Here is a 95,357-nt window from a genome sequence, read left to right as displayed (position 1 = left end):
GCTCCAGTATTCGGAGGATTGAGACGTGGCAACCCTGAAGGTCGGGCTGGTCTCGCCGGAGCGCGAGATCTGGTCCGGCGAGGCCAGGACGGTGGTCGCGCAGACCATCGAGGGCTCGCTCGGCATCCTGCCGGGCCACGCCCCGGTGCTGGGCGTGCTGCTGGACGGCAGCGTGGTGACCATCGAGCCGGCCGACGGCGGCGAGCGGGTCAGCGCGATGGTCGGCAGCGGGTTCTTCTCCGTCGCCGGCGACGAGGTCGCGATCCTGGCCGAGCAGGCCGAGGTCGGCGACGAGATCGACGTCCAGGAGGCCCGGCAGGCGCTGGAGAGCGCGCTGGCCGGCGACGGCGAGGACGCGACGCCGGAGCGGCGGGCCCGGGCGCGGCTGCGCGCGGCGGGCATCGAGGTCTAGTTTTCGCATCGAGCGAACGGCGGGGGGACGTGGGCGGGCACCTGGCACTTGACGCGGGCGGGGTGCTCGCCGGGTTCGTCCTGGTGGTGGCGCTCGTGTTCGTGACGATGGCCGTGCGCCGCTGGCTGTTCGTCCGCGGCGGCGGCACCGTGGAGTGCAGCCTGCGCACGATGCCCGGCGACGGCGCGGGCCCGGACGCCGCGCCGGGAGTGTGGCGCCTCGGTATCGGCCGGTACCGGGGCGACGAGCTGCACTGGCACCGCGTGTTCGGTTTCCGCAGAAGGCCCCGGCAGGTGATCCACCGCCGGGGCCTCGTCGTGTCCAACCGGCGGACGCCGGGACCGGACGAGGCGGACGGGCTGCTGCCGGACGTGAGCGTGATCGAGGTGCGCGACGGCGCGCGGGTGGTGGAGCTGGCGATGGGCGCGGCGGCGCTGACCGGGTTCCTGGCCTGGCTGGAGGCGGCGCCGCCCGGTTTCCCGGTGGACGTGCACCCGCCGGAGTGACCCGTCCGGTGCGGCGCCGGGCGCGCGGGCGCTGGGCGCGTGTGCCGGGCGCGCGGGCGCCGGCGGGGGTGGGCGGCGGATCGGCCGCGGGTTGGCGTGCGGACGGTAAGGCGGCGGTATCGAAACGGCCGGGTCGCTCCGGCGATCCTTGCGGCGGGCGGGCCCCGGGATCATGATCGGCCCTGGTCACAGCTCCGTTCCCGTCTCCGCAGGAGTGCACGTGCGCAAGCTCTTCACCGGCGCCGCCGTGGCGCTGTCGGCCGCCGCCGTCCCGGGGGCGCAGGCCGCCGCCGTGTCCGGCGCGCCGGCGGGCCCCGACCTGGCGGCGCTGGTCACGCTGAAGGACGTCCAGCGGCACCTGAACGCCTTCCAGGAGATCGCCGACTACAACGGCGGGAACCGCGCGGTCGGCGGGCAGGGATTCAAGGTGTCCGTCCGGTACGTCGCGGGCCGGTTGAAGCAGGCCGGGTTCACGCCGAAGGTGCAGCGGTTCACGTTCCCGTACTGGCGGGAGCGCTCGGCACCGGCGCTGGCGCGGACGGCGCCGACCCAGGCGTCCTACAAGGTGGGCACGGACTTCGTGACGTTCGCGTACTCGGGCGCGGGTGATGTGACCGCGCCGGTCGCGGCGGTGGACCTCCCCGCGTCCGGCGAGGGGACGAGCGGCTGCGAGAGCGGCGACTTCGCGGGCTTCCGCAAGGGGTCGATCGCGCTGATGCAGCGCGGGACGTGCGGGTTCTCCACGAAGGTCGCCAAGGCGCGGGCGGCGGGCGCCGCCGCCGCGGTGATCTTCAACCGGCCGGGCGAGAAGGGCCCGGTGAACGGGACGGTGGAGAAGGTCGCGCCGATCCCGGTGGTGGGCCCGTCCTTCAAGGCGGGGTCGGAGCTGGCGAGGGCCGCGAAGAAGGGCGGCCTGAAGCTGCGGGTGCGGACCGACACCGTGCACGGGACGCGGTCGGCGAGCAACGTCATCGCCGACACGAAGCGGGGCCGGGCCGGCAACGTGGTGGTGGCCGGCGCGCACCTGGACAGCGTCCCCGACGGGCCGGGGATCAACGACAACGCGACGGGCGCGGCGGCGCTGCTGGCGGTCGCGGAGAAGATCGGCAAGCTGCCCGCCGCGGACCTGCGCAACCGGGTGCGTTTCGCCTGGTGGGGGGCCGAGGAGGAGGGCCTCGTGGGGTCCGCGCACTACGTGCGGACGCTGAGCGCCGCCGACCGCGGCAAGATCGCGCTGGACCTGAACTTCGACATGCTCGGCTCGCCGAACGGCACCCGCGCCGTCTACGACGGCGACCACTCCTCGCACGCCGGCACCGTCCCGCCGGCCGGGTCCGGGGCGATCGAGAAGATCTTCCGGGACTACTTCGCCGGGCGGCACCTGCCGGTGACCCAGTCGCCGTTCGACGGCCGCTCGGACTACGGGCCGTTCGTCGAGAAGGGCATCCCGTCCGGCGGCATCGAGACCGGCGCGGAGGGCGTCAAGACGGCGGCGGAGGCCAAGGCGTACGGCGGGACGGCCGGCAAGGCGTACGACCCGTGCTACCACGCCAAGTGCGACCGGATGAAGAACGTCGACCTCAAGCTGCTCGACACCAACGTCGACGGTGTCGCCCACGCGACGCAGCGGCTGGCCGCCAGCACGCTCCCGGTGAACGGGGCGGCGCGCGTCGCGGCCGTTCCCGCGGGCCCGTACCGTCCCGAACGGCAGGGCCCGTACCTGCTCCGCTGAGGCCGCGAGGCCGGCTCAGGCGGGCTTGATCGAGATCGCGCCGCTGCCGGTCGTGACCGTGATGCGCCGGGGCGACGCCGGGTCCCGGTGGATGCCGGGGTCGACCCGCTTGCCGCCGGTGTCGGTGGACAGTGCGATCGCGTAGGGCTGGGCGGCGGGCAGCCGCAGCCGGACATCGCCGTTGTCGGTGGTGGCCCGGACGGTGCTCGGCGGCGCGGCCAGGCCGACCGTGATCGAACCGGCGCCGGAGCGGGCCGTCAGCCGGCCGGACGCCAGGCCGGTCGCGGTGATCGACCCGGCGTCGGTGCGCAGGTCGGCACTGTCGGCGCGGCCCGACACCCGCACGTTCCCCGAGTCCGCGCTGAGCGTCGCCGAGGACGTGCGCAGGTCGGTCGCGGTGACCGAGCCGTTGTCGGCGTGCAGCCGCACCGTCCCGGCCAGGCCGCTGACCCTGATCGGCCCGGCGTCGCCGCGCACCTCGACGGCCGCGGCGCGCGGCACCTGGATCCGGTAGGAGATCCGGCACGGGTTGGAGCCGATCACGCTGTTCCCGCACTTCGCCGACAGCGACAGCGTCCGCCCGTCGACCCGGTGCCGCGGCCGGGGCTTGTTGCGGTCGTTGGACCAGCGCAGGTGCTCGGTGACCTTGATGCCGGGGGAGTCGGAGGCGGTGATCTGCACCGACCCGTCGCCCGGCGCCACCTTCAGCGCGCCGACGCCGGCCGGCGCGGTGTAGGAGCGCTCCTCGGTGTGGCGGCTGAAGCTGAGCCCGCAGCCCGTCACGGCCGCTCCCGCCAGCACCGCCGAGCCGGCCAGCGCCGCCGCTCCTGCCAGAGTCCTCACGTCGCGTCTCTCCCCGCCGCTCGCCTCGCACCCCCGTCACCGGACAGCCTGCCGTGCGGCGGGCCGCGCCGACAGGAGGCGGACCGGCGTTCCCGGGGTGGGGCTAACCCCACCCCGCCCCGGTTCAGCGTTCGCCGCCCGGCTTCCAGAGCACGTCGCCGTGGCCGGCGTTCGCGACGCGGCACAGGATGAACAGCAGGTCCGACAGCCGGTTGAGGTAGGCGGCGGTGAGCGGGTTGACGCCCCGCTCGGGGGCCTCCGGGCCGCCGCCCGATGCGCCGACGGGGGCGGCGCCGTGCGCCTCGATCGCCGCCCACGCGGATCGCTCGGCGCGCCGCGTCACCGTCCGCGCGACGTGCAGCAGCGCCGCGCCGGGAGTGCCGCCGGGCAGGATGAAGCTGCGCAGCGGCTCCAGGGCGGCGTTGTGCTCGTCGCAGGCCGCCTCGAGGCGCTCGATGTAGGACGGGTCGACGCGCAGCGGCGGGTACTCCGGGTCGGGCACCACCGGCGCGCACAGGTCGGCCCCCACGTCGAACATCTCGTTCTGGACGCGGGTCAGCAGCGCCCTCAGCTCGTCGGGCAGATCGCCCAGCGTCAGGGCCACCCCGATCGCGGCGTTGGCCTCCTCCACGTCGGCGTAGGCGGCCAGGCGCGGGTCGGTCTTGCTCGTCCGGGACGCGTCGCCGAGCGCGGTGCTGCCGTCGTCGCCGGTCCGGGTGTAGATCCGCGAGAGGACGACGGGGGTCTCCCTGTTCTTCGCCATGGCCGTCACACTAGCGCCGGGCCGCGCGGGCGGCGCCGCCCGCCGGGGCCGGACGGCCCGGTGACGTTGGAAAACCGTTCGGTAGTGTTCGTTCCGTGTACGACTACGTGATCGTCGGTGCGGGCAGTGCCGGCTGCGTGCTGGCCGCCCGGCTGTCGCAGGACCCGGCGGCGAAGGTGCTGCTGCTGGAGGCCGGACCGCCCGACGGCGCGCCGGAGATCCACATCCCGGCGGCGGTCGCGAGCCTGATCAAGGGCCCGTACGACTGGGACTACACGACCGTCCCGCAGGAGCACGCCGCCGGGCGCGCGGTGTACTGGCCGCGCGGCCGCACCCTCGGCGGCAGCTCGTCGACCAACGCGATGATCTACATTCGCGGCAACCGGTACGACTACGACACCTGGCGGGACGCCTACGGCTGCGACGGCTGGGGCTACGAGGACCTGCTGCCCTACTTCCGCCGCGCCGAGGACCAGCAGCGCATCGCGACCCCCTACCACGGCACCGGCGGCCCGCTGCGCGTCGAGGACCTGCGCTACAAGCACCCGCTGACGCAGGCGTGGGTGCAGTCGGCGAAGGCGTCCGGGCTGGCCGCGAACCCCGACTTCAACGGCGCCGACCAGGACGGCGTCGGCTTCTACCAGGTCACCCAGCGGCGCGGGAGGCGCTGGTCGGCCGCCGCCGGCTACCTGCGTCCGGCGCTGCGGCGGCCCAACCTGACCGTCGTCACCGACGCCCTGGTCACCCGCGTCCTGATCGAGGACGGCCGCGCGGCGGGCGTCCGGTACGAGGCGCGCGGCGAGACCGTCGAGGCGCGCGCCGGCTCCGAGGTGATCCTGTCCGGCGGCGCGGTGAACAGCCCGCAGCTGCTGATGCTGTCGGGCGTCGGCCCCGCGGACCACCTGCGCGCGCACGGCATCGACGTGGTCGCCGACTCCCCGGTCGGGCAGGGTCTGCAGGACCACCCGTTCGTCAACGTCATGTTCGCGACCCCGCACACCAAGGGGCTGTGGGAGCTGGCGAACGCCCGCGCGTTCGCGCTCTACACCGCGCTCGCGCGCGGCCCGTACGCGTCCAACCTCGCCGAGGCGGGCGGGTTCGTCCGGACGGTCGACGGGCTGCCCGCGCCCGACCTGCAGTTCCACGTGCTGCCGACCCCGTTCGTCGACCAGGGGCTGGTCGAGCCGTCGCGGCGGCTGCTGTCGGTCCTGGTCACCGCGATCGCCGTGGCGAGCCGGGGGTCGCTGACGCTGCGGTCCGCCAGCCCGCATGCCAAGCCGCTGATCGACCCCGCGTACCTCGCGGACAAGGCCGACCTGGACGTGCTGGTCGCGGGCGTCCGGCGGGCCCGCGCGATCGCCGCCGACGGCCCGCTCGGCCTGCTGGTCGGCGGCGAGTACGCGCCCGGCGAGCAGGTCCAGGACGACGAGGACGTCGCCGCGTTCGTCCGCCGTGAGTGCGCCACGCTGTTCCACCCCACGAGCACCTGCGCGATGGGCGGCTCGGACGACGCCGTCTGCGACCCCGAGCTGCGCGTCCGCGGCGTCGAGGGCCTGCGCGTCGTGGACGCCTCCGTCATGCCGGCGGTGCCGCGCGGCAACACCAACGCCCCCACCATCGCGATCGCCGAGCGCGCCGCCGACCTCATCCGAGGCCGCACCCCCCTCCGCCCCGCAGGCCGCTGAGGTCTCCTCGGTCGGTGGGACCGACCCGGAGAAAGGAGAACGCCCCCGTCGTGTGACGGGGGCGTCGGCCGTGGGGGACAGGGTGAGGGGCTCACCGCTTGAGGGCCTTGACGAGGCGGGCGGCGCGGCGCGTCTCGCGGGCCTCGGCCCGCAGCCTGCGCGCCCGGTCCTCTCCGGCTACCTTGGCGAACTCGTAGTTAATCATGGCTGGCTCCTTCGTTCCGGATGGTTCTGGACGGTTCTGGATGGTTCGCGTGTCAGCGCTTGAGCGCCTTGACGAACCGGGCGCGGCGCGCGTTGCGGGCCTCGGCCTGCCGCTCGCGTACGCGGTCGGCGATGAGTCCCCTGCTGATCTCCATGCTGAACATGTCCTGCTCCTCGTGTCCGCCGGGCCTTCCTGGCCCGACATCTAAAGGTTCGCGCTAAGGCGTGGGGGGCCACATCGGGACGACGCCCTATTCGCAGGGCTTAGGACGCCTTAGTTCGGCGCGCCTGCGGCTCAGCCGCCTTAGGGCGCGCGGTGAAGGGCCTCAGCCGCCTTAGGGGAGCGGGTCCCCGCCTCAGGAAACGGTGCGGACGAGCAGGTCGGTGAGCTGCCGGCCGGCCGCCTCGTCCAGCGGCGCGTGGTCGAGCATGAGGCGGTACCACAGCACGCCGTAGACGACGTCGATCAGCAGCTCGGGGTCGATGCCGGCGGCGATCTCGCCGCGCTCGGCGGCGCGGTCGAGGACCTGCCGGAGCGCGGCGCGGCGGGCGAACAGGAACCGGTCGCGGAACGCCCTGGCGAACGCCGGGTCGAGCAGCGCCTCGGCCATCAGCCCGATGAGGACGGGCCGCTGGCCGCGCTGCCGGAACGTCGCGGCGAGGAACTCGGTCAGGTCGCCGGGGAGGGAGCCGGTGTCGGGGACGGCGATGCGCTCGTCGGCCAGCTCCACCAGGCCGTCGAGGACGACGTCGGCCTTGGACGGCCACCAGCGGTAGATCGTCTGCTTGCCGACGCCGGCGGCCGCGGCGATGCCCTGCATGGTGAGGGCGGCGTAGCCGTGCTCCTGGAGCCCGCTCATCGCGGCGTCGAGGATCGCGCGCCGTGCCGTCTCGCTGCGTGGCCGTCCCATCCGGGCAGTTTACAAGACGCGGAGTCTCGAATTAGTATCGAGACGTCACGTCTTGAAATTCGGAAGCGGAGGCGCGGGATGCGCGTTGTGATCATGGGCGGCACGTCCGGGATCGGGCTGGCGACCGCCGGGCTGCTGGCGGAGCGGGGCGCCGAGGTGACCGTCACCGGCCGGGACCCGGAGAAGTTCGCCGCGGTGAAGTCCGCGACCGCGGAACGGGTCGACGGGACCGACGAGCGCGCGGTCGCCGCGTTCTTCGAGCGCACCGGCGCGTTCGACCACCTGGTGCTCGCCTTCAGCCCCGGCGCCGTGGGCATGGGGCCGATCGGGCAGACGGAGCTGGCCGACGTCCGGGCCGCGTTCGACGGGAAGCTGTTCCCGTACCTGTCGGCGATCCGGCATGCGAAGGCGACCGGTTCGATCACCTTCGTGTCGGCGGCGTCCGCCCGCGCGGGCCTGCCGGGGACGACCGCGCTCGCCGCGGTGAACGGGGCGATCGAGCGGATCGTGTCGCCGCTGGCCGCCGAGCTGTCGCCGGTCCGGGTGAACGCGGTGGCGCCCGGCGTGGTCGACACCCCGTGGTGGTCGTTCCTGCCGGACGGGCGGCGGGAGGCGCAGTTCGCCGAGGCCGCCGGGGGCCTGGCGGTCAAGCGGGTCGGGACCGCCGAGGACGTCGCCGAGGCGATCGCCTACCTCGTCGGCGCGTCCTACGTGACCGGCACGATCCTGCCCGTGGACGGCGGCTTCACCGTCGCCTGACCCGGCGGCGTATGAGCGGCGCCCGCACGCGGCGGGCGCCGCACCTACGCGACGCCCCCGCGAGGCGGGCGCCTTACTCATGCGGCGCCCCCGCGAGGCGGGCGCCGCCGCGGCCTTAGCGCTTGTAGCGGCGGCCGTGGATCATGTTGATCAGGCCGAGGACCCGGGCCATCTCCTTCTCGGTGCGGCCGAACGAGGTCAGGTTCATCGTGGCGAACCGCTGCCGGGTGATGGCCTTCGGCCGGGCGAACTCGCGCAGCCCGTCCGCGCCGTGGATGCGGCCGAACCCCGACTCGCCGACCCCGCCGAACGGCAGCGCCGCGACCTGCGCGAACGCGGCGAACGCGTTGATGGACGTCATGCCCGAGCGCATCCGGCGGGCGGCGTCCATCGCGCGGGACCGGCTGCCGGAGAAGATCGTCCCGGCGAGGCCGTAGGTGCTCGCGTTGGCCTTCTCGACGGCCTCGTCCAGGTCCCGGACGCGGTGCACGGTGATCGTCGGGCCGAAGGTCTCCTCGGAGACGGCGGACGAGTCGTCCGGCACGTCGGTGAGCACCACCGGCTCGACGTAGGGCTTGCGGACCGACTCGGCGCCGCCGACGACGGCCTTGCCGCCCTTGTCCAGGGCGTCCTTGATGTGCCGCTCGATGATGTCGAGCTGGCCCGGCATGGTGATCGGGCCGTAGGCGGCCTCGCGGTCGAAGCCGGGCCGCAGGTCCTTGGCCTTCTCGGTGAGCTTGCCGAGGAAGCGGTCGTAGGCGTCGTCCACCACGTAGATCCGCTCGACGCCGATGCAGGTCTGGCCGGCGTTGGACATCGCGCCCCACAGCGCGGCGTCGGCGGCGGCGTCGAGGTCGGCGTCGGAGTCGACGATGCAGGCGTCCTTGCCGCCGCACTCGGCGACGATCGGGGTGAGGTTCTCGGCGCAGGCGGCCATCACCCGCTTGGCGGTGCGGCCGGACCCGGTGAAGGCGATCTTGTCGACGTCCGGGGACGCGGCGAGCGCGGCGCCGGTCGCGCCGAGGCCGGTGACGACCTGCAGGACCGGGTGCTCGGGGACGACGCCCTCGACCAGCTCGGCGAGCAGCAGCCCGACGCCGGGGGTGAACTCCGACGGCTTGAACACCACGGCGTTGCCGGCGGCGAGCGCGTAGGCGATGGAGCCCATCGGGGTGAAGATCGGGTAGTTCCACGGGCCGATGACGCCGACCACGCCGAGCGGCTGGTACTCCAGCTCGCAGCGCTGGTTGATCGCCATCAGGCCGGGGTAGACGGTGCGCGGCCCGAGCACCTTGCGGGCGTTGCGGGCGGCCCAGTCCAGGTGCGAGATCGCCATGATCGTCTCGAGCTGGGCGTCCTGGACCGGCTTGCCGGTCTCCTGGTGGATGAGCTCGGCCATCCGGTTGAGGTTGCGGGTGAGCGCGCCCTTGACGTTCAGCAGCCGCAGGCGGCGCTCCTTCCAGCCGAGGGCGCGCCACCAGCCGGCGGCCTCGCGGGCCCGGCCGAGGGCCGCGGCGACGGCGGCGTCGTCGTGCACGGGGTGCTCGGCGACGACCTCGCCGGTGGCCGGGTTCAGGGACGCGAACGTCTCGGTGCTCTCCGTGGCCACGGACATGCGGAACCTCCCGGGAGGAGCCTGGTAAGTGTTCACTTGCAGATGGGTACTCGCTAGTAAATCACTCTAGGCGGCCGGGTGTCCCCGTCACGCGTCCGGAATCCAGCTCCCGTGGAAACCCGCAGGTACCCGCCGGGGGAGCCGCACGCTCGCCGTCCGTGACAGGTCCGCCGCGTCCAGGACGAGCAGCTCGGCCGAGGACGCGCCGGAGACGATCGACAGCAGCCAGCCCTCGTCCTCCGCGCGGGCGCCCTCCGCCGGGACGAACACCGCCTCGCCCACGGACGCGCCGTCCCCGAACTCCCGCGCCGACGACGAGCCGTCGCGCAGGTCGTACTTCACGACCGCGTTCCCTGCCACCGTGTACAGGTACCGGTGCCGCAGGCCCGTCCGGGCGTCGTCGTGGGTCGGGAACTCCACGGCGCGGTCGTCGAGTTGCTCTTCGGTGACCCGTCCGGTCGCGGGATCCAGCGTCCACTGGTACAGGTGCGCGGTGTCGGAGTCGGCCGCGTCCTGCGCCGGGTTCGCCGAACCGCCGATCTCCTTCCAGCTGGCGGCGAACTCCTCGGGCCGGTAGCGGACGCCGTCCAGCACGATCCGGCCCGCGTCGTCCTCGTGCGCGTTGCCGACGTGGAAGACGTAGCACGGGTCGATCTCGAACCAGCGGACCTCGCCCGCCGCGTCGCGCGGCATGACGCCGAGCCGGGCGCCGTAGGCGTCGTCCCAGCGGAACGGCATGCCGCGGCCCTTCACCGCCAGGTCCAGGTCGAACACGACGGGCAGGTCGAGCCAGATCACGTGGTGCTCGGTGATCGCGAAGTCGTGCATCATCGTCGGGCCGGGCACCTCGATCTCCCGGCTCTCCACGACCCGCGACCCGTCCGCCGACAGCCGGTGGTAGGTCAGGTACGGCGGGAACACGCCGTAGCCGAAGAACAGCAACTCGCCGGTCAGCGGGTCCCGCTTGGGGTGCGCGGTCATCGCGGTGGTCAGCGTCCCGCCGAAGTCGCACGGGCCGACCGTGCCGATCTCGGGCGTCATCTCGTAGGGGAGGCCGATCTCGACCAGCGCGAGGATCCGGTCGCCGTGCGGGACCACATGGGTGTTGGCGGGGACGGCGGTGAAGTCGAGCGTCCCGTCGTCCCCCACGAACCGGGCGCCCTCGTCGGTGAACGTCCTGGTGCGCACCCAGCGGTTGCGGTACCACTCGGCGCGGCCGCCGCGCAGCCGCACGCCGTGGATCATCCCGGGGCCGGTGAACCAGTGGCCGCTCGGACGGCCGGGCCGCGGGTTCGGGCCGTTGCGGAAGTAGCGGCCGGTCAGCTCGGGCGGCAGCGCGCCGGTGACCTCCAGGCCGGTGGCGTCGATCTCGTCCGGGACGGGGGCGAGGCGCCCCTCCAGCCAGGCGGTCTCGGTCGGCGCGGTCATCGGGCGATCTCGCGGTCGATGCCGTGGCGGGCGAAGTACCGCTTCTGCGCGATCTCGGGGTAGCGGGCGGTGAAGACGGCCGGGATGGTGAAGCCGGCGATCTTGACGCCGACGAGCAGCGCGGTGTCGTGCGGGGCGGTGTGCTGGACGTCGGCGAGCACGAGCGCCATGACGGTGAAGCTGACGGCCCAGACGGCGGCGATGACCGTGGTGATCCGCTTGAACAGGTCGGTCGCGGCGATCTCCGCGTCGACGTCGCGGCGGGCGACGCCCCGGGTGAAGGGCCGTCCGATGAGGAGGGTGCCCCAGGCGGTGAGGCCGAGCCAGCCGATCGACATGGACGCGCCGTAGTCCATCACGGCGGCGTGGGGGGCGGCGAAGGCGAGCGCGGTCAGCAGCGCCATGAAGACGATGGTGGACAGTTCGAGGACCAGCGACTCGAGCCGGTTGCCCTTGCGCAGGTCGCCGGCGAGCAGCACGAGTGCCGCGGCGAGGCCGGCCAGCGCGCCCGCCTGGTCGCTCCAGCCGCTGATGACGGCGAGCAGGATCCACGGGAGGAAGGTCCGGACGTAGTACACCAGCATGGCGCGAGCCTCTCATCGGGAGCGACATTCCAATTTCGACAGGTCAGAATCTAGACGTGCATATTCGACATGTCAACATCGACATGTCACAATCAAGGTATGAGCCTGCGACACGCGCTGCTGGGACTGATCGCCGAGCTGGACGGCGCCAGCGGATACGACCTGCTGAAGGTGTTCGAGATATCCCTCGGGACGGTCTGGCAGGCGACCCAGAGCCAGCTCTACGGCGAGCTCGGCAAGCTCACCGACACCGGGCTGATCGAGGTCTCCGCCGCGGGGCCGCGCGGCCGCAAGGAGTACGCGATCACCGATGCGGGGCAGGCGGAGCTGCGCCACTGGCTGGTGGAGACCGAGCCGAAGCCGCACCGCCGCGACGAGGTCATGCTGCGGGTCTTCTTCCTCGACCAGCTCGACCGCGAGGAGGCCCTCGGCTACCTGGACCGGATGATCGACGCCCTTTCCGGGCGGCTCGACGAGCTGGCCCGGCTGGAGGAGGTCGTCCCGTGGGAGGAGGAGGGCGGGCTCACCGGCAACGGCCGGCTGACCATGGAGTACGGCAAGCGCTTCATGGCCATGCGCCGCGACTGGTTCGTCTGGGCCCGCAAGCAGTACGAGGAGCGCCGCCCCGGGGCGGGTGCTGGGGCGGGCGCCGGCGGCTGACGCGCGTACGGCCGGGCAGAGCGGGGGCCTGCCCGGCCGTACGTCGCGGAGCCTCCGGGTAAGGGGGCGGCCGCGGAGCCGCCGTCAGAAGTGGTCCGCGGCCCACTCGGCGAACGTGCGGGCCGGACGGCCGGTGATGCGCTCGACCTCCGGGGAGATCTCGACGTCGCGCTCCACCGCCTCGGCGCGCATGCGCAGGAGCGCGTCGACCAGGCCCTCGCGCATGTACGGGCGGCCGAGCATCTCCGCCCGCGCCTGCTCGGGCGGGATCTCCTCGAACCGGGCCGGGATCCCGGCGGCGGCGCCGATGATCTCGACCATCCGCGGGTGGGTGAGGGCCTCGGGCCCGCTGAGCACCGGCTTCGCGCCGGCGAGGCCGTCCGACAGCAGGGCGCGGGCGGCGACCGCGGCGATGTCGCGCTCGTGGATCGGCGCGGTGCGGGCGGCGGCGTACGGCTCGCGCACCGGCTCGCCCGCGCGGATCGTCTCCGCCCAGGCCAGCGCGTTGGTCGCGAACTCGCCCGGGCGCACGAACGTCCACTCCAGGCCGGTCTCCTCGATCGCCCGCTCGATCTCCAGGTGGTGGGCGCCGACCACGTTGCGGGGGTCGTCGTCCAGCGCGGCGGCCGACGACAGCAGGACCACGCGCCGGACGCCGTGGTCGCGGGCGCGCTCCAGCAGGTCGCCGAGGCCGTTCCAGAACACGGCCGGGTTGAGGAAGAGCGACGTGACGCCGTCCAGGGGCATCTCGTCGGTGCGGGCGACCTCGGCCTCGCGGGGCAGCCGCGCGGTGGCCGGGTCGCGGGTCAGCGCGCGGACCTTGGCGTCCGCGCAGAGCAGCTCGCCGACGAGATGGCGGCCGACGTTCCCGGTGGCTCCGGTGACAAGGATCATCGTTCGTTCTCTTTCGGGTGGGTTCCGGATGGTGGTGCGCGGGGTGGTGGCGCGCACCCATCTTCAACCAAATGGATGAAGGCGTCAACCAGCCGGGTGTATGACGACGTCAGCCGGGCGGTAGCATGAGCCGGGTGACGGAGGAGACGAGGCGGCCGCGGCGCGCGCCCGCCCCCGGCGAACGCAAGCTCGACGCCGAGCGTTCGCGGCGGCTGCTGCTCGACGCGGCCATGGAGGAGTTCGCGGCCAAGGGCTACGCGGGCGCCCGGGTGCAGGACATCGCCGACCGCGCCGGGGTGAACAAGCAGCTGATCAACTACTACTTCGGCGGCAAGCAGGGCCTGTACCGCGAGCTCGGCCGCAGCTGGCAGGAGCTCGAGGCCGCGATCAACGACCCCGCCGTCGGCCTCGACGAGGTCGTGGCCCGCTACCTGCGGCACGCCTTCGACGACCCGCGCGGCACCCGGCTGTCCGCCTGGCGCGGGCTCACCGAGGACCCGCCCGCCGACCGGCCGCCGACGGAACGCGAGGACCTCTCGGAACTGGAACGCCGGCAGGCCGAGGGGGAACTGGCGGACGACCTCGACCCCGCCGCGGTGATGATGGTGATGATGGCGTCGGTGGCCGCGCCCGTCGTGCTGCCCCAGATGGTCCACCGGGTGTACGGGCTCAGCCCCGACTCACCGGAGTTCCGGGAGCGCTACACCGAGCAGCTCCGGCGGATCGTCCGCCACCTCGCGGGCTGCCGCCACACCGGCCGCGCGGAGCCCGACGAGGAGCCGTAGGCGGCCGTGGGCGAGGCGGCCTCAGCTCTGCCAGAACATGAAGAGCGAGTGGCCCGCCTCGATGGGAAGGGCGCCGATCCCGAGCGCGTCGGTGATGTGGTAGATCAGGTGGAAGAAGCCCCGGTTGACCGGCTCGATCCACAGCAGCGCGATCAGCACCAGGAACACGTAGCCGCCGTAACCGCTGACCTGGTCGACGAAACGGCGCGGCAGGTACGGCTCGACGATGCCGAACCCGTCCAGCCCGGGGATCGGCAGCAGGTTCAGCAGCGCCGCGGTGACCTGCAGGAACGCCAGGAACGCCAGGCCCAGCCAGAACACCCCGTGGCCCTGCGCGGCGAAGTTCTTGTAGATCACCGCGAGCATGATCGCGAAGATGGCGTTCGACAGCGGGCCCGCCGCCGACACCAGGCTGTGCCGCAGCCGCCCCGGGATCCGGTGCCGCTCGATCCACACCGCACCGCCCGGCAGGCCGATCCCGCCGAGCAGGATGAACACCACCGGGATCAGGAAGCTGAGCAGCACGTCGGAGTACTTCGCCGGGTTCAGCGTCAGGTACCCCTTGGCGACCACGCTGCGGTCCCCGGACCGGTACGCGATGTAGGCGTGCCCGAACTCGTGCACGCACAGCGACACCATCCACGCCGCGATCACGAACCCGAACAGCGCGATCCGCGCCTGCTTGGCGGGGTTGTCCCCGTACCGCCAGGCGATCAGCCCGCAGACGACGGCGGCCGCCACGATCACGAGGAACACCGGGCTCGGCCGCACCGCCGACCGACTCCGCCTCGTGAAGTCCGCAACCATCGCCCCGACCCCTTCCGGTCAGCCGCCCCGTCCGATCCTTGAAAGCTACCGTCTCGTCAGTCCGGACGCGTCACGGTCCCACGATGCCCGGCACCACGTAGGTGCGCAGGAAGCGGCGCAACTCGTCGGGCTCGCGCCGCCGGTCCATCACGATCAGGGACGTGATGATCCGGAACAGGAACTCCACCGTCCCCTCCACCTCGATGTCGGGACGCAGCGTCCGCTGCCGCTGCGCCTGCTCGAAGTAGGGCCGCACGTAGTCGCAGCACAGCGCCAGCACGTGCTCCGCCGCGCCCGCCACCGCCGCCTGCATGTGCCCCGCCGCCTCCGGCACCAGGAAATGCGCGATCGCCGGCTCGTCGCGGACGTACTCCACCGCGTCCATCGTGCCCTCGACGATCGCCTCCGGCACCGACCGCTCGCTGCGCAGCCGCACCGCGAGCCGGTCCAGGAACCGGTGCAGGTCGCGCACCACGACCGCGAGGATCAGCTCGTCCCGCCCGCCGCTGACCGCCCGGTACACCGTCGCCCGCGACAGCTTCGCCGCCGCCGCGATGTCCTCCACCGTGGTCTTGGCCACGCCGAACCGGGAGAAGCACGCCTCGGCGGCGTCGATGATCCGCTCACGGGTGGCGTCGGTACTGACCGGGGGCATGGCCGAAAGATTACCGGCCGGGCCCGCGCGGTCAGCCGAGCGTGTACTCCAGCGTCCAGGTGTGGCGCCCTTCGCCGGACACCGTGATCTGCCCGACGCCGCGGATCCCCGCCAGCTCCCCGGTCCCGGACGTCGGCACGATCAGCCAGCGCAGCCACTGCGTGCCGGGCGTCCCGTCCTCGGTGCCCGCGCTGTGCTGCAGCACGAACGTCCCCTCCCGGCCGTGCAGGATGCCCTGGACGTGCTCGATCCCCACGTACGCCACCGGCCCGGCCGCCGACTCCACCGTGATCAGCTCGCTGCTGCTCGTCCCGACGAGATCGCCGTGGAACGTCTTGCGGACGTGCACCCGGGTCAGCTTGTTGCCGGCCTGCTCGTCGTACGGCTTCTCGGCTTCCCACGCGTCGATGTCGAAGGCGCCGCTCGCTTGGAAGGTCATGCCCGCCATGATGCCCGCCCCGTCCGACATCCGGCGCGGTCACGCGCTCTCGCGGCCCTCCGGCACGGGCGCGTCCCCCGTCGGGAACTCCTCGATGCCGAGCACCCGCAGCAGATCCAGCCGCTCGCGGGTCTCGGCGTCCGCCGGGCTGAGCACCAGCAGCTGCTGGCGCTGGTCGGGCGTCACCAGCGTCTCGCAGTTCAACAGCAGAGGGCCGACGCGCGGGTGCAGCATGGTCTTGCGGTCGGCGCGGCGGACCGCGACCTCGTGCTCGGCCCACAGGCCCCGGAACTCGGCGCTGGCGGACCGCAGGCGGCCGACCAGCCCGGTGACGGCGCCGTCACCGGCGCGGCGCCCGGCGACCGCGCGCAGGTCGGCCACCAGCTGCCGGGAGTAGTGGTCGTGCTCGTCGGGCAGGGAGACGGCGCGGGCGGCGGGTTCGGTGAACCAGCGATAGGCGACGTAGCGGCGGTCGCCGGTGAAACGGGTGTGGTCGCCGGTCAACAGCACGGCCGCCCGGTTCTGCGCCAGGACCTCGCCCAGATCGGACATCACCAGCGCCGGGGTATCGCTGAGCAGGTCGAGCATGTGCACCAGCCCGGCGCGGGCCAGGCCGGCCACCGCGTCCGACGGCGGCGGCCGATGGCCGGACAGGTGGAACAGATGGTCGCGCTCGTCGTCGGACAGGCGCAACGCGCGGGCCAGCGCGCCGAGCAGCTGCGGCGAGGGCCGGCTGCTGCGGCCCTGCTCAAGGCGGACGACGTAATCCACCGAAACGCCGGCCAGCATCGCCACCTCCTCCCGGCGCAGGCCGGCGATGCGGCGGCGAGGACCATCGGCCAGGCCCACCTCGCCCGGCCGGATCGCCTCGCGGCGGCGACGCAGGAAATCGGCGAGCTGCTCACGTTCCATGCCTCCATCGTCCCTCGCGGCCGGCCGCCCATCCAGGGAGCGGCTCTCCCACGACGAACGCTCCTCTCCCGCCCGTCCCGGCCCCGCCGCAGAGTTGGGCGAGAACGCGACGACAAGGGGGAACACGATGCAGAAGCGAACCCTGGGCCGCACCGGACCGTCCGTCTCCGCACTGGGCCTGGGAGCGATGAGCATGTCAGGTGCCTACGGCGCCGCCGACCGCACGGAGAGCATCGCCACCGTGCACGCCGCGCTGGAGGCCGGCGTCACGCTGATCGACACCGGCGACTTCTACGCCATGGGCCACAACGAGCTGCTGCTCGCCGAAGCGCTGCGCGGCCGGGACCGCGACGGCTACATGCTGAGCGTCAAGTTCGGCCTGCTGTCCGGCCCGGGCCCCGGATTCGGCGGATACGACGGCCGTCCCGAGGCGGTGAAGAACTTCCTCGGCCACTCCCTGACCCGCCTCGGCACCGACCACATCGACATCTACCGCCCCGCCCGGCTGGACCCGGCCGTACCGATCGAGGACACGGTAGGCGCGATCAAGGAAATGATCGAGGCAGGATACGTCCGGCACCTCGGGCTCTCCGAGGTCGACGCGGCCACCATCCGCCGGGCCCACGCCGTCCACCCGGTCTCCGACCTGCAGATCGAGTACTCGCCGATCTCCCGCGCGGTCGAGGCCGACGTCCTGCCCACGCTGCGGGAACTCGGCATCGGCCTGACCGCCTACGGCGTCCTCGGCCGCGGCCTCCTCTCCGGCCACTGGACCGCCCCCGGCCCCGGCGACAGCCGCGCCTCCAGCCCCCGCTTCGCCCCTGGCAACATCGAACACAACCTCGCCCTCACCGACTCCCTGCGCCGCGTCGCCGAGCCCAAGGGATGCACCGCCGCGCAACTGGCCATCGCCTGGGTGGCATCGCAGGGCCACGACATCGTCCCCCTCGTCGGCGCCCGCACCCGCGGCCGCCTGGCCGAAGCACTGCCCGCAGCGGACCTGGCCCTCACCGCGGACGACCTTGCCGAGATCGAGAAGGCGGTCCCGGCGGGCGCGGCCCGCGGCGACCGGTATCCGTCCGCATACATGGACAACCTCGGCGCGGGAAACTGACCGCGCCGTCCTTACCTGCCCCGGCCCGGATTGGGTGTTCGGGGCGGCAGGTGAGGCATCCGCGGTGGGCGTGGGGCGACGTCAGGCACTCGGGACGGGGTCCAAGGGTGTTGGCGGAGGGGTCGGCCGTGCGGTGGGGTGGCGCTGGCGTACGGGGCCGCCCCTCCAAAGTCAAGGGCGCCTTCGGCGTCGCTTCGCGATGGACTTCGTCCACCCTTGACTTTGGAGCCTCTGCGGCCCCTGAGGCAGCGCTTAGGGGCAGGCTCCGCCTGCCCCGCCTGGTCGCGCCACCCCACCGCCCCCGAACCAGCGGACCAAGGAGCGGGCGAGCAGAACGCCGAGCGGCTGACGATGGCACGAGTTAGCTGCCGCTGCGCGTGTCGACCTCGCCGAGGGGACGGCTGGGGCCGGTGTCGGTGCAGGGAGCGGCTGCCGGGGTGATGTGGGCATGCCGGTTCGCCCGAGATCCGGGTGGGATTCGGGCGAACCGGTGGCGTGGGGGTGGGGGGCCGGTTACGCGGCCCAGTTGGCGGTGGTGTCGGGTGGGCCGAACGCCCCCGGTGGCCCGCTACCCGTCCGGAATCTGGATCTTGATCGGGCGCCCGGCGGTGGCAGCAACCGGTAGACGTACCGCCCGTCGGGATCTTTACTGATCCCGATCTGGTTCGGGCTGGCGTGTTTGAAGCGGTTGTGCCATCCGCAGGTCAGTGCGAGCTGGTCGATGTCGGTGGGTGAGTTGCCGAGGGCCCAGCCGTTGACGTGGTCGACCTCGCACAACGTCCCGGGGATCTCGCACTCCCGTACCGCGCAGCTCGGATACAGCGTCTCCAGCACCTGTCGTTGGGCGGCGCTGGCGAACCGCTCCCGGTAGCCGAGATACAGCGGTGTGTGCCCGCGTCCGAGCAGGAGGGGTGAGACTCCGGCTGATAGGGCGATGCGGCGGGCTTGGGCGGCAGGGATCGGTGTCCCGTCGGTCAGGCGGGCGGGGGCGTTGCCGCCGGTCAAGGTCTCGAGGTCGCAGATGACGGTGACCTTGGTGGCCTTGTGCCCACCCGACAGCACACTGGACAACGCCGCCGCCGTCCGCTCACCCACGTCACGGTGGTCCTCGGGCCCGGCCGGCTTGGCCAGCGGGGCAAGCGTGCCGTCCCAGATCGCGGCGTCCTCGGCGTTCAACCATCCCTTGATGTAGCGGCCACCATCCAGCGAACCGGTGCTGGTGATCCACGACTTGGCGTAGCCGCGCTTGGCGTCCTCGCCGGGTGCGGCCTCGGTGCCGTCGCGTTCGGCGATGACGTCGCAGATGCGGCGGCCGAACACTCCCATCTTCGCCGCTGAGAAGCCTTGGTCGACGAACCCCAGCAGGGTCGTCTCGGCTTCGGCGCAGTCGGTGTCCTCCAAGCGGGCCACACTCTGCGCGACCGTGGCCGCATAGCCGTAGGACAGCTCCCCAGAGGCGAGGCGTTCGGCGACTTTCGGGAGGCGGTGCCGCTGGCGGGCCAGGATGAGGCGCTCGGTGGTGCGGTTCTCCCGCATGCCCAACCGAGACCGTAGCCATGCCCGGGTGGAGGGATATCCCCAGCGCTTCTGTTCGCCGGTGGTGTCGACGCGGCGGATGAAACCGGCGAGTGCGCTTTCCTGCATATCGGCTGCAGCGGCCAGAGTCTCGGTGAGTTCCAGGCACGCCGCCGCCGACTCCGGGGCTTCTCGCTGGGCGAGTTCAGCAGCGATCACCGAGACCGCGTCCACCAATTGCATGGTAGACGCGCCCTCCAGGTCGACCGTCACTGATTGCATAGATAAAGCATACCCTACGTGGCCGACAAATGTCGGCTCGACGGGCCTTTATTTCGATGCTTCGGAGAAAGGTATGGCTAGGTATACCTTCTCGATTCTGATCACCTTCGACCGGATCTGGGGAATGCCGTTTTGTGGGGATTTGCGAGCACGCGTGCGGAAGGGGGTGGTGGGGTGGCGCGTCCGGGCGGGGCAGGCGGAGCCTGCCCGTTTGCGCTGCCTTAGGGGCCGCAGAGGCTCGAAAGTCAAGGGTGGACGAAGTCCATCGCGAAGCGACGCCGAAGGCGCCCTTGACTTTTGAGAGGCGGCCCCGTACGCAGCGCCACCCCACCACCCGAACACCCTTCTTGACCTCGAACCCAAGTCGAATATTGCCTTAAAGAATGTCGAATCCGAGCCGACCAGTTCACCCCGCAGTCCAGCCAAGGCCAAGGTCAAGGTCAAGAACAAAGCCTCGGCTCTGCGGATATGGAGCCACAGAAGAATCGCCGCGCTAGCCCGGAGAACCAACGCCTCGCCGGGCTTTCGCCGCGATGTGGCGACGGGCTCAGAAAAGGGTGCCCTCGTGTTCGATGCCGCGGAGGGCGTCGTAGTCGAGGGTGACGCAGCCGATGCCGCGGTCGAGGGCGAGGACCCGCGCCTGGGGCTTGATCTCCTGCGCGGCGAAGATGCCGCGGACCGGCGCCAGGTGGGGGTCGCGGTTCAGCAGTTCCAGGTACCGGGTGAGCTGCTCGACGCCGTCGATCTCGCCGCGCCGCTTGATCTCGACGGCGACGGTGGCGCTGTCGGAGTCGCGGCACAGGATGTCGACGGGGCCGATCGCGGTCGGGTACTCGCGGCGGATCAGCGACCAGCCCTCGCCGAGCGTGGTGATGTGCTCGGCGAGCAGTTCCTGCAGGTGCGCCTCGACACCGTCCTTCCGCAGGCCCGGGTCCAGGCCCAGCTCATGGCTGGTGTCGTGGATGATCTCCTCGATGGTGAGGATCAGCCGCTCGCCCGACTTGCCGTGCGTGACCGTCCAGCGGGCGATGGCGCCGTTCTCCTCGAACGGCTCCTCACGCAGGGAGCACGGCGGGTTCATCCAGTTCAGCGGCTTGTAGGCGCGGTCGTCGGCATGGATGCTCACGCTGCCGTCCGCCTTGATCAGGACGAGCCTGGGGGCCATGGGCAGGTGGGCGGTGAGCTTGCCGGCGTAGTCGACGCTGCAGCGGGCGATAACGAGACGCACGCTGCCCAACCTTAGTTCCGCCGTGAACCCCGCGTGACCGTCATGCGAGACCCGCATACGTGCGGCAGGCGTCGCGGTCGGTGGGCAGGCCCCACTCTCGCAGGATCTCCCAGAGGTTCACCCAGTCCCACGTCCCGGGTGCGAGCTCGGCGATGGTGCGGACGGTCCGCTGCTGGACGGGCGTGAGCTCGGCGAACGGCGGCAGCGGCAAGGACGGGCCGGGCGGGGCGCCGAACGCCAGCTTGAGCGCGGCGGCGGCCATCGGGAAGGACGCGTCGTCGGACGTGCGGGACAGTCCGTCGAGGACGGCGTCGGCGGCTTCGGGTGGGGCGTCGTCCATCGCGGCGAGGCAGGTAGCGGAGTAGAGGCGGAGATCCCCGTTGAGGAAGGCGACCGGCGTACCGGGCGTTCCGGGCGGGGTGATGCTCGTGGCGGCGAGTTCGGCGAGTTCGGCGAGTTCGGCGATGACCGGTGGTTCCGCGACGCCGAGGCGCAGCAGGGCGACGGCGGCGGCCCAGCGGGGGAGCGGCTCGGCGCCCGCCAGGTGCTCGCGGAGCCGGGGGATCAGGTCCCGGTCGTCCAGCAGGCCGGCGGAGACGAGCGCGTTGGCGGTGACGGCGGGGTCGGTCTCGGCGCCGAGCAGCGTCCGCAGCGCCGGAACCGAGGCGGCGGCCTCCTCGGGGAACCAGCCGAGCGTGTAGGCGGCCGCCGCCCGGACGGACGCGTCGCCGTCGGTGAGCAGGCCGCGGACGGCGGGCAGCCCGGCTCGGACGGCGTCGTAGGCGGCCAGTTCGGCTTCGGCGTTGCTCAGGACGGCGCCGGCGTCGAGGAGTTCGCGCTGCCGCTTCCTGGAGGCGCGTTCGCCGGGGCCGGCGGCCTCCTCGACCCAGGCGTCCAGCCGGCGTTCCTCGTCGGCGGGGTCGGCGGCGCGCATCCGGGCCACCTCGCGCCGCCAGTCCTCGATGCCGACGCCGGACGGCAGGTGCGCTTCGTCGTGGCCGATGGCCATCCCGGTGGCCAGGTACATCAGGTCGTCGCGGCCGGGAGTCACCGGGTCGGCGGCGAGGGCCAGCAGGAACGGCACCGCGTGCGCGGACGCCTCGTAGCGGTTGCCCTGGTGGTAGATGCTCGCGTGCAACTCGTACAAGGCGGTGAGGCGCTCCTCCTCGTCCGGGACGCGGAGGGCAAGCAGGTTCGCCGGCACATCGTCCGCCGGCCCGTAGGCGTGGCTGAGCCCGGCCCAGTCGACGTCGCCCAACCCCGCCAGCGGATCGTCCATGGCGCCGCATTCTGCCAGCGGCCTAGGACGTCCGCGCGACCCGCATAAGCACGCCTAACGCGGCTAAGGCGCCGAAGTGGCCCTATATAGGGAGTCGTCCCGATGCAGGGGCGGGGGTCTTAGGACGAGTCTCTTGGATGTCGGGTCGTCGCAACGGCCCGAGACGGAGGAGGGGCCGTGTTCCACAACGAGATCATGTACTCGGTCATGCAGGAGCGGGTCCGCGAGCGGCAGGCGGAGGCGCGCGCGGCGCGGAACGCCGTGCGGGTGCGGCGGGCGCGCGCGTTCTGGGACGAGCGGCTGCAGCAGGTCTCGCGCCCGGTGCGGCGGCCGTCCCGGCGGCGCGGAGCGGCCCCGGCCGGCTGACCGTTCCGCGCGCCGCATGGCGCAAGTAAGGGTCGCTGTCAAGCCTGGAATTGTCGGGACGCCGTGATTAGCGTCGCGGGTGGTGGGTGTCATCCGTCTGCGAAAGGACCCCCGCAATGTCTCTCGACGTGACCCCGGAACTCCTGGAGACGGCCCGGCAGGGCGAGGTCGGCGACAAGGAGTTCGTCGAGTGCGTCAGGACGTCCCTCCCGTACGCCTGGGAAATGATCAGCGGCCTGGTGGCGCGGCTGCAGGTGGACGGCGGCGAGTTCGCCGACAACCTGACGCCGCCGCCGGACGAGCGGGCCCGCGGCCAGTTGCTGCGCGTGCTGGCGAGCGACGCCATGCGCGGGGCGCTGGAACGCTACTTCGGAATGAAACTGGCGTTCCAGAACTGCCATCGCGTCGCGGTCTTCCCGTCCGCCGATTCGGCGGCGTACCGCACGTTCGTCACGGCGCGCGAGCAGATCCTCAATCAGTCCCCCGAACTCCGCGACTGCTGAATCGCACTGCGGCGCGGACTTTCGGGAGTACCTGTTCGCCCAGCCGGGTGATGTTGTCGAGGGTCGCTCGGTGCGATCCGGCGGCCTCGACCAGCAGGATCAGATGACGGATCCCGGTGCGTTCGGCGGTCGCGGCGAGCGACGCGGCGCAGTCGTCGGGGGAGCCGACGGGATGCAGGTCGCACAGGTGGCGGGTGTAGGCGACGGGGTCGCGGGACGGGCGGGGACGGCCGTCCACGGGCACGTATCCGTCGAGGCCGGGGCCGAGCCAGCGCGGCATCTCGGCCAGCAGGGTCCGGACGGCCTGCTCGCGGGTGTCGGCGACCTGCGCGAGGTGCGTGGAGATGTGCGGCAGATCCGGGAGGCCGTGGCGTTCGACGGCGGCGGCCTTCTCCGCGTCGCCGACGTGCATTCCCAGAAGCATCGGCAGCCCGCGTTCCGCGGCGATGGCCTCGGTGGCCGGAGAGGTGCAGGCCACCGAAACCGGTGGCGGCACGACCGGCCGCGGCACGACCGGAACTTCGCGGAACGAGAAATGCTCGCCCCGCCAGCCGAGCCGTTCCGATCCCAGCCATGCGAGCAGCAGGTCGAGTGATTCGGCGAAGCCCTCCTCGTAACGGCGGAGCCCCGTTCCGAACACCTCCAGATCCCGCCAGGGGCCGCCGCGTCCGACGCCCAGGCGGAAACGTCCGCCGGAAAGCAGTGACAGCATCGCCGCCTGTTCCGCGAGTGCGACGGGGTGCTGGTTGGAAAGGACGCTGACGGCCGTCCCGACATGGATCCGGCGGGTCGAGGCCAGAAGGTGACCGGCCATCAGCGGCGCGGAAGGGATGACGCCGTACGACATGAAATGGTGCTCGGCCAGCCACACGTCGTCGAATCCGGCCTTCTCGGCGGCGACGGCGGCCTCGACCGTGCGAGTCAGGGCGGCGGCGTCGCCCTGACCGGGATAGCGGGCGGCGAGCAGGAAGATTCCGAAGCGCACCTTCCGGTCGTACCCGGCACCGGACCCGGCCGTACCCCGGCACCGGACCCGGCCGTACCCCGGCACCGGACCCGGCCGTACCCCGGCACCGGGCCCGGCCCTACCCGGCACCAGACCCGGCCGTACCCCGGCACCGGGCCCGGCCCTACCCGGCACCAGACCCGGCCGTACCCGGCATCCGGCGGTCCCCGGCGCTCTGGGAGACTGCCGTGCATGACTGGTGGTTCGTTCAGCAGGGTCGGGGTCGTCGGACTGGGCACCATGGGCGCGGGCATCGCCGAGGTGCTGGCGCGCGGCGGCCTGGCGGTCGTCGGCGTCGAGGTGAACCAGGACGCGCTGGAGCGCGGCCGCGGCCATCTGGAGAAGTCCACGGGACGCGCGGTGAAGCGCGGCAGGCTCACCGAGGACGCGCAGCGCGAGATCCTCGGCCGCGTCGCGCTGTCCACCGACTTCGCGGACCTCGGCGACTGCGACCTGGTCATCGAGGCGGTGCCGGAGCGCCTCGACCTCAAGCGCAAGGTGTTCGCGACGCTGGACGAGGTGTGCCGCGCCGACGCGGTGCTGGCCACCAACACCTCGTCGCTGTCGGTGACCGACATCGCGGTCACCACGAACCGCCCCACCAAGATCGTCGGGGTGCACTTCTTCAATCCGGCGCCGGTCATGAAGCTGGTCGAGGTCATCCGCACGGTGCTCACCGAGCCGGCGGCCGTGGACCGGGTCGCGGCGCTGGTGAAGGACCTCGGCAAGACGCCCGTCACCATCGGCGACCGCGCCGGGTTCGTCGCGAACCGGCTGCTGTTCGGCTACCTCAACCAGGCCGCCGGGATGCTGGAGTCCGGGCATGCGACCCGCGACGACATCGACACCGCGATGACCAAGGGCGCCGGGCTGCCGATGGGCCCGTTCACCCTGATGGACCTGATCGGCCTCGACACCTGCCTGGAGGTGCTGGAGGCGATCCACGCCGAGACGCGCGACCGGCGGCACGCCCCGTCCCCGCTGCTCCGCGAGCTGGTCACCGCGGGCCTGCTCGGCCGCAAGACCGGCCGCGGCTTCTACGACCACGGCGCACCCGAGAAGGAAACGCCGACGGCGCCGGACGGTCCCGCGCCCGTCGTCGGGATCCTCGGCGTCGGCGCCCTCGCGGACGCGTTCGCCGCGCTGTGCGACCGCGCGGGCGCGCAGGTCCGCGACAGCGCCGCCGGCCTCGCCGGCTGCGACCTGGTCGTCGAAGCGTCCGGCGACGCCGCCGCCGGGCGCGAGCTGCTCGCGCTCGCCGCGCAGGCCGCCGGGCCGGACGCGGTCCTCGCCGTCACGTCCGCGACCGTCCCGGTGGTCGAGCAGGCCGTGGCGAGCGGGCGGCCCGCCGACGTCGTCGGCCTGCACCTGCCGGACCTGCCGTCGACGGACGGGGCGGGCGCCCTCGCCGAGATCGCGGAGACCGTCGCGACCGGCCCCGGCGTCGCCGACCGCGCCGCCGACCTGGCCGGGCGGCTCGGCCTGACCGCCGTCCGCTGCCGCGCCCGCGCCGGGTTCATCGTGGACGCGCTGCGCTTCCCCTACCTCAACGACGCCGCCGCGATGCTCGGCGCCGGATACGCCGACCCCGATTCGATCGACGCCGCGATGACGCTCGGCTGCGGCTACCCGACCGGCCCGATCGCCGACCTGGACCGCCTCGGCATCGACCGCGCCGACGCCGTCCTGCGCGCCCTGTACGCCGAGACGCGCGAACCGGCCCTGGCGCCCGTCCCGCTGCTGACCGAGCATGTCACCGCCGGCCGCCCGCTCCGCTGAACATCCGCGGCTGAATATCCTGGGCGCATGAGCCCCCGCAAGAACCGCCGTGCCGTATCCGGAAAGCCCGCACAGGGCGGCGGAGGCGGCGGGACCGGCGGGGGCGGCGGCTGGGCGCAGCGGACGGAGGACGGACCGGACGGCGAATGGATCGTCCGGTCGGTCACCGGGGCCGCGGCGGTGAAGGCGTACCGCTGCCCGGGGTGCGACCACGAGATCCCGCCGGGCGTCCCGCACGTCGTCGCGTGGCCGGCGGGCGAGCGCGGCGGCACCGACGACCGGCGGCACTGGCACAGCCCGTGCTGGAACGCGCGCGCCCGGCGGGGACCGCGCGTCCAGCGGAGCCGGAACGCGCCCCGCTACTAGCCCCGCATGAGCGAGTGAGGGAGTCCGATGGCGGAGATCAGGGCGGCGACGGTGCTGCCGGCGCGGCGCGAGGAGATCACCCTGCACACCTCCGACGGGCTGCGGCTCGTCGGGGAGCTGGCGCTGCCGCCGGACCGGCCGCCGGCCGCGACCCTGGTCTGCCTGCATCCGCTGCCGACCGCCGAGGGCATGATGGACAGCCACGTGCTGCGCAAGGCGTCCTTCCGGCTGCCCGCGCTCGCCGGCCTGGCCGTCCTGCGGTTCAACACGCGCGGGACGACGTCGGCGCGCGGCACCAGCGAGGGCGAGTTCGGCGAGGGCGAGACCGAGCGCTTCGACGTGGCGGCGGCGCTGGAGTATACCGAGTACCACGACCTGCCGCGGCCGTGGCTGCTCGGCTGGTCGTTCGGCACCGAGCTCGCGCTGCGCTGGGGGCTGGACCCGCTGGTCGAGGGCGCGATCCTGCTGTCGCCGCCGCTGAAGCGGGCCGGGGACGCCGACCTGGACGCCTGGGGCGCCGACGGGCGGCCGCTCGTCGCGCTCGTCCCGGAGTTCGACGACTACCTGCGCCCGGCGGAGGCCCGCGAGCGGTTCAAGCGCGCGCCGCAGGCGGAGGTGATCGGGGTGGACAAGGCCAAGCACCTGTGGGTGGGCGAGCCCTACGTCCGGACGGTGCTGAACGAGATCGTCCGGCACGTCGCCCCGGACGCGTATCCACTCCCCACGGAATGGGACGAACCGGACAGGTAAACTCGCGCGGCCGATCGCGGCCACTCCGCCCCGCCGCCTCCGATACGGGGTAACGATGACCTAGCCGTCGCGTTGCCGCGGCGGCGTTTCGGGGACGCGGACGTGAGGAAACCTGTATGACCGTGCAGCTGTACGCCAGGGACGTCGGTTCGGGGACACCCCTCGTCCTGCTGCACGCCTTCCCGCTGTCCTCGGCGATGTGGCTGGAGCAGCGGCAGGGCCTGGCGACCCGGTTCCGCGTCGTCACCCCCGACCTGCGCGGGTTCGGCGGCTCGCGGCTCGGCACCGACGAACCCTCGATCGACGCGATGGCCGACGACGTCGCGCACCTGTTCCGCCGCCTCGGCCTGCAGCGCGCCGTCGTCGGCGGCCTGTCGATGGGCGGGTACGTCGCGATGGCGCTGTGCCGCCGCCACCCCGACCTGGTCCTCGGCGTCGTCCTCGCCTCCACCCGCGCCGCCGCCGACACCGACGCGGTGCGGGAGAACCGGCTGCGGCAGGCCGACGCGATCGACCGCGACGGCACCGTCCAGGTCCTGCTGGACGAGCTGCTGCCCGGTCTCGTCGGGCCGACCACCTACCGGCAGCGCGCCCTCGTCTACGGGCGCGTCCGCGGGCTCGTCCAGGCGACGCCTCCGCCGGCCGCCGCGTGGGCGCAGCGCGCGATGGCCGGGCGCCCGGAGGCGTTCGAGACGCTGCGGGGCCTGAAGGTGCCCGCGCTGGTGATGGTCGGCGACGAGGACGCCATCGCCACCGAGGACGAGGCGCGCGCCATGGCCGACGCCCTGCCGAACGCCGAGCTGCTCGTCATCCCGCGCGCCGGGCACCTGTGCGCCGTCGAGCAGCCCGACCTGTTCAACCAGGCCGTCGCCGAGTTCGCCGCCGCGCTGGCCCGCACCACCCGCTGACCCGCGCCGCCGCTCCCCACCCGGCCGCGCCGCCGTCCGCTACAGCGTCTCCTGCCTCGGCAGGACCACCTCGCGGATCAGCAGCGAGATCGCCGCCGCGGTCGGGATCGCCAGCAGCGCGCCGACCACGCCGAGCAGCGCCGCGCCGACCAGCGCCGCGACGATCGTCACCGCGGGCTGGACGTCGACCGTCCGCTTCATCACCCGCGGGTACACCAGGTAGTTCTCGACCTGCTGGTAGATGACGTAGAACACCACGCAGGCGATGAGGTCGGCGGTGGTGCCGGTCAGGAACGCGACCAGGCAGACGATCACCGCGCCGATCGTCGCGCCGATGAGCGGGACGAGGTCGGTCACCGCGACGATCAGCGCGAGCGCCAGCGCGTACTTCACCCCGAGGATCGACAGGAAGATGTAGGAGGACAGCCCCGCGATGAACGCGATCGTGAACTGGCCGGCGACGTACCCGCCGATCCGGTCCAGGATCTCGTCGCCGAGCAGCGCGACGCGGGCCCGGCGCGTGCGCGGCGCGAGCTGGTAGAAGAACGTCTTGATCTGCGGCAGCGAGCTCATGAAGTAGAGCGTCAGGATCAGGATCGTGAGGGTCTGGAAGACCCCGTTGATCGCGACCTTGCCGATGCCGGTGGCGGTGTCGGTGAGCCCGTTCTGGAAGCCCGGGCTGTTGACGGCCTTCTCCGCGCGGTCGAGCAGCCCGTAGCGCTTGTCCCAGTCGGCCAGCGTCTTGTTGTTCTGCAGCTGGTCGACGAATTCGGGGATGTTGTGCCGCAGCTCGGTCACCTGCTCGGTGACGGGCTGGACGAGCGAGGCGACGAACCCCGCGAAGAACAGGATCACGATCAGGAACACCGTGCCGACCGCGGCGCCGCGCGGCAGCCCGAGCCGGCGCAGCCGCTCGACCGCCGGGTTGAGGCCGACCGCGAGGAACATCGCCACCACGATCATCACGAGCACCGACTTGGCGTTCGTGGCGGCCTTCACCAGCATCCACGCGGTGATCACGCCGAGCGCGGCGGTGAACCCGAACACGAACGGGTGGGCGCGGCCGAGCGGCTGGCCGGGCCGGCCGAACGGGAACAGCGGGTTCACGCCGGCCTCCCGGCGGCGCTGCTCCACGTCGTGCGCCGGGTCCGGCGCCTCCGGGTCCGGCGCCGCCGCGCCCGGTGCCGTCGGGGCGGGCGCTGATGACCCCGCCGCCTTCGTGCCGGTCGCCTCGCCCGCGGGGGGCGCCGGTGACCAGCCGTCCGGCGGCGCCGGGCGCGTCCGCGGCCCGCCGGTCGCCGGGTCGAGCTCGCCGGCGGGTTCGGTCTCGGCCGCTTCCGGATCGAGCGCGCCGCTGGGCGCCGCGGCCTCCGCGGCCTCCGCGTCGTTCTCCGTCCGGTCGGCGGGCGGCGCGGGCTCGGGAACCTTGCCGGCGGTGCCGGTGCGCCCCTTCCCGGGCGCCGCCGCCGGCCGGTCCTCGTCGGGGGTGTCGTCGGCCACGCCGCTCTCCTTCGCCGTCCTGCCGTTGGTCGGTCACGGGTCCGGACGGAGGGCCGCCGACCACGCGCTACCGGTGTAGACGCCGGAAAGCCCGGAGACGTTTCCGCCTCCAGGCTCTCCGTCGCACGCCGCCGGGCCGTCAGCCGGCCCGGCGGGTCACTCCTGCCACCAGTCCTCGTCGTCCTCGTCGGACTTCTTGGCCTGGGCCTGCTTGGCGGGCGCCGCCTTGCCGGCAGGCTGGGCGGGCTGCTGCGGCTTCGGCTGGGCCTGCTGCGCCGGGGCCGGCTTCGGCTCGGCGGCCGGGATGGCGGCCTTCTCCGGCGGCGCGGCCAGCTCGGGCTCGCCGCCCATCGCCGGGGCGACGCCGCCGATGAGCTGGCGCAGCTGGTTGAGGTGGCTGGTGATGCTGTCGCGCTGCCGGGTCAGCTCGTCGACCTGGCGCTGCGCGGCGGTCCGGACGCGGTCGGCCTCGGCCTTGGTCTCGGCGAGCAGCTGCTCGGCCTGCGACTTGGCCTCGGCGATGACGTTGTCGGAGTTCTTGCGCGCGTTGGCCATGAGCTGCTTGGCGTGCGAGTCGGCCTCGCGCCGGGTCTGCTCGGCCTGCTGGGTCGCCTTGGCGGCCCGCTGCTCGGCGGACGCGGCGCGCTGCTCGGCCTCGGCGACCAGCTTCTGGGTGGCGGCCTGCGCGGCGGCGTGCCGCTCGGCGTCCTGCCGGTCGGCCTCCTCGCGGCGGGCGGCCAGCTGGATCTCGAACTCGGCCTCGGCCTGCGCCCGCTGCGCCTCGCTCTCCTCCAGGATGCGCTGGGCCTGCGCGCGCATCTCGTCGGCCTGCCGCTTGGCCGTCGTGAGGATCTCGTCGCGCTCGCGCTTGGTGGACGCGCGCAGCTGCGCGACCTCGCGCTCGGTGGTGGTGCGCAGCTTGGCGATCTCGCGCTCGGCGCTGGCCCGCTTCTCGGCGACCTCGTGGTCGGCGGTGGCGCGCAGCTTGGCGACCTCGCGCTCGGTCGTGGAGGTCAGCTCGTCGGCCTCGCGGCGGGCGGAGGTGCGCACCTCCTCGGCCTCGCGCTCGGCCGCGTTGCGCATGTCGTCGCCCTCGCGCTGGGCGTTGGCGCGCAGTTCGGCGGCGTCGTTCTCGGCGGTGGCGCGCTGCTCGGCGGCGTCGACCTTCGCCGCGGCCTTGATCTCGTTGGCCTCGGACCGGGCGGCCTGGACGAGCTCGGTGGCCTGCTCCTCGGCGAGCCGCAGCAGCTGCTCGATGCGGGCGCCGAGACCGGAGTAGGTGGGACGTTCCTGCTCCTGCAGCTGACGGTGGGCGTCCGACAGCTCCCGCTGCAGGGCCTGGGTCTGCTCGCGTGCCTGCCGGCCCTCGTTCTCGAGCTGTTTGATGTGCTCGTCGACCTGGTGCCGGTCGTAGCCACGGAGCACCACGTCGAAATCGCGCGGGGGCGTGTCCTCGAAGAAGTTGCTGAGCTGGGCGTCGATGTCGGACTGCATAGGGCTCAATCCTGATGTGACGGGGCTACGGGTGGTTCCGGGGACCGGTTGATCGCCTGGCATGAACGGGCGCCATGAACGTGCGCAGTGCCCCAGACCTCTTCCGGCGAATGAAGCGTACTCCGGACACTGCCGTGTTGGGGGCTCATCTTGACGCGCTGCGTGGTTTGTCCCGGTTTGCGGTTACGGCCTCCGGTGCCCCAGGTGCCCAGGTACGGGGGCCGCAAATGCACCAGATGTGTCCGAATGCTCACAGAGCGGCGGTCTTGCACCCCGCCGTCCCCGAGGTGATATCGAACACGTCACGATCCGGTCGCGCCCGGGCCGCGCGCGCGCCGGACCGCGCCCGCGCACGCACAGTGCCCGCGCGGTGCCCGCACAGCGCGCCGGTCCCGCCGGACCGCGCGGCCCCCGGGCCGCCCGGCTACGCCTTCTGGACCAGCTCGGTCAGCACCCCGTGGCAGTCCTTCGGGTGCAAAAAGTTGATCAAGGAGCCCATGGAGCCGTTCCTCGGCGCGTCGTACAGCACCCGGACGCCCTTGCCGGCGATCTCCGCCGCCTCGTCCGCGACGGCCTGGTCGGTGCCGAAGGCGATGTGGTGCACGCCCTCGCCGTTCTTGGCCAGCCACTTGGCGACCGCCGAGTCGTCCCGGATCGGCTCGATGAGCTGCAGGTAGCTCGCGGCCCCGTCGCCCGTCTCGTTGATCTTGAGCATGCACTCCCGGACGCCCTGCTCCTCGTTCACCTCGAAGTGCGCGTCGGTGAAGCCGTAGGTCGCCCGGTAGAACGCGACGGTGGCCTCCAGGTCGTGACAGGCAATGCCGATGTGGTCGATACGGGTCAGCATGGACGTTTCTCCCTACGGACGGCCAGACAGGGGCGAACGGAAGCGTGCGCCGCTTCCCTGGGTATGGTGGCAAACGTCGCCGCAGCACCACCCTGGAGGCCCCCTCATGACCGCCACGTCCGTGATCGTCGCCGGAGCGCGCACCCCCGTCGGGCGCCTGCAGGGCGCGCTGAAGGACTTCTCCGCCGCCGACCTCGGCGCGCACGCGATCAAGGCGGCGCTGGAGCGCGCGGGCGTGGCCGGCGACCAGGTGCAGTACGTGATCCTCGGCCAGGTCCTGCAGGCGGGCGCGGGGCAGATCCCGTCCCGGCAGGCGGCGGTCAAGGCCGGGATCCCGATGAGCGTCCCGTCCATCACGATCAACAAGGTCTGCCTGTCCGGGCTGGACGCGATCGCGCTCGCCGACCAGCTGATCCGGGCCGGCGAGTTCGACATCGTGGTGGCCGGCGGCATGGAGTCGATGACCCAGGCCCCGCACCTGCTGCCGAAGTCCCGCGCCGGCTACAAGTACGGCTCGGTCGAGGTCCTCGACCACATGGCCTACGACGCGCTGACCGACGCGTTCGACGGCGTCTCCATGGGCGAGTCCACCGAGAAGTACAACGCCAAGCTCGGCATCACCCGCGAAGAGCAGGACGAGTTCTCCGCCCGCTCCCACCAGCGCGCCGCCGCGGCCATCAAGAACGGCGTGTTCGACGAGGAGATCGCGCCCGTCGAGATCCCGCAGCGCAAGGGCGACCCGATCGTGTTCGCCAAGGACGAGGGCGTGCGCGGCGACACCACCGCCGAGTCGCTCGCCCGGCTGCGCCCCGCGTTCAGCAAGGAGGGGACGATCACCGCCGGGTCGTCCTCGCAGATCTCCGACGGCGCCGCCGCCGTCGTGGTGATGTCCAAGGCCAAGGCCGAGGAGCTCGGCCTCAGCTGGCTCGCCGAGATCGGCGCGCACGGCAACGTCGCCGGCCCGGACAACTCGCTGCAGTCCCAGCCGTCCAACGCCATCAGGCACGCCCTCGGCAAGGAGGGCCTGAGCGTCGACGACCTCGACCTCATCGAGATCAACGAGGCGTTCGCCTCGGTCGGCATCCAGTCGATGCGCGACCTCGGCGTCGGCCCCGAGAAGGTCAACGTCAACGGCGGCGCCATCGCGCTCGGCCACCCGGTCGGCATGTCGGGCGCCCGCATCGCGCTGCACCTCGCCTACGAGCTGAAGCGGCGCGGCGGCGGCGTCGGCGCCGCCGGCCTGTGCGGCGGCGGCGGGCAGGGCGACGCGCTCGTCCTCCGCGTCGCGAAGGCGTAGCGCCGAGCGCGCTCACTGGGCGTTGGGCTGCTGGACGGTGACCGTCTTGAAGCCCAGCGCCCTCAGCATGTTCTCCAGCATCCGCTTGGTGTTGGCGTCGGCCTGCGCCGCCAGCCTGCTCTCCTGCGCCGCCGTCTGGATCTTCTGGCTCGCCAGGACGTAGAGCTGCTGCTGGTTGTCCGGGTTGCTGCTGAAGAAGTCGCCGAACCGGTCGAACAGGCCGCGCTCGGTCGCGTAGACGTAGCTGCGCTTGGTGTCGAGGTTCGTCGGCTCCAGCTGGGCGTGCGGCAGCGTGATGGTCGCGGACGTCCGGTCGGAGTTCACCTTGATCGCGCCGGAGGCGATCCTGGAGAAGTCCACGTAGGCGTCGACCGAGCCGTTGCCCACGAACAGGGTGCGCTTGCCGCGCAGCGAGGACGGCAGGAACTTCGCGTCCTTCTCCAGGTCCACGACGACCTGGAAGTTGCCGCTGGCGGCCTCGTAGCGGTTCAGGTCGCGGATCGACTGCAGCAGCACCGGGCCGCTGCGGTCCTTGGTCTCCTCGTGGAACGGGTTCAGCCAGTGCGGCAGGCCGTCCACCGCCCGCTGCACGACGATGACGACCGCGATGGTCGCCACGACGAGCACCAGGGCGGTGAGGAAACCGCGCCGGGGGACGGGTCGCACGCGCTGGGGGGCGGGCTCGCGGGCCGCGTCGTTTTTCGGCATGTCCCCCACATTCCCGTCCTTAGCGGCCGCTCACCTATCCCGGCGACCCGGCGGCCGGACGCGGCGCGTGGGAGAGGTCCGGATCGGCCGCCGCGTGCTCCACCTCCAGCAGCGACTCGCTGCGCAGATGCGCCTCATGGGCGGCCCGGCCGCCGCGCACCCCGAACAGCCGTTTGGTGACGATGATGTAGACGATCAGACCGATGTTGATGGCCAGCGCGCCGACCCGCAGCACGGTGACCTTCTCGGCCAGCTCGTAGATCTCGACCGGCAGCCCGAAGCAGGTCGCCACCACCGCGAAGTACTCGCCCCAGCGCTGCAGCAGCCACAGCCCGACCGCCTCGATGATCTCGATCGCCGCGTACACCAGCAGCCCGACCGCCAGCCAGCGCAGCGTCCGCTCCTCCAGCCCGAACACGTGCCGGATCGAAGTGATGACCTTGGAGTGGTCGAGGTCCCAGCCGAACTGGTCGGCGATCGGGCGCAGCAGCGGGATCTCCTTCTCGAAGACCTCCTGGACCGAGCCGCGGCTCTGCGCGAACCGCCACACCCCGTACGCCGCCACCGCCACGATCAGCCCGCGGATCAGCCGCTCCACCGCGAAGAACCGCATGATGAACGCGTCCCGCAGCTCCTTGCCCCGCTTCACCAGCGGCGCCCGGTCCGCCGGGCCCGAGCCGTGCGGTTCGCCGTGCACGTACGCGCCGCAGCGCAGGCACCGCCACGCGGCTCCGACGGGGGACGACACGAGCAGCCGCTCGCGCAGCGGCTCCTCGTCGGGCGCGTAAGTGATGTGCCCCTTGCGCGCACAAGTCAGCAAGCTCCAGTCCACCCGCACACCCTAATGTCTGCATTGCCCTTGGCGTCAGGCGCTGGAGCGCCCTCCTTCGGCGGGCAAAGCGGCGATCGCTGCATCGCTCCGACTCGCCCTGGGGGCTCGCTGCGCGATCGGATTCTCGCAAGCTCGAATCCGGCTCCGCTCGCGATCGCAACGGTCGGGGCCGTCGCGGGCCGGGGAGACCGGCCGGTGTGTGTGAGCCCGGTGTGTGAGCAGGGCCATAGGGGGGTGGGAAACCGGGGGGGGGGGCGGGGCGTTGAGGGGTCCGTGGACATCGTGCGTGCATTCCGCGTCGTCTCGATAGCCGAGGCGACCTCCTTCCTGGTCCTGCTGCTGATCGCCATGCCGCTGAAGTACGGCGCGGACCTGCCGGTGGCGGTCCAGGTGATGGGCCCGATCCACGGGATCCTGTTCCTCGGCTACGTCGGGCTGGCGTTCGTCGTCGGGGAGAAGCTCGGCTGGGGGCTCAAGCGCACCGTCCTCGCGCTCGTCGCGGCGGTGCTGCCCGTCGCGCCGTTCTTCGTCGAGCGGCACTGGGCCAGGCCCGCCGGCGCCGGCCGGACGGAGCCGCAGCCCGCCGGGCGCGCCTGAACTTCCGCGTGGCCGGGGCGGACAGGGGGTGCCGCCGCGGTCACGCGGGGGACTTCGCCGTCCCCAACTCCCGCCGCGGCGCCGGGACCTTGCGCACCGGCACGGGGCGGTGGACGTCGCGCGCCGTTCGCCCCGGACGCCGCTGGACGTGCCGGACGGCCGGGCGGAAGTCCGCCGGGCCCAGCGTGCAGGACCGGTAGCCGGCGAAGTGCCGGCGCAGCCAGTCGCGCCGCCGGTCGTCGTCCCACGAGCCGAACCGGCGCGCCGCCCACGCGTCGCCGATCGCCGGCGGCTGCTCGCCGAGCAGCCACGCGTCCACCAGCGAACCGTAGCCGCGCGGCCGTCCGGCGACCGTGCACGCGCTCGCGTTCAGCAGGCCGTCCTGGATCTGCCGGACGGCCCGCTCCTGGTAGCCGGGCGAGAGGTCCTCGTCCAGATGGATGCCGGCGACGCCGTCCGCCACCCCGGCCGGCGCCCAGCCCGGTAGCTGCTCGACGCGGGTGAACGCGCCGGGGGTGCCGTTGAGGCGGGCCGCGAGCGGTGTCACGGCCGTCATCAGCGAGGGCAGTGCCGCGCGCAGCGCCGGATGGACGCAGATGGTGAGCGGCCATTGCCGGCACACCCGGTCCGCCGTCACCGGCGTCACCGTCCCGTCGGCGCCGCGCAGCCCGAGCGTCGCGCCGGCGGTCGCCGCCAGCGCCAGCGCCAGCGGCACGACGAGCAGCAGCCGCCGCGTCGCCCACAGCACGTAGCCGAAGACCAGTGCCGCCGTCAGCCCCAACGCCCACAGCACCTGGTAGGCCAGCACCCCGGCGCGCAACGTGGTGAACAGGTGGATGCGGTTGAACGCGGCCGGGGGGAGCAGGCTCAGCCACGACGTCCCCGGTACGCGCAGGACCGCCCACAGGCCCGTCACCACGAGCACCACGGCCGCCGTGGCGCGGTGCGGGACGACCCGTCCGGCCAGGTAGCCGGCCGCGACGTGCAGGACGAGCGCGCCCGCTCCGGCGACGACGCCGAGCGGATGCGGATGCCCGGCCTCCTGCCGGAGCAGCGTGACCACCACCACCAGCGCGGTCACCGCCGCGTACGACGCGAGCGCCGCCGCCGACAGCAGCAGCAGGTCGAGCAGCGTGCCCGTGGCGGGCGAGCGCGCCGTCAGGTCGCGCAGGTAGTCGAGCGGACGCTCCCGGACGGCCGTCCACGCGGCCAGCCCCGCGGCGGCCGGGCCGAGGAACCGCACCGCGTTGACCAGCGCGACGACGGAGTTGTCCCAGTACGCGACCGAGGGCAGCAGCGGCGGGCCCGCCGCCGCCGTCCCGACCGCGGACAGGACCGGCACCGCGACCAGCAGTGCCGAGCGGCGGGCGTCCAGCCGGAGCACCCGACCGAGGTCAGACACCGGCGCCGCTCCCCGCGGCCGCCCGCCTCGCCCGCAGCCTGGACACCGGGAGCGACACCTGCCGCAGTGACACCTGCCGCAGCGCGGCGGGACGCAGGTTCACGTGGGGGAGCGCCAGGCGCGCCGGCCGCCGCTTCACCCCGGTGCGCCTGGGCACCCGGCGGAGGCCCGCCGGCGTGCGGTGCCCGGCTTCGGCGCGAAGGCCGGCGCCGGGCGAGCGGTCCGCGGTGGCGGGCCGGACGGTCTCGGTGCGGAGACCGGCTTCGGCAGGGCGTTCGGCGGGTTGGTCGGCGGGGACGCGGCGGTCGGCGGCGGTGCGGCCGCGGCGGGCCGCGGCGGAGTGCGTGGGCTGCTCGGTGAGCTTGCCGCGCGCCAGCGTGAGCAGGCGGTCGCACCAGCCGGTGAGCGTCTCGGTGTCGTCCGCGCTGACCAGGACGGTGGGCGCGAGCGAGCGCAGCAGCGGGACCAGCTCCGCCATGGCGGCGGAGTAGGCCGGGCCGCCGGGACCCGCCGCGCCGGTCGGCCACGGCTCGGCGGCGGCCCGCAGGTCGCCGAACGGGTCGTCCAGCACCAGCAGGTCCGGGCCGTGCACGCAGGCGGCGGCCAGCCCGGCGCGCAGCCGGACGTCCGGCGGCAGCAGCGACAGCGCCGTCCCGGCGGCCTCGGCGAGGTCCAGCCGCTTCATGATGGACCGTGCCACTGAGGCGCTCGTGCGCTTGTAGTACGCCGCGTACGCGACGAACTCGCCCGCCGTCATGTTCTCCGTGCGGGAGAACCGGGCCGGCAGATAGCCGATCCGGGCCCGCGCGGCGCGCAGGTCCGCGGCGTTCGCTATGTCGTGCCCGAGAATGTGCAGCACGCCGGAATTGGGCCGGCGCAAGGTCGCGAACGTGGCCAGCAGAGTGGATTTACCGACACCAGGTGGACCGGCGAAGCCGACCACGCCTTCGGGCACGCCGAAGGTCACCGGGCGCAGGAGCCACCGCCCCCCGCGGCGGACACCCATTCCTCGGGCCACGATCGCGGAATGCTCCGCGATCACTTGTTTCCCCCCGTTGCTCGTCATGCGAGCGCGACGGTCGTCCGAGCCGGGCCGGTGGCCGCTCCCCGCGCCACGCGGCGCCCGCCGGCCGGGCCGGCCGAATCGGCGGGGCCCGGGGCACCGGATCTCTTTTGCCGTCGCACGCTGCATCGACATCGCGACTATAACCGGGCTTGGTGATGGCTGTCAGCAATCTTTTTGCCTTTACGGCAGGACGCCTGGATTCTTTGCCTTCCGACCGAAGGTGAGAATTCAAAAAAGGCGGACAATTGTGTCGCCATGCCGTCGGACCGGGGCGTCGCGGGCGGGGCCGGCGGGCGGCGCGCTCCGCTCGCAGCGGACGGGGGCACGGACGGGGGCGGTCATGGGGCAGGATGGACCCATGCCTTCTCGGGACTTTTCGTTGCACGGGGCCATTGACCTGGGGGCCCGCCAGGCGGCCACCAGGAAGCAGCAGGAGCGCCGGGCGCAGGCCGGCGCCGCGCCCGCGGGCCCGCCGGCCGGCGGAGCCGACGCCGGCGCGGGCGGCCAGTACGTCATTGACGTCACCGACCAGACGTTCAACACCGAGGTCGTGGAGCGGTCGCAGACCGTCCCGGTGCTCGTGGACTTCTGGGCCGACTGGTGCGGGCCGTGCAAGCAGCTCGGCCCGATCCTGGAGAAGCTCGCCACCGAGGCGGCCGGCAAGTGGATCCTCGCCAAGGTCGACATCGACGCCAACCCGCAGCTCGGCGCGTACATGCAGCAGATGGGCGTGCGCGGCATCCCGTTCGTCGCGGCGGTCGTGGCCGGGCAGCTGCTGCCGTTCCTGAACGGCGCGGCGCCCGAGCCGCAGGTCCGGCAGGCGATCGACCAGCTCTTCGAGGCGCTGCGCCAGGAGGGCATCCTGCCGGAGGCCGCCGAGGGCGAGGCCGCGCCGGCGGGCGAGGCCCCCTCCCCGGCCGACTCGGTCTACGCCGCGGCCGAGGACGCGCTCCAGCGCGGCGACCTCGACGGCGCGAAGGCCGCGTTCGAGCAGATCCTGGCCCGCGACCCGCGGGACGGCCAGGCCAAGCAGGGCCTGTCGCTGGTGGAGCTCAGCCTGCGGGTGCGCGGGCTGGACCCCGAGCGCGCCGTCCAGGAGGCCGCGGACAAGCCCGGCGACGTGCAGGCGCAGATCCACGCCGCGGACGTGGAGATGGTGTCCGGCCGGATCGAGGACGCGTTCGGCCGGCTGCTCACCGCGGTGCGCGGCAGCGCCGGCGACGACCGCGACGCGGCCCGCACGCACCTGCTGTCGCTGTTCGAGTTGCTGCCGCCGGACGACCCCCGCGTCGGCAAGGCCCGCCGCTCCCTCCAGGCGGCGCTGTTCTAGCAACCCCGGCCCAAGAGCGCGGGATCGGCGTGCGGGGCGGGGATTGCGACGGGTTCGCGCCCTTGTCCCGCCGGGAATCGGGCATGTAGCGGGTGTGAGCGCTCGCGTCGTGACCATCTCGGCCGCGTTCGGCACGCGGGGCGACCTCGTCGGGCCCGCCGTCGCCGACCGGCTGTCGCTGCCGTTCCTCGACCGGGCCATCCCCGTGCAGGTCGCCGGTGAGATCGGCTGCACGCTGGAGGAGGCGCTCGCGCACGACGGTCGCGCCGAGAGCGGCATCGGCCGCATCCTCGCGGGCGCCGCGCGGCTGCCGAACGTCGCGCTCGGCGCGATGGACGTCTACCTGCCCGAGCAGGCGATCCTGCGGCCCGAGGAGTTCGTCGAGCACACCGAGCGCTTCATCCACCGCACGGCGGAGCAGGGCGGGGGAGTGCTGCTCGGCCGCGCCGCCGCCATCGTGCTCGCCGACCACCCGGGCGCGCTGCACGTCCGGCTGGACGGGACGCGGCGGCGCCGGCTGGCCGTCGTCGCGTGGGAACTGGCGAAGGGCACGGGGGAACCGGCGAAGGCCGCGAGCCGACCGTCGAAGGCGGCGGGCAGGCGCGCGGGTGGCGCCGCAGGCGGGACGCGGGGTCCGGGTGGGGCGACCGGGACGCCGGACCGCGATGTTGAGCGTATGCTCGATGACAACGACCGCGCCCGTACGGCCTACGTGAAGCATTTTTACGGGGCCGACCCCGCCGATCCGCGGCTCTACCACCTCGTGATCGACACCACGAGGCTGCCCGTGCCCGCCGCCGCCGACCTGATCGCGGCCGCGGCCCGGGCGCTGTGAGCCGCCCGCGGCGGAGAGGGCGTCGGCCCCCGGGCGTCCGTGCCCACCCGAGGGACGCGGCGGCCGGGACGAGGACGTACCCGGTAGCAAAAGGGAGCAGATTGTCGTGGCGAGCGTGCCCAGCGTTTCGTACTCCATCACCGTCCGGCTGGAGGTCCCGGCCGGCGGCCGGGCGGTCAGCCAGATCACGCACGTGGTCGAGAACGCCGGGGGCATCGTCACCGCCCTCGACGTCAACACCGCCGGGCACGAGACGCTGCGCATCGACGTGACGATCGCCACCCGCGACACCCAGCACGCCGAGGCGATCGCGAGCGCGCTGGAGAAGATCGACGCGATCAAGATCCACAAGGTCAGCGACCGGACCTTCCTGATGCACCTCGGCGGCAAGATCGAGATGCAGTCGAAGGTGCCGCTGCGCAACCGCGACGAGCTGTCGATGGCCTACACCCCCGGCGTCGCCCGGGTGTCCCTGGCGATCGCCCGCAACCCCGAGGACGTCCGCCGGCTGACGATCAAGCGCAACAGCGTCGCGGTGGTCACCGACGGGTCGGCGGTGCTCGGCCTCGGCAACATCGGCCCGGAGGCGGCGCTGCCGGTGATGGAGGGCAAGGCGGCGCTGTTCAAGCGGTTCGCCGGCATCGACGCCTGGCCGATCTGCCTGGACACCCAGGACACCGACGAGATCGTCCGGACGGTGCAGATCCTCGCGCCCGCGTTCGGCGGCATCAACCTGGAGGACATCTCCGCGCCGCGCTGCTTCGAGGTCGAGCGGCGGCTGCGCGAGCTGCTGGACATCCCGGTGTTCCACGACGACCAGCACGGCACCGCGATCTGCGTGCTGGCGGCGCTGACGAACGCGCTGCGGGTCGTCGGCAAGGACATCGGCTCGGTCCGCATCACGATGGCGGGCGCGGGCGCGGCCGGCAGCGCGATCCTGAAGCTGCTGATGCACGCCGGCGCGCGCGACCTGATCGTCTGCGACTACCGGGGCGCGGTGCACAAGGGCCGCGACGACCTGGACGACTCGCTGCGCTGGATCGCCGACCACACCAACACCGCCGGCTACTCCGGCGACCTGCGCGGCGCGGTGAAGGACGCGGACGTCTTCATCGGCGTGTCCGCGCCGGGCATCCTCAACGGCGACGACATCGCGACGATGAACAAGGACGCGATCGTGTTCGCGCTGGCCAACCCGGAGCCGGAGGTGTCGCCGGACGAGGCGCGCGAGCACGCCGCCGTCGTCGCCACCGGGCGCAGCGACTACCCGAACCAGATCAACAACGTGCTGGCGTTCCCCGGGGTGTTCCGCGGGCTGCTGGACGCGCAGGCCAACGGCGTCAGCCAGGCGATGCTGGCCGCGGCGGCGCAGGCGCTCGCCGAGGTCGTCACGCCGGGCGAGCTCGGCCCGAACTACATCGTGCCGAGCGTGTTCCACCCGGACGTCGCGTCCCGCGTCGCCGGCGCCGTCCGCGAGGCCGCCGGCGGCCGCCCCCGCACCGAGGCCTGACGAGCAGGGGCGGGCGGGGCTAGTCGCCCTTCTTGGCGAAGACCCGCTCGCGGCGGCGCGGCCAGATCCCGCCGTACCAGAAGATGACCACTCCGGTGAGCAGCACGCCGACGCCGGTCGCGGCCCGTGCCCACAGCACGGTGTCGGGGCCGGTGTGCGGCAGGTTGCCGGGCGTGGTCTTCTGCGGCGCGGCGCCCGCGTGCTTGCAGTTCGCCTTGAGCGTGCGGCTCTCGATCCGCTTGTTGGCCCAGTCGACTCGGACCAGGGTGCTCCGGTCCTCCGTGAGCTCCACCTTGACGGTCTTGCTGTCGTGCGGGGCGACGGTGCCGGGGACGGTGGCGCTCTCGTCGTTCCGGACGACCGTGAAGTCCTCGCTCTGCGTCCCGGTGTTGCGGACCGTGATGCGGACCGAGCGCGCCGGGCACGACACCGACCCGATCGCGGCCGAGACGGGCTGCGGCGTCCCGCTGCTCGGCGGGGCGCTCGTCGGCGTCTTCGTCTTCGACGGCTTGTGCGTCGTGGACCCGGAGGGCGAGGGCGAGGAGCCCGTGCCGGACGTGCTCGGGCTCGGTGACGCGGAGGTGGTCGAGGAGGCCCGCGCGCCGGAGCCCGATGAATTCGTCAGCGCCGGGATGCCGATCAGTGCTGCGATGACGAGAAACACTGCGGCGATGACGACCCTGGGCAACTGCATCGCTGTCCTCCTGACCCGCGTGGGGGCGTCGAGCGGGCGGCCGGGTGATCCGGGATCATTCTCAACCTAGGCGGTTGTGGTGCCGATATCCCCATCGCTAGGAATGCCTAACAGGCTAACGAGCGGGGGGACGTGCCGTGGGAGGTCCGCGCAACGCATGATGGAACCCATGGAAGACGGCATCAGGGTGGGGCTTCTGCTGGTCGCGACCCCGCAATTGGAGGATCCGAACTTCAGGCGCAGCGTCGTCCTGGTGGTCGAGCACGATTTCGACGGGGGCACGCTCGGAGTTGTCCTCAACCGGCCGACCGAGATTCCGGTCGACCGGGTGCTGCCGCCGTGGGCCGAGTTGGTGACCGGCCCGTCGGTGGTGTTCCAGGGCGGCCCGGTCGCGCTGGACAACGCGCTCGCCCTGGCCCGTCTGCCCGGTGAGGACGAGCCGCTCGGCTGGCGGGCGCTGGAGGGCGGCTCGGAGGTGGCCCGGGTCGGCCTGGTCGACCTGGAGGCCCCGCCGGGGCTGCTGGCGGCGGAGCTGCTGCAGCTGCGGGTGTTCGCCGGGTACGCCGGGTGGTCGGCCGGGCAGTTGCGCGGCGAGATCGAGGACGGCGCGTGGTACCTGGTGCCGGCCGAGGCGGGCGACGTGTTCGCCGCCGACCCGGACCGGCTGTGGCAGGAGGTGCTCCGCCGGCAGGGCGGTGACCTGGCGTTCGTCTCCACTTTCCCCGAGGACCCGACGCTGAACTAAGGTGATGACGTGAGTACGAAGATCCTTCCCGAGAGCGACACCCAGCAGGACGTCCGGCCGGACCTCTCGCACGGTGACGGCGACCACGAGCGGTTCGCCCACTACGTGAAGAAGCAGAAGATCACCGAGAGCGCGGTGACGGGCACTCCGGTGATCGCGCTGTGCGGCAAGGTCTGGGTGCCGAACCGGGACCCGAAGAAGTACCCGGTCTGCCCCGAGTGCAAGGAGATCTACGAGTCCATGCAGTCGGGCGGGGGCCAGGGCGACGAGTGACGGCCGGCTGAGAGCCGGCCGGGGGCGCCGGGCCCGCGGGCCCGGCCCGCGCCCGTGACGGTCCCGCGGTCGAGCGTGCGCCGGCAGGCGGACGCCCGGCCGCGGGGCCTTCGCGTTTCCACACTGCTTTCCACAAACGGGGACATACGGGGGACAGATGCGGCGGTTCGCCGGGGTTTCGGTGTGCGCACTGCTGGTCACAGCGTGTGCGGTGCCGATGTCGATGAGTGACGGCGCGCGGGGGCGGGCCCGGACGGCCGGGGCGCGCAAGACCGTCTCGGCGGGGAAGGCCGACTGCGTCCCGGAGGCGGCGGCGGGGGCGGCGGCGCGGTCGGCGCGCCCGCGCGACCGGGACGGGGACCTGACGCGCGGCCAGGTCGTCGCGATGCTCGCGGACCTGCGCCGGACGCTGAGCGAGCGGTACGGGACGCCGGACGAGGAGCGACTCGACGCGCAGTGGTCCGAGGCGCAGGGGTCCGGAGCGCAGAGGTCCGATGCCGCGCGGCGCCGGGCCCGGCTGACGATCCCGGTGCGGTTCCACGCCCTCGCCGCCGGACGAAAGGGCCGGCTGTCCAGGGCGTCCGCACGCGGCCAGATCGCCACGCTGAACGCGGCCTACAGCGGGCGGACGGGCGGCGCGGACACCGGCGTGCGGTTCCGTCTCGTCGGCTACGACACCACGAACAAGGCCGCCTGGTTCTACCACCCGCAGAAGTACGAGAGCCCCATCAAGCACCGGCTCCGCAGGGGCGGGCGCGGCACGCTCAACCTCTACACCGCGTCCGTGGGGCGGGACGTGCTGGGCTTCTCGACGTTCCCGCAGTGGTACCGCAAGGGCCCGCGCATGGACGGCGTCGTCGTCGACTACCGCAGCCTCCCGCACGGCACGTACCGGCGCTTCAACCGCGGTTACACCGCCGTCCACGAGATCGGGCACTGGCTGGGGCTGCTGCACACGTTCCAGGGCGGGTGCACGCCGCCGGGCGACGGGGTGTCCGACACCCCGTACGAGGCGACGCCGGCGCAAGGATGCCCGCACTACAAGGACACCTGTCCCCAACGCGGCGACGACCCGGTGCACAACTTCATGAACTACGGGTTCGACTCCTGTATGCGGAGCTTCACCGCAGGTCAGGGCCGCCGCATCCGCGCCGCGTGGGCCGCGTACCGGGCCCCGAAGCACCGGCACGGGCGGGGGCGCCGGAGTGTGGATCGCGGCACAGGGGAGGCCGGGGAGGCGCGATCTGTCGGTGGGGCTCGGTAGCCTGCTATGACCGTGAGCACCTTCGCCGCATCGAGCATGCCCCCCGCGTTCCCCGAGCGGGCCGCCTGGGGGACCGCGCAGTCCCTGCGCGCCTGGCAGCAGCAGGCGCTGGAGGCTTACTTCGGCGTGGACGGGCGCCAGCCCGGCCCGCGCGACTTCCTGACCGTCGCCACGCCCGGCGCCGGTAAGACGACGTTCGCGCTGCGGCTGGCCCGCGAGCTGCTGGAGCGGCGGATCATCCAGGCGATCACGATCGTCTGCCCGACCGAGCACCTGAAGCGGCAGTGGGCCGAGTCCGCCGGCCGCGTCGGCATCAAGATCAACCCGGAGTACCAGAACGGCGACGGCCCGGTCGGCAAGGACTTCGACGGGATCGCCGTCACCTACGCGACCGTCGCGGCGCGCCCGGCGCTGCACCGCAACCGCACCGAGTCGCGCAAGTCCCTGGTGATCTTCGACGAGGTGCACCACGCGGGCGACGGGCTGTCCTGGGGCGACGCCGTCCGGGAGGCGTTCGAGCCGGCGACGCGGCGGCTCGCGCTGTCGGGCACCCCCTTCCGCACCGACATCAACCCGATCCCGTTCGTCCGCTACGAGGAGGGCCCGGACGGGATCAGGCGCAGCCGGGCCGACTACACCTACGGCTACGGCCCGGCGCTCGCCGACGGGGTCGTCCGGCCGGTGATCTTTCTGGCGTACGCGGGGGAGATGCGCTGGCGCACCCGCGCCGGCGACGAGATCACCGCGACGCTCGGCGAGCCGCTCACCCAGGACCAGACCGCGCAGGCGTGGCGGGCCGCGCTCGACCCCAAGGGCGACTGGATCAGGCAGGTGCTGGCCGCCGCCGACCGCCGCCTCACCGAGCTGCGCCGCGCCATCCCGGACGCGGGCGGGCTGGTCATCGCCACCGACCACGAGGCCGCCCGCGCCTACGCCAAGATGCTGCGCGCGGTCACCGGGCAGGGCGCCACGATCGTGCTGTCGGACGACCCGACCGCGTCCAAGAAGATCAAGGCGTTCGGCGAGACCGACGACCGGTGGATGGTCGCGGTCCGGATGGTGTCCGAGGGCGTCGACATCCCGCGCCTCGCCGTCGGCGTCTACGCCACCTCCACCAGTACGCCGCTGTTCTTCGCGCAGGCGATCGGCCGTTTCGTCCGCGCCCGCAGGCGCGGCGAGACCGCGTCGGTGTTCCTGCCGTCGGTGCCGACGCTGATGGGGCACGCCGCCGAGCTGGAGGAGGAGCGCGACCACGTCCTCGACCGGCCGGTCCGCGAGGACGGCCTCGACGACGACCTGCTCGCCGAGGCCAACCGCAAGCAGGACACGCCCGACGTCGGCGAGGAGCTGCCGTTCGAGACCGTCGAGGCGTCCGCGACGTTCGACCGCGTCCTGTACGACGGCGGCGAGTTCGGCATGAACGCCCAGCCGGGCTCCGCCGAGGAGGAGGAGTACCTGGGCATCCCCGGGCTGCTGGAGCCCGAGCAGGTGACGCAGCTGCTGCGCAAGCGGCAGGCCGACCAGGTCGCCAACGAGCGCCGGCGCAAGACCGGCGACCCGCGCGCCGACCGCACCGCCGCCGAGGACCTGCACGCCCTGCGCAAGGAGCTGAACGGCCTGGTGAACGCGTGGAACCACCGCACCGGGCAGCCGCAGGGCGTGATCCACAGCCAGCTGCGCTCCGCCTGCGGCGGCCCGCCCGTGCCGCAGGCCAGCGCCGAGGAGATCCGGCAGCGGATCGGCAAGATCCGCGAATGGGCCACCAAGCGCGCCTAGCCGTTCGTCCGCCGCCTCCGCGGGGCCGTCCTCAGTGCTCGGGCGTCAGGTCCAGGGACTTGATGATCCTGGCGACCGTCTCCTCGGGGGAGTCGGTGATGGGGACGGTCAGCACGTGCTCGTCCGGGTCCGGGCGCTCGAGGTCGGCGAACTGGCTGTCGAGCAGGCCGGCGCCGAAGAAGTGGCCGTGCCGCCTGCGCATCCGCTCGGCGATGACGTCGCGGTCGCCGTCGAGCAGCACGGTGCGGACGCCGGGCCGGCCGCCCGCCAGCTCGTCGCGGTAGGCGCGCTTGAGGGCCGAGCAGGTGACGACGCCGGGCCGGCCGGACCGGAGGCGGTCGTCGATCCAGGCGGCGATGGCGCGCAGCCAGGGCGCGCGGTCGGCGTCGGTCAGCGGGTGCCCGTCGCGCATCTTGGCGATGTTGGCCGGGGAGTGGAACGCGTCGGCCTCGGCGTAGTCCCAGCCGAGCCGCTCGGCGAGCAGGCTCCCGACGGTGGTCTTGCCGCTGCCGGACACGCCGGCGACCAGGATGACCGTGACGTCTCGGGGGGTGTCCACGGTTCAGGCGCCCACGACCGGCTCGCCGGACAGCGTCACGCCCTCGCGGCCGAGCTCGTCCAGGGCGCGGTCGACGGTGGTCTTGGCGACGCCCGCGGTCAGGTCGAGCAGCACGGTGGTGCGCAGCCCGGCGCGGGCGGCGTCGACGGCGGTCGCGCGGACGCAGTGGTCGGTGGCGATCCCGACGACGTCCACGGCGTCGACGCCGCGGGCGGAGAGCCAGCCGGCGAGCGGGGCGCCGTCGTCGGAGACGCCCTCGAAGCCGCTGTAGGCGGCGGTCTCGCGGCCCTTGCTGAACACCGTCTCGATGGGGGCGAGCGTCAGCCCGGGGTGGAAGTCGGCGCCGGGGGTGCCGATCACGCAGTGCGGGGGCCAGCTGTCGACGAAGTCGGGCCGGTCGGAGAAGTGGGCGCCGGGGTCGAGGTGGAAGTCGCGGGTCGCGACGATGTGCGCGTAGCCGGCGCGGTGCTCGGCGAGGTGGCCCGAGATGGCCGCGGCCACGCCCGCGCCGCCGCCGACGGCCAGCGACCCGCCCTCGCAGAAGTCGTTCTGCACGTCCACGATGATCAGAGCCTTCTTGCCCACGACCGCTCCTCTGCCGGTTTTCTCCCCGCCGTCGACGCTACCCCAGCGTCCCCGGTGCTCTTCAGCGCGCCGCCCGGCCGTAGCCCGGCCGCGGCCCGCCGTTCAGGTGCGCGGGCCGCCCTCGATGAACTCGGTCGGCACGGCGGGCTCGCCCTTGGACAGCTGGAGCGCGGTCGGGGGCAGCTCCGCGACGGAGCGGACGTGCCGCTCGCGGGCGTCGCGCAGCGACTCGCGGCCGACGATCTCGCCGTCGCGGACGAGCGGGACGTGCAGCACGCGGTCCCGCCGGCCCGGCGCGGGCTCCCCGACCGACACCGTCTCGGCGTAGGCGGTGCCGTGCGCGTCGATGCGCCGGACGGCGCTCTTGCGGCCGCCGCGGCTGGGCTTGCCGGTGGACCGCTTCGCGACCGGGCGCATGGGCGCGTCGTCGTCCGGGCCGTCGGTGCGGGCGACGAGCTTGTAGACGAGCGAGGCGGTCGGGGCGCCGGACCCCGTCACCAGGGACGTCCCCACGCCGTAGCCGTTCACCGGCGCGGCCGCGAGGGCGGCGATGCCGTACTCGTCGAGGTCGCCGGTCACCACGATGCGGGTGTCGTGCGCGCCCAGGGAGTCGAGCTGCTCGCGCACGCGGCGGGCCATCACGCCGAGGTCGCCGCTGTCGATGCGGACGGCGCCGAGGGACGGCCCGGCCAGCTCCACGGCCGTCCGGACGGCCCGTTCGACGTCGTAGGTGTCGACCAGCAGCGTCGTGCCCTCGCCGAGGGCCGCCAGCTGCGCCTCGAAGGCGTGCCGCTCGCTGTCGTGCAGCAGCGTGAAGGAGTGCGCGCTCGTCCCGGCCGTGGGGACGCCGTAGAGGCGGCCCGCCTCCAGGTTCGAGGTGGTGGTGAACCCGGCGATGTAGGCAGCGCGGGCGGACGCGACGGCGGCGCGCTCGTGGGCGCGCCGCGACCCCATCTCGATGATCGGGCGGTCCTGCGCGGCCTGCACCATCCGGGACGCGGCGGACGCGATCGCGCAGTCGTGGTTGAGGATCGACAGCGCGACGGTCTCCAGCAGGACCGCCTCCGCGAACGTCCCCTCCACCACCAGGATCGGCGATTCCGGGAAGTAGCAGTCGCCCTCGGCGTAACCCCAGACGTTCCCGGAGAAGCGGTACTTCTCCAGCCATTGCGCCGTCGCGTCGTCGACGATCCCGTTGGCGGTCAGGAACTCCAGCTCCGCGGCGTCGAACCGGAACGCCTCGATGGCGTCCAGCAGCCGCCCGGTCCCCGCGACGACGCCGTAGCGGCGCCCCGCGGGCAGGCTGCGCGCGAAGACCTCGAAGACCGCGCGGCGGCCGGCCGTCCCGCTGCGCAGTGCGGCCTGCAGCATCGTCAGCTCGTACTGGTCGGTCAGCAGTGCGGTGCCGTCGTCGAGGTCCACAAGTGGAACCCTACGGCCAGGTGAGGGCACCATGGACATGGAGGCCATCACACCCGGTGGCGCGCCCCGGCGGGGTGCGGGCGGCGCGCGAAGATCGCACCGGACGGCCCGGGGACGCATAGCATCGGGTGCGTGGGCGGCCCGACAACGCGCGGAAAGGGGGAGACGCGGCCGATGAACGTCATGAGCGGCGGAGCGGGGTCATGAGCACGGCACCCGCACCGGTCGAGCTGGAGCGGCCCGACGTCGAGGAGGACGTGCGCGCCGACCGGCCCTGGCTGGCGATCGTCTGGAACGACCCGATCAACCTGATGTCGTACGTCACGTACGTGTTCCAGGCCGTCTTCGGCTACCCCAAGAGCAAGGCCGAGAAGCTGATGCTGGACGTCCACCACAAGGGCCGCGCCGTCGTGGCCAAGGGCACCCGGGAGGAGATGGAGCGGGACGTGGAGATCCTGCACTCCTACGGGCTGTGGGCCACCGTGAAGCGGGACGACTGAGGCCCGTGCGCGGAGCGATCCGATGAACGGCGTGATTCGATGAGCCATGTGAAGAAGACCCGCAAGGGCGTCGTCGTGCGGCTGGAGGCCGAGGAGGCGGCGCTCGTGCGGGCGCTGATGGAGCAGCTGGTGTCGCTGCTCGGGGACACCCCGGGCGGGGACGGCGAGCTGGCCTCCATGGGCATCGCCGAGAACGCCGTCAAGCCGGACGACCCGGTGCTGGCGCGGCTGTTCCCGGACGCCTACCGCGAGGACGGCGAGGCGGCCGGGGAGTTCCGCCGCTACACCGAGATGGGGCTGCGGGACGGCAAGCGCGAGGCGGCGCAGGCGGTGCTGGACGCGCTGAAGGACCCGGGCGCCGACATCCTCCTCGACAAGGAGCGGGCGCAGATGTGGCTGCGCGCGCTGAACGACGTCCGGCTGGCGCTCGGCACCCGGCTGGACATCGGCGAGGAGTGGTACGAGGAGGCCGAGCGGCTGGACCCGCGCGACCCGCGCGCGCCGATGTTCGCGGCCTACGACTGGCTGACGATGCTGCAGGAGGGCCTCGTCCGCGCCCTCTGGTAGCCCGCCCTGCGGCGCGGCGGCGGCGCGGCGGCGGCGCGGCGGCGGCGCGGGGGCGCGTGCCCGTCCGCACCCGGCCATATGCGACATCACCGATTGTCGGGACGCGGACGCCCTCAGTGGTGTCCACTGGGGGTGAGGGGACGCCGCCAGGCCCGTCGTGATCGGCGGGCCGTACGCCAACCGGAGGCCGCGATGCCGGCAATGGCCGGTCACAGCAAGCCCGTGGGCTCGATGGAGCTGGGCGACCATCTGTGCCTGTTCTTCGACAGTGAGGCCGAGCGGCGCTCGGTCATGGCCGCCTACGTGCGCGACGGCGTGCGCGCCGGCCACAAGGTGATCTACATCTCCGACGCGGTGCCCGGGCGGGACGTCGCCGCCTGGCTCGCGAACCGGGCCGACACCGGGCCCGACACCGTCGGCCCGCCGCAGGACGACGACGGCTTCGACTTCGCCGCGGCGCTGGAGGCCGGGCACTTCGTCGTCCGCACCGCCGAGGAGACGTTCCTCGCCAGCGGCAGGTTCGATCCGGACGAGAGCCTGGAGCTGATGGCCACGGAGATCGACCTGGCGCTCGTGCAGGGCTACCCGGGGGTCCGGATCGCCGGGGAGGCGCGGTTCTCGCTGCGCCGCTGGCCCGGGACCGAGCGGCACGGCGACTTCGAGCGCATGCTCGACCAGGTGTTCATGACGACCGACCTGAAGGCGATGGCGATCTGCCAGTTCGACCGCCGCTGGTTCGACGAGGTGCGGCTGGCGGAGCTGGAGGCCGGCCACATGGGCCGGGTGCGGGCGGACGACCACTACGACGACGGCGCGCTGCGCATCACGCCGACCTTCGCGCCGCCGGGTGCGGCGCTGGCCGGGGTGCTGGACGCCGCGACGAGCCCGGCGGCGGAGAAGGTGCTGGCGTCGGTCGCGTCCACGGCGGGCCTGCTCTGCCTGGACCTCGGCGGGCTGACCCGCTGCGACGAGGCCGGGCTGCGGCTGCTGGCCGACGCGGACCTGCCGGGCCTCGGCGCGAACCGCGGCCTGCTGCTGCGCGGCGCCGCCCCCGAGCTGGCCGGCCGGCTGCGCGAGTCCGGGCTGCTGGCGCGGTCCGGGGTGGCGGTCGTGGAACGGACCGGGTGAGCCGGGGAACGGACCCGGCAAGCGGAGGGACGTGTCGCTCATGGCGGGCGGGGACCGCACGGCGGTCGGGGAGATGCGCTTCGGCGACCATCTCTTCCTCGCCTACGGCAACGGCGCGGAACGGCTCGCCGTCCTGGCGGCCTACCTGCGCGGCGGGCTGCGGGCCGGCCAGGCCCTGCTCTACCTGGCGGACGGCGAGCCCGCGCGGGCCGCGCGGGACCGGCTGCGGGCGGTGTTCGCGGCCGGCGACCCCGACCTGCTCGCGGCGCTCAACGACGGCCGGCTCGCGGTGTCCGAGGCCGCGGGGCGCCCGGCCGGCGAGGTGATCGCGGCGGCCGGCGGGCCGGGCCGGCGCGGGGTCCGGGTGACCGTCGAGGCGTCGCCGTCGTCGCGCGGCTGGCCCGGCACCGCCGGGTTCGCGGCGTTCGAGGACGCCGTGGGCCGGGCCGCGGCCGGGGCCGGCGACGTGATGGCGCTGTGCCAGTTCGACCGGCGCTGGTTCGGGCCGGGCCTGCTGGGCGGGCTGGAGGCGTGCCACGGCGGGCGGGTCCGCGCCGACGCGGTGTTCGACAACGGCGCGCTGCGGATCGAGCCGCTGTTCGCGCCGCCCGGCCTGCGCCTGACCGGCTCGATCGACGCGTCGACGCTGCCGGGCCTGCTGGCGGCGCTGCGCGGGTTGGACGGCCGCGCCGCCCACGTGTGCCTGGATCTGGCCGGGGTCGACTTCTGCGACCTGGACGGGCTGCGCGCGCTGGTCGGCGTGAACGAGTGGAGCATCGTGCCCGACCGGATGGTCGTGCTGCGGTCGGCGCCCCGCTGCGTGGAGATGATGATGCGGGTGACCGGCTGGGACGGCGTGCCCGGCGTCGTCCGGGAGGGGGCTCGATGATCGCCCATCAGGCAGGCCCGCACGAGGCCCGGGGTCTCGCGCAGGACGCGCCGGCGCAGGCCGCCGATGGCGGCGTGCTGGTGCACCGGGCGGTGCCGTACGGGTGGCCGCGCGAGCTGGCGCTGACCGCCGTCCCCTACCTGCGGGCCGGGCGGCGCGCCGGCGACGCGGTGGTGGTGATCGCCTCCGACCCGGTCCGGGTGACGCTGCGCGAGCAGCTCGGCGTGGAGACCTGCACGGGCATCGAGTTCATCGACTCCGCCGACTGGTTCCGCGGGCCGATGCGGGCGCTGGCCGGCTACCACGACCGGATGCGCGCCGACTGGTGGCCGCGCGGGCGGCTGCGGCTGCTGGCCGAGCCGGTGTGGGACGGGCTGACGCCGCTGGAGACGCGCGAGTGGCAGCGGCACGAGTCGCTGCTGAACGTGGTGTTCGCCGGCACTCCGACCATGATCATGTGCGCGTACGACACGGCGTCGCTGCCCCGGCCCGTGCTGGACGGCATGGCCCGCACGCATCCGGAGCTGGCCGGCCCGGACGGCGCGCGCCCCAGCCCCGGGTTCACCGACCCCGCCGAGTACTACGCCGAATGCAACGCGGGCGCGCTGCCGCCGCCCCCGGCCGCCGCCGCGCACCGGCCGTTCGGCCCCGGCGGGCTGCCGTCGCTGCGCGCCTTCCTCACCGCCGAGGCCGTCCGGCTCGGGCTGCCGGAGAGCCGGACGCTGCCGCTCGTGCTGGCGGTGAACGAGGTCGCCACGATGATCGTCCGGGAGGGCGGCGGGCACGGCGCGGCGCGGCTGTGGGCGGAGGCCGGCGAGCTGGTGTGCGACGTCGCCGACCCGGGCCGCGCGCTCACCGACCGGTTCCTCGGCTACACCCCGCCGCGCGCCGCGCACTCCGGCGAGCCGGGCGGCCGGGACGCCGGGGGCGCGATGTGGGCGGTGCGCCGGCTCTGCCACATCGTGCAGATCAGATCGGGCGCCGGCGGCACCCGGTTCCGGCTGCACGTCCGGCTCGACTGCGGATGAGGGGCGGGCCGGCCGGGACGGTAGCCTTCGGGACATGCTGACGATCGAGCGTGCCCTGGTCGAGAAGATCGTCGCGCATGCGCGCGCCGACCATCCGGACGAGGCGTGCGGCATCATCGCCGGCCCGATCGGGTCCGACCGGCCCGTCCGGTACGTGGCGATGGCCAACGCCGAGCGGTCCCCGACGTTCTACCGGTTCGACTCGCAGGAGCAGCTGAAGCTGTGGCGGGAGATGGACGACCGGGACGAGGAGCCGGTGGTGATCTACCACTCGCACACCGCGACCGAGGCGTACCCGTCCCGCACCGACATCTCCTACGCCTCCGAGCCGAACGCGCACTACGTGCTCGTGTCGACCCGCGACGAGGACACCGAGGAGTTCCGGTCGTACCGGATCGTGGACGGCGAGGTGACCGAGGAAGAGGTCCGGGTCGTCGACTCCTACGACGCCTGATCGCCGAGGTTGCCGAGCCGATGGCGGCGGGGAGCGGCCGGGACGCGGCCGGTAAACTGGTCGACATGTGGACGAGCGGGGACGTGACGGGCGTGCGGCGCCGCGTCCCGGCCTTCGCGGTGCCACCCGTACAGAGCTTCCTGTTCGGGCACTCGCGCGCCGAGGTCGTCTACGACTGTTCGCCGACGCGCTGATCCTGCCCGGAATTCCCCCGCTGCCCGCCCGGTTGTGACGCAGAGGGCGGGGAGCCCCGTACGACCTAAGGAGATCATCGCGATGGCGATCGAGGTCCGGATCCCGACGATCCTGCGCAACCTCACCGACGGCGCCAAGGCCGTCGAGGGCAAGGGCGGCACGCTCGACGAGCTGTTCGCCGACCTGGACTCCCGGCACCCCGGGCTGCGCGCCCGGCTGGTGGACGACAAGGGCCTGCGCAGGTTCGTCAACGTCTACCTCAACGACGAGGACGTGCGGTTCCTCGGCGGCCTGGAGACGCAGGTCTCCGACGGCGACGGCGTGACGATCCTGCCGGCCGTCGCGGGCGGCTGAGCCGGGCTGGACGAGCGGACATGCGATTCGACTCGCTGCTGGACTCCCTCGGCGGCACCCCGCTGGTCGGGCTGCCGCGGCTGTCGCCGAGCGGGGACGTCCGGCTCTGGGCGAAGCTCGAGGACCGCAACCCGACCGGGTCGGTGAAGGACCGTCCCGCCTTCTACATGATCGAGAAGGCGGAGAAGGACGGCCTGCTGACGCCGGGCTGCACGATCCTCGAGCCGACGTCCGGGAACACCGGCATCTCCCTCGCCATGGTCGCCAAGCTGCGCGGCTACCGGATGGTGTGCGTGATGCCGGAGAACACCTCGGCGGAGCGGCGCCAGCTGCTGGAGATGTGGGGCGCGGAGATCATCTCCTCGCCGGCCGCGGGCGGCTCCAACGAGGCCGTCCGGGTGGCGAAGGGCCTGGCGGCCGAGAACCCCGACTGGGTGATGCTGTACCAGTACGGGAACGAGGCCAATGCGCGGGCGCACTACGCGACGACCGGGCCGGAGATCCTCGCCGACCTGCCGTCGGTGACGCACTTCGTCGCGGGCCTCGGCACCACCGGCACGCTGATGGGCGTCGGCCGGTACCTGCGCGAGCAGGTGCCCGGCATCAAGATCGTCGCCGCGGAGCCGCGGTACGGGGAGCTGGTGTACGGGCTGCGCAACATCGACGAGGGCTTCATCCCCGAGCTGTACGACGACTCGGTCCTGACGACGCGGTTCTCGGTCGGGTCGCTGGACGCGCTCCGCCGCACCCGCGAGCTGCTGGAGCAGGAGGGCATCTTCGCCGGGATCTCCACCGGCGGCGCCCTGCACGCCGCGATCGGCATGGCGAGCAAGGCGGTGAAGGCGGGCGAGCGCGCCGACATCGTGTTCATCGTGGCCGACGGCGGCTGGAAGTACCTGTCCACGGGCGCCTACGGCGGCACCCTGGAGGAGGCCGAGGCGCGCCTCGAAGGCCAGCTCTGGGCCTGACCGCGGGCCGGTCGGGCGTGATCCCGGCCACGGCGGACGTCCCGGCCGGCACGGTACAGTTCGGAATCGAACGAGATTCTAGAACCGTGCCGGCCGGGTGGACGCCCGGCGGCCGGAGCGGGAGATGCGGATGAGCGGGTTCGAAGCGGCGATCGCGGTCGAGCGGATCGCCGAGGGCCGGTACGAGGCCGTCCTGGACGGCGGCTACCTCATCGGCGAGGCGCTGAACGGCGGCTACCTGATGGCGGTCCTCGCCCGCGCGGCCGTGGACGCGTCCCCGCACGAGCACCCGATCTCCACCGCGGCGACCTTCCTGCGGCCCGGCCGGCCCGGCCCCGCGCGGCTGGTCGTCGACACCCGCAAGCAGGGCCGCACCGCCGCGACGGCGCTGGTCAGCCTCGTCCAGGAGGACCGTCCCGTGGTGGAGGCGCTGATCACCACCGGCACCCTGGACGCCGCCGCGCAGCCCGACTGGGCCGGCCCGGCGCCCGATCCCGCCGTCCCGCCGCCGGCCGACTGCACCGACTTCCGCGCCGGGAAGCAGGACGCGGAGGGCTTCGCCGCCCGCGTCGACATGCGCTTCGACCGCACCACGATGGGCTGGCTGGACGGCCGGCCGAGCGGCACCCCGGACTCGCGCGCCTGGTTCCGGCTCCGCGACGGCCACGAGCCCGACGCCTACAGCCTCGCGGTCGCCGTGGACGCGCTGCCGCCCGTCGCCCTCAACCTCGGCGCCAAGGGCTGGGCGCCGACCGTCGAGCTCACCTGGCACATGCGGGCGGTGCCCGCGCCCGGATGGCTCGCCCTGCACGGCGGCGGCCGGCTGATGTCGCATGGCTGGTTCGACGAGGAGGTCGAGGTCTGGGACTCCACCGGACGCCTCGTCGCGCAGAGCCGCCAGATCGCCCGCGTCGGCCGCGGCTGACCGGCGGCACACGATCCCCGGCGTTTCGGCGCGGCCCGCGACGGGATCTTCGGCGGCTCCCGTGAACTGGGCCCTTTTCCGGCGGGTGACGGTGTGATGTCCAACGCATGACGCACCTGGACGGGGGTATGTCGCCTAGCCTGTAGGACCATGTCAGCGACCGGCGACCTCGACCCGACAGCGCCCTCATCCGGTCACCGGTCGGATCTGCCGATCGGTGTGTTCGACAGCGGATTCGGCGGTCTCACCGTGGCCCGCGCGATCCTCGACCAGCTGCCGAACGAGCCGATCGTCTACCTCGGCGACTCGGCCCGCCAGCCGTACGGGCCGCGCCCGATCGCCGAGGTCCGCGCGTACGCGCTGGAGATGCTCGACCAGCTCGTCGACGAGGGCGTGAAGATGCTGGTGATCGCCTGCAACAGCGCCAGCTCGGCGATGCTGCGCGACGCCCGCGAGCGCTACGACGTCCCGGTGGTCGAGGTGATCAACCCCGCCACCCGGCGCGCCGTGCGGGCGACCTCCAACGGGCGGGTCGGGCTGATCGCGACGCACGCCACCGTCACCAGCCGCGCCTACGACGACGCGTTCGCCGCCGCGCCGCACATCGAGCTGGTCAGCGCGGCCTGCCCGCGCTTCGTCGAGTTCGTCGAGGCGGGAGTGACGGCGGGGGCGGAACTGCTGGACGCGGCGCGCGGCTACCTGCGGCCGATCGTGGCCGCCGGCTGCGACACGCTCATCCTGGGCTGCACCCATTACCCACTGCTGACCGGCGTCATCTCGTATGTCGTCGGCGACGGGGTCACACTGGTCTCAAGCGCCGACGAGACCGCCAAGGACGTGTATCGAGTGCTGCACGACCAGGGGCTGGCGCGCGACGAGGCGAGGCCCCGGCCACGGCACCGGTTCCGCGCGACCGGTGACCCCGGCGTGTTCGCCGAACTCGGCCGGCGGTTCCTCGGACCGGAGATCGACGCGGTGGAGACGGCCCGCGCGGCCGCCGAGGCCGGGCCGGGCGGCGCGGGGGGCACCGGCCCCGCCCTGAGCAAGGCTCTGACGACCTGATTCCTCGGGGACACAAGAGGAGGAGTGAGCGTGCGGGTCACAGTGATCGGCTGCTCCGGCAGTTTCCCGGGGCCGGACAGCCCCGCGTCCAGCTACCTGATCGAGGCCGACGGCTACGCGCTCGTGCTCGATCTCGGCAACGGCGCGCTCGGATCGCTGCAGCGCTTCCGCTCGTTGCAGGAGATCGACGCGGTGTGCGTCTCGCACCTGCACGCCGACCACTGCCTGGACCTGTGCGGGCTGTGGGTGGCGCGCACCTACCACCCCGAGGGCCCGCAGCCGCGGCTGCCCGTGCACGGCCCCGAGGGGACCGCGGTGCGGATGGCGAAGGCCTACGACCTCGAACCCGAGCCGGGGATGTGCGAGACGTTCGACTTCCACGTGCTGCGCCGCGGCCCGTACGAGATCGGCCCGTTCCGGGTGACGACCGCGCTGATGCCGCACCCGGTGGAGGCGTACGCGTTCCGCATCGAGCACGGCGGCAAGGCCCTCGCCTACTCCGGTGACACCGGGGTCTCCGACACGCTGGTGGAGCTGGCGCGCGGCGCCGACCTGTTCCTGTGCGAGGCGTCGTTCCTGGAGGGGCCCGGCCTGCCGTCCGAGCTGCACCTGACCGCGCGGGAGGCGGGCGAGCACGCCGCCCGCGCCGACGCCGGCCGCCTCGTGCTCACCCACCTGGTCCCGTGGAACGACCAGGACCTGTCGCTGAAGGAGGCCAAGGCCAGCGGCTACGGCGGCGACATCGAGCTGGCCCGGGTGGGCGCCTCCTACGACCTGTGACGCGCCCGCCGGGCACTAGGGTGGTGCGCATGGCACGCCCCGATGATCGCGCACCGGACCAGCTCCGCCCCATCCGCATCCAGCGCGGATGGCTCGACCACGCGGAGGGGTCGGTGCTCGTGGAGTTCGGCCGGACGCGGGTGCTGTGCGCGGCGTCCGTGCAGGACTCGGTGCCCCGCTGGCGGCGCGACAGCGGCCTCGGCTGGGTCACCGCCGAGTACGCGATGCTGCCCCGCGCCACCAACACCCGCAACGACCGCGAGTCCATCAAGGGCCGGGTCGGCGGCCGCACCCACGAGATCTCCCGGCTGATCGGCCGGTCCGTCCGGGCGTGCCTCGACTTCAAGGCGCTCGGCGACAACACCGTCCAGCTGGACTGCGACGTGCTGCAGGCCGACGGCGGCACCCGCACCGCCGCGATCACCGGCGCGTACGTCGCGCTCGCCGACGCGGTGTCGTGGATGCGCGAGCGCAAGATGCTGCGCGGGAACCCGCTGGTCACCTCGGTCGCGGCGGTCAGCGTCGGCGTCGTCGCCGGAGAGGCGCGGCTCGACCTGTGCTACGAGGAGGACTCGGTCGCCGGCACCGACATGAACGTGGTGTGCACCGGCGACGGGAGGTTCGTCGAGGTGCAGGGCACCGCCGAGGGCGCCCCGTTCGACCGCGCCGAGCTGGACGCGCTGCTCGACCTCGCGGCGGGCGGCTGCGCCGACCTGACCCGGCTGCAGAACGAGGCCCTGGAGAAGGGGACGCCGGGGCGGTGACGCGGATCGTGCTGGCGACCCGCAACGCGGGCAAGATCGCCGAACTGGAGCGGATCCTCGACGGCGTCGAGGTGGCGGGTCTCGCCGAGTTCCCCGGCGCCCCGGAGGTGCCCGAGACCGAGCCGACCTTCGAGGGCAACGCGCTGCTGAAGGCCCGCACCATCGCCGCGCACACCGGCCTGCCCGCCGTCTCCGACGACTCGGGGCTGTGCGTGGACGCGCTGAACGGCATGCCGGGCGTGCTGTCGGCCCGCTGGTCGGGACGGTTCGGCGACGCCACCGGGGACAAGGACGCCGCGAACCTCCAGCTCGTCCTCGACCAGCTCGGCGACGTCGCCGACGACCTGCGCGGCGCGGCGTTCGTGTGCGCGGCGGCGCTGGTCGTCCCGGCGGCCGGCGACCGCGCCGCCGTCGAGCACACGGTCGAGGGCCGGATGCGCGGGACCGTGATCCGGTCGCCGCGCGGCACCGGCGGCTTCGGCTACGACCCGGTCTTCCTGCCGGACGGCGAGACCCGCACCACCGCGGAGATGGCGCCGGCGGAGAAGGACGCGATCAGCCACCGGGGCCGGGCGTTCCGCGCGCTGGCCGAGCTGCTCCCGGACGCGCTCGCCGCCGCCGGCCGCCCCTGACCCGGCGGCCCGTCCGGCGATTCCGGGGAATCCATCCGGGATCGTGACAACCGCACGGAGCGCCGCGGGGGTTCTTACGGGTGTACGGACACCGTCCCCCGAGGAGCAACATGATCGACAAGGGTCGCATCCGCCGCGGGCCGATGCTGGCGCTGGCCGGAGTGGTGGGCGCGGGCGCGCTCGCCGCCGGGATCTGGGCGGCCGCCGACTCCGGCTCGTCGCCGCGCGTCACGCCGGTGGCGGAGCGGAACGCGCTGGCGCATCCGAAGACCCCCGCCCCCGCGCCGGCGACGCGGCCGTGCGAGTCGGTGCGGCCGCCGGCCCGCGCGCCCCGGCCGGTCCCGTCGAAGGGGGCACCGGGGGTGCCGGCCGAGCCTTCCGCCTTGCCGTCCAACCGGCCGGGGGCATCGGCCGAGAGCCCGCGGCCCGTCCCGCCGCACACGTCGACCCGGCCCGTGCCGACGCCGACCGCCGCCGATCCGGCGGCGCGCCCGACCAGGACGGCGACGCCGCGGCCGGAGCCGAGCCCGACCGACTGCGGCCCGCGGCCGGGCGAGCCGCGGCCGACCAGGACCGCGGCGCCGCGGCCGGTGCCGTCCGCGCCCCCGTCGGCGCGGCCGGCGCCCACCGACCGGCCGATGACGCCGTCGCCCGTCCCGTCGGCGTCCCGGAGGTAGCCGCCTGTCCACGATGAGCGCCCAGGAGATCCGCGGGGCGGAGATCACGTTCGACGAGTTCGTGACCGCCACCGCGGGCCGGCTGCTGCGCACCGCCGTGTTCCTGGTCTACGACCGCCACCTCGCCGAGGACCTGCTGCAGATCGCCTACGAGCGGGTCGCCCGCAAGTGGAGGCGGGTGTCGGCCGGCAACCCGGAGGCGTACGCGCGCCGGGTGCTGGTCAACCTCGCCATCGACGAGAACAAGCGGCGCGCCCGCCGCCGGGACACCCCGGTCGGGTCGGTGGCCGACGTGGAGCGCCTCGCCGGGCCGTCCCCGGCCCCGGGGGCCGCCGGGGGAGACCTGGACGAGGTGCTCCGCGCGCTGCCCGCCAAGCAGCGCGCGGTGGTCGTGCTGCGCTACTGGTGCGACCTCGGGGAGCAGGAGATCGCCGAGACCCTCGGGATCTCCCGGGGGACGGTGAAGAGCCACACCGCGCGGGCCATGGCGGCGCTGCGGGAGCACATGAAGGAGGGCCGGGCGTGAACGACGAGCTCGAAGCCCTGCTGCGCGACCACTACCGCGCGGCCGCCGACCACATCACCGCGGGCCCCGGCACGGTCCGCAGGTTCCAGGAGGCGGGCCGGGCGGCTCCCCCGCCGGAACGCGGCCGGTGGCGGTGGGCGTTCCCGGCGCTGGCGGCGGCGGTGACGGCGGCGGTGCTGGTGACGATCGCGGTGTTCCTGTGGCCCGGCGGCGGGACGCCGGCGAAGCCGCACCCGATGGGGCCGCCCGCCTCCCCGTCGCTCCCGGCGCCGGGGGTGCCGGTGCCGGGTCCGACGGACGCTCCGGAGGCCCGGCCGTCGCCGTCGCGCCCCCCGGAGAGCGGCATCCCGCCCCAGATCCGCAGTGACCCCGGGGTGACGCGCCGTCCGCAGGACCGGCTCGGCCCGGCCACGCCGACGCCTTCGCCCACCGGCGCGGCCTCCGACCGGCCCGTCCCGACCTCGAAGGAACCCGCGCCGACCCCGACGCGCTCCTGACGCCGCGCGCCCCCGGCCATGCGTCCGCCCGGGGGTGCGCGTCGTCGGACGGTGAATGCGAGCAGCCCCGTGCGGGGTCAGGTGGCGGGTTCGCCGAAGCACAGGCCCGGCAGGCTGCCCCAGCCGACCGTCTCCAGGACGGCGCGCACCTGCGGCGGCGTGCGGTCGAGCACGACGGGCGCGCCGCACACCCGGCTCCACGCGGCGTCGCCCAGCATGCAGATGCCGCCGAGGTCGATGAAGTCGAGCCCGCTCAGGTCGAGATGGAACTCGCGGTCGGGCGGCAGCTCGGCCAGCGCGGACTCCAGCGCCCGCGCGAACACGGCGTGCCGGGCGGCGTCCAGCTCGCCGGTGAGCGCGAGCCCGGCGGGCTCCGCCGTCCGGACGATCCTCAGCGGCTCCACGGCGCGGCTACCTGACGTGCAGCCGGACGAACGTGCCGTCCCACCCGGCCCGCAGCTCCATCAGGTCGACCAGCAGCCGCACCGTCCACAGCCCGAAACCGCGCTGCAGCGCCGAGTCGGGCGGGATGAAGCCGGTGAGCGGGTCCGGCGCGGGGCGCCACAGCCCGTTGTCGCCGATCTCGCAGAGCAGCTCCGGGCCGTCCCGCCAGATCCACATCCCCACCGGGGGGAGCCCGTGCTGCAGCGCGTTCGCCGCGACCTCGTTCGCCGCGGTGACGAGGTTCTGCGAGGGCCGCTTGGCGATCCCGTGCAGCAGCGCCCGCTCGGCGACGAACGAGCGCAGCGCGTGCAGGTCGTCGTCCTGGACCGCGAAGTACTCGGCGTCGGCCGGCCGGCCGAAGCGGCGGCTCCGGTCGCAGTGCGCGCCGAACGTCACCGGGTCGACGTAGTCGCCGCTGGCCATGGCCGGGCCGTCGGACAGCAGCACCGGGTGGGTGCGCCGCGCCTGCTCGACGATCCGGGGCGGCAGCGTCTCGCGGTCGTAGGGGCACAGCGCGCGCGCCCCGGAGTCCTTGAACACCTCGTTGATCAGCGACTCGTAGCGGATCCACTCCAGCGTCTGCCGCTCGTCCCAGCCCGCCCAGACCGGCTCGGCCAGCGCGCACACCGGGCGCGGCGCGAACTTGTTCACCAGCCCCTGGTAGTCGCGCAGGGTGCGGACCGGGTGCTGGTAGAAGCCCTCCGCGCCGATCCACTCGATGCCGTCGCCGGCGGCGAACAGGTCGCGCAGCGCCGACAGGTTCGGCTCCCGGACGACCGCGACGACGGCCTGCCCGGCCTCCAGCCCCGATCGCAGGAACGGCTCGGTCACCGCCAGGAAGTGGTCCGTGCCGCCGTACACGAACGCCCTGTGCTCCAAGTTCATCAGGCGATGCCCTCCGTCTCGGTGAACGCGCGTTCGCGGCCGCGTTCGAGACCGGGCAGCCGGTGCCAGCCGACCATCTCGATGACGTTCTCCACGTCGGCCGGCAGGTGGTCGAGCACCAGCGCCTCGTCGGCCGGCAGCCCGGTGGCCTGCTGCGCCAGCAGGTTCAGCCCGCCGAGGTCGATGAACCCGAGGTCGGCGAAGTCGAGGTGGACGGGCCGCCGGGCCACGCACACCTGCGCCAGCTTCTCGGCGAACACCTGGTGCCGGGCCGCGTCCAGCTCGCCCTCGACGCGCAGGCCGTTGGGCTCGAACGTGCGGACTATCTTCAGGATCCCGTCGTCGAACTCGGGGTTGACTTCCACGAGGACCTCATGGGTGTCGCGCAGGGCGATCAGCTCGTCGTGCGGGCAGGCGTGCCGGTCGATCTGGCAGATCGCCATCGCCATGGTGCTGGGCGAGACGGCGTCGCCGACCCGGTGCTCGCAGCCGAGCATCTCGGCGATGTCCGAGCGCCCCGGCTCGCTGAGCAGCCAGCTGTAGTCGGTGGTCAGCCGGACGGCGCGGAAGCCCTCGCCGAACGCCGCGTCGACCTCCCGGCCGATCGTCTCCAGCATCCGGGCGGGCTCGAAGCCGCCCCGCCGGTCCAGGCAGGCGTCGCGGCGGGAGATCACCCGCAGCTGGCCCGTCCTGCTGTAGGCGTGCACGTCCACGCGGTGCCGCGGGCCGAGGCCGGGCAGGTGCTCGGCGGGGGCGTCGGTCACGTAGACGACCTTCTCGTTGGTCTCCAGCCCCTCGCGGACGAAGGGGCCGATGACCCGGTCGCGCTCCTCGGAGCCGCTGTAGGCCAGCCAGCTGTGGTCGCCGGGCCGGATGTCTTTGACGGGTCGCTTGGCGAACCAGGGTGTCTCCATGGCCTGCCCATCGAGGTCGGTGCGGATTGGTTCAGCGTACGCCCCTGGGCGGGCTTTGGAAGCCCAACGCATCGAGTTCCTCACCCTCCGTTCACCCGCTCCCGGTCGCGCAGGGCCGGTACGGCGGGCAGCCGCAGCCGGAGCCGCACCGTGGTCCCGCCGGGTCCGGTGCGGATCTGGACGATCGTGCACAGCAGCCGTACCGCCCACAGCCCGAACCGGCCGCCGGTGGCGGTGCCGGACGGGCGCGGCGGGACGAGCCCGTAGGCCGAGCCGGGGGCCCAGCGGCCCCGGTCGGCGACCTCGCACACCAGGGCGGGGTCGGCGCCGGGCGCCTCGGTCCACATCCGGAGCGTGATCGGGGGCGCGCCGTGCCGGTGCGCGTTCGTGAGGACCTCGGTGACCGCGACCAGCAGCCGCTGCAGGTCCTCCTCGGGCAGCGGCGTGCGGCGCGCGTAGTCGGTGACGTACGCGCGCAGCCAGTACAGGTCGGGAAGGCCGATCTCCAATTCGTCGGCGTCCTCGGGCGGCGGCGTGAGCGGCTCGCCGTCGCACCGCGCGATGTAGGCCCACGGGTCCATGTACAGGGGGTTGGCCATGGACCTGGCGCCGCGCACCGTCTCGGGGTGGGTGCGGCGCCCGGCGGCGACCACGCCCGCGGGCAGCGACGAGGCGTAGGGGCACATGATGGCGGCGCCGGTGCCGCGGAAGGCGATGTTCAGCATCGCCTCGACCCGCTGCCATTCCAGTACCTCCAGCGGCGGGCGCGACGCCCACACCACCGGCTCGCCGAGGATGCGCAGCCGGCGGCCCCGCCACGCGGTGGCGTCGGCGTCGCTCAGGCAGTCGGCGAGGGTCCGCGCGGGGTGGGAGTACCAGGTCGCGGACTCGACGAACTCGACGTCTCCGGCGGCCGGGCCGAGCGCCTCGCGCAGGAGCATCTCGCGGGCGACCCCGCAGACGGCCACGACGCGGTCGCCCGCCTCGGCGCCGTCCCGCAGGAAGGGCAGGGCCCCGCCGAGGAAGTCGTCCACCCCGTCGTACGGCAGTACGCAATGGGTGAAGGAATCGCTCACGGCGGCCCCAGGTTCGTCCTCGTTCCCGGCGTTCCCCGCCTGCCGCGGCGCCGGCAGACCCATCAAGGGTAGGCCGCCCGCCCGCCGCCGCGCCGATCCGGTGACACGAATACCGCGCCGGGTTTTTCACATAGTGCGACGGGGTGAGGGCCGGGGGCGGCGGTAGAGGACGGCGCGCATGCCGGGGGCGAGGGCGGCGACTATTTCATCGGCCGTCATCGAGGCGAGCGGTTCCACCGCGAGGATGTAGCGGCCGAAGATCACGCCGGCGAGCTGGGCGCCGAACGCGGCGGCGCGGTGGCGCGCGTCGGGGCCGCCGACGTGCTCGGCGATCCGGTCGATCATCTCGTGGCCGACGACGTCGCGCAGCAGCCGGATGAGCTCGGCGTCCTGCGTCGCGGCGCGCACCATGAAGGTCAGCTGCCGGCCGCGCTCGGGGTCGTCCCAGGTGCCGAGCATCGCGCGCAGGACGCGTTCGGGCAGCGTGGCGGGGTCGCCGGGGAGCGCGGAGGCCAGCACGTCGGGCGGGTTGGCCAGCAGCCCGAGGACGGCGCCGAACAGCCCCTTCTTGGAGCCGAAGAAGTAGCTGACCAGCGCGGCGTCCACGTCCGCCTCGGCGGCGATGGAGCGCAGCGTGACCTTGGCGTAGCCGTCGGCGAGGAAGCGGCGGCGGGCGACCGCGAGGATCTGCGCGCGGGTGTCGGGGCTGCCGCGCCGGCGCCCGCGCCCGGTGCGCCGGGGCGCCGGCCCCGGTTTATTCATCATGGTTGAAATGTAGTGGGCGCGGGGGCCAGATTCGAGGTGTCACAGCGAAGAGGATCCGTCACCAGGAGGCTTCGATGGCCACCACCGAACCGGCGACCGGAGGGCAGGTCCACCGGGCCGTGCTGCCGGCCGTCATGCTCGCCCTCGCCACCGTCGTGTCGGCGGTCGCGTCGCTCAACACCGCCATCCCGTCCATCGCCCGCGACACCGGCGCGACCCAGACGCAGCTCGCCTGGATCATCGACGCCTACGCGCTGGTGTTCGCGGCGCTGCTGCTGCTCGGCGGCGCGATCGGGGACCGGTACGGCCGCCGCCGCGCGCTCGCCGCCGGGCTCGTGGTCTTCGGCGCCGGGTCGGTCGCGGCGATGCTGGCGAGCGACCCGGAATGGCTGATCGCGATGCGCGGCGTCCTCGGCGTCGGCGCGGCGCTGGTGATGCCCGCGACGCTGTCCACGATCACCTCCACGTTCCCGCCGCAGCAGCGGACCCGCGCGGTCGGCGCCTGGGCCGGCGTCGCCGGGGCCAGCGCGATCTTCGGCCTGCTGGTCTCGGGCAGCCTGCTGGAGCAGTGGTCGTGGCGGTCGGTGTTCCTGCTGAACATCGTGCTCGCGGTGATCGCCCTCGTCGCGACGCTGGCGGTCGTCCCCGAGTCCGCCGAACCGGACGCGCCGCGGCTGGACGTCACCGGCGCGCTCATCACCGTCGTCGGGCTCGGCGCCGGCGTCTACTCGATCATCGAGGCGCCGACCGAGGGCTGGACGAGCGCCCGCACGCTGATCGGCCTCGCCGCCGCCGTCGCCGTCCTCGCCGGGTTCGTCGGCTGGGAGCTGACCCGGCGGAACCCGCTGCTGGACCCCCGGCTGTTCCGGCACCGCGCCTTCTCCGCCGGCGCCCTGTCGATCACCGTGCAGTTCTTCGCCTTCTTCGGCTTCGTCTTCATCGTCCTGCAGTACCTGCAGCTGGTGAAGGGGCACGGCCCGCTGCTCGCGGCGACCTGCCTGCTGCCGATGGCCGCCGCGATGATGCCGTCCGCCCGCGGCATCGCCCCCCGCGCCGCCGCGAAGGTCGGGCCGCGCCGCGTCATCGTCGCCGGGCTGATCCTGGTCTCCGTCGGGATGCTGGTGCTGTCGCTGCTGGACACCGGCACCAGCTACTGGGTGATGCTGGGCGGCCTCATCCCGCTCGGCGCCGGGATGGGCCTCGCCATGACGCCCGCCACCGCGTCCGTCACCGACGCGCTCCCGCCGGAGAAGCAGGGCGTCGGCTCGGCGATGAACGACCTGGCCCGCGAGCTCGGCGGCGCCCTCGGCATCGCGGTGCTCGGCAGCCTCCTGCAGTCCGGCTACCGCTCGAACCTGGACACCTCGGCCCTTCCGGGGCCCGCCGCCGAGCAGGCCCGCACGTCGCTGGCCATGGCCGCGCACGCCGGACCGCAGGTGATGCGGCAGGCGCAGGCGGCGTTCGCGGACGGCCTGCACACCGCGCTGCTGTCCGCCGCCGTCGTGCTGGCCGTCACCGCCGTGGTGGTCGGCGCCCTCTACCGCCGCCCCGACCAGGCGCCCGCGGCGGCGCACACCGGTCAGGAGGCGGCAGCGAGGGAAACGGCGAATTGACGGCCTGCCGCCCGGCCGGCGCGACGGCGCGGAGAACGGACCCCCGCACGGTGCGGGGGTCCGTTCCGCGTCCGCGGGCTCAGCCGGCCCAGTCGATGATGCGCGCGTCGGCCCGGAACCGGAGCGCGGGGTCGGTGTAGCGGGCCTCGGGGACGGCGTACAGCGCCTCCACACCCGCCTGCTGGAGCGGGTACGACGCGGCGAGTTCCGCCAGCTCCGCCGCCGACAGCGGCAGCGCGGCGCGGGACATCAGCAGGCCGACCTCGGCGATGACGCGCGGGTCGTCGGGGGACGGCGCGGGGGACAGGGCGGTCTCGGTCATGGTTCCTCCAGGGGCTCGGACGGCCGGGGCGCGCCGGGACGTCCTCGGGACGGCAGGGGACGGCAGGGGACGGCAGGGGACGGCGGGGGACGCGGGCCGACGGTCAGGCGGCGACGAGGGCGGGGACGCGCCGGTGCCAGTCCGTGACCTGCTGGAAGGCGTCCGCCGCGCGCAGCACGCCGGCCTCCCCGAACGCCGGGCCGGCGAACTGGATCGACAGCGGCAGCCCGGCGGCGGTGGCGCCCATGGGGGCGGCCAGCACGGGGTTGCCGACGCAGTCCCAGTACTGGGTGAAGATGGTGCGGAACAGGCCCTCGATGTCGATCCGGCCCGCGTCGTCGGTCAGGTCGTCGTAGCGCGGCGCGCCGATGGCCGCGGTCGGGCAGACGATCACGTCGAGGTCGTCGAACATGCGCGCCACCGCGTCCTGCGCGACCCGCCGCACCCGCTGCGCCTGCACGTAGTCGGCGCCGGTGACCAGCGCGCCGCGCGCCAGCATGAGACGGGTCGCCGCGAAGTAGTCGTCCCAGCGCCCCACCAGGTCGTTGCGGTGGTAGGCGAACGCCTCGGCGCACATCGTGACGAGGTTGGCGGTGAGCATCTCCGTCCAGTACGGCAGCTCGGCGTCCACGAGCGTCGCGCCGAGCCCGGTGAGGACGCCGAGCGCCGCGTCGAACGCGGGGGCGAGCGCCGGGTCCGCCTCGTCCGGGAAGTGCCCGGCCCGGACGACCCCGATCCGCACCCCCTCCAGCGAGCCGTCGAGCACCGGAGCGCCGTAGGGCAGGTCGACGCTGTCGGGGTCGCTGGCGTGCGGCCCGGCGATGACGTCGAGGACGGCCGCGCAGTCGCGGGCGCTGCGCGCCAGCGGGCCGACGTGGTCGAGGCTGTAGCCGAGCGGCGCCACACCCGACTTCGGCACCCGGCCGAACGTCGGCATCAGCCCGGTGACCCCGCAGAACGCCGACGGGATGCGGATGCTCCCGGCGGTGTCGGTGCCGAGCCCGGCGAAGAACAGCCCGGCGGCGACGCCGTTGCCCGTCCCGGAGCTGGAGCCGCCCGGCCACGTCGCGGTGTCCCAGGGGTTGCGCGGCATCGGGAACGGCTTGGACGGGTCCGGCATCCCGCACGCGAACTCCATCGTGGTGACCTTGCCGGTGATCACCGCGCCCGCCGCCTTCAGCCGGGAGACCACCGGCGCGTCCCGGCCGGCGGCCCAGGCCGGGTCGAGGACCAGGCTCTGCGCCGTCGTCGGTCCCTCGGCCATCGCGATGATGTCCTTGACGCCGAACGGGACGCCCTGCAGCGGACCCCGGTCGACCCCCTCGGCCAGCTCGCGGTCGGCGCGCTCGGCCTGCTCCAGCGCGTGGTCGTCGAACCGGGCCAGGTAGGTGCCGATCTCGCCGTCGTGCCGGTCGGCCGCGGCCAGGGCGTCCTCGGTCAGCCGGACGCTCGTCACCGCGCCGGCGCGCAGCGCCTCGGCGGCCTCGGTCAGGGTCAGCGGTGTCTCCATGGTTCTCCTTCGGAAGGGCATGCCGCGGGCACGTCCGGACGGCGGGCGGCCGTGCGGACGCGGAATCGGCGAGGTGAGGGGTGGTCAGCGGTGCCGCGGTCGGCGGCGCGCGCTCAGGTGATGCGCGGTCACGGGACGCGGGAGACCAGCTGGAAGCGGTCCGCCCGCAGGTGGATGTGGGCGAGGTCGAACGGCCGCCCGCCGGGGGCGCGGATGACCTGCTCCAGGGTGACGACGGGAGCGCCCTCGGGCAGGCCGAGCGGCCCGGCCGTGGCGGCGTCGGCGGGCAGGCAGCCGAGCACGAACTCCGACTCGCCGACGGTCAGGCCCGCCTCCGCGAGCAGCGCGTACCAGTCCGAGACGAACGGCATCGCGCCGAGCCGCTCGGCCTCCGGGAACAGCACGTAGTTGGTCGCCATCGCCACCGGCTCCTCGCCGAGCAGCGCCACGTACTCCAGCCGCAGGCAGGGGTCGCCCGCCCGGGCGCCGAGCCGCTCGGCCGCGACGGCCGGCAGCGCGATGACGGAACGGTCCAGGACGCGGGGGCGCATCCGCCGGTCGAAGACGCCGCCCGCGACGGGGGCGGCGGCGCCGTGCGCCTCGGCGAGCGGCGCGAGCACCGCCTCGCCGACGGCGTGCGTGCCGATGCCCTGCCGGCGGCTGACGAGCCCCTCCGCGCGCAGCAGTGCGAGCGCCTCGCGCACCGTCGCCCGGGTGACGCCGTGCGCGGCCATCAGTTCCGGCTCGCCGGGCAGCGTCCCGCCGGGGTAGGCGCCCCGCAGGATCGCCGAACGCAGCAGGTCGCGCAGCCGCCGCACGTCCGCGCCGGCCCGTGCGGCGGCACGTGCGGGACGGCCGCCCGCCGCGCGCCGCCTGGTCGCCGTCATGGGTCGCGACGATAGGGAGCCGCCGTTGCCCCCGCATGTTCCGGTCGTTGCCGGCGTGTTACGGTCCACGACCGTCATCGCACCTCCCGCGCCCCGGCCTTGTTCACGTCCAGGACGTTAGGAAGGGCCCGTTGCGGGAGGATGTCGCCGCGATTGCGCCGCGTTACGCCGTGCCGCGCCGCCGTCCCGGCGCCCCGGCCTGCGGGAACGCGGGGACGGCGCGGCGATTCGCCGAGTTGCGCCCGGCAACGCCGTCCTTGGGGCCGGGCGCCGGTAATCCGCTGACATGCCGACCACCCGGGACGCTAAGCTGAACGCGCTCCTGCACGGAGCACCGGCGGGCGTGGCGAAGTAGGCATACGCGGCAGGTTTAGGTCCTGTTGGTGGAGACACCGTGGGGGTTCGAGTCCCCCCGCCCGCACCCGTTCCGCCGCCCGCGCCCGTCCCGCCGCCGGAGCCCGGCCGGCGCCGGCGGGGTCAGAGCGACAGGTCGCGGCGCAGCCGCTCGACGTGGCCGGTGGCCTTCACGTTGTAGTAGGCCTTCTCGATCTTGCCGTCGGCGTCGATGATGAACGTCGAGCGGATCACCCCGACGACGACCTTGCCGTACAGCTTCTTCTCGCCGTAGGCGCCGTACGCCTGCAGGACCTCGGCGTCCGGGTCGGACAGCAGCGGGAAGGTCAGGCCCTCCTTCTCGCGGAACTTCGCGAGCTTGGCGGGCTTGTCGGGGGAGACCCCGACGACGGCGACGCCCGCCGCCTCCAGCTCGGCCAGGCTGCCCTGGAAGTCGACGGACTCCTTGGTGCAGCCGGGGGTCATGGCCGCGGGGTAGAAGTAGAGGATCACCCGCCTGCCGCGGAACGAGGCCAGCGAGACCGGGGACGCGTCGGCGTCCGGAAGCTCGAAATCGGGGGCTGCGTCGCCCGGCTCTAGCCGCTGTGACACCCTGTGCCGCCTTTCGCTCGGATCGTGGGTCCAACGGTACCGCTCGGGGTCCGCCGGGCGCCCGGCGGGAAGACCTGCGACACTGTTCGGATCATGCTTCGCTCGGCACGACTTCGCTGACACGACAAGGACAACGGCATGGCTGACCGCGACCCGGAGGCGCTGGAGCGGGAGATCGAGCGCACCCGCCGGGAACTCGCCCGCACGATCGACGAGCTCGCCGAGCGGGTCAACCCGAAGAACCTCGCGCACAAGGGCAGTGAGCGGATCAAGGAGGAGGCCGGGCAGCTCGTCCAGGCCGTGAACGCGATGGTGCGGCCGGAGGGCGAGGACGGCGAGCCCGGCCGGCTCGACAAGCGCGTCGTGTACGCGGGCGCCGCCGCCGCGGTCACCCTGACCGCTTACGTCCTGTGGCGCCGTAAGCGCAAGCGCCGCTGAAACCGCCTCGCAAGGCGCCGGACCGCGACCCGCGGCCGGCGCTTTCGCGTTCGCGGGAACCGCCGGCCCGGGGGCGGGGCGCCTGGAGGGCGGCGGTGCGCGCCGTCCGGGCGAGGAGGTCGGCGACGCGGCGCAGCTCGGCCAGCTCGGTGCGGCAGGGCGGGCAGCCGCGCAGGTGCGCCGCGAGCGCGTCGGCCTCGGCCCCGGTGAGCCGCCCGAGGGCGTAGACGCCGAGGCCGGTCCGGTACTGGCCGCAGCCGGGTGCTTCCACGTCCAGCAGTACGGCGGCGGGCGGCGGCCCGTTCAGCCGAGGTCGGGGGCGGTGGCGGTGAAGCGGGCCTCCACGGCGGCGCGGACGATCTGCACCTCCGGTTCCAGGTCGACCGGCTCCGGCTCGCCCGCGTCGCCGGGGGCGCGGCCGAACGCGCCCGCCAGCGCGACGGGCCCGGTCACGCCCTCGGCGCGGCCGAGGCCCTCGTCGGACAGCTCGATCAGCCCGGTGAGCCGGGCGCCGAGCGCCGAGGCGTACCGGCGGGCGCGCTCGACGGCCTCCTGGGCGGCCTGCTCGGCGGCGCGGCGGTGCACGTCGCTGCCGGGGCGCAGGTCCCAGTCGGGGCCGTCCACGCGGGTGCGCTCCAGGTCGCCGAGCCGGGCGACCAGCTCGCCGAGCACCGTGAAGTCGGCGACCGTCACCTTGATCAGCACGGTGCCCTGGTAGGCGCGGATGTCGCCCTCGCGCCGCCGGTACCGGATCAGCGGGGTGATCACCAGCCCGCCGGTCTCGAGCTTCTCCACCGCGTCGCCGTAGGACCCGATCAGGTCGAGCGCGGCCCGGTTGCGTTCGGTGAGCCGGTCCAGCGCCCTGCGCCGGTCGGGCTCCTGCGACTGGACCTGCACCGACAGCCGGGCGATCTCCGGTTCGGCCTCCAGTACCGCCTCGCCGCGCACATTGATGATCGGAGCGTCGCTCATACCGCCAACCTAGCCGGTGGCGGGACGCAGCCCCCGCGGGGACGGGGCGGCTAGAGGAAGGTCCGGCCCTCGCCCCGGTAGGTCGGGACGGTCCGGACGAACCGGTCGCCGTCGATCAGGTGCAGCTCGGCGAACCGCTCGCACAGCTCGCCGGCCTTGGTGTGCCGGAACCAGACCCGGTCGCCGATCCGCAGGCCGTCGGCGGCGCGGCCGAGCAGCGGCGTCTGCACCTCGCCCGCGCCCTCGTTGGGGTCGAAGGACAGGCCGGCGGGCAGGTAGGGCCGGGGCAGCCGGACGTCGTCGGCGGGCCCGGAGGCGAGGTAGCCGCCGCCGAGGCAGGTCGCGACGCCGGGGCCGGGGCGGCGGACGACGGGCAGCGCGAACAGCGCGGCGGGCCGTCCGGTGAAGTTGGAGTAGTAGTCGAACAGGTGCGGCTGGTACAGCCCGGACCCGGCGGCGATCTCGGTGACGGCGCGCTCGGCGGCGGTCTTCTCCACGCTGCCGGTGCCGCCGCCGTTGACGAACTCCAGCTCGGTCAGCTCGCGGACGGCCCGGACGATCGCGGCGCGGCGCCGGGCCAGTTCCATCCGGGACCGCTGCTGCATCGCGCGGATCACCCGGCCGCGCGTGGGGCGCCCGGGCGGCTGGTCGCCGACGCCGGCGATCTGCGACTCGTAGGCCATCAGCCCGGCCAGGTGCAGGCCGGGGCGCTTGAGGATCCGCTCGGCGAACGCGGCGACGTCGGCGGGGGTGCGCAGCGGGGAGCGCAGCGCGCCGATCCGGACCCGCCCGGCGAGGGGGCGGTAGGAGGCGTCGATGTCGACGCAGACCCGGATGCGGGCGTCGCCGGCGGCGCTCTCGATCAGGTCGAGGTGCTCGGGGCAGTCGACCATCAGGGTGATCGCGCGGGCGGCGCCGGGGTCGGCGGCGAGCGCGGCGATCGCGGTGCGGTCGGCGGTCGGGTAGGCGACGAGGATGTCGTCGCTGACGCCCTCGGCGGCGAGCCAGAGCGCCTCCGGCAGCGTGAACGCCATGACGCCCGCGAAGCCGTCCATGGCGAGCGCCTCCTCCAGGAGGGCGCGGCACCGCACCGACTTGCTGGCGATCCTGACGGGCTTGCCGGCGGCGCGGCGCACCAGGTCGGCGGCGTTGGCGCGGAAGGCCGCGAGGTCGACGGCCGCGAACGGCGCCTCGAGGCCGGCGGTCGCGGTGTCGTAGCGGTCCCGGAGGTTCATGTCTGCCACACTGCCACAATAACGGTAAATGTGAAAAGCTCTCACATACCGTCAGGGGCCGCCGTGCGGCGCGCTCACCCCTTGCGCGGATGGGCGTCGAAGAACCTCCACAGCATCTCACTCGCCTCGGACGGCCAGGCGTGCCTGCCGCCCTGGACCTTGCAGAACGTCACCTCGACGCCCTTGGCGCCGTCGCCCGTCCCCTGGCAGTCGGTGTTGCCGCTGAGCGCCTTCACGTCCTCGTGCGGCTTCGGCAGGTTCGCGACCTTCCGCCAGAAGTCCACCGCCTCCGAGACGGGCGGGAACGGCCGCTTGTCGTTGAAGTCGCGGTTCCCGCCGCCGTTGAACGGGACGTTCTGGTCCGCCGTCCCATGGAAGATCATCGCCGACACCGGGCGGTCCGGGTCGCACTTGGTCACCAGCGACCCCTCGACCACCCCGATCGCGGCGACCTTGCCGGCCTTCTCGCAGGCCAGCTTGTACGCCATTCCGGCGCCGTTGGAGAAGCCGGTGACGAACACCCGGTCCGGATCGGCCAGCCCCGCGCCGGTCAGCTTGTCGATGAGCTTGCCGAGGAACCCGACGTCGTCGATGTGGCCGATCTTCGCGGCGCCGCAGCAGCTCCCCGCGTTCCAGGTCGTCATGAACCCGTCCGGGTAGGCGACCACGAACCCCTTGGCGTCGGAGATCTTGTCGAACCCCGTCAGCGACTCCATCTTGTTCATGTTGGCGAGCCCGCCGTGCAGCGCGATCACCAGCGCGGGCGCGTCTGCGGGCTTGCCGTCCTTCCACTTCCCGCCCGACACCTTGGACGGGATGTGCAGCAGGTACTCGCGGTGGCCGGGCGTGCCCACGTCGATCTTCTGCTTGTGCGTGCCCGCGCCCGTCGGGATGCCGTCGACCGTCGCGGGCCGCTTCCCGCCCTTCTCGCCGCCGTCGCCGCCCTTGCCGCCGCCCTTGCTCGTACAGCCCGCGAGGACGACCGCGACCGCGAGCGCCAGCACCAGGATTCGCCGCATGCGTGCAAAAGTAACCTCAACACCCGCCCTCAAACTACTCATGAGTAAACAAGTCGGTTTCCGGAGTGGGAACGGCCGCGTGCGTCAGCGCGGGAACACCGAGGGTGACGCCGTGGCGCGGCACGGCCGCGGGACGGGCGGGCGCCGAGTAGGCTCGTTTCCCCGTATCCGCATGTGAGCTGGTGCTTCGCGGCGAGAGTGAGACCGAGACGTGGACCGAGCCGACCGACGAGCCGACCCATACGTGCTGACCCTGTCGTGCCCCGACCGGCCGGGCATCGTCGCCGCCGTCTCCGGGCTGCTGGCCGAGCGCGGATGCAACATCGTGGAGAGCCAGCAGTTCGGCGACCCCGGGTCCGGCACGTTCTTCATGCGGGTCCAGTTCGCCGCCCTGCCGGACACCGACGCCGACGAGCTGCGCGGCGCGTTCGCGTCCCTGGTCCCCGAGCTCGGGCTGCAGTGGCGGCTGCACGACCTGTCCGAGCGCCCGCGCGTGCTGATCATGGTGTCGAAGAGCGGGCACTGCCTGAACGACCTGCTCTACCGGCAGCGCTCCGGGCTGCTCGACATCGACGTCGCCGCGGTCGCCTCCAACCACCCCGACCTGCGGCCGCTCACCCAGTCGTACGGGATCGACTACCACCACCTGCCGGCCGGCCCCGGCGGCAAGGCCGCGCAGGAGGCGGAGATCCTCGCGCTCGTCGAGCACTACCGCGCCGACCTCGTCGTCCTCGCCCGGTACATGCAGATCCTCTCCGACGACTTCTGCGCCAAGCTGCCCGGCGCGATCATCAACATCCACCACTCGTTCCTGCCGAGCTTCAAGGGCGCCCGCCCCTACCACCGGGCGCACGAGCGCGGAGTCAAGCTGATCGGCGCCACCGCGCACTACGTCACCGCCGACCTGGACGAGGGGCCGATCATCGAGCAGGAGGTCGCCCGCGTCGACCACACCCACAGCCCCGAGGAGCTGGTGGCGGTCGGCCGCGACGTCGAATGCCTCGCGCTGGCCCGCGCCGTCCGCTGGCACGCCGAGCACCGCGTGCTCCTCAACGGGGACCGCACCGTCGTCTTCCGCTGACCCTCGCCGGCCCGCTGCCCGACCCCGGCGCCCGGCCCGCTGACCGATCGCGCAGGTGAAAGCGTGAGATGTCGGCATGGCGTGTTTCACTCCGCGTGACAATGCCTCACCATGAGTAGTGTCCGGACGTGCTCGTGGCTCACGGGGGTGGCTATGGCCGAGGCTCTGGTCAAGGACCTGATCGAGGAAGAGCGCAGCAGGCGGCAGGCGCGGCGCCTGGCCGTCCGCGAGTTCCGCCCGCGGCGCGCGCTCGCCGGGCTGGCGGCGGCGCTGCTGGTCACCGCCACCGGCGGGATCGCCGCCATCGAACTGCTCGCCGCCGCGCTGCACTCCGGCGTCCACCCGGTACCGGGCATGGGCGCGCTCGTGCACGCGATGCGGCACCGCCCGTGGCGCGACGGGCACGTCCGCGAGGTCGCCGCCGCGATGGCGGGCTGCGGGCTGCTGTTCCTGCTCGCCGCGCTGCCCGGCCGGCTGCGCGGCGTCCCGCTGGACGGCGCCGACCCGCGCCTGGCGGGCGTCGTCCGCCGCTCCGCGCTGCGCCGGGCCGCCGCGGAGGCGGCGCTGACCGTCCCGGGGATCGAACGCGCCCGGGCCCGCGGCCTCGGCGTGCTCCGGCGGCGGCTGGTCGTCCGCGCCGCCACGCAGTACCGCAATCCCGCGAACCTGGAGGAACTGGTGCACGCCGCGGTCGCCGCGCGCCTCGACCGGATCGAGCCGATGCACCGTCCCCTGGTCGACGTCCGGCTGGGCTGGCGGAAGGACTGACGATGAGGATCCCGATCGCGGCGACCGGCGCCCTGCTGCTGCTGTGCGGCGCGTCCGCCCTCGCCCTCGGCGCGTCCGGCCTGGCCGGACGCCCGCCGCTCGACCCCGTGCTGGTGCGCTTCGCCGGCGGCGCCCCGTGGTTCCTGCCCGCCGCCGCCGGCGTCGCCGAGGTGCTGGCGCTCGCCGGCCAGCTGTGGCTGGTCGTGCAGGGCCGCACCGTCGTCCACCTGCGCTGGCCCGACCTCGACCCGCGGACCCGGGCGCACGCCCGCGCCGCCGCCGACGTCCTCGTCAAGGACGCCGAGGAGCTCCCGGACGTCCAGGACGTCCGGATCCGCCTCACCGGCACCGCGAACCGGCCCCGCCTCGTCATGCACGTGACGTGCGCGGGCGACGCGCTGCTCAGCGAGGTCTACGGCGAGCTCGGCGCGGGGCCCATCGAGCGCTACCGCCGCGCCCTCGGCATGCCGGACCTGAAGGCGGTCGTCCGCTTCCGGCTGGCGTTCCCGCAGCAGCCCAGGCGGCCGCGGCCGCGCAAGCCGCAGCCCGAGACCGCCTGACCCGGCGGGTCACGGACCCCGTCCGGGCGCCGGGCGGGGTCGGCGCCGCGGACGGGGGCCCGCGCTCGGGCCGGCGCCCCTGCGCCGCGGAGCGGTCGCATGCACACGATGGGCGCCCGCGCACAGGAAAGTCGCACAGGTCGGAGGCGTTGCATCCGTCACTATGCGCGATCTTCTGGTAACGGTCACGGTTGTGTACATTTCGTTCACGGCGATTCCGTAAGGAGCGGCCGAGACGAAAGGTACGGGTGGGATGCGGCGTCCCGAATGGGCGGCGCCCGGACGCTGGAGCCTGGCCCGGCAGCTGCTGGCGCTGCAGGCGGCGATCGTCGCGCTGCTGGTGGCGGTCGGCGCGACCCTCGCCTACCTCGACGCGCGCCGCGCGACCGACGAGCGGGCCGCGCACACGGTGCGGGCGCTGGCCGAGAGCATCGCGGACGCGCCGGACGTGCGGGCCGCGCTGTCCGCGCCGTCCCCGACCCGGATCCTGCAGCCGTACGCCGAGCGGATCCGCCGCGACACCGGCGTCGACTTCATCACGATCATGAGCCCGGACGGCCTGCGCTACACCCACCCGAAGCCGCAGCAGATCGGCGGGACCTTCATCGGGACCATCGGGCCCGCGCTGGCCGGGCACACGTTCACCGAGACCTACACCGGCACGCTCGGGCCGTCGGTGCGGACGGTCGCGCCGGTGTTCGGGGACGGGCACCGGGTCGTGGCGCTCGTCGCGGTCGGCATCACCGTCCGGACGCTCTCCGCCGAGCTGCGCCGCCGGCTGCTGGCCGTGGTCGGCGTCGCGATCATGGTGCTGGCCATCGGCATCGGCGGGAGCTGCCTGGTGGCGGCCCGGCTGCGCCGCCAGACCCGCGGCGTCGCGCCCGGCGAGCTGCGGAAGATGTTCGAGTACTACGAGGCGATCCTGCACGCCGTCCGCGAGGGCCTGGTGCTGCTGGACCGCGGCGGGCGCGTCGTCCTGTGCAACGACGCGGCGCGCGAGCTGCTCGACCTGCCGCCGGACGGGCCGCGCGGCCGGCACGTCGGCGACCTCGGGCTGCCGGACGAGCTGGTCGCCGCGCTGACGTCGGCGGAGCCGCGCGCCGACGAGATCCACGTCGGGGACACCCGCGTCCTGGTCGTCAACACCTCGCCCGTCCGGTCCCGGGACCGGTCCATGGGCACCGTCGTGACGCTGCGCGACCACACCGAGCTGCAGGGGCTGACGGGCGAGCTCGACACGGTCCGCGGGTTCGCCGAGTCGCTGCGGTCGCAGGCGCACGAGGCCGCGAACCGGCTGCACACCGTGGTGTCGCTGGTGGAGCTCGGCCGCCCGGAGCAGGCGGTGGAGTTCGCGACCGCCGAGCTCGCGACGGCGCAGCGGCTCACCGACCGGGTCGTCGGGTCGGTCGCCGAGCCGGTGCTGGCGGCGCTGCTGCTCGGCAAGTCCGCGGAGGCCGCCGAGCGCGGCGTCGAGCTGGAGATCGCCGAGGACACCGCGATCGACGGCGTCGTCGAGCCCCGTGACCTGGTCACGATCCTCGGCAACCTGATCGACAACGCGGTGGACGCGGCCGTCGAGAACGCCGCCGTACGCCCGCCGCGGGTCCGGGTGAGCGTCCGCCGCGACGGCGGCCGGCTGGTACTGCGGGTCGCCGACAGCGGCCCCGGCGTCGACCCCGCGGCCGTCCCGGAGATGTTCCGCCGCGGCTGGACGACCAAGTCGTCCGGCGGCCCGGTCGGGCACGGGCTCGGCCTGGCGCTGGTCGGCCGGGCCGTCCGCCGGCACGGCGGCACCGTGGAGGTCGGCGGCGGCGACGGCGCGGACGACGGCGCGGTGTTCACCGTCCGGCTGCCCCTGGACGCCCGATGATCAGGGTGCTGGTGGTCGAGGACGACCCGGTCGCGGCCGAGGCGCACCGCGCCTACGTCGAGCAGGTCGCCGGGTTCGCGGTCGCCGGCGTCGTGCACTCCGGGGCGGACGCGCTGCGGTTCTGCGAGCGGACGCCCGTCGACGTCGTCCTGCTCGACTTCTACCTCCCCGACACCCACGGCCTCACCGTCTGCCGGGCGCTGCGCGCGGGCGGCATCGAGGTCGACGTCATCGCGGTGACCTCCGCGCGGGACCTCGCGGTGATCCGCTCGGCCGTGTCGGTCGGCGTCGTGCAGTACCTGCTCAAGCCGTTCACGTTCGCCTCACTGCGCGACAAGCTCGCCCGCTACGCCCGGTACCGGGAGCAGCTCGGCGGCCAGGGGAAGGTGTCCGGCCAGGCCGACGTGGACGGCATGCTCGCGACCCTGCGCACCCCCGACCACCGGTCGCTGCCGAAGGGGATGAGCGGCGAGACCCTCCAGGCGATCACCGAAGTGCTGTCCGGCGCGCCGGAGGGCGTGTCCGCCGCCGCGGCCGCCGACCTCACCGGCGTGTCCCGGGTCACGGCGCGCCGCTACCTGGAGTACCTTGCCGAGAACGGGCTCGCCACGCGCCGTCCCCACTACGGGCAGGTCGGCAGACCGGAGGTCCGCTTCTACCCGGGGTAGACGCGCAGGTCGCGGGGTACCTAGGGGACGAACGATCCGTCAGCGACATCGGGGGAGTTGTCGTGGGTGACCTGAACGACAAGGTGGACCGCAGGACCGCCGAGCCGGAGCGGGGGAACGAGCCGGGCGAGGTCCGCTCGGCCCGCACCGGGGAGGCCGCCGACGACGCCGGACGCGCGGGGGACCGGCCGCGGAAGGTCAAGCCGGGCGACGCGGCCCGCAAGATGCGCGCGATGTTCAAGGGCTAGCGCCCGCGCAGCGGGGGCCGGCGGCGCGCGCCACCGGCCCCCGCTGCGCACGTAAAACCCGCTTGACCTGGTCGTTCGTCCGTCCTCGGTGGGTTTGGCCCGGGCCCCGATGAGCATCAATGGCACATCGCCGACGCATCGGGGGGACACCGTGAGCCAGGACGACGGACACCGGGACGGCTCGGTCGCGACGCGGGACCGGCCCGACGACGGCATGCGCCGCGCGCGCGGCGGCGGGGCGAGCGAGCTCGTCACGCCCGGCGGCCGCACCGCGATCGCCGACGTCGTCGTCGCCAAGATCGCCAGCATGGCCGCCCGCGAGGTGGGCGGCGTGCACGAGATGGGCGCGGGCATGAGCCGCACGATCGGCTCGGTCAAGGAGCGCCTGCCGGGGGTCGCCGCCGATCCCACCCAGGGCGTCGGCGTCCAGGTGGGGGAGCGCCAGGCCGCCATCGACATCGACCTCGTGGTCGACTACGGCGCCTCGATCCCCGATCTCGCCAACGCCGTCCGCTCCAACGTGATCGGCCAGGTCGAGCACATGTGCGGCCTGGAGGTCGTCGAGGTCGACATCACCGTCGACGACATCCACCTCCCCGACGACGACCGCGCCGAGTCCGAGCAGCAGCCCACGGGCCCCCGCGTGCTATGACCGCCCGCACCCGCCGCCCCGGCGGCGCGAGGCAGGAACCCGGGCCCGCCTCCGGCGCCGCCGCACCGCCCGCCGGCGACCGGCCCGGCCGGCGCCCACCGCGGCCCGGTGCGGAGTCCGAGCGTGAGGGCGTGCGGGAGCCTCGCCTGGCCGTCGTGCCGGGTTCCGGGGAACGAGGCGGCGGGCAGGACGCGGGCGGGCGTTCCGGTGGTCGGGGTGACGGGCTGGTGGAGCGGGTCGCGGAGGCGGCGGCCGGGTGCCGGTCCGTGGCGGGGCTGACGGCCGGGCCGTGGGCGCGGATCGTGACGTACCGGGCCGGACGACCTTTCGCGGGAGTGGTCGTGCGGGACGCGGAGATCGAGGTCGGCGTGGTGGCCGAGGCGGAGCGCCCGTTCGCGGAGACGGCGGAGGACGTGCGGCGGGCGGTGCGCCCGCTGACCGGGGGACGACCGGTGCATGTGCTGATCGGGGACATCGCCGAAGGGGGAGCGAAGTGATTCCGTTGTGGCCGCTGGTGGGACTGGCGTTCGGGGTGGCGCTCGGGTTCGCGGGCGCCTTCGGCGGATTCGGCGCGTTCTTCATCGTGCTGTTCCTCGGCTGCCTCGGGTTCCTGACCGGCCGGGCGGTGGAGGGGCGGCTCGACATCCGCGAGCTGTTCTCCTTCCACCAGGACAGGCGGCCGCGATGACGGCGACCGGGCGGGGACGCACGACGATCAGCGACCGGGCCGTGGCGCGCATCGTGGCGAAGGCCGCGCAGGAGACGGCCGGGACCGGCGGGCTCGGCCGGTCGGTCCTCGGGATGGGGATGCCGGGACGCCGCGCGGCCCGCACCGACGTCCGCGTGCACGGCGAGGTCGTCACGGCGAAGGTGGCGCTGTCGGTGGCGTACCCGTTGCCGGTGCGGGACGTCGCGCGGCAGGTCCGCGAGAGCGTGCGGGAGCGGGTGGAGGCGATGACCGGTCTCACCGTCCGGCAGGTGGACGTGGACGTGGCCGAGCTGGAGCGCTCCGCCGGGAGGACGGTCTCGTGATCGCGCACGTGGGGCGGCGGGCGCCGGCGCCGCGGCCGCGGACGTCCGGCGAGCGGCGGGCCGACCGGGCGGCGCGGCACGCGTTCCGGTCGCGGCGGGTGCCTGTCGGGACGGTGGCGGCGCTGCTGCTGACCGCGGCGTCGGTGATCGGCGCGATCGACGTCATCGCCGCGATGACGGGCGCGTCCCTGCGCGTCTTCGCCTACCGCGAGTTGGCCGACGTGCGGTGGGACGGCTGGGTCACCCGGGGCATCTGCATCGGGCTGGGCCTGGTCGGCCTGGTGTTCCTGCTGGCCGGGCTGCTGCCGGGGCGGTCGCGGATCGTGCCGCTGCACGGCGCCCGGCCCGAGGTGATGATGGGCGTCAGCAGGCGCGGGCTGCGCAGCGCCATCGCGGCGGCGGCCGGGGACGCGACGGGGGTGTCGCGCGTCCGGCGGGTACGGCTGGGAGCCACCCGGGTGAAGGTCGTCGCGGAGACGCCGGCGCACGATCCGCGGGGGCTGGACGAGGGGGTCGCCGAGGCGGTGCGCGAGTGCCTGGAGCGGATCCGGCCGCTGCCCCCCCGCAGCGTGAAGGTGCGGATGAAGCGCAAGGAGGCGTAGGTGAACCGGCGTCCCGCTCATCTCAACCGGACCGGCCTGGTCGTGGTCGGGGCCCTGATGGTCGCCGCGGGCGGCGCGGGGTTCGCACGGGGGCTCGGGGTGTTCGGGGACGACCGGGCGACGGGCCCGGTGTTCAGCACCACCGTCCGGCGGTACGCGAACGATCACGGCTGGTTCTGGCCGGCGGTGGTCGCCCTGCTGATCGTGCTGGCGCTGCTCGGGCTGGCCTGGCTGCTGGCGCAGGGCCGGTCGGGGCGGCTGCCGGGCCTGGCGATGGAGCCCGACCCGTCCGGCGGGCGGACGCGCCTGTCGGCGAGGGCGGTGACGGGCGCGCTGGAGTCGGAGGTCGGCGAGTACCCGGGGGTGCGGTCGGTGCGGGCCCGGCTGCTCGGCTCGTCGAGGCGGCCGGAGCTGCGGCTGAACGTGGCGTACGGGCGGCGCGCGGATCCGGCGGAGCTGCGCCGCCGCATCGAGGAGGACGGGATGCCGCGGCTGGCGGCGGCGCTCGGCCGCGACGCGGTGCCGGCGGTCGTGCGGCTGCGGCTGGTGTCCGGGGACCGGGCGGAGACGCCGCTCTGACCTTTGACGCCGTCTTTGAGGCGCGTTGGGCATATGTCCCGAGCTGCCCGACTAGCGTCAAAGGTGAACATGACGTCGAGGGATTGAGGAGGCTCGCTTGTCCGATCTGCCGGTTCCGGGCCGCTCCGTCCAGGGGCCTTTCGACGCATGGAGGGAACAGACGGACCACGGCATGGGCCCCTCCCGCTGAGCGGCCCGAAGACCCGGGGGCGCGGCGCATCCGCCGCGCCCCCGGGTTTTTCTCCGGGAGGTGGGTTGTGTTTTCCAACTCGCTCGGCGGATACTGAACGGTAAGTTGGAGAATCAAACGGAGGTGGTGGGTCATGCGCGACGCGGTGATCGTGGAGGCCGTGCGGACGCCGGTCGGCAAGGGCAAGCCGGGCGGGGCCCTGCACGCCGACCACCCGGCCGACCTGCTGGCGCGGACGCTGAAGACGCTGGTCGACCGGGCCGGCATCGACCCGGGCCTGGTCGACGACGTCGTCGGCGGCGTCGTCACCCAGGTCGCCGAGCAGGCCGTCAACATCACCCGGACCGCCGTCCTGGCCGCCGGGTTCCCGGAGACCGTGCCCGCCATGACCGTCGACCGGCAGTGCGGCTCGTCCCAGCAGGCCCTGCACATCGCCGCGCAGGGCGTGCGGAGCGGCGCGTACGACATCGCCATCGCCTGCGGCGTCGAGTCGATGTCGCGCGTCCCGATGGGATCGAGCGTGCTGCCGGGCAGCGACCCGTTCGGCCCGATGCTCAAGGAGCGCTACCCCGAAGGCCTGGTCGGGCAGGGCATCAGCGCCGAGCTCATCGCCGCCAAGTGGGACCTGTCCCGCGAGGAGCTCGACGCCTACGCCTACGAGTCGCACCGCCGCGCCGCCGAGGCGTGGAAGAACGGCGAGTTCGACCGCGAGGTCGCCTGGACCGGGCAGCGCGACGAGACCGTCCGCCCCGGCACCTCACCGGAGATCCTCGCCGGCCTGAAGCCCGCCTACCACGACGAGCGCATGGCGGCCCGCTTCCCCGAGATCGCCTGGAAGGTCACCGCCGGCAACGCGTCCCCGATCAACGACGGCGCGGCCGCCGTCCTCGTCATGGGCGCCGACGTCGCCGAGCGGCTCGGCCTGCGGCCCCGCGCCCGCTTCCACGCGTTCGCGGTCACCGGCGACGACCCGCTGCTGATGCTGACCGCGATCATCCCGGCGACGGAGAAGGTGCTGGCCAGGGGTGACCTGACCTTGGAAGACATCGACCTGTTCGAGGTGAACGAGGCGTTCTCGCCGGTCGTGCTCTCCTGGCAGCGCGAGACCGGCGCCGACCTCGCCCGCGTCAACGTCCGCGGCGGCGCGATCGCGATCGGCCACCCGCTCGGCGCCAGCGGCGCCCGCATCATGACGACGCTGCTGCACGCCCTGGAGGACCGCGGCGGACGCTACGGCCTGCAGACCATGTGCGAGGCGGGCGGCCTCGCCAACGCCACGATCATCGAGCGGCTGTGACGCGCGAGCCGCCCCGGACCGGCGGCTAGGCTTCCCGGTATGCCGAAGGACGCACACCCCCGCGAGTGCTCCATCGCCGACACCCTCGACATCGTCGGCGAGCGCTGGAGCCTGCTCGCGATCCGCGAGCTCAGCTACGGGGTGCGGCGGTTCGACCAGATCGTCCGCAACACCGGGGCGGCCCGCGACATCCTCACGGCCCGGCTCCGCAAGCTCGAGGCGAACGGCGTCGTCCGGCGCGAACGCTACAGCGACCGCCCCGCCCGCTACGAGTACCACCTCACGGCGGCGGGGCGGGAACTGTGCGACGTCCTGATCGTCCTGATGGCGTGGGGCGACCGGCATCTGCACCCCGACGACCCGCCCGTCCGCTGGCGGCACTCCTGCGGCGAGACCCTCAACCCGCTGGTGGTCTGCCGCCAGTGCGGCAACGAGGCGCGCCCCGGCGCCCACTCGCCCACCGGCCGCGGCGCCCTGACGTCCTGACCCCGCGCCCGCGCCGCTCCCCGATGATCAGCCGGCGCGGCGCGGGGCGACGTTCAGCGCCGCCGCGATCTCCTTGACCTCGATCTCCGAGCAGGACGTGGCGATCCGCACCACCAGGTCGAACGCCTCGTCATCGCTCAGGTTCGGTCGCTTTCCATGCAGGGCCAGCATGACCCTGGCGGCCGTCCAGGCGGTCCGCTTGTTCCCGTCGACGAAGGAGTGATTGCAGATCACCGAATGAAGCAGTGCGGCGGCCTTCTCGTCGAGGGTCGGATAGGCGTCGGTTCCGAAGGCCACCGTGGCAGGACGCATTGCCGAGGAGGAGACCAACCCGGCGTCCCGTACGGCGGGCTCCCCGCCGAGGACCGCCGCGTTGATATCGATGAGGTCCTCGGCGGTGAGGTAGGTGGTCACGCGTCGGCCAGCCGGTCGAGCAGGTCCGCGTCCTCGGCCATCACGTCCGCGGTGATGGCGCGGACCTGCGTGCGGTGCCGATGTGCCTGGGCCCAGTTCTCCAATGCCTGGACGATGGCACTGTTGATGGAGATGTGCTCTGCTTCGGCGACCTGCGTCACCAACTCGTCCACCTCGTCGGGGATGCGTACGCTCCGAGTGACCATACCAAAATGATACCAGTGATGGTCGCGGTGGGTCAGCATTCGATGACGTTGACGGCGAGGCCGCCGCGGGACGTCTCCTTGTACTTCTCCAGCATGTCGCGGCCGGTGTCGCGCATGGTCTTGATGGCCTTGTCGAGGGAGACGAAGTGGCGCCCGTCGCCGCGCAGGGAGATGCGGGCGGCGCTGATGGCCTTGATGGCGCCGACCGCGTTGCGCTCGATGCAGGGGACCTGGACGAGGCCGCCGACGGGGTCGCAGGTGAGGCCGAGGTTGTGCTCGATGCCGATCTCCGCGGCGTTCTCGACCTGCTCGGGGGTGCCGCCGAGGACCTCGGTGAGGCCGGCGGCGGCCATCGAGCAGGCCGAGCCGACCTCGCCCTGGCAGCCGACCTCGGCACCGGAGATGGAGGCGTTCTGCTTGAACAGGACGCCGATCGCGCCGGCGGTGAGCAGGAAGCGGACGACGCTCTCGTCGTCGCCGCCCTGGACGAACCGGTCGTAGTAGTGCAGGACGGCCGGGATGATGCCGGCGGCGCCGTTGGTGGGGGCGGTGACGATGCGCCCGCCGGCGGCGTTCTCCTCGTTGACGGCGAGGGCGAAAAGGGTGACCCAGTCCATGGCGGCCAGGGGGTCGGACGCCTTCTCGACGGACAGCTGGCGGTGCAGCTGAGGGGCGCGGCGGCGCACTTTCAGGCCGCCGGGCAGCAGCCCTTCGCGGTTGCAGCCGCGGGTGACGCAGGCGCGCATGACCTGCCAGAGCGTGAGGAGCCCGTCGCGGATCTCCTGCTCGGTGCGGCCGAACGCCTTCTCGTTCTCCAGCATGAGCGCGGAGATGGACAGGCCCGTCTCGCGGCAGCGGTCGAGGAGTTCGGCGGCGGTGTCGAAACGGTGGGGCAGGACGGTGTCGTCCGGCTTGATGCGGTCGGCGCCGGTGGCGTTCTCGTCCACGATGAAGCCGCCGCCGACCGAGTAGTAGACCCGGGACCGCAGTTCGTCGCCGGACGCGTCGAACGCGGTGAAGCGCATCCCGTTCGGGTGGCCGGGCAGCGATTCCTTGCGCTCGAAGACCAGGTGCTCACCGACGGTGAACGGGATGTCGTGCGAGCCGAAAAGGCGCAGTTCCTTGCGTTCGCGGATGGCGGCGAGCCGTTCGTCCACCCCGTCGACGTCGACGGTCTCCGGCTTGTCGCCTTCGAGGCCGAGGATGACGGCCTTGTCGGACCCGTGGCCCTTTCCGGTGAGGCCGAGCGAGCCGTAGAGGATCGCCTGGACGGACGCGGTCTTCTCCAGCAGCCCGTCGCGCCGCAACCCGCGGGCGAAGCGGTGGGCCGCCGCCATGGGGCCGCCCGTGTGCGAGGACGAAGGGCCGATGCCGATCTTGAAGAGGTCGAAAACGCTGATGGCCATGGGTGCCACCTCGTCGTAGCGCGCGCCCCCTCCCCGCGAGGGAAGGGGGCGCGGAGGAGTTACAGGTCGGGGTAGAGCGGGTGCTTGTCGGCGAGCGCCTTCGCCCGCGCGGACAGCGCCGCGGCGTCGAACGACGGCTGGAGCGCCAGCGCGATGATGTCGGCGACCTCGGCGAAGTCCGCGGCGGTGAAGCCGCGGGTCGCGAGGGCGGGCGTGCCGATGCGCAGGCCGGACGTCACCATCGGCGGGCGCGGGTCGTTGGGGACCGCGTTCCGGTTGACGGTGATGCCGATCTCGTGCAGCCGGTCCTCGGCGTCGCGCCCGGTCAGCTCGGAGTCGACCAGGTCGACCAGGACGAGGTGCACGTCCGTGCCGCCGGTCAGCACCTTCACGCCGGCCTTCGCCGAGTCCTCGGCGAGCAGCCGCTCGGCGAGGATCTTCGCGCCCTCGACGGTGACGGCCTGCCGGGCCTTGAACTCCTCCGACGCGGCGATCTTCAGCGCGACCGCCTTGGCGGCGATCACGTGCTCCAGCGGGCCGCCCTGCATGCCCGGGAACACCGCCGAGTTGATCTTCTTGCCGTACTCCTCGCGGGCGAGGATCAGCCCGCCGCGCGGGCCGCCGAGCGTCTTGTGCGTGGTGGTGGTGACGATGTCGGCGTACGGGACGGGGGAGGGGTGCAGCCCCGCCGCGACCAGCCCGGCGAAGTGCGCCATGTCCACCATCAGCAGCGCGCCGACCGAGTCGGCGATCTCGCGGAACGCGGCGAAGTCCAGCTGCCGCGGGTACGCCGACCAGCCCGCCACGATCATCTTCGGCCGGTGCTCGGCGGCGAGCGAGGCGACCTCGTCCATGTCGACCAGGCCGTCCTCGGCGCGGACGTGGTAGGGCACCACGTTCAGCACCTTGCCGGAGTAGTTCAGCCGCATCCCGTGGGTGAGGTGGCCGCCGTGCGCGAGGTCGAGGCCGAGGATGGTGTCGCCGTGCTGCAGCAGCGCGAAGTACACCGCGGTGTTGGCCTGCGCGCCGCTGTGCGGCTGCACGTTGGCGTGCTCGGCGCCGAACAGGGCCTTGGCCCGGTCGATCGCGAGCTGCTCGGTGACGTCCACGTACTCGCAGCCGCCGTAGTAGCGCCGGCCCGGGTAGCCCTCGGCGTACTTGTTGGTCAGGACGGAGCCCTGCGCCTCCAGCACCGACACCGGCGCGAAGTTCTCCGACGCGATCATCTCGAGGGTGGACTGCTGGCGGCGCAGCTCGGCGTCCACCGCCGCGGCGACCTCCGGGTCGGCCGCGGCGAGGGAGTCATGCAGCCCCACGTCAGCTCTCCTCGGTCAGCTTGCCGTACGCCTCGGCGTCCAGCAGGTCGCCCGGCTCGTCGGAGATCCGCACCTTGAAGATCCAGCCCTCGCCGTACGGGTCGTCGTTGATCACCTTGGGCTCGTCCACCACCGCGCTGTTGATCGCGGTGATCTCGCCGCTGACCGGCGAGTACAGGTCGCTGACCGACTTGGTCGACTCGATCTCCCCGCACGTCTCGCCTGCCTCGACGGTGTCGCCCTCGGAGGGCTGCAGCTCGAGGTAGACGATCTCGCCGAGCGCGTCGGCGGCGTGCGAGGTGATGCCGACCGTGACGATGCCGTCCTCGCCACCCAGGCCGGCCACCCACTCGTGCTCTTCGCTGTAGCGGAGCTGCTCCGGAACGCTCACGTCTTTTTCTCTCTCTGTTCATTGTGGGGGCCGACCCCCACACCCCCGGACAACTACCTTTTAGGAACGCTTGTAGAACGGCAGGGCCACCACGTCGACCGGCTCCTGCCTGCCGCGCACGTCCACGGCGAGGCCGGTCTCCTCGACGCCGCTGTCGAGGTAGGCCATGGCGATCGGCCTGCCCAGTGTGGGCGACGGGGCGCCGCTCGTCACCACACCGCACGGCGTGCCGCCGGACGTGACGACCTGGTACCCCTTCCGGGGCGCGCGACGCCCGCGCGCCACCAGTCCCACGAGCCTACGGCCCGCGGGGGTCTGCGCCTGCGCCGCCAGAGCGGCCTTGCCGACGAAGTCGACCGCCTTGTCGAGTTTGACGACCCGGCCGAGGCCGGCCTCGAACGGGGTGGTCTCCGCGGTCAGCTCGTTGCCGTACAGCGGCATGCCCGCCTCCAGCCGCAGCGTGTCCCGCGCCGACAGCCCGGCGGGCACCACCCCGTCGACCGCGGCCAGCGCCTTCCACAGCGCGACGGCGTCGGAGGCGTCGACGAACAGCTCGAAGCCGTCCTCGCCGGTGTAGCCGGTACGGGCGATCAGGGCGTCCAGCCCGGCGACGCGGTCGGCGAGGATCGCGTAGTAGCGCAGGTCGGCCAGCGGCGCCTCGGTGAACCCCGCCAGGATCGCCTGCGCCCGCGGGCCCTGCAGGGCGATCAGCGCGTAGGCGTCGGAGCGGTCGTCCACGGCGGCCTCGAAGCCCGCGGCCCGCTCGGTCAGCGCCGCCCGGACGACCGCGACGTTCGCCGCGTTCGCGACGACCATCCACGTCTCGTCCGCCAGCCGGTAGACGATCAGGTCGTCCAGGACGCCGCCGTCCGGGTCGCAGATCATCGTGTAGCGGGCCTTGCCCACCGCCATCGGCGACAGGTTCCCGACCAGCGCGTGGTCGAGCGCGCCGGCCGCGCCCGGGCCGGACAGGAAGATCTCTCCCATGTGGGACAGGTCGAACAGCCCCGCGCCGGTGCGGACGGCCTGGTGCTCGGCGGTCTCGCTCGCGTAGCGCAGCGGCATCAGATAGCCCGCGAAGTCGACGAGATGCGCGCCGAGGTCCTGGTGGACGTCGTGCAGCGGCGTCTTCTTCACGGCCTTGGAGGACGGATCGGCGGACATCGGTTCGGCTCCTTCGTCACGGGCGCGCGTGGTCCATCGTCCCACTCGCGCACCGGGCGTATCGGTGCCTCCCCCTCTGTCATCGGCGCCTGAGAGCTTCACCCGCCGTCCCGTACGGGACGCGGCGCGGGCTTTCACCTTCGGCGGGGGAACGCGTCCCCGCTTTCCAGAGGTCGCCTGCTCCGTGCGGTCCATGGGCCTGAGAGGTTCCGGGGAGGATTTGCTCCTTCGGCGTCCCACACCGGCTGCGTAGGACTCTCCCGCACGGGATAAACGGCTGCCCGCAAGGCTAGCAGCGGCAACGCCATGCCACCAGCCGCCGCCGGGGCCGAGGCGGCGGCATGGCGAAGGCCCGGCCGGGTGCGGCGGATGCCTCGGCCGGGCCTTCGTTCGGTGCGGCTACTTCGGGGTGCTGGACATGGCCTTCACGCATGTCTGCAGCGCCGCCTTGATCTTGGCCAGCTCGGCCTTGGACGGCGTCGAACTCGGGTGCGGGCTGGGCATCGTCACGCCCTGCTTGCGCACGCAGTCGTTGAACTTCTTGGCGGCCGCCGCCGTTCCGCCGCTCGGGGCGGTCGGCACGGCGCCCGCGCCGCCGCCGGCCGAGCCGCCGGACGCGCCGGACGTCCCGGACGGCGCCGGTGCCGTCGCCGGGGAGGACGCGGGGGCACCGGACGCGGCCGAGTCCTTCTTGCCGTCCGAGCCGCCGCATCCGCCGAGCGCGAGCGACAACGCCAGGACCGCCACGAGACTGCGCTTCACAGGATCACTTCTCCAGGGACCGGAAGGGAAAGCGCCATGATGCGCAGAGATCCGGGCACGCGCCTACCGACGCACATGCCAAGAAATCGAGGCTTGCTTAGCACCGCACCTCATAACGGGCGTCCTAGAGCGGCGTCACGTAGGCCCCGGAGATGCCGCCGTCAACCAGGAACTCCGACGCCGTGATGAACGACGCGTCGTCCGACGCCAGGAACGCGACCGCCGCCGCGATCTCCGGCGCCTCGGCGAAGCGCCCGACCGGAACGTGGACGAGGCGCCGCGCCGCCCGCTCCGGGTCCTTGGCGAACAGCTCCTGGAGCAGCGGGGTGTTCACCGGGCCGGGGCACAGTGCGTTCACGCGGACGCCCTGCCGCGCGAACTGCACGCCGAGCTCCCGGGACATCGCCAGGACGCCGCCCTTGGACGCGGTGTAGGAGATCTGCGAGGTCGCCGCGCCCATCACCGCCACGAACGACGCCGTGTTGATGATCGATCCCTTGCCCTGCTCCAGCATGTACGGGATGACGTGCTTGCAGCACAGGTAGACGCTGGTCAGGTTGACGTCCTGGACGCGCTTCCAGGCGTCCAGGCCGGTCTCCAGGATCGAGTCGTCGTCGGGCGGGGAGATCCCGGCGTTGTTGAACGCGACGTCGATGCGCCCGTAGGCGCCCTGGACCGTCCGGTAGAGGGCCTGGACCTCGTCCTCGCTGGTCACGTCCACCTTGACGAACAGGCCGCCGAGCTCCTCGGCGGCGCTCTTGCCGGCGGTCTCGTCGACGTCGGCCACGACGACCCTGGCGCCCTCTTCGGTGAAACGGCGCGCGGTGGCCAGGCCGATGCCGCTGGCGCCGCCGGTCACGACGGCCACCCGGCCTTCCAGACGCTGCATGCTGCTCTCTCTCCTGTCACTGAGCAAAATCTTGCGGGGGGGGGCTACTCGCCGGCGATGAAGACGTTCTTGGTCTCGGTGAACGCGCCGAGCGCGTCCGGGCCCAGCTCGCGGCCGAGGCCGGACTGCTTGAACCCGCCGAACGGCGTCCAGTACCGCACGGACGAGTGGGAGTTCACCGACAGGTTCCCGGCCTCGACGGCGCGGGCGGCGCGCAGGGCGCGGCCGACGTCGCGGGTCCAGATGGAGCCGGACAGCCCGTAGGGGGTGTCGTTGGCGATCCGGTACGCGTCGGCCTCGTCCTCGAACGGGACGACGGTGACGACCGGCCCGAACACCTCGTCGTGCCAGGCCGGGAGCGTCGCGTGGTCCGGGGTGGCGAGGACGGTCGGCGGGAACCAGAACCCGGGGCCCTCGGGTGCCGAGCCGCGGATCACGACGGGCGCGCCGTCCGGCACGTAGGAGGCGACCCGGTCCCGGTGCGCGGCGCTGATCAGCGGCCCGACCTCGGTCTTGGCGTCGCGGGGGTCGCCGACGGCGACGCCGTGCACGGCCGGTTCGAGCAGTTCCAGGAACCGGTCGTAGACGGGACGTTCCACCAGGATCCGGGACCGGGCGCAGCAGTCCTGGCCGGCGTTCTCGAACACCGCGTACGGGGCGGTCGCGGCGGCCTTCTCCAGGTCGGCGTCCGCGAACACGATGTTGGCGGACTTGCCGCCGAGCTCCAGCGTCAGCCGCTTCACGCCCGGCGCGCACGCCTGCATGATCTCCTTGCCGACCCGGGTCGAGCCGGTGAAGGCGATCTTGCGGACGTCCGGGTGGTCGACGAGCCGCCGTCCCGCCACCGGCCCGGCGCCCGGCAGTACCTGGAGCACGCCCTCCGGGATCCCCGCCTCCAGCGCCAGCTCCCCGACGCGGCGGGCGGTGAGCGGCGTCAGCTCGGCCGGCTTGACGATCACCGTGTTGCCCGCGGCGAGCGCCGGCGCCATGCCCCAGCCCATGATCGGCATCGGGAAGTTCCACGGCACGATCACGCCGACGACGCCGAGCGGCTCGGCGAACGTCACGTTCAGCCCGCCCGGCACCGGGATCTGCCGCCCGGTCAGCCGCTCGGGCGCGGCGGCGTAGTAGTGCAGGACGTCCCGCAGGTTGCCCGCCTCCCAGCGCGCCTGCCCAATCGGATGCCCGGCGTTGCGGACCTCCAGCCCGGCCAGTTCGTCCAGGTGCGCGTCGATCTTCTCGGCGAACGCCCGCAGCAGCCGCGCCCGGTCGCCCGGCGCCACGTCCCGCCACGCCGGGAACGCCCGCCCGGCCCGCTCCACCGCCGCGTCGGTCTCGTCCGCCGACGCCAGCGCGACGACCTCCACGACCTCCTCGGTCGCCGGATTCAGAACCTCGAACTCGCTCATGTCCCCCTCGATGCTGTCGTTCGGGTGCGCGCGGCTATAGGCGCTCGAAGCCGCGGTAGAGCTCCCAGTCCGTCACCGCGCGGTCGTAGGCGGCCAGCTCCACGGTCGCGTAGTTGGCGTAGTGGTCCACGACGTCCTTGCCGAACGCGTCTACGGCCAGGGCGCTGCGCTCCCAGTCGGCGGCGGCGTCGCGGAGCGTCGCGACGACCGTCTCCGCGTCGGTCGCATAGGCGTTGCCCGCGTACGGCTCCTCCAGCGGCAGCTCTTTCTCGATGCCGTGCAGACCGGCCGCGACCAGCGCCGACACCGCCAGGTACGGGTTGACGTCGCCGCCCGGCACCCGGTTCTCGATCCGCAGCGACGGCCCGTGCCCGACGAGCCGCAGCGCGCACGTCCGGTTGTCCACGCCCCACTTGATCACCGTCGGCGCGAACGAGCCCGGCTGGTAGCGCTTGTAGGAGTTGACGTTCGGCGCGTACAGCAGGGTGAAGTCGCGCAGGCACGCCTGCTGGCCCGCGATGAAGTGCTCGCCGATCTTCGACAGCCCGTGCGGCCCGTCCCCGGCCAGCACGGGCGCCCCGGCGGCGTCGCGCAGCGAGATGTGAACGTGGCAGGAGTTGCCCTCCCGCTCGTTCGGCTTCGCCATGAAGGTGATCGACATGCCCTCCTGGGCGGCGATCTCCTTCGCGCCGGTCTTGTAGAGGACATGGTTGTCGCACGTCGCCAGCGCCTCGTCGAACCGGAACGCGATCTCGTGCTGGCCGAGGTTGCATTCGCCCTTGGCCGACTCGACGTACATCCCCGCGCCGGTCATGCCGTTGCGGATCCGGCGCAGCAGCGGTTCGACGCGGGCGCCCCCGAGCAGCGAGTAGTCCACGTTGTACTGGTTGGCCGGGGTCAGGTCGCGGTACGCCTTCCGCCAGGCGTCCTCGTAGGAGTCCTGGTAGACGACGAACTCCAGTTCGGTCCCGACGTAGGCGCCCCAGCCCCGCTCGGCCAGCCGGGCGAGCTGGCGCCGCAGGATCTGCCGGGGCGAGGGCGCCACGTCGGAGCCGTCCTCCCACACGATGTCGGCGTGGACCAGCGCCGCGCCCTCCTGCCAGGGGATCCGGCGGAGCGTCCCGAGATCGGGGCGCATGACGAAGTCGCCGTAGCCCCGCTCCCAGGACGACATGGCGTAGCCGTCCACCGTGTTCATGTCGACGTCGACGGCCAGCAGGTAGTTGCAGCCCTCCGAGCCGTGCCCGGCCACCTCCTCCAGGAAGAAGCGGGACGACAGCCGCTTGCCCTGCAGGCGCCCCTGCATGTCGGCGATCGCCACGATCACGGTGTCGATCCGGCCCTCCGCCGCCTCCCCGCGCAGTTCGTCGAGGGTGAGCGATGTGGTCACGTTTCCGGTCTCCTAACAGGTGCTAGCCCAGCGACTGGAGTTCCTGCTCGATGGCCGCCAGCTCCTCGGCGCTGCCCTGCACCTTCGGGCCGGTGAACCACTTGCGGGCCGACAGCACCCACCACAGCCCCGCGCCGCCGAGGACGATCAGGATCGCGATCGGGGAGTAGTTGAAGCTGTCCTTGGTGATCGGGTTCGCCGGCGGCAGGACGAACACGATCGAGATCACGACGACCCAGGCGACCGCGAGGATCCCGACCGGCCTGCTCCACCGGCCGAGGCTCCACGGGCCGGCCTTGAAGTCCCTGCCCTGCCGCAGCCGCAGGAACGTCGGGATCACGTAGGCGATGTAGAGGCCGATCACCGCGACCGACGTCACCGCCAGGTACGCGGTCAGGTTCCAGATCGCCGGCAGCGCCAGCACGAACGCGCCGCAGGCGGCCAGCCAGATCGCGTTGGTGGGCGTCCGGCTGCGCTTGTTGATCCGGTGCCAGAAGGACGAGAAGGGCAGCGCCCCGTCCCGGGAGAACGCGTAGATCATCCGGGAGTTCGCCGTCACCGACGACATCCCGCAGAAGAACTGCGCGCCGAACGAGACGAGGATCAGCACCTTGCCCATCGTGTCGCCGGTCGCCGCGATGAAGATCTCCGCGGGCCCGCCCGCGACCGCCTTGCCGTAGTCCTGGATGGCGAAGGTGACGCCGAGCAGCAGCACCCAGCCCGCCACGACCGAGATCAGCACCGAGTTCACGATGCCCTTCGGCCCGGACCGCGCCGCGTCGCGCGTCTCCTCGGTCATGTGCGCGGACGCGTCGTACCCGGTCAGCGTGTACTGCGACAGCAGCAGGCCGATCAGCGCCGCGTACGCGCCGTACTGCCAGCCCGTCTCGTTGACGAACTTGCTGAACACGAACCCGGCCGACTGGTGGTGCGACGGCTTGAGCGCCAGCACCCCGACCACGAACGCGACGCCGAGCACGTGCCACCACACGCTCACGCTGCTCAGGATCGAGACGATCTTCACGCCGAACTGGTTCAGCAGCGCGTGCACGACCAGCAGGACCGCGAACAGCAGGAACGTGTGGCCGAGCGTCACCGAGTAGCCGAACTGCAGGTCCAGCAGCGGGTTCAGGAACGCCGCCGACCCGTAGACGATCGCGGCGGTCACCGCGACCTGGCCGATGAAGTTGAACCAGCCGGTGAACCACGACCACGCCGCCCCGTTCGTCCGGGCGAGCTTGGCGGACCAGTAGTACAGGCCGCCGGCGGTCGGGTAGCTGGAGCACACCTCGGCCATCGCGAGCGCGACCAGCAGCGTCATCGCGCCGACGCCGAGCCAGCCCCACGTGATCATCACGGGGCCGCCGCCCTTGAGGCCGATGGTGTAGGAGGTCAGGCAGCCCGACAGCACCGAGATGATGGTGAAGGAGACCGCGAAGTTGGAGAAGCCGGACATGGACCGGCTGAGTTCCTGGGCGTAGCCCAGCTCGTGCAGCCGTTTCTCGTCGTCGGACATGGGGTCGGGGGATGCCTTGTGCTCGTCGATGCTCACGAGCACCTCCTCGCGTGCCACGGGGGGTTTCGACACAGCCGCAATGGGCTAATGACAGACCATTAATGTTTGCGGAGGGGTCCGCGTCAACCCCCGGGCGACGACGAAACGCACATGTAACGTGGAGCCCGAAGCCCCCCGCGGACCGAAGGACGGTCATGCCCGCACCCGAGCCCGGCCCCGGCGCCCCCGACCTGGCGGCCGCGGCGGTGTTCCGGCCCGTCCGGACCGGCAACGCCTTCGAGGAGACCGTCGAGCGCCTCCTCCAGGCGATCAAGCTCGGGGTCGTCGACCGCGGCGAGCGGCTCCCGCCCGAACGCGAGCTGGCCCCGCTGCTCGGCGTCAGCCGCGTCACACTCCGCGAGGCGATCCGGGCCGTCCAGCAGGAGGGCTACGTCGAGTCGCGGCGCGGCCGGTTCGGCGGCACGTTCGTCACCTACGAGCGCCCGCGGCCCCGCCAGTCCGACCTGAGGCGGGCCCTCGCCGAGATGGGCGACGGCCTGAACGACACCCTCACCTTCCGGATGGCCGTCGAGACCGGCGCCGCCCAAATCCTCGCCACCACCCGGCTGACGCGGGACCAGCGGGCGGCGCTGCGCGCCCGCCTCGCCGAGCTGAACGCCGCCGGCCCCGACGAGTACCGCCGCCTCGACACCCTGTTCCACCTGTCCATCGCCGAGATGACCGGCTCCGCGCTGCTGTCGGCCGCCTGCGCCGACGCCCGGATGCGCGTCACCGACCTGCTCAACGCCATCCCCGTCCTCGGCCGCAACATCGAGCACGCCGCCGTCCAGCACGCCGCGATCGCCGAGGCGATCCTGGCGGGCGACGCCGAGGCCGCCCGCCGCGCCGTCGCCGAGCACCTGGAGGGCACCGCCGCCCTCCTACGGGGCTTCCTCGGCTAGCTCAACCAAACCCGGCGCGTTGACGTAGTCTGAGGTGGTTGCTGGTGGCCACCCCTCGGTGCGCGGGGTGCACGACGGAGGGGCATGACGCATGGGCTGGCTGGCGGGAGTGCTGATCCTGTT

Annotated in this window: 109 protein-coding genes, 1 tRNA gene and 1 riboswitch (1 of these 111 running past the window's edge); of the genes, 60 read left to right on the top strand and 50 right to left on the bottom strand. The window is 73.5% G+C overall.

Translation table 11 applies throughout. The features are described 5' to 3' along the window. Positions 1-25: 25 nt before the first annotated feature. The 3 genes from ACA514_RS11790 (at position 26) to ACA514_RS11780 (ending at position 2,650) form a co-directional block, all read left to right on the top strand. A complete protein-coding gene (locus tag ACA514_RS11790; RefSeq protein ID WP_375041100.1) occupies positions 26-412 on the top strand; it encodes a F0F1 ATP synthase subunit epsilon in 387 nt (128 codons plus the stop codon). 29 nt (positions 413-441) lie between these two features. After that, positions 442-918, top strand: coding sequence for a DUF2550 domain-containing protein (locus tag ACA514_RS11785; protein ID WP_375041099.1), 477 nt, complete (start codon positions 442-444; stop codon positions 916-918). A gap of 220 nt (positions 919-1,138) precedes the next feature. Next, a complete protein-coding gene (locus tag ACA514_RS11780) occupies positions 1,139-2,650 on the top strand; it encodes a M28 family peptidase (protein WP_375041098.1) in 1,512 nt (503 codons plus the stop codon). Positions 2,651-2,665: 15 nt separating this feature from the next. On the opposite strand, the gene ACA514_RS11775 is transcribed toward ACA514_RS11780, so the two are convergent. Continuing rightward, the gene (locus tag ACA514_RS11775) at positions 2,666-3,493 is read right to left on the bottom strand and encodes a DUF4097 domain-containing protein (protein WP_375041097.1); all 828 of its coding nucleotides are present in this window, start codon (positions 3,491-3,493) and stop codon (positions 2,666-2,668) included. A 124-nt stretch (positions 3,494-3,617) separates the two neighbouring features. Beyond that, positions 3,618-4,256 carry a cob(I)yrinic acid a,c-diamide adenosyltransferase gene (locus ACA514_RS11770; protein WP_375041096.1) on the bottom strand — a complete coding sequence of 213 codons (639 nt, stop codon included), beginning with the start codon at positions 4,254-4,256 and terminating at the stop codon, positions 3,618-3,620. Positions 4,257-4,351: 95 nt separating this feature from the next. Here ACA514_RS11770 and ACA514_RS11765 point away from each other — a divergent pair, with 95 nt between their 5' ends. Next, on the top strand, positions 4,352-5,941 hold the full coding sequence (locus ACA514_RS11765; protein ID WP_375041095.1) for a GMC family oxidoreductase: 1,590 nt from the start codon (positions 4,352-4,354) through the stop codon (positions 5,939-5,941). 560 nt (positions 5,942-6,501) lie between these two features. On the opposite strand, the gene ACA514_RS11760 is transcribed toward ACA514_RS11765, so the two are convergent. After that, positions 6,502-7,056: a TetR/AcrR family transcriptional regulator gene (locus ACA514_RS11760; RefSeq protein ID WP_375041094.1), complete on the bottom strand. Its 555-nt coding sequence runs from the start codon at positions 7,054-7,056 to the stop codon at positions 6,502-6,504. A 78-nt stretch (positions 7,057-7,134) separates the two neighbouring features. Between ACA514_RS11760 and ACA514_RS11755 the strand changes: the two genes are divergently transcribed. Next, entirely contained in the window at positions 7,135-7,815 is a 681-nt protein-coding gene (locus ACA514_RS11755; RefSeq protein ID WP_375041093.1) for an SDR family oxidoreductase, read from the top strand. 115 nt (positions 7,816-7,930) lie between these two features. On the opposite strand, the gene ACA514_RS11750 is transcribed toward ACA514_RS11755, so the two are convergent. From ACA514_RS11750 to ACA514_RS11740, 3 genes are all read right to left on the bottom strand, one after another. Beyond that, the gene (locus tag ACA514_RS11750; protein WP_375041092.1) at positions 7,931-9,430 is read right to left on the bottom strand and encodes an aldehyde dehydrogenase family protein; all 1,500 of its coding nucleotides are present in this window, start codon (positions 9,428-9,430) and stop codon (positions 7,931-7,933) included. Positions 9,431-9,517: 87 nt separating this feature from the next. Further along, positions 9,518-10,858, bottom strand: coding sequence for a carotenoid oxygenase family protein (locus ACA514_RS11745; protein WP_375041091.1), 1,341 nt, complete (start codon positions 10,856-10,858; stop codon positions 9,518-9,520). Next, positions 10,855-11,442, bottom strand: a complete 588-nt coding sequence (locus tag ACA514_RS11740; RefSeq protein WP_375041090.1) for a hypothetical protein — start codon at positions 11,440-11,442, stop codon at positions 10,855-10,857. Before ACA514_RS11740 ends, ACA514_RS11745 begins: the two co-directional genes overlap by 4 nt. A gap of 99 nt (positions 11,443-11,541) precedes the next feature. Here ACA514_RS11740 and ACA514_RS11735 point away from each other — a divergent pair, with 99 nt between their 5' ends. After that, complete coding sequence (locus ACA514_RS11735) at positions 11,542-12,102, top strand: PadR family transcriptional regulator (RefSeq protein WP_375041089.1); 561 nt, start codon at positions 11,542-11,544, stop codon at positions 12,100-12,102. Positions 12,103-12,186: 84 nt separating this feature from the next. On the opposite strand, the gene ACA514_RS11730 is transcribed toward ACA514_RS11735, so the two are convergent. Beyond that, the gene (locus ACA514_RS11730; RefSeq protein WP_375041088.1) at positions 12,187-12,996 is read right to left on the bottom strand and encodes an NAD(P)H-binding protein; all 810 of its coding nucleotides are present in this window, start codon (positions 12,994-12,996) and stop codon (positions 12,187-12,189) included. Between the two features lie 134 nt (positions 12,997-13,130). Between ACA514_RS11730 and ACA514_RS11725 the strand changes: the two genes are divergently transcribed. Next, positions 13,131-13,781, top strand: coding sequence for a TetR family transcriptional regulator (locus ACA514_RS11725; RefSeq protein WP_375041087.1), 651 nt, complete (start codon positions 13,131-13,133; stop codon positions 13,779-13,781). Positions 13,782-13,802: 21 nt separating this feature from the next. Here the strand turns inward: ACA514_RS11725 and ACA514_RS11720 are convergent, their stop codons facing one another. From ACA514_RS11720 to ACA514_RS11705, 4 genes are all read right to left on the bottom strand, one after another. Further along, a complete protein-coding gene (locus ACA514_RS11720) occupies positions 13,803-14,552 on the bottom strand; it encodes a site-2 protease family protein (protein ID WP_375041086.1) in 750 nt (249 codons plus the stop codon). Positions 14,553-14,658: 106 nt separating this feature from the next. Continuing rightward, complete coding sequence (locus tag ACA514_RS11715; protein WP_375041085.1) at positions 14,659-15,243, bottom strand: TetR/AcrR family transcriptional regulator; 585 nt, start codon at positions 15,241-15,243, stop codon at positions 14,659-14,661. Positions 15,244-15,274: 31 nt separating this feature from the next. Beyond that, positions 15,275-15,682: a DUF3224 domain-containing protein gene (locus ACA514_RS11710; RefSeq protein WP_375041084.1), complete on the bottom strand. Its 408-nt coding sequence runs from the start codon at positions 15,680-15,682 to the stop codon at positions 15,275-15,277. 39 nt (positions 15,683-15,721) lie between these two features. After that, a complete protein-coding gene (locus tag ACA514_RS11705) occupies positions 15,722-16,594 on the bottom strand; it encodes a helix-turn-helix transcriptional regulator (protein WP_375041083.1) in 873 nt (290 codons plus the stop codon). Positions 16,595-16,721: 127 nt separating this feature from the next. Between ACA514_RS11705 and ACA514_RS11700 the strand changes: the two genes are divergently transcribed. Continuing rightward, the gene (locus tag ACA514_RS11700) at positions 16,722-17,708 is read left to right on the top strand and encodes an aldo/keto reductase (protein WP_375041082.1); all 987 of its coding nucleotides are present in this window, start codon (positions 16,722-16,724) and stop codon (positions 17,706-17,708) included. A 513-nt stretch (positions 17,709-18,221) separates the two neighbouring features. On the opposite strand, the gene ACA514_RS11695 is transcribed toward ACA514_RS11700, so the two are convergent. The 3 genes from ACA514_RS11695 to ACA514_RS11685 form a co-directional block, all read right to left on the bottom strand. After that, positions 18,222-19,505, bottom strand: a complete 1,284-nt coding sequence (locus ACA514_RS11695; protein ID WP_375041081.1) for a DUF222 domain-containing protein — start codon at positions 19,503-19,505, stop codon at positions 18,222-18,224. Positions 19,506-20,052: 547 nt separating this feature from the next. Further along, complete coding sequence (gene nucS / locus ACA514_RS11690; protein ID WP_375041080.1) at positions 20,053-20,733, bottom strand: endonuclease NucS; 681 nt, start codon at positions 20,731-20,733, stop codon at positions 20,053-20,055. Between the two features lie 40 nt (positions 20,734-20,773). Beyond that, entirely contained in the window at positions 20,774-22,012 is a 1,239-nt protein-coding gene (locus tag ACA514_RS11685; protein ID WP_375041079.1) for a HEAT repeat domain-containing protein, read from the bottom strand. Between the two features lie 177 nt (positions 22,013-22,189). On the opposite strand from ACA514_RS11685, the gene ACA514_RS11680 reads away from it, so the two are divergent. Together ACA514_RS11680 and ACA514_RS11675 are read left to right on the top strand one after the other, a co-directional pair. Further along, entirely contained in the window at positions 22,190-22,378 is a 189-nt protein-coding gene (locus ACA514_RS11680; RefSeq protein ID WP_375041078.1) for a hypothetical protein, read from the top strand. A 116-nt stretch (positions 22,379-22,494) separates the two neighbouring features. Further along, positions 22,495-22,881 (top strand): SCO5389 family protein, encoded by a 387-nt coding sequence (locus ACA514_RS11675; RefSeq protein ID WP_375041077.1) that lies wholly within the window; start codon positions 22,495-22,497, stop codon positions 22,879-22,881. On the opposite strand, the gene ACA514_RS11670 is transcribed toward ACA514_RS11675, so the two are convergent. After that, complete coding sequence (locus tag ACA514_RS11670; RefSeq protein ID WP_375041076.1) at positions 22,850-23,866, bottom strand: LLM class flavin-dependent oxidoreductase; 1,017 nt, start codon at positions 23,864-23,866, stop codon at positions 22,850-22,852. The genes ACA514_RS11675 and ACA514_RS11670 overlap by 32 nt on opposite strands. 213 nt (positions 23,867-24,079) lie before the next feature. Between ACA514_RS11670 and ACA514_RS11665 the strand changes: the two genes are divergently transcribed. The 4 genes from ACA514_RS11665 to ACA514_RS11650 all read left to right on the top strand — a co-directional run bounded on the left by ACA514_RS11665 (position 24,080) and on the right by ACA514_RS11650 (position 27,690). Beyond that, positions 24,080-25,666: a 3-hydroxyacyl-CoA dehydrogenase family protein gene (locus ACA514_RS11665; RefSeq protein WP_375041075.1), complete on the top strand. Its 1,587-nt coding sequence runs from the start codon at positions 24,080-24,082 to the stop codon at positions 25,664-25,666. 27 nt (positions 25,667-25,693) lie between these two features. Continuing rightward, positions 25,694-26,032 carry an ATP/GTP-binding protein gene (locus tag ACA514_RS11660; RefSeq protein ID WP_375041074.1) on the top strand — a complete coding sequence of 113 codons (339 nt, stop codon included), beginning with the start codon at positions 25,694-25,696 and terminating at the stop codon, positions 26,030-26,032. Positions 26,033-26,059: 27 nt separating this feature from the next. Beyond that, entirely contained in the window at positions 26,060-26,782 is a 723-nt protein-coding gene (locus ACA514_RS11655; protein WP_375041073.1) for an alpha/beta hydrolase, read from the top strand. 116 nt (positions 26,783-26,898) lie between these two features. Continuing rightward, positions 26,899-27,690, top strand: coding sequence for an alpha/beta fold hydrolase (locus ACA514_RS11650; RefSeq protein WP_375041072.1), 792 nt, complete (start codon positions 26,899-26,901; stop codon positions 27,688-27,690). 39 nt (positions 27,691-27,729) lie between these two features. On the opposite strand, the gene ACA514_RS11645 is transcribed toward ACA514_RS11650, so the two are convergent. The 3 genes from ACA514_RS11645 to mce form a co-directional block, all read right to left on the bottom strand. Continuing rightward, complete coding sequence (locus tag ACA514_RS11645) at positions 27,730-29,190, bottom strand: AI-2E family transporter (protein WP_375041071.1); 1,461 nt, start codon at positions 29,188-29,190, stop codon at positions 27,730-27,732. A 156-nt stretch (positions 29,191-29,346) separates the two neighbouring features. Then, the gene (locus ACA514_RS11640; RefSeq protein ID WP_375041070.1) at positions 29,347-30,684 is read right to left on the bottom strand and encodes a DivIVA domain-containing protein; all 1,338 of its coding nucleotides are present in this window, start codon (positions 30,682-30,684) and stop codon (positions 29,347-29,349) included. Between the two features lie 424 nt (positions 30,685-31,108). Further along, positions 31,109-31,531, bottom strand: a complete 423-nt coding sequence (gene mce / locus ACA514_RS11635; protein WP_375041069.1) for a methylmalonyl-CoA epimerase — start codon at positions 31,529-31,531, stop codon at positions 31,109-31,111. A gap of 106 nt (positions 31,532-31,637) precedes the next feature. On the opposite strand from mce, the gene ACA514_RS11630 reads away from it, so the two are divergent. Beyond that, positions 31,638-32,828: an acetyl-CoA C-acetyltransferase gene (locus ACA514_RS11630; RefSeq protein ID WP_375041068.1), complete on the top strand. Its 1,191-nt coding sequence runs from the start codon at positions 31,638-31,640 to the stop codon at positions 32,826-32,828. 12 nt (positions 32,829-32,840) lie between these two features. Here ACA514_RS11630 and ACA514_RS11625 read toward each other — a convergent pair whose 3' ends face one another. Both ACA514_RS11625 and ACA514_RS11620 read right to left on the bottom strand, forming a co-directional pair. Beyond that, on the bottom strand, positions 32,841-33,536 hold the full coding sequence (locus ACA514_RS11625) for a DUF4230 domain-containing protein (RefSeq protein ID WP_375041067.1): 696 nt from the start codon (positions 33,534-33,536) through the stop codon (positions 32,841-32,843). A 34-nt stretch (positions 33,537-33,570) separates the two neighbouring features. After that, positions 33,571-34,368, bottom strand: coding sequence for a DUF2127 domain-containing protein (locus ACA514_RS11620; protein WP_375041066.1), 798 nt, complete (start codon positions 34,366-34,368; stop codon positions 33,571-33,573). A 273-nt stretch (positions 34,369-34,641) separates the two neighbouring features. Between ACA514_RS11620 and ACA514_RS11615 the strand changes: the two genes are divergently transcribed. Further along, entirely contained in the window at positions 34,642-34,965 is a 324-nt protein-coding gene (locus tag ACA514_RS11615; protein WP_375041065.1) for a DUF3817 domain-containing protein, read from the top strand. A 40-nt stretch (positions 34,966-35,005) separates the two neighbouring features. Here ACA514_RS11615 and ACA514_RS11610 read toward each other — a convergent pair whose 3' ends face one another. After that, on the bottom strand, positions 35,006-36,367 hold the full coding sequence (locus ACA514_RS11610; protein WP_375041064.1) for a hypothetical protein: 1,362 nt from the start codon (positions 36,365-36,367) through the stop codon (positions 35,006-35,008). Continuing rightward, the gene (locus tag ACA514_RS11605) at positions 36,360-37,373 is read right to left on the bottom strand and encodes an ATP-binding cassette domain-containing protein (RefSeq protein ID WP_375041110.1); all 1,014 of its coding nucleotides are present in this window, start codon (positions 37,371-37,373) and stop codon (positions 36,360-36,362) included. The genes ACA514_RS11610 and ACA514_RS11605 overlap by 8 nt, the downstream gene beginning before the upstream one ends. Before the next feature lie 439 nt (positions 37,374-37,812). Between ACA514_RS11605 and ACA514_RS11600 the strand changes: the two genes are divergently transcribed. The 3 genes from ACA514_RS11600 (at position 37,813) to ACA514_RS11590 (ending at position 41,108) form a co-directional block, all read left to right on the top strand. Further along, the gene (locus tag ACA514_RS11600) at positions 37,813-38,763 is read left to right on the top strand and encodes a tetratricopeptide repeat protein (RefSeq protein ID WP_375041063.1); all 951 of its coding nucleotides are present in this window, start codon (positions 37,813-37,815) and stop codon (positions 38,761-38,763) included. Positions 38,764-38,857: 94 nt separating this feature from the next. Then, positions 38,858-39,598: an AAA family ATPase gene (locus ACA514_RS11595; protein ID WP_375041062.1), complete on the top strand. Its 741-nt coding sequence runs from the start codon at positions 38,858-38,860 to the stop codon at positions 39,596-39,598. A gap of 106 nt (positions 39,599-39,704) precedes the next feature. Beyond that, positions 39,705-41,108: an NAD-dependent malic enzyme gene (locus ACA514_RS11590; RefSeq protein WP_375041061.1), complete on the top strand. Its 1,404-nt coding sequence runs from the start codon at positions 39,705-39,707 to the stop codon at positions 41,106-41,108. Positions 41,109-41,127: 19 nt separating this feature from the next. Here the strand turns inward: ACA514_RS11590 and ACA514_RS11585 are convergent, their stop codons facing one another. Next, entirely contained in the window at positions 41,128-41,538 is a 411-nt protein-coding gene (locus ACA514_RS11585; RefSeq protein ID WP_375041060.1) for a hypothetical protein, read from the bottom strand. On the opposite strand from ACA514_RS11585, the gene ACA514_RS11580 reads away from it, so the two are divergent. The 5 genes from ACA514_RS11580 to ACA514_RS11560 all read left to right on the top strand — a co-directional run bounded on the left by ACA514_RS11580 (position 41,510) and on the right by ACA514_RS11560 (position 45,860). Further along, positions 41,510-41,872, top strand: coding sequence for a hypothetical protein (locus ACA514_RS11580; RefSeq protein ID WP_375041059.1), 363 nt, complete (start codon positions 41,510-41,512; stop codon positions 41,870-41,872). The genes ACA514_RS11585 and ACA514_RS11580 overlap by 29 nt on opposite strands. Positions 41,873-41,971: 99 nt before the next feature. Continuing rightward, a complete protein-coding gene (locus tag ACA514_RS11575; RefSeq protein ID WP_344280294.1) occupies positions 41,972-42,547 on the top strand; it encodes a YqgE/AlgH family protein in 576 nt (191 codons plus the stop codon). Positions 42,548-42,556: 9 nt separating this feature from the next. Continuing rightward, positions 42,557-42,820, top strand: coding sequence for a DUF3039 domain-containing protein (locus tag ACA514_RS11570; protein ID WP_344280297.1), 264 nt, complete (start codon positions 42,557-42,559; stop codon positions 42,818-42,820). A gap of 223 nt (positions 42,821-43,043) precedes the next feature. After that, positions 43,044-44,084 (top strand): zinc metalloprotease, encoded by a 1,041-nt coding sequence (locus tag ACA514_RS11565; protein ID WP_375041058.1) that lies wholly within the window; start codon positions 43,044-43,046, stop codon positions 44,082-44,084. 36 nt (positions 44,085-44,120) lie between these two features. Further along, positions 44,121-45,860: a DEAD/DEAH box helicase gene (locus ACA514_RS11560; RefSeq protein WP_375041109.1), complete on the top strand. Its 1,740-nt coding sequence runs from the start codon at positions 44,121-44,123 to the stop codon at positions 45,858-45,860. Positions 45,861-45,891: 31 nt separating this feature from the next. Here the strand turns inward: ACA514_RS11560 and ACA514_RS11555 are convergent, their stop codons facing one another. The 3 genes from ACA514_RS11555 to ACA514_RS11545 all read right to left on the bottom strand — a co-directional run bounded on the left by ACA514_RS11555 (position 45,892) and on the right by ACA514_RS11545 (position 48,459). Next, positions 45,892-46,419, bottom strand: coding sequence for a gluconokinase (locus ACA514_RS11555; protein ID WP_375041057.1), 528 nt, complete (start codon positions 46,417-46,419; stop codon positions 45,892-45,894). 3 nt (positions 46,420-46,422) lie between these two features. Continuing rightward, a complete protein-coding gene (locus tag ACA514_RS11550; RefSeq protein WP_375041056.1) occupies positions 46,423-47,004 on the bottom strand; it encodes an isochorismatase family protein in 582 nt (193 codons plus the stop codon). Between the two features lie 102 nt (positions 47,005-47,106). After that, positions 47,107-48,459 (bottom strand): nicotinate phosphoribosyltransferase, encoded by a 1,353-nt coding sequence (locus tag ACA514_RS11545; RefSeq protein WP_375041108.1) that lies wholly within the window; start codon positions 48,457-48,459, stop codon positions 47,107-47,109. Positions 48,460-48,629: 170 nt separating this feature from the next. Here ACA514_RS11545 and clpS point away from each other — a divergent pair, with 170 nt between their 5' ends. From clpS to ACA514_RS11460, 17 genes are all read left to right on the top strand, one after another. Next, positions 48,630-48,926 carry an ATP-dependent Clp protease adapter ClpS gene (gene clpS / locus ACA514_RS11540; RefSeq protein WP_208236436.1) on the top strand — a complete coding sequence of 99 codons (297 nt, stop codon included), beginning with the start codon at positions 48,630-48,632 and terminating at the stop codon, positions 48,924-48,926. A 39-nt stretch (positions 48,927-48,965) separates the two neighbouring features. After that, positions 48,966-49,493 carry a DUF2017 domain-containing protein gene (locus tag ACA514_RS11535; RefSeq protein WP_375041055.1) on the top strand — a complete coding sequence of 176 codons (528 nt, stop codon included), beginning with the start codon at positions 48,966-48,968 and terminating at the stop codon, positions 49,491-49,493. 201 nt (positions 49,494-49,694) lie between these two features. Beyond that, positions 49,695-50,621, top strand: a complete 927-nt coding sequence (locus ACA514_RS11530) for an MEDS domain-containing protein (protein WP_375041054.1) — start codon at positions 49,695-49,697, stop codon at positions 50,619-50,621. Between the two features lie 40 nt (positions 50,622-50,661). Continuing rightward, positions 50,662-51,510 carry an MEDS domain-containing protein gene (locus ACA514_RS11525; RefSeq protein WP_375041053.1) on the top strand — a complete coding sequence of 283 codons (849 nt, stop codon included), beginning with the start codon at positions 50,662-50,664 and terminating at the stop codon, positions 51,508-51,510. Further along, positions 51,507-52,538 carry an anti-sigma factor RsbA family regulatory protein gene (locus tag ACA514_RS11520; protein ID WP_375041052.1) on the top strand — a complete coding sequence of 344 codons (1,032 nt, stop codon included), beginning with the start codon at positions 51,507-51,509 and terminating at the stop codon, positions 52,536-52,538. Before ACA514_RS11525 ends, ACA514_RS11520 begins: the two co-directional genes overlap by 4 nt. Before the next feature lie 34 nt (positions 52,539-52,572). Beyond that, on the top strand, positions 52,573-52,992 hold the full coding sequence (locus ACA514_RS11515; RefSeq protein ID WP_375041051.1) for a Mov34/MPN/PAD-1 family protein: 420 nt from the start codon (positions 52,573-52,575) through the stop codon (positions 52,990-52,992). 65 nt (positions 52,993-53,057) lie between these two features. Then, positions 53,058-53,186, top strand: a complete 129-nt coding sequence (locus tag ACA514_RS11510; protein ID WP_375041050.1) for a hypothetical protein — start codon at positions 53,058-53,060, stop codon at positions 53,184-53,186. 82 nt (positions 53,187-53,268) lie between these two features. Beyond that, a complete protein-coding gene (locus ACA514_RS11505) occupies positions 53,269-53,541 on the top strand; it encodes a MoaD/ThiS family protein (protein ID WP_375041049.1) in 273 nt (90 codons plus the stop codon). Positions 53,542-53,561: 20 nt separating this feature from the next. Next, positions 53,562-54,509, top strand: a complete 948-nt coding sequence (locus tag ACA514_RS11500; protein ID WP_375041048.1) for a PLP-dependent cysteine synthase family protein — start codon at positions 53,562-53,564, stop codon at positions 54,507-54,509. A gap of 130 nt (positions 54,510-54,639) precedes the next feature. Continuing rightward, positions 54,640-55,434 carry a thioesterase family protein gene (locus tag ACA514_RS11495; protein ID WP_375041047.1) on the top strand — a complete coding sequence of 265 codons (795 nt, stop codon included), beginning with the start codon at positions 54,640-54,642 and terminating at the stop codon, positions 55,432-55,434. 150 nt (positions 55,435-55,584) lie between these two features. After that, a complete protein-coding gene (gene murI / locus ACA514_RS11490) occupies positions 55,585-56,496 on the top strand; it encodes a glutamate racemase (RefSeq protein ID WP_375041046.1) in 912 nt (303 codons plus the stop codon). A gap of 30 nt (positions 56,497-56,526) precedes the next feature. Next, complete coding sequence (locus ACA514_RS11485) at positions 56,527-57,276, top strand: MBL fold metallo-hydrolase (RefSeq protein WP_375041045.1); 750 nt, start codon at positions 56,527-56,529, stop codon at positions 57,274-57,276. 29 nt (positions 57,277-57,305) lie between these two features. Further along, positions 57,306-58,040 (top strand): ribonuclease PH, encoded by a 735-nt coding sequence (gene rph / locus ACA514_RS11480; RefSeq protein WP_375041044.1) that lies wholly within the window; start codon positions 57,306-57,308, stop codon positions 58,038-58,040. Next, positions 58,037-58,672 carry an RdgB/HAM1 family non-canonical purine NTP pyrophosphatase gene (gene rdgB / locus ACA514_RS11475; RefSeq protein ID WP_375041043.1) on the top strand — a complete coding sequence of 212 codons (636 nt, stop codon included), beginning with the start codon at positions 58,037-58,039 and terminating at the stop codon, positions 58,670-58,672. The genes rph and rdgB overlap by 4 nt, the downstream gene beginning before the upstream one ends. A 110-nt stretch (positions 58,673-58,782) precedes the next feature. Then, positions 58,783-59,349 (top strand): hypothetical protein, encoded by a 567-nt coding sequence (locus ACA514_RS11470; protein ID WP_375041042.1) that lies wholly within the window; start codon positions 58,783-58,785, stop codon positions 59,347-59,349. A gap of 13 nt (positions 59,350-59,362) precedes the next feature. Next, on the top strand, positions 59,363-59,875 hold the full coding sequence (locus tag ACA514_RS11465) for a SigE family RNA polymerase sigma factor (protein WP_375041041.1): 513 nt from the start codon (positions 59,363-59,365) through the stop codon (positions 59,873-59,875). Next, positions 59,872-60,372, top strand: a complete 501-nt coding sequence (locus tag ACA514_RS11460; protein ID WP_375041040.1) for a hypothetical protein — start codon at positions 59,872-59,874, stop codon at positions 60,370-60,372. The genes ACA514_RS11465 and ACA514_RS11460 overlap by 4 nt, the downstream gene beginning before the upstream one ends. A 77-nt stretch (positions 60,373-60,449) precedes the next feature. On the opposite strand, the gene ACA514_RS11455 is transcribed toward ACA514_RS11460, so the two are convergent. The 5 genes from ACA514_RS11455 to ACA514_RS11435 form a co-directional block, all read right to left on the bottom strand. Next, positions 60,450-60,776 carry an STAS domain-containing protein gene (locus ACA514_RS11455; RefSeq protein WP_375041039.1) on the bottom strand — a complete coding sequence of 109 codons (327 nt, stop codon included), beginning with the start codon at positions 60,774-60,776 and terminating at the stop codon, positions 60,450-60,452. Between the two features lie 7 nt (positions 60,777-60,783). After that, complete coding sequence (locus tag ACA514_RS11450; protein WP_375041038.1) at positions 60,784-61,701, bottom strand: anti-sigma factor RsbA family regulatory protein; 918 nt, start codon at positions 61,699-61,701, stop codon at positions 60,784-60,786. Further along, a complete protein-coding gene (locus ACA514_RS11445; protein ID WP_375041037.1) occupies positions 61,701-62,615 on the bottom strand; it encodes an MEDS domain-containing protein in 915 nt (304 codons plus the stop codon). Before ACA514_RS11445 ends, ACA514_RS11450 begins: the two co-directional genes overlap by 1 nt. Positions 62,616-62,695: 80 nt before the next feature. Beyond that, positions 62,696-63,691, bottom strand: coding sequence for an anti-sigma factor RsbA family regulatory protein (locus ACA514_RS11440; RefSeq protein ID WP_375041036.1), 996 nt, complete (start codon positions 63,689-63,691; stop codon positions 62,696-62,698). A 126-nt stretch (positions 63,692-63,817) separates the two neighbouring features. Continuing rightward, on the bottom strand, positions 63,818-64,456 hold the full coding sequence (locus ACA514_RS11435) for a TetR family transcriptional regulator (protein ID WP_375041035.1): 639 nt from the start codon (positions 64,454-64,456) through the stop codon (positions 63,818-63,820). A gap of 74 nt (positions 64,457-64,530) precedes the next feature. On the opposite strand from ACA514_RS11435, the gene ACA514_RS11430 reads away from it, so the two are divergent. Next, positions 64,531-66,069: an MFS transporter gene (locus tag ACA514_RS11430; protein WP_375041034.1), complete on the top strand. Its 1,539-nt coding sequence runs from the start codon at positions 64,531-64,533 to the stop codon at positions 66,067-66,069. Positions 66,070-66,148: 79 nt separating this feature from the next. Here the strand turns inward: ACA514_RS11430 and ACA514_RS11425 are convergent, their stop codons facing one another. The 3 genes from ACA514_RS11425 to ACA514_RS11415 all read right to left on the bottom strand — a co-directional run bounded on the left by ACA514_RS11425 (position 66,149) and on the right by ACA514_RS11415 (position 68,788). Next, the gene (locus ACA514_RS11425; protein ID WP_375041033.1) at positions 66,149-66,391 is read right to left on the bottom strand and encodes a hypothetical protein; all 243 of its coding nucleotides are present in this window, start codon (positions 66,389-66,391) and stop codon (positions 66,149-66,151) included. A gap of 103 nt (positions 66,392-66,494) precedes the next feature. Continuing rightward, a complete protein-coding gene (locus ACA514_RS11420; RefSeq protein WP_375041032.1) occupies positions 66,495-67,901 on the bottom strand; it encodes an amidase in 1,407 nt (468 codons plus the stop codon). Positions 67,902-68,029: 128 nt separating this feature from the next. Further along, positions 68,030-68,788 carry a GntR family transcriptional regulator gene (locus ACA514_RS11415; RefSeq protein WP_375041031.1) on the bottom strand — a complete coding sequence of 253 codons (759 nt, stop codon included), beginning with the start codon at positions 68,786-68,788 and terminating at the stop codon, positions 68,030-68,032. A gap of 337 nt (positions 68,789-69,125) precedes the next feature. Between ACA514_RS11415 and ACA514_RS11410 the strand changes: the two genes are divergently transcribed. Next, positions 69,126-69,209, top strand: a tRNA-Leu gene (locus tag ACA514_RS11410). A 56-nt stretch (positions 69,210-69,265) separates the two neighbouring features. On the opposite strand, the gene bcp is transcribed toward ACA514_RS11410, so the two are convergent. Then, complete coding sequence (bcp, locus tag ACA514_RS11405; protein ID WP_375041030.1) at positions 69,266-69,733, bottom strand: thioredoxin-dependent thiol peroxidase; 468 nt, start codon at positions 69,731-69,733, stop codon at positions 69,266-69,268. A 138-nt stretch (positions 69,734-69,871) separates the two neighbouring features. Here bcp and ACA514_RS11400 point away from each other — a divergent pair, with 138 nt between their 5' ends. Continuing rightward, positions 69,872-70,171 carry a DUF3618 domain-containing protein gene (locus ACA514_RS11400; protein ID WP_375041029.1) on the top strand — a complete coding sequence of 100 codons (300 nt, stop codon included), beginning with the start codon at positions 69,872-69,874 and terminating at the stop codon, positions 70,169-70,171. Here the strand turns inward: ACA514_RS11400 and ACA514_RS11395 are convergent. The 4 genes from ACA514_RS11395 to ACA514_RS11380 form a co-directional block, all read right to left on the bottom strand. Continuing rightward, positions 70,122-70,442, bottom strand: coding sequence for an anti-sigma factor family protein (locus tag ACA514_RS11395; protein ID WP_375041028.1), 321 nt, complete (start codon positions 70,440-70,442; stop codon positions 70,122-70,124). The genes ACA514_RS11400 and ACA514_RS11395 overlap by 50 nt on opposite strands. Before the next feature lie 32 nt (positions 70,443-70,474). Continuing rightward, complete coding sequence (locus ACA514_RS11390; protein WP_375041027.1) at positions 70,475-71,143, bottom strand: SIMPL domain-containing protein; 669 nt, start codon at positions 71,141-71,143, stop codon at positions 70,475-70,477. A gap of 50 nt (positions 71,144-71,193) precedes the next feature. Continuing rightward, entirely contained in the window at positions 71,194-72,378 is a 1,185-nt protein-coding gene (locus ACA514_RS11385; RefSeq protein ID WP_375041026.1) for an amino acid deaminase/aldolase, read from the bottom strand. Positions 72,379-72,452: 74 nt separating this feature from the next. Next, on the bottom strand, positions 72,453-73,397 hold the full coding sequence (locus ACA514_RS11380; protein WP_375041025.1) for an alpha/beta hydrolase family esterase: 945 nt from the start codon (positions 73,395-73,397) through the stop codon (positions 72,453-72,455). A gap of 211 nt (positions 73,398-73,608) precedes the next feature. Between ACA514_RS11380 and purU the strand changes: the two genes are divergently transcribed. The 14 genes from purU to ACA514_RS11310 all read left to right on the top strand — a co-directional run bounded on the left by purU (position 73,609) and on the right by ACA514_RS11310 (position 83,430). Beyond that, positions 73,609-74,478 (top strand): formyltetrahydrofolate deformylase, encoded by an 870-nt coding sequence (purU, locus tag ACA514_RS11375; RefSeq protein WP_375041024.1) that lies wholly within the window; start codon positions 73,609-73,611, stop codon positions 74,476-74,478. A 153-nt stretch (positions 74,479-74,631) separates the two neighbouring features. Then, positions 74,632-75,246 carry a DUF6286 domain-containing protein gene (locus ACA514_RS11370; RefSeq protein WP_375041023.1) on the top strand — a complete coding sequence of 205 codons (615 nt, stop codon included), beginning with the start codon at positions 74,632-74,634 and terminating at the stop codon, positions 75,244-75,246. 2 nt (positions 75,247-75,248) lie between these two features. Further along, on the top strand, positions 75,249-75,806 hold the full coding sequence (locus ACA514_RS11365; protein WP_375041022.1) for a hypothetical protein: 558 nt from the start codon (positions 75,249-75,251) through the stop codon (positions 75,804-75,806). Between the two features lie 253 nt (positions 75,807-76,059). Then, entirely contained in the window at positions 76,060-77,676 is a 1,617-nt protein-coding gene (locus tag ACA514_RS11360; RefSeq protein WP_375041021.1) for an ATP-binding protein, read from the top strand. Continuing rightward, a complete protein-coding gene (locus ACA514_RS11355) occupies positions 77,673-78,344 on the top strand; it encodes a response regulator (RefSeq protein WP_375041020.1) in 672 nt (223 codons plus the stop codon). The genes ACA514_RS11360 and ACA514_RS11355 overlap by 4 nt, the downstream gene beginning before the upstream one ends. A 62-nt stretch (positions 78,345-78,406) precedes the next feature. Then, positions 78,407-78,592, top strand: a complete 186-nt coding sequence (locus tag ACA514_RS11350; RefSeq protein WP_375041019.1) for a hypothetical protein — start codon at positions 78,407-78,409, stop codon at positions 78,590-78,592. Positions 78,593-78,806: 214 nt separating this feature from the next. Beyond that, the gene (locus ACA514_RS11345; protein WP_375041107.1) at positions 78,807-79,244 is read left to right on the top strand and encodes an Asp23/Gls24 family envelope stress response protein; all 438 of its coding nucleotides are present in this window, start codon (positions 78,807-78,809) and stop codon (positions 79,242-79,244) included. Positions 79,245-79,375: 131 nt separating this feature from the next. Beyond that, entirely contained in the window at positions 79,376-79,741 is a 366-nt protein-coding gene (locus tag ACA514_RS11340) for a hypothetical protein (protein ID WP_375041018.1), read from the top strand. Continuing rightward, positions 79,738-79,932: a hypothetical protein gene (locus tag ACA514_RS11335; RefSeq protein WP_375041017.1), complete on the top strand. Its 195-nt coding sequence runs from the start codon at positions 79,738-79,740 to the stop codon at positions 79,930-79,932. The genes ACA514_RS11340 and ACA514_RS11335 overlap by 4 nt, the downstream gene beginning before the upstream one ends. Beyond that, positions 79,929-80,276 (top strand): Asp23/Gls24 family envelope stress response protein, encoded by a 348-nt coding sequence (locus ACA514_RS11330; protein WP_375041016.1) that lies wholly within the window; start codon positions 79,929-79,931, stop codon positions 80,274-80,276. Before ACA514_RS11335 ends, ACA514_RS11330 begins: the two co-directional genes overlap by 4 nt. Further along, positions 80,273-80,878 (top strand): DUF6286 domain-containing protein, encoded by a 606-nt coding sequence (locus ACA514_RS11325; RefSeq protein WP_375041015.1) that lies wholly within the window; start codon positions 80,273-80,275, stop codon positions 80,876-80,878. Before ACA514_RS11330 ends, ACA514_RS11325 begins: the two co-directional genes overlap by 4 nt. Then, positions 80,879-81,457: an alkaline shock response membrane anchor protein AmaP gene (locus tag ACA514_RS11320; protein WP_375041014.1), complete on the top strand. Its 579-nt coding sequence runs from the start codon at positions 80,879-80,881 to the stop codon at positions 81,455-81,457. A gap of 323 nt (positions 81,458-81,780) precedes the next feature. After that, positions 81,781-82,944 carry a thiolase family protein gene (locus ACA514_RS11315; RefSeq protein WP_375041013.1) on the top strand — a complete coding sequence of 388 codons (1,164 nt, stop codon included), beginning with the start codon at positions 81,781-81,783 and terminating at the stop codon, positions 82,942-82,944. 39 nt (positions 82,945-82,983) lie between these two features. Continuing rightward, on the top strand, positions 82,984-83,430 hold the full coding sequence (locus tag ACA514_RS11310; protein ID WP_375041012.1) for a winged helix-turn-helix transcriptional regulator: 447 nt from the start codon (positions 82,984-82,986) through the stop codon (positions 83,428-83,430). Between the two features lie 27 nt (positions 83,431-83,457). Here ACA514_RS11310 and ACA514_RS11305 read toward each other — a convergent pair whose 3' ends face one another. The 11 genes from ACA514_RS11305 to ACA514_RS11255 form a co-directional block, all read right to left on the bottom strand. After that, a complete protein-coding gene (locus tag ACA514_RS11305; protein ID WP_375041011.1) occupies positions 83,458-83,844 on the bottom strand; it encodes a type II toxin-antitoxin system death-on-curing family toxin in 387 nt (128 codons plus the stop codon). Further along, complete coding sequence (locus ACA514_RS11300) at positions 83,841-84,050, bottom strand: Arc family DNA-binding protein (RefSeq protein WP_375041010.1); 210 nt, start codon at positions 84,048-84,050, stop codon at positions 83,841-83,843. The genes ACA514_RS11305 and ACA514_RS11300 overlap by 4 nt, the downstream gene beginning before the upstream one ends. A gap of 32 nt (positions 84,051-84,082) precedes the next feature. Then, a complete protein-coding gene (locus tag ACA514_RS11295; RefSeq protein ID WP_375041009.1) occupies positions 84,083-85,456 on the bottom strand; it encodes an L-serine ammonia-lyase in 1,374 nt (457 codons plus the stop codon). A gap of 59 nt (positions 85,457-85,515) precedes the next feature. Continuing rightward, positions 85,516-86,772: a serine hydroxymethyltransferase gene (gene glyA, locus ACA514_RS11290; RefSeq protein WP_375041008.1), complete on the bottom strand. Its 1,257-nt coding sequence runs from the start codon at positions 86,770-86,772 to the stop codon at positions 85,516-85,518. Position 86,773: 1 nt separating this feature from the next. Further along, positions 86,774-87,163 carry a glycine cleavage system protein GcvH gene (gene gcvH / locus ACA514_RS11285; RefSeq protein ID WP_375041007.1) on the bottom strand — a complete coding sequence of 130 codons (390 nt, stop codon included), beginning with the start codon at positions 87,161-87,163 and terminating at the stop codon, positions 86,774-86,776. A gap of 60 nt (positions 87,164-87,223) precedes the next feature. Then, the gene (gene gcvT, locus ACA514_RS11280) at positions 87,224-88,327 is read right to left on the bottom strand and encodes a glycine cleavage system aminomethyltransferase GcvT (protein WP_375041006.1); all 1,104 of its coding nucleotides are present in this window, start codon (positions 88,325-88,327) and stop codon (positions 87,224-87,226) included. A gap of 177 nt (positions 88,328-88,504) precedes the next feature. Then, a riboswitch (glycine riboswitch) is annotated at positions 88,505-88,600 on the bottom strand. A gap of 126 nt (positions 88,601-88,726) precedes the next feature. Next, positions 88,727-89,089: a hypothetical protein gene (locus tag ACA514_RS11275; protein ID WP_375041005.1), complete on the bottom strand. Its 363-nt coding sequence runs from the start codon at positions 89,087-89,089 to the stop codon at positions 88,727-88,729. Positions 89,090-89,213: 124 nt separating this feature from the next. Continuing rightward, entirely contained in the window at positions 89,214-89,978 is a 765-nt protein-coding gene (locus tag ACA514_RS11270) for a 3-oxoacyl-ACP reductase (protein WP_375041004.1), read from the bottom strand. A gap of 44 nt (positions 89,979-90,022) precedes the next feature. Then, the gene (locus ACA514_RS11265; RefSeq protein WP_375041003.1) at positions 90,023-91,387 is read right to left on the bottom strand and encodes an aldehyde dehydrogenase family protein; all 1,365 of its coding nucleotides are present in this window, start codon (positions 91,385-91,387) and stop codon (positions 90,023-90,025) included. Positions 91,388-91,421: 34 nt separating this feature from the next. Further along, positions 91,422-92,777: a glutamine synthetase family protein gene (locus ACA514_RS11260; protein ID WP_375041002.1), complete on the bottom strand. Its 1,356-nt coding sequence runs from the start codon at positions 92,775-92,777 to the stop codon at positions 91,422-91,424. Between the two features lie 22 nt (positions 92,778-92,799). Beyond that, positions 92,800-94,329, bottom strand: coding sequence for an amino acid permease (locus ACA514_RS11255; protein WP_375041001.1), 1,530 nt, complete (start codon positions 94,327-94,329; stop codon positions 92,800-92,802). A 158-nt stretch (positions 94,330-94,487) separates the two neighbouring features. On the opposite strand from ACA514_RS11255, the gene ACA514_RS11250 reads away from it, so the two are divergent. Next, positions 94,488-95,234, top strand: coding sequence for a FadR/GntR family transcriptional regulator (locus ACA514_RS11250; RefSeq protein WP_375041000.1), 747 nt, complete (start codon positions 94,488-94,490; stop codon positions 95,232-95,234). A gap of 91 nt (positions 95,235-95,325) precedes the next feature. Continuing rightward, a protein-coding gene (locus ACA514_RS11245) for an RIP metalloprotease (protein WP_375040999.1) crosses the window boundary here: on the top strand, positions 95,326-95,357 show its beginning. Its footprint extends 1,267 nt past the window's final position; only the first 32 of its 1,299 coding nucleotides appear in the window; the start codon lies at positions 95,326-95,328; the stop codon falls past the right edge of the window.

The organism is Actinomadura sp. NTSP31 (assembly GCF_041951385.1).
Taxonomy (GTDB): domain Bacteria; phylum Actinomycetota; class Actinomycetes; order Streptosporangiales; family Streptosporangiaceae; genus Spirillospora; species Spirillospora napierensis.
The sequence above is the reverse complement of the archived record's forward strand: the minus strand, read 5'-3'. Positions and strand labels throughout refer to the sequence as shown.

Coding starts and splice junctions, on each gene's coding strand:
- ACA514_RS11700 (WP_375041082.1), top strand. CDS start 16,722: ATGCAGAAGCGAACCCTGGGCCGCACCGGACCGTCCGTCTCCGCACTG.
- ACA514_RS11695 (WP_375041081.1), bottom strand. CDS start 19,505: ATGCAATCAGTGACGGTCGACCTGGAGGGCGCGTCTACCATGCAATTG.
- ACA514_RS11565 (WP_375041058.1), top strand. CDS start 43,044: ATGAGTGACGGCGCGCGGGGGCGGGCCCGGACGGCCGGGGCGCGCAAG.
- ACA514_RS11295 (WP_375041009.1), bottom strand. CDS start 85,456: ATGGCCATCAGCGTTTTCGACCTCTTCAAGATCGGCATCGGCCCTTCG.
- ACA514_RS11270 (WP_375041004.1), bottom strand. CDS start 89,978: ATGCAGCGTCTGGAAGGCCGGGTGGCCGTCGTGACCGGCGGCGCCAGC.
- ACA514_RS11370 (WP_375041023.1), top strand. CDS start 74,632: ATGGCCGAGGCTCTGGTCAAGGACCTGATCGAGGAAGAGCGCAGCAGG.
- ACA514_RS11265 (WP_375041003.1), bottom strand. CDS start 91,387: ATGAGCGAGTTCGAGGTTCTGAATCCGGCGACCGAGGAGGTCGTGGAG.
- ACA514_RS11745 (WP_375041091.1), bottom strand. CDS start 10,858: ATGACCGCGCCGACCGAGACCGCCTGGCTGGAGGGGCGCCTCGCCCCC.
- ACA514_RS11755 (WP_375041093.1), top strand. CDS start 7,135: ATGCGCGTTGTGATCATGGGCGGCACGTCCGGGATCGGGCTGGCGACC.
- ACA514_RS11445 (WP_375041037.1), bottom strand. CDS start 62,615: ATGGAGACACCCTGGTTCGCCAAGCGACCCGTCAAAGACATCCGGCCC.
- ACA514_RS11560 (WP_375041109.1), top strand. CDS start 44,121: ATGCCCCCCGCGTTCCCCGAGCGGGCCGCCTGGGGGACCGCGCAGTCC.
- ACA514_RS11430 (WP_375041034.1), top strand. CDS start 64,531: ATGGCCACCACCGAACCGGCGACCGGAGGGCAGGTCCACCGGGCCGTG.
- ACA514_RS11760 (WP_375041094.1), bottom strand. CDS start 7,056: ATGGGACGGCCACGCAGCGAGACGGCACGGCGCGCGATCCTCGACGCC.
- ACA514_RS11580 (WP_375041059.1), top strand. CDS start 41,510: ATGCGGACCGAGCGCGCCGGGCACGACACCGACCCGATCGCGGCCGAG.
- ACA514_RS11655 (WP_375041073.1), top strand. CDS start 26,060: ATGGCGGAGATCAGGGCGGCGACGGTGCTGCCGGCGCGGCGCGAGGAG.
- ACA514_RS11510 (WP_375041050.1), top strand. CDS start 53,058: ATGTGGACGAGCGGGGACGTGACGGGCGTGCGGCGCCGCGTCCCGGCC.
- ACA514_RS11435 (WP_375041035.1), bottom strand. CDS start 64,456: ATGATGAATAAACCGGGGCCGGCGCCCCGGCGCACCGGGCGCGGGCGC.
- ACA514_RS11630 (WP_375041068.1), top strand. CDS start 31,638: ATGACCGCCACGTCCGTGATCGTCGCCGGAGCGCGCACCCCCGTCGGG.
- ACA514_RS11750 (WP_375041092.1), bottom strand. CDS start 9,430: ATGTCCGTGGCCACGGAGAGCACCGAGACGTTCGCGTCCCTGAACCCG.
- ACA514_RS11355 (WP_375041020.1), top strand. CDS start 77,673: ATGATCAGGGTGCTGGTGGTCGAGGACGACCCGGTCGCGGCCGAGGCG.
- ACA514_RS11330 (WP_375041016.1), top strand. CDS start 79,929: ATGACGGCGACCGGGCGGGGACGCACGACGATCAGCGACCGGGCCGTG.
- ACA514_RS11425 (WP_375041033.1), bottom strand. CDS start 66,391: ATGACCGAGACCGCCCTGTCCCCCGCGCCGTCCCCCGACGACCCGCGC.
- ACA514_RS11730 (WP_375041088.1), bottom strand. CDS start 12,996: ATGATCCTTGTCACCGGAGCCACCGGGAACGTCGGCCGCCATCTCGTC.
- ACA514_RS11385 (WP_375041026.1), bottom strand. CDS start 72,378: ATGAACCTCCGGGACCGCTACGACACCGCGACCGCCGGCCTCGAGGCG.
- ACA514_RS11525 (WP_375041053.1), top strand. CDS start 50,662: ATGGCGGGCGGGGACCGCACGGCGGTCGGGGAGATGCGCTTCGGCGAC.
- ACA514_RS11450 (WP_375041038.1), bottom strand. CDS start 61,701: ATGAACTTGGAGCACAGGGCGTTCGTGTACGGCGGCACGGACCACTTC.
- ACA514_RS11625 (WP_375041067.1), bottom strand. CDS start 33,536: ATGCCGAAAAACGACGCGGCCCGCGAGCCCGCCCCCCAGCGCGTGCGA.
- ACA514_RS11500 (WP_375041048.1), top strand. CDS start 53,562: ATGCGATTCGACTCGCTGCTGGACTCCCTCGGCGGCACCCCGCTGGTC.
- ACA514_RS11640 (WP_375041070.1), bottom strand. CDS start 30,684: ATGCAGTCCGACATCGACGCCCAGCTCAGCAACTTCTTCGAGGACACG.
- ACA514_RS11515 (WP_375041051.1), top strand. CDS start 52,573: ATGCTGACGATCGAGCGTGCCCTGGTCGAGAAGATCGTCGCGCATGCG.
- ACA514_RS11520 (WP_375041052.1), top strand. CDS start 51,507: ATGATCGCCCATCAGGCAGGCCCGCACGAGGCCCGGGGTCTCGCGCAG.
- ACA514_RS11660 (WP_375041074.1), top strand. CDS start 25,694: ATGAGCCCCCGCAAGAACCGCCGTGCCGTATCCGGAAAGCCCGCACAG.
- ACA514_RS11685 (WP_375041079.1), bottom strand. CDS start 22,012: ATGGACGATCCGCTGGCGGGGTTGGGCGACGTCGACTGGGCCGGGCTC.
- clpS (WP_208236436.1), top strand. CDS start 48,630: ATGAGCACGGCACCCGCACCGGTCGAGCTGGAGCGGCCCGACGTCGAG.
- ACA514_RS11535 (WP_375041055.1), top strand. CDS start 48,966: ATGAGCCATGTGAAGAAGACCCGCAAGGGCGTCGTCGTGCGGCTGGAG.
- ACA514_RS11465 (WP_375041041.1), top strand. CDS start 59,363: ATGAGCGCCCAGGAGATCCGCGGGGCGGAGATCACGTTCGACGAGTTC.
- murI (WP_375041046.1), top strand. CDS start 55,585: ATGTCAGCGACCGGCGACCTCGACCCGACAGCGCCCTCATCCGGTCAC.
- ACA514_RS11545 (WP_375041108.1), bottom strand. CDS start 48,459: ATGGTGCCCTCACCTGGCCGTAGGGTTCCACTTGTGGACCTCGACGAC.
- ACA514_RS11770 (WP_375041096.1), bottom strand. CDS start 4,256: ATGGCGAAGAACAGGGAGACCCCCGTCGTCCTCTCGCGGATCTACACC.
- ACA514_RS11310 (WP_375041012.1), top strand. CDS start 82,984: ATGCCGAAGGACGCACACCCCCGCGAGTGCTCCATCGCCGACACCCTC.
- mce (WP_375041069.1), bottom strand. CDS start 31,531: ATGCTGACCCGTATCGACCACATCGGCATTGCCTGTCACGACCTGGAG.
- ACA514_RS11665 (WP_375041075.1), top strand. CDS start 24,080: ATGACTGGTGGTTCGTTCAGCAGGGTCGGGGTCGTCGGACTGGGCACC.
- ACA514_RS11715 (WP_375041085.1), bottom strand. CDS start 15,243: ATGCCCCCGGTCAGTACCGACGCCACCCGTGAGCGGATCATCGACGCC.
- ACA514_RS11250 (WP_375041000.1), top strand. CDS start 94,488: ATGCCCGCACCCGAGCCCGGCCCCGGCGCCCCCGACCTGGCGGCCGCG.
- ACA514_RS11605 (WP_375041110.1), bottom strand. CDS start 37,373: ATGGGTGTCCGCCGCGGGGGGCGGTGGCTCCTGCGCCCGGTGACCTTC.
- ACA514_RS11470 (WP_375041042.1), top strand. CDS start 58,783: ATGATCGACAAGGGTCGCATCCGCCGCGGGCCGATGCTGGCGCTGGCC.
- ACA514_RS11365 (WP_375041022.1), top strand. CDS start 75,249: ATGAGGATCCCGATCGCGGCGACCGGCGCCCTGCTGCTGCTGTGCGGC.
- ACA514_RS11400 (WP_375041029.1), top strand. CDS start 69,872: ATGGCTGACCGCGACCCGGAGGCGCTGGAGCGGGAGATCGAGCGCACC.
- ACA514_RS11530 (WP_375041054.1), top strand. CDS start 49,695: ATGGCCGGTCACAGCAAGCCCGTGGGCTCGATGGAGCTGGGCGACCAT.
- ACA514_RS11345 (WP_375041107.1), top strand. CDS start 78,807: ATGCGCCGCGCGCGCGGCGGCGGGGCGAGCGAGCTCGTCACGCCCGGC.
- ACA514_RS11300 (WP_375041010.1), bottom strand. CDS start 84,050: ATGGTCACTCGGAGCGTACGCATCCCCGACGAGGTGGACGAGTTGGTG.
- ACA514_RS11735 (WP_375041089.1), top strand. CDS start 11,542: ATGAGCCTGCGACACGCGCTGCTGGGACTGATCGCCGAGCTGGACGGC.
- ACA514_RS11705 (WP_375041083.1), bottom strand. CDS start 16,594: ATGGAACGTGAGCAGCTCGCCGATTTCCTGCGTCGCCGCCGCGAGGCG.
- ACA514_RS11575 (WP_344280294.1), top strand. CDS start 41,972: ATGGAAGACGGCATCAGGGTGGGGCTTCTGCTGGTCGCGACCCCGCAA.
- ACA514_RS11315 (WP_375041013.1), top strand. CDS start 81,781: ATGCGCGACGCGGTGATCGTGGAGGCCGTGCGGACGCCGGTCGGCAAG.
- ACA514_RS11360 (WP_375041021.1), top strand. CDS start 76,060: ATGCGGCGTCCCGAATGGGCGGCGCCCGGACGCTGGAGCCTGGCCCGG.
- ACA514_RS11650 (WP_375041072.1), top strand. CDS start 26,899: ATGACCGTGCAGCTGTACGCCAGGGACGTCGGTTCGGGGACACCCCTC.
- ACA514_RS11495 (WP_375041047.1), top strand. CDS start 54,640: ATGAGCGGGTTCGAAGCGGCGATCGCGGTCGAGCGGATCGCCGAGGGC.
- ACA514_RS11420 (WP_375041032.1), bottom strand. CDS start 67,901: ATGGAGACACCGCTGACCCTGACCGAGGCCGCCGAGGCGCTGCGCGCC.
- ACA514_RS11740 (WP_375041090.1), bottom strand. CDS start 11,442: ATGCTGGTGTACTACGTCCGGACCTTCCTCCCGTGGATCCTGCTCGCC.
- rph (WP_375041044.1), top strand. CDS start 57,306: ATGGCACGCCCCGATGATCGCGCACCGGACCAGCTCCGCCCCATCCGC.
- gcvT (WP_375041006.1), bottom strand. CDS start 88,327: ATGTCCGCCGATCCGTCCTCCAAGGCCGTGAAGAAGACGCCGCTGCAC.
- ACA514_RS11505 (WP_375041049.1), top strand. CDS start 53,269: ATGGCGATCGAGGTCCGGATCCCGACGATCCTGCGCAACCTCACCGAC.
- ACA514_RS11710 (WP_375041084.1), bottom strand. CDS start 15,682: ATGACCTTCCAAGCGAGCGGCGCCTTCGACATCGACGCGTGGGAAGCC.
- ACA514_RS11675 (WP_375041077.1), top strand. CDS start 22,495: ATGTCTCTCGACGTGACCCCGGAACTCCTGGAGACGGCCCGGCAGGGC.
- ACA514_RS11380 (WP_375041025.1), bottom strand. CDS start 73,397: ATGCGGCGAATCCTGGTGCTGGCGCTCGCGGTCGCGGTCGTCCTCGCG.
- ACA514_RS11415 (WP_375041031.1), bottom strand. CDS start 68,788: ATGACGGCGACCAGGCGGCGCGCGGCGGGCGGCCGTCCCGCACGTGCC.
- ACA514_RS11390 (WP_375041027.1), bottom strand. CDS start 71,143: ATGAGCGACGCTCCGATCATCAATGTGCGCGGCGAGGCGGTACTGGAG.